Consider the following 85,010-nt stretch of genomic DNA (forward strand, 5'->3'; position numbering starts at 1 on the left):
GGTTGATAATCCAGAACCAAACGATATGAAGTATCTCGCCAAGTATTCTCGTCCTCGCGGCTTTCGTCGATAACGATCAGGCCTATGGCATCGATGTCTGTTTCTTTCAGGTTCTTGAGATCCACAACCGCATACTGGTCTTCGAATACCGTCTTTTTGTCGACGGAATAGCGAATACCTGCCGATAGTCTCCACTCTTCATTGAACGTATAGTTTGCGTCAAAATAGACGGCGTGGGAGTTGGTCTCTAGTTCACCGGTTTGATGGTAGGATGTATTCGTACGGCCGGTTCGCTCAAACGAGTCAACCGCGTTGACGAAAGGTGGAGCACCGGCCCCCAACTGCGCCAGGATGTCGTCCAGTGGCAGAGCGTGATCCAGCCCATCACTGCCCGGCGAGCGCTGCCAATAAGGCTGCGTGGATTCCTCGTGATAAAAATACACCCCGGCCACCCACTGAAGTCCACCCTCAGGATTTTCATCGGATGTCAGCTGAAATTCCTGACTGATACTTTCACCGGTTTGTATCAGGTCTACAATGTGGCGCTGCAGAGGATTGGGATTGGAGCCCCCATCACCGTCACTGCCCAGTACCGCATAATCGATTTTGCGTCCTCCCGTTGATGACACAAACGTCAGTCCTTCCAGGGGCACGGTTAACTTCGCCGCAAAGCTCAGTGATTCCAGGGTCTCTACACCCACATCATTGAAGTCGACTTTTCTGGGGTTTTCCACCGCAGGATTGATTTTATCCCAGCCATACAGACCATCCAACACCAGAGACCCCTCGTCATCGGTCACGTATGGGGTGATGACAACTTCAGGCGTATCCGCTTCGTTGGACTCGCTGTAGTTCAGCATCAACCACAGATCGCTGTCTCTGAACAGGTTGTCGATTTGCAACTGCGCACGCACGCCAAAAGAATCCTTCTGAGCCATATCCGTTCCCGACACATTCTCGATATAGCCATCGTGACGACTCTGGGACGCTGAAACCCGATAGCCGATATTTTCGGTAAGGGGGCCGGAAGATGACACCGCCACGTTTTTCAACTCATAATTGCCCACCTTGGCACGCACTCTGTGCTCGAATTCCTCTGCGGGTCTTTTGCTGATGATGTTCACGGCACCGCCGGTCGCATTACGGCCAAAAAAGGTCCCCTGAGGTCCGCGCAAGATCTCAACCCGATTGACTTCAAAAGAGTCAGTGGAGAGTTGGTCCACTTCCTGCTGATAGATACCATCAACATAGACCGCCACCCCGGGATCCAGCCCCAGTGCATTGTCAATACGACCCACCCCACGAACAAACAGCCTGGATGGGGAGTCGCTGTAACTGACGGAAGGTGTGTGCAGTGCAAAGTCTTCCGCAGAGGTGATGCCCAACTTGTCCATGGATTTGGCATCGAAGGCCGAGATGGCCACTGCAGTGTCTTGCAGATTGGTCGAGCGCTTGGTCGCGGTTACGATAATTTCCTCAATATCGTACAAACTGTCGGCACCGTAAGCAGCTGCTTCCTCGGCGTTTTCCGCCAGTGGAGAGGCAGCACAAATTGCCATCGCCAAAACGGATAAGGGTTTTTCGATTTTATATCTTCCAATGCTGGACATATCCAATCTCCTCACGATTTATTGTTATCTCGAGCGTTGTTTTCAGAGCCGCTTTTTGGTGCGACTCCAGGTGTCCCGTCCGACTGATTCGATGAATAAGCCAAACAGGGCAATAGTGGCTCAGCGGTTGGATCAGTCGGTCGACTGAGCAGCAAAATTACAATCACAGGGAAGCGACAGGGCATTCATCATTACGTGAAACAGCACATTTTGCTCCATCACACCACCAATTGCTTTGGATCCCGGCCCGATCGAGTACACGGCAACATCCTCACCCCCATGGGTCTCCAATGGCAGCGGCAGAGTTGACTCTTGCAGATAGGAGTGATGGTCTGTTTCGGTATGGGTCAGATCGGGACGCCCGCTGGTGATACCCCGGTAACTACCGTAGCCGGGTTTTATGGTCGGTGCATGCGGGTATTTTTTGCTGCCCTCATCCTGATCCCCCATCAGCTTGCTCTTCGATGCGCCGGTATAACCCGGCCCATTGGCGTAGCTCAGCGTTGTGTAGGGTCTACCGAGATCGTCCAATTCGTATTTGCCAGTCGGTTCGCCAGTAGAGCGGTCGTTACCTTTAACCTTGCCTAGAATCGGGTTGCCGCGCGTGGGGTAGCCACCCATGGTAAATACATGGCTATGGTCTGCGGTTACGATAATCAGGGTATCCTTTAGATCCACCTTGTCCAGAGCGACTTGCACGGCGTTGGACAACTCAACGGTCTCGGTCAGCGCCCGGATTGCACTTCCAAAGTGATGGCCGTGGTCAATCCGACCGGCTTCAACCATCAGGAAGTAGCCATCTTTATTTTTTGAAAGAATATCGATGGCCTTGTCGGTCATTTCGCTCAGCGAAGGCTCACCGATTGCACCCGGCTTGCTTTCCTTGTACTGGCGCTCCAATTCATACTTCATGTGAGACGATTCGAACAGCCCGAGCAGGCGCTGGGTTGATTCTGGATTCACAGCTTCAAATTGAGCGCGATTCCAGATGTACTGCCCATCCGAGTGTTTTTCCCGCCACTCCCTGGTCAGGTCGCGGCCATCTTCCCGCTCCCCCGTTTCGTCGTCTTCTTCAGGATCAGGCTTTGACTCCGGAAGGAATTTTTCCCGGCCTCCGCCCAGCGCAACCTCAATACCATCGCCAATGTCAAAATTCACGAACTGGCGGGCGATATCCAGACACCCCTGCTCGATGGCCGCTGCCGGCATATCGGCATCGCTTTCCCAGCCTCTCTCCGGTGAATGGGCATAGGTCGCCGCGGGCGTGGCGTGAGTCAATCGAGCGGTGGTAACCACACCCGTGGACAACCCCTGGAGCTCAGCGCGCTCGAGCAACGTTGATTGATAAGAGGCCGCCACGGTGCCGCAATCACCACGAACCGCCTTCTGGTTCAGTGAAATCAGACCGGCCTTGGTTTTCACCCCGGTCATGATCGCTGTCATGGTGCCGGCGGAATCCGGCACTTGCTGATTGGTATTGTAAGTTTTTACCAAACCGGTTTTTGGCAGCTCCTCAAAACTCAGCGAATGCTCCTCACCTGTCGCCCCGGCCTGCTGTCCTGCCAGGATTCGTGCGGCGGAAACGGTCGAAATCCCCATCCCATCTCCCAGAAACAGGATCACATTCTTGGCCCCGCCGGCATTTGCCTTGCCAACGATATCGGCGACGCTTGTCCTGCCCTCGTTAAACCAGCGACTGGGTGACTCCTCTGCAGCCTTACCGGGGGTCGCTAATCCCGCAGTCATGGTCGCCATCACACCTATTGCTAAATTTCGGTACATACCACTTTGTCTCCTACCTGCTTTTGCCCACCGCATTTCAAAGCCATTGACTGCTGAAATGACTTGCTTCCGGGCCACCTGTTAAAGTTGATCGCCATTATCTAGGCTGATGTATAGTTTTACAGCTTGCTGAGCATCAGTCAACCCCAGTGTATAGATTTATCAAAATGTGGATTGAGCCTGGATCCCAAATCGCACCTCGCTCTCAGTCTGGTGAGAAATTAAAAAATATGCCTATAAATCAATAGTGTAAGTGATTGGAGCAGGAATAATTCAGTCACTAAAATCAGGTTAATGGCAATATTATGGTAGCCCGGCGATAATTTTTTGGACTTTTTCGGTATAAAAAACCGACTGAAAGGAGTAAAAATCTATATTGCCGTAAACTTTTAGGGCTGGTCAGATGCCAGCTTAGGGGGGAGAAGCCCAGGAGATACCGATCACGGCGCAGCCAAGCACTGGCCACGCGCACCGAGGGGGAGAAGCAGGTCGCATGAGAGAACGCAAGCTATTGCTGAAGACTTTTTTCCAGTGGCGCCAGAAGAAGTTGGTAGCGGTCCTTTCGCGCAACAGGGCGCATACCCACTCGCTCCCCCAACTCCAGCTCCCGGGGATCAAGCACATCGAAAGGCGTCCACTGCGGCAAACCCGCCTGATTCGGATTGCCTGACCTGGCGAACTGAACCCAGTAATTCATAACGGCCGCAGATAGAGCTTCATCATAATCTGCTCTTGGGAACAGAGGCACGAAACGACCAAAGACAAATTGAATATCCATGGCATGATAAGCGCCGGCCCACTGAGCCGGCGAAGGTGATTTCCTGGTCAGGAAATAGAGAAATGTCGACTGACCTGATCGGCTGTGCCTGGAGGCCGCGAACCAACTGTTCATTCCAAAAAGGTGATCTCCCAACAAGCCGCTCATCCCCCTGGTGAGATTCTCGTCACCTCTCACCGGGTATAACTCCAACACCCTGTCACCCTGCTGCGGATACTCCTGGTGAATCAGAGCTCGGTATTCGCTAGCACTACCCGGACCGGGCTGCCTATGAACAAAAGGCGAGCCGATGGTCGGTGCAATCAGAGTTCCCTCGTCGGCATTGCTGCCAATAACAAGAGGAATCGGCGCCTGCGCCCCCGAATTAAAAGCGGCTGCCGTTGACTGAGGTAAGACCCATCCGTCTACAACAGGGTGGGACAAGAGCTCGAACTCGGGCCGACCTGCAAACGCCTCGTGCAATTTTTCCGCGGGCAGCGCCCGCAATTTCCTCAACTGCCCTTCCCCCCTGACACCCAACTTGTTAGCGAGCCGCAAACCGGCTTTCTCTCCCTGCTCCAGTGTCGCCTGTTGATGAGTGCCTATACCGCTCTGGGCGATGGCCCGGTGCATCAGGCCGACCGCCAGCGGAGAAGCCATCAGCTGGCCCACCGAATGAGCGCCCGCCGACTCCCCAAAAATCGTCACCCTGTCCGGATCACCACCAAAGGCGTGTATGTTCTTTCTGACCCACTTCAGCGCCTGCAGCTGATCCAGCGTTCCATAATTGCCTGAGCTGCCATGGACCGATGCTGCTGTCAGCTCAGGATGAGCAAAGAACCCCATCACCCCCAAACGATAGTTGACTGACACCACAACAACGCCCAGCTGCGCAAGCCTGGAAGCATCGAATTCGGGCGAATCACCCGCGCCAAACTTGTGATATCCACCATGAAACCAGACCATCACCGCACGAGGGGCCGATCTCAACATCCGGAGATCGGCAGGAGTCCACACCGTCAGAGTCAGGCAGTCCTCACTGATGGCCACCTCGTCTTCAAGGCCCGCCACAAATTCCAGAATCGTCCTCTTCCACGGGGACATCCCCACACCTTCCGCCATCAACCCCAGGTAAGATTTTGTCGCGCCCACTTCCTGCACGCATCTGGCGCCATGTGAATGTGCGTTTCTGATCCCAGACCAGGCATGCGGGGGCTTTGGCGGCGCCCACCGCAGCTCATCGACAGGAGGGGCCGCAAACGGCACACCCTTGAAGCTAGCCACCCCGGAAGCGGGATCTACCGTACCGCGAAGATCTCCCGATGCAATGGAAACCACCTCGGAATCCCGCAGATCCCTCTCGCCCAAATAGAAAAAAGAAGCCAGTGCCAACCCGGCGATCAGCGACGTATATACAAATGTCCTCGTAAATCTCATCCAGTATCTCTTCAATATGTGGACAACCCGCCCAATGCGGTCACCCGGTACTCGAAAGAAAAATCTAATTGAATGTATAGTTTTACCAATGAAAACAAGGATGTCAATCAAGATGTATAGATTTACGCTGACCTAACAACAGCATCCACCCCGAAATGAGAAAGCCGACAAAAACGCCAGAACATTTACTCCTGCACAACCAGCACCGTCATAACCAACTGTATTTCAAAGAAAATATTAGCATTCACCCACACAAGCCCAAATGCCGTTCGATTCTTGGCCTGTTCCATACAGGCCTCAACATGGAATTAAACCCAAACTACTTGTGGAAAATTCCAACCTTAATGTATATATTTGCAAAGAGTGGTTGGCTCGTTCCAGGCCAAGCCAATATTGAGATAAACGCAGGTATGCTCCCGGCCCAACGACAGAGCGGGAAATACCCTCCTAAAGTATGGATAGAACTCGTGAACATGCCCGCCCAGGAAACGGTCAAACCCGCTCAGTCTCGCCGCGAGCAACGCCGTGAATTAAGAATAGGGGAAGTGCTCGACGCCGCAACAAGGCGCTTTAATCGGCAGAGCTTTACCGTTGTGACCATGGAGGATGTGGCCGCGGATCTCGATTTGATGCCTGCCACGCTCTACCACTATGTTACCGATAAGGAAGACCTGGTATTTCGCTGCTTCGAGCGGGTCATTCAATCCTACCAACAAGAGCTGGAAGCCGTTGACGAGCCCGGGTTTGATGGGCTGGAAAAGGTCAGGGCCTTCGTACGCAGAAGGTTGTCGTCCACAAGTGGTAATCGCATTGCATTTTCCGACCTCGCCTCCCTGCCCGAAGAAAAGTATTGCGCTTTGATTGAGGGTCGCAGGCGTAATCTGCACGCACTGGAGAACCTGATCGACCAGGGAATTAATGATGGTAGCATCACCCCGTCCAACGCCCGATGGACTGCCATCGGCGTGCTCTCAATCGTGGACTGGCTGGCTTTCTGGCTAAGCGGTCGAGCGGGTTACTCCCGCACTGATGCTCTGATCGCCATTGACGACATATTGACCCATGGGGTTTATCGCCGCGATCGCCCCACTTTTGAGCTGCCTGACAGGGTCAACACACTCGAACCCCAGCCACCCGGCAAGCGCGAACAAAAGAAGCAAGCGCTGCTGCGCACCGCATCCATTCTGTTTAATCTCAATGGCGTCGCCGCCACATCAATGGATGAGGTTGCCAAAAAAGCCAATGTCACTCGCGCGGCGCTCTACTATCACGCCAAGGACAAAGCCGAGCTCTATTACCTGTGCATGATGCGTGAAATGAAATTTGTCACCAGCTCTGGCAAGCATGTTTCCAATGAAACCCCCATGTCCTGGACCATTCAGATTCAACGCTATCTCTTTGAGGGGCACATCAGCGAGATTGGGCCGCTGCCGACCTACAATAACCTTGACTGTCTGAAACCCGACCACAGAGCAGTGGTGATGGAATACATACACGCGCTGGATGAAGATTTTCGCCAGAGAGTACAACAAGCTATTGATGACGGGTATTACCGAAAGGTCTCCATCTTCTTCGCCGACAAGGTGCACGCCGCACTCACCAACCGCTTCGCACTATGGTACAACGAACCCAAGCGAGTGACGCCCAAAGAAATTGCAGATAACCATATGCTTCTCTATCTCAACGGGCTGAAGCGACGCAACTAAAGGGCTGCCGCCCCGATGAACCTTTCAGCTCACCTGCTCTTCCAGCTCCTGCTGCAACAACTGCAAGGCTCGTGACGCCGCGTTGAAATCAACACCCTTTTTCGCCACCTGGCCACCGCGTCTTGCGAAGGTCTCCACTTCTATGTCGAATACCCGCTTCAGCCGCTGCGCCCAACGCATGGCTCGCAGCCGCTCCTTGTAAAAACGCCCTCTGGTTTCGAAGCGGAGCTAGATGCCGAGTGGTATGAATTGGACACGAACGATCCGGATCGAGAAGTCAAAACCTATGATCGGTTGAGTATTTGGGGATCAATAGCGGGCGCGCCGGGCGGTAACGGCTTTGATCCAGGCTCGAAACGGCTCGGGATCCACCTGCCGGACAACGGGGTTGGCTAGCAACTCCCGCTGCGGAAACTGCCCGGCCGACTGCCCCTTCAGGTAGATATCGAAAAACCGCGCCGTCAATTGACTTTGCGCCCGAATGCTCTGTACTCCGTCGACAGGCCCCAATACGGGTAGCAGCTTTGGAAAGAGGCTCTTGCCCAATGGCGACAGCGCCAAAGCCAGGTCGGTGAAGTCGGCATGGCCATTGTCCGGAAAGACCAGTCGAGTCACCTCTGGATTACGCCCGAATTCACTGTGCGGCTCGTAGTATAGATCCTGCGCGCCCAATCTTTTCGGGTATCCACCTTCAAATATCAGCGCCGGGGTTCGAATATGAGCATCGCGGAGAAAAGGCAATCCAAGACCCCCATCCAGCGCCGCTACCGCAGCACAGCGCGAGTCGGAGTGACAGGCAGCCGTGGCCGAGCCTCCTCCCGCCGACATGCCCAGAAAGCCGATTGACTCAAAATCTGTGTACTCAAGAATATCGCCAATGTCCCCGTTAAATTCCCCACCTTGCAGGGCGCTGACCACTGACTGAAAGTCGTCCGCCCAAACAGGGAAACGCTGGCTGACCATCCTGATGGGTTCAAAGGTATCGACCACCCAGGCCATGCGCTCGGCGGTGTCCAGGTAAAAGGCATCAAACAGGTTTGTGGCGGCGTGTTCGGCCAGTAACTCGCGCCGCTGCGGAGCCTGTGGCATTGGCTGTCCATCAAGATACACCAGGCTTGAGCTTTCGCCCGGGTGAGTAATACTCACCACCACATAACCGCGACTGGCCAGCTGCTCCATTAACACTGAGTTGGTCGCCACGTGCCCGCCATAGCCGTGGCTGAATACCAGCAACGGAAAACTGCCCGGCAGCGGTGCAACATTCCACCAGGCATGGGTGTTCGTATCGAGTAGGGCCTCGCCTATCAGTTTGAAGGGATCGAATCCGCCACCCGACAAAACGCTGGAATACTGGCGCTCAGCTGGCGGGTGCCTGTGGTTTGAAGCCGTCTCGGGAATGCTCACCGCCGGATACCATAAGCGGATCAGGATTCGGCGGGTATTGTTGCCGACGGCCTCCCAGTCATTACCTCTGTGTATATCTTTGATTTCGGCCGCGCGCACGCCAACCTTATGAGGGCCTTCCAGCGCCGGAAATGTCGGCTTCGAAGCAAGCATCAATGCGGGCAGTAAGGCCAAGGCAGAGAGGGCAAATACCCCCGCCGCCAAAACAGGACGGCGACGCTCTTCCCTGCCCCTCAAACAGATGCCCGCAATCAGACAGACCAACGACATCACCAGTATCGGCACAGCAACGCTGCGCCCGGCAAGAACCAAACCCGTGCTTGCGATGACTGCCACGGTGGCCATCAACAACGGCAAGCACTTACTGACAGGTTTTGAGCCTGTCGCCACAGACAATGAAAAACCCAGAACACAGACCAGAACAAGAAACTCAATCACAGTAATCACGATAATCCTCAGAGCTCCAATCCCGGGCTGTCGTGCCCGTGAGTATGGTCCGCAAGGGAGATAGTCGACAGCCCCGCAAGCAGAAGAGGCGTTGTGCAGACTCTGACTCGAAACCAGATTTTAGTAATAACACGCTGTTTTTGCTGGATTTTCCTAGCTAGCATCTTCTTTCCCGGGAGTTATGGTGAAAGACTTCTTCAATTAATCCTGTACTATAGGTTTAACTTTGATATAGGATAACACTCAAGAAAGACGTTTGGTACTGTATTCGCAAAATTATAAGGATGCATATTCGTATTCTTATTAATCAATGCAGGCACCCCACCATACCTGGCAAAGTGTTTTGAGGTAATGTGATCAATGAAAAAAATAGTCCTGGTTTTCATGCTGCTATATACCGGGCTGGCCGTCAGCGCCCAAGGCCCTACAACAGAGCAGGAATCCTTCTCGGCAGCAGCCCACGTACAAAGAGCGAAGGAAGTCGGAGGCCCTGAGCTGGCCTTCCACGCCGAGGGCATCATCTGCCAACCGGCACCGGCGCAGATCCCCTATGCGCTGAACAACATCCCCCACTTCCTCAACCCCAAGGCGCCGGCGGTTGAACCCTTCGCCGCTTTTGACAATCTCTACTATGTGGGCCCCTACGCCGTGGGCACTTGGATTCTCGACACGGGTGACGGCCTGATCCTGTTCGACGCCCTTAACAACGAGGGCGAGGTAAAACGCATTTTGCTGCCCGGCATGAAGCAGCTGGGGCTGGATCCCAATGACCTCAAATACCTGGTCATCACCCACGCCCATTTTGACCACTACGGTGGTGCACACTACCTGCAGCAGACCTACGGCGTGCGGGTGATCATGTCTGCAGCCGACTGGAAGTATTTTCCCAATGATATTGCACTGCCCTGGGCGATGAAAAAGGGGTACCCCGGTGTCACACCTCCGGAAATGGATATGGTGGTGAATGACGGCGATACCCTGACCTTGGGCGACGCGACAGTGACATTTTGGGTGACTCCAGGACACACCCCCGGCACGCTGTCGCCCATATTCCCCGTGAGGGATGGCGATAACACCCATTTTGTGGGCATGTGGGGCGGCAACGCCCTGCACGAAAACATCAAAGAACTCACCCAGATGCACGACTCACTACACCGTTTCCAGAGCCTCGCTCGCCAACAGGCCGTCGAGGGCCTGATCAGCACCCACGCCTGGGTAACCGGCAGTTTTCGGCTACACGCCAAGGGCAGGGTCGATGGCCGCCATCCGATGGTGTTCGGAAAAGACGGAGTCGATCGTTACCTGGACGTGATTGATGAATGCATCAGCGCGCAGTTTGCGCGCTCCAATGCCAAGCAATTGTTGGGCAGTTAAATGTTTCTAAAGTTATTTCCTGTCTGGGCGCCCCTTGCGGCGCTTATCGGATTCCAGTTTCCCGAGGTGTTTTCCCAGGGCAAAGGGGCCATCGTGCCGCTGCTGATGGTGGTGATGCTGTGCATGGGCCTGACGCTGCGTCCGCAGGATTTTTGGGATGTGCGCAAGTATAAAACCGCCATGTTCGCGGGTATGTTGCTGCAATTTTCGGTGATGCCGCTGACAGCGCTGATGATCTCCAGACTGATGGGCCTGAGCCCGGAGCTGACGGTGGGCATGGTGCTGGTGGGCAGTGTCGCCGGAGGCACCTCTTCCAATGTCATGACCTATATCGCCAAGGGCAATGTGGCCATGTCGGTATCCATGACCGCCCTCTCCACCCTGATGAGCGTGGTGATGACACCGCTGCTGTTGTCGCTGCTGGTGGGTTCTAGCGTGAATGTACCGGCGGTTGATATGTTACTGAGCCTGTTCAAGATGATTCTGTTGCCCGTCGGCCTGGGCGTACTCGCCAACAGCTTCGCCCATCAATGGGTGGCCAAGGTGGAGAAGCTACTGGCCCCCATGTCGGTGGTGACCATACTGATCATTATCGCCATTGTGGTCGGGCTGAATGCGGGCAGGCTGGGGGATGTTGCCCTGGCCGTGGTGTTTGCCACGCTTATGCACAACTGCACCGGATTGACTCTGGGCTATCTCGCGGCCTGGATGTTGCGTTTTGATGCCACCGTCTGCCGCACCATCGCCATTGAGGTGGGTATGCAAAACTCGGGACTGGCCACAGCGCTGGCGCTAAAATTCTTTAGCGCCAGTTCGGCCCTTCCGGGGGCTATTTTCAGTGTGTGGCTGAACATTACCGGCTCGGTGTTTGCGTCAATCTGTATTCGCCAATCGAAAACCGCAGAGCGCCAGGAAGCCGTGAGCGAATTGTCCTGAACAGAATCCGGAGCCCGCTGACGGATCAGCTGAACCCCGCCTTGGCCAGCCCGGCGATGGCTACACCAAAGTGAGCCTCCATGGCCTCGCGAGCGGCATCGGGATCGCGCGCGCTGATGGCCTCGGCAATTCGCTCGTGCAGCTCAACGATCTCCATCTGTTCCGCTTCAGTGCGGCGATAGCGCCAGACGATGGGATTGGTCTCACGGATGGCACTGCTGAGCGACAGTACCAACACACCCAGCAAGGGGTTGCGGCTGGCCTCGGCAATGGCGTTATGAAACTGGATGTCGTATTCCGTGATCGCCGCTTCATCAAGGAAGTGCTCACGCATATCGCGACAAAGCTGCTGAATGGTGGCCAATTGTTGGTCATTGCGGTGCATGGCCGCCAATTCCACCGAGCGCAGCTCGATAGATCGGCGGGCATCCCACACCTGGTGCACATTGAGCTGATCGGTACGCAAGGCGTGGGTGAGCGTCAGTCCGATTACGGAACCATCGAAACCCGAGACCTCAGCCCTCCTGCCGGCGCTCATATCGATGATGCCCAGTGCCACCAAAGATTTATAGGCCTCTCGCACTACGGTGCGGCTGACCTCCAGCTGTTCGACAAAACTGGCTTCGCTCGGAAGTTTGTCACCCACTTTAAGGTTGTGTCCACGGATGTGTTCGATAATCGCCAGCTTGGTACTCTGAACCAGAGTTTCAGGCTGTTCGGGCTTGGCACTAGGGGGCACAATAATGTCCTGATCAGGTTAGAATTCACATAGCGCAGATAATACACCAATTAAATTTTGGTTCACACAAGCAAGCCCATCCTGTATGATAGGTTAATTATACATATATGATGACCAGATAAATCACCGTTCCCAACAGTGTGAAAGGTATAAAAAGGTATAACCTGAAGATATTGGAGTCTTGCCATGAATGAGCAACCACCCGTAGTCAGCGCCCTGATTAATGCGCTGGGCCCCGATGCCGTTGTCACTGGGGAGGCATTGCAACAGCGCGCCACCAGTTATTGGGACGCCTCTCCCACTTATGCACTGGCTCTGCTTAAACCGGCAACCACTGAAGAAGTCAGTCTGGTTCTCAAAATCTGCCGTGAATGGAATCAACCGGTGGTCACTCAGGGTGGTCGTACCTGCTGCACTCAAGCGGCTGATCCAAGACAAGAGGAGGTCATCCTCTCCACCGAACGAATGACGGCCATTGAGAAGATTGATGCCCTGGGCGGGACCGCTACCGTCCAGGCCGGCGCCATTTTAGAAACCGTACAGGAGACCCTCGCGGAGCAGGACTTGTTGTTCCCACTGGATTTAGGGGCAAGAGGCTCTTGCACCATCGGCGGCAACGTCGCCACCAATGCCGGAGGCATTAATGTTCTGCGCTACGGCATGATGCGAAATCTGGTGCTGGGCCTTGAGGCTGTACTCGCCGATGGCACGGTGGTGTCCTCCATGAACCAGATGCTGAAAAACAATGCCGGTTACGACCTCAAACAGCTGTTTATCGGCACTGAGGGCACTTTGGGTATTGTGACCCGAGTCGTGCTCAGGCTGTTTCCGCAACCTCGCAGCTGCCATACCGCACTGGTAGCCCTGGAGAACTTTGAGCAAACCACCGCACTGCTGCAGCGACTGCAGCGGGATTTGGGGGGCACCCTCAGCGCCTATGAGGTCATGTGGAATACCTACTACCAAGGCGTTACCGGCGAGAATGCTCATCGCCCGCCACTGGCGCGAGACTACCCCTTCTACGCGTTACTGGAAGCGGAAGGCGCCGATCCGGAGAGTGATGGCGAACGCTTCCAAAGCGTCATCGAGCAAGCTTTCGAAAATGGCCTGATCGTCGATGCCGTATTGCCCAAATCAGAAAACGAACGCCGCCAGCTCTGGGACATCCGCGAGAACTTCGAGATGATCACCTTACAGGAACCCTGTTACCTCTATGACGTCAGTCTACCTATCAGTGATATGGAAGAATACGCCAACCGGGTCACCGAAGGTGTCAAGCAGCAGTGGCCTAACGGAAACTGTTATGTGTTTGGACATATGGCCGATGGCAACGTGCATATCTTTATCACTCCTGGCGTGAAGGGAGATCTTCACCAGCTCAGTGATCAATTGGTTTACGAACCTCTGAAGGAATTTAATGGCTCAGTATCCGCAGAGCACGGCATCGGCGTGGAGAAAAAACCCTGGTTGCAGTACAGCCGCACGGAGGTCGAATTGGCACTGATGAAGTCACTGAAATCCACTCTTGATCCCGCCAACCTGCTCAACCCCGGGCGGGTGATTTAATCCGGAATTCATGTCGCAATGCCCTCGCTTTTATTAACGAAAAGTATGGGCATTGCACTTATATCTCACTATTCACCCAATCGCATTGGTTTCCAATAGGTCGATCTTTTTAAAGCACTGCGATCCGGTAAGGCACCCCAGTTAACGGCTTTGGCCTTAAACTCTCCAGGACTATCATGATCAATAAGCGTAAGCGACAGTTGCAATTCTCTACCGACCCCAAAATCCTGACCTTTAAACAGAGCCTCGGAAAAAGGCACAAAGAACTCAACCAGATAACCACCCTTTGTGCGCTGTGCTTTATATTGGTAGACCTTATCGTTAAATACGTCTTTCATAAGAGACAATGCCCGCGTCTTTTCACCAATGGCGTTGGCGTCCTCGCTGATAATGACCATATAGGCACCGTCGCCGAGTGATGTCGTGTTTCGATTTTCGGGCAAACGGCCATCAATCATAAACGTCATATTATCAAAGCCAAGGACATAGTTATTTGCGGCGGGAAGATAGACATCGTCCACGACAGAAACAGCAAAATACAAGCCTTCAGGAGCCCAGGCCAATTTAAGTTCGGCACCGAGATCTTTAGAGCCATTCCAGGCTGCATTCATTTTGCTATCTATAATTTGAAATTCTGCTCCCAAAACAATGGCTTCCCCTTGCCACTGCGACCAGTCGTCGAGCTTGCCATCTACGGTGATGGGGTTACGCGCGCGAGGAATATCGGGACCGAAAGCTTTGTAATTGGCAATGGTCGCCATTGACGGCTGCTCATCCTTGCCTTTGAAAGAAGCCGCCTTTAAGGAAACAATGTTCGAACCTTTGGGCAATTCAATCGGCCCCTCATAAAGAGGTGAGTCAAGTGTAGGTTCCGAGCCGTCCAGTGTGAAACGAATCTCGCCACTTTCCCAATAACCTGAATGAGAGAGGCTGACAGCTCCTGCGGGGAAAGAGCCGCCAGCTGGCGTTATCTTCGGTCCTACAGGTGACCAGGGGTTCTTGACAATTGTTGGTTTTACGCGACCTTTCTTCACCAGGTGAAACTCGTCTATCACTCGCCCGGAAACACCAATGTTTTTGGCCGTCAGCGTATCGCCTTCGATGTCAATAATCATCGAGCCATGCTCAAGGATTGACTGGCGCATTACAGGCATCGCCCCTATGCGGGCCAAAGGTGCACCGCCATGCCCGGTGACGATTTGTGCCGTACCCTCATGCGGATTCAGGCCATGACTCTTGTGATAGGCGCCATCACCGTGCATATGCCCATCGCCATCGTCCAGCACAACACCTTCACTGGTTGTCGGTGTATGGTAGGCTTTGTCGATCAGCATTGAGCGCTCATAGACATGGGAGTGGCCGGTGAACACCACATCAACACCGTGCTTTTCCAAGATCGGCATGATATGTTCCCGCATCTCGATGCCCCAGTCCTGGGTGTCACTGTCGTGGCTGCCTTTGGTATAAGGGGGATGGTGCCAAAAAGCAATCAGCCACTCAGCTTCGGTAGCCTGCAGGTCGCGCTCCAACCATCGCGCCATTAGCCCATCCGGAAAGCGGTCCAGGTCATGGGAGTCGAGACAAATAAAGTGAATATTGCCGTAATCGAAGGAGTAATAGGCTTCGGTACCGGAAGGCACACCTCCCGCTTCACCACCAGTAGGGGTGACATAGGCATCATAGTAAGGACCATCTGCAGTCTTGCCCGAAGAGACAAAACCCTCGTGATTACCCATACTCGGCCAGACCACGGTATTTTGCAGTGTGGGCTGGTAGATATCGAAAAAGTTTTTCTGAAACTCCTTGTCTTCACCACTGGTGTAGGCCATATCACCGACGTGAAGATAGAGGTCAATTGGCGCCTTGGTTTTGGCGACATAGTCGAGAGCGGTTTGATAAACCTTGTGTTGTTCCGGTGTGCCGGTTCCGGAATCTCCCACCACCCAAAGGCGTGTGTTTCTCGACTCCCCCACCGCAGGGTGAGTTTCAAAAAAACGATTTTTATCGGCATCAGCGAGAGGCTTGTCCCCATCCCAAACCGAGTAAAAATATTTGGTCTCTGGCTGTAACCCGGTCAGCGTCATTTCATATTGATAAGTATTTGGCTCCGCACTGTGTAAACGTGCGAAGTGTTCAGCGGGCGTCTTATCAACGACCGGGGCTATACGCCGGAACACATTATCCTCTTCCGTCTGTTCCTGCTTACCCAGCTGCAAGCCATATCGAACCACTGGTTCAATAGGCTTATCAGAACGCCAAACCACAGTAATTGAATCGGGGGTTGCCATCTGCAGATAGGGGCCACGAATCATAGAGGCCGATTCTTCAGCACCGACACCGGAGCTCAACAAGAAAGCCGTCACCAACACTGACGAACGCAACAAGCCCATACGGCTTTGTCCCCCGTTGTATCTGCAAGAACACCATAAACTCATTACACTTATCCTTTTTTTGATATTGAAATCATCTTTGCACCTCCCACTAATTATTCGGCGAGACGCATGGGCTTCCAGTAGGTCGTACTTTTGATAATGTCCTCTGCGACAAGTGCCCCCCAGGCCATAACATTGGCACCGTCACTGTCGGGGCCGTCCTGGTCGATTATGGACACTGCCAACTGAATTTCACGCCCTGCCTTAAACCCTTGATCGGGAAACAACTTCTCAGAAAAGGGCACAAAGAATTCAGCCACATAACCCCTTTCAGTACGCTGTGCCGCGTAGGTGTAGTTATCGAACATAGGCGTGTAGCTCAAGGAGCGATGCCCCTCGCCACTGACATCGGCGCTGACTATAGTCATATAAGCGCCCTGCCCCATGGTTGAATCGGTACGATTCTCCGCCCCACGACCATCAACCATAAAGGTCAAGTTATCGAAGACGATGACCATGTCATGCTCAGCGGGAAGATAAACATCGTCCGTTACCGTCACCGCAAAGTACAAACCTTCTTTTCGCCAGGCCAGTTTGATATCGGCGCTCAGGTCATCCGGTCCACCCCAGACACCGGTCTCCTCACCCTCGTTCAATGTCGTTTCGTCCAATACAATCGGCTCCCCCTGCCACTGAGCCCAATCGTCAAGTTTTCCGTCCACTGCAATCCGGTTTCGCGCAAGCGGAATATCGGGGCCAAATGCTTTGTATTTGGCCGTGCTCGCCAATGACGGCTGTAATTTCTTACCCTTGAAGGAAGCCGCCTTCAGGGTCACCAGGCTTGCGTCCTGGGGCAATTCAATCGGGCCTTTATAGCGAGCCGATTCACGCGTGGGCTCGGTGCCATCGAGTGTGTAGTGAATCTCGCCATCTTCCCAGTATCCGGAATGAGCAATGGCTACCGGCACCTCAGGGAAGGGACCTCCTGCCGGAGTCACTTCGGGTCCCACTGGTGACCAGGGCTGTTTCACAATTTTTGGCTTTACACGACCTTTTTTCACCAGGTGGAATTCATCGCGAATCTGACCGGAACCTCCGATCATTTTCGCGGTGAGCATATCCCCTTCAATATCAACAATCACCGAACCATGCTCCAGCATCGACTGACGCATGATCGGCATAACGCCACGACGGGCGCTGGTAGCACCGCCACCGTGACCGGTGACAATATGAGCGGTGCCCTCGTGCGGATTCAAACCATGACTCTTGTGGTAGGCACCATCACCGTGAATGTGCCCGTCACCATCGTCCAGCACAACACCTTCGCTGGTAGTTGGCGTGTGATAGGCCTTATCGACCAGCATGGAACGTTCGTAAATATGAGAATGACCGGTCAACACCAGATCAACACCATATTTTTCCAGTATTGGCATAATCTGCTCGCGCATTTCAAGCCCCTGCAATTGGATGTCGCTATCGTGACTGCCCTTGGTATAGGGAGCATGGTGCCAGAACGCGATCAACCAATCCGCCCGGGTAGACTGTAGATCTCGCTCCAGCCACTGCGCCATGAGTCCATTGGGGAAACGATCCAGGTCGTGTGAATCGAGGCAGATAAAATGAATATTGCCGTAATCGAAAGAGTAGTAGGCTTCGGTACCCGAGGGAACGCCCCCTGCCTCGCCGCCGGTGGGGCTGACATAAGCATCATAATAGGGGCCATCGGCGGTGATGCCGGTGGAAATAAACCCTTCGTGGTTACCCATGGTTGGCCAGACTACCGTATTTTGCAGTGTAGGCTGGTATATATCGAAAAAGTTTTTCTGAAACTCGTCGTCTTCACCGCTTTCGTAAGCCATATCACCCACGTGAAGATAAAGGTCTATGGGATTATTGGTTTCTTTAACAAAGTTGCGCGCCGCTTCGTAAACCTTATGCTGCGTTGGCGTGCCATTGCCGGAATCACCCACTACCCACAAACGTGTGGCACGAGAGTCACCCGCTTGCGGATGGGTTTCAAAAAAGAGATCCTTGTCGGCCTCTACCAGCGGCTTGTCGCCATCCCAAACAGAGTAGAAATATTTTGTCTCCGGTTCCAGGCCTGTCAACGTCATTTCATACTGGTAGGTATTTGGTGCCGCACTGTGCAAACGTGCGAAGTGTTTATCAGGCTTGCTGTCCACAACCGGCGCTATTCGCTGGAAAACATTGTCAGATTCTTCCTGTACCTGTTTATCCGCTTTCAGGCCATAGCGCACAACCGGGTCAATTGGCTTGTCTGAACGCCAAACCACGGTAATGGCGTCGGGGGTTGCCAGCTGCAAATAAGGGCCGCGAATCACGGCCGCCGATTCCTCAGAACTTACCGGAGAGCTGAATAGGAACATGGACGCGAGAGCAGCAGAGACCAGCAAACGCTTATGACTGTTCCCCTCAAGAATAACGCGATTGCCAGTGGCTGGCTCAACTCTGTTTTTTGTTTCGGACGTTAACAATGACATAGAATATTACCGTAATTGACAGAAGGTCAGAATATTTCCAGCAGCTGATCGATAATTGAGAATTTCCGACCAACAAATATCTCATAAGTATTCATTTGCTGATGCATCAGGGTTAGCATGGCTATGATTTCCAGCATGGCCACTACTCCCAAAAGAATAACCACAAATTTTGTCACAACTGACCCATAGGAAGATTTTTCCTGCTTTTGAGAGTTTTCTGTTTTTTCCATAGCGAAGGAATCCGTTAGCATCGGAATTAAATTTCGAAACGGTTATTGCGCAGCCAAACTGCCGCCGCCAGAAATACGCCAGCGACAATGAGTCCTGTCCAAAACGCCGCAGACGACGAGTGACCGAACAGGATTTCGCTATAGCGCTCAAAATGGAAACCCGGCTCTTTGATTCCGACAACATCTCCCGGCACACGCGCATACAGGCTATCAAGCAAACGATGACTGCCCAGTAGCCAGCTTTCAATCATTACCACAACCGCCGGTGGTATCACCGCCATCATAAAGGGTGAGCGTTTTGCTGCCGCCGATGCCAGCAAAAGCCAACCGTATATGGGCGCGGCCCAGAGACCAATAACAAACATCAACAGTAGATATTGCAGCGACATTCCGATAACACTGGCGTTCGCCCACACGGCGGCGATGCTGGTAGAGCCTGTTTGTGACACAAACAACATCGCCGCCAGCAGGTAAACAAAACCACTGACAATCGCCGCGACAAAAGCAACCAGTGGTAGAGCGAAAACAGCCACCACAAATTTGGTTAACACGGTTTGGGTTTCCGATATAGGCAACGACTTCCAAAAAAGCACACTGCCATCCTTTCTGTCGTTAAAGAGCGACCCCAGCAGGTAATAGAGAGCCACCAAAATCGCTACCACCACAAACAACAGATTTACTCCCATCAAAGCACCCCGGGTAATATCTCCGTCACTGGTGCCAAGCACGCCCTGCTCAATAGGCTCCCAACCCTGGCGGTCGGCTTCCGCATCATCACCAAGCAGGATACGGACTTGTGAATCCATATCAGTCGGTGCGACATTAGAGGACGACTCACGCTCTCCGAACTGAAGTTTGTCGCCACTGATCGAGATATTGATATTGCCACTGATTGTAATCAACAGACCTGCGCCCATCGCCACCAGTAACAACCCGGTTAAGACAGCGGGCAGCAGCAGAAAAAGAGCGCGGTGTTCCCAAAACTCTCTTTTGACCGGCATTATAAGAGCGCTGAATGTATTCACTGGCTGACCTCCGCCACATTTAGCGCTAAGCCCGTTTTGCCAGGGGAAGCTTTCATTTTGGCCACAAACAGATCGGTAATGCCTGGCGTATGTAACTCACCGAGCTTTGCCAAAGTTTCGCGGTCAGCGTTTTCATAGATCAGTGCGCGCGACCCGAGCAGTGAGCGCTCCCCAATAGGGTTTAACGCCCGAGCCTGATCCAGCTCCGTGTCGCGTACTTTCAGTTCCAGATAGGTGTTCGACAAAGTATCCATTGCGGTGTCCAGGACTATCTTTCCGTCTTTGATAAAAATCAGATCGGTAAGAATATGCTCTATCTCCTCAACCTGGTGTGTAGCGATAATAATGGTTTTGTCGTCATCGAAGTAATTGTTCAGCAAGGTTGTATAAAACTGTTTGCGATAGAGAATATCCAAACCAAGCGTGGGTTCATCGAGAATAAGCAGCTTAGCGTCAATCGCCATCACCAAAGCCAGGTGCAATTGGGTAATCATGCCCTTCGACAAATCCTTCACCCGGCTGTTAAAGCGAATACTGGTGGTTTGCAAAAAAGCCGCTGCGCGGCTGCGATCAAATTTCGGATGCACACCTTCGAGATAATCCAGTGACTGCGATACTTTCATCCAGCGCGGCAAAATGGCGGTATCGGCAATAAAACACACATCTTCCAACAAGGCGGTTCGCGCCTGTCTCGGATTTAAGCCCAGCACCATTAACTCACCTTGGGCAGGCGCCAGCCCCAGCAGACATTTAAGCGCCGTGGTTTTACCGGCACCATTGGGACCTATCAGACCCACTATTCGTCCCGGCTGAATATCAATATCCAGATTATCGAGGGCCAACTTGCTGCCATAACGTTTACAAAGCCCGCGCGCCTTGACCAGGCTGCTGGATTGCTCATTCATCAAGCGCCCCTCCATCCAGTTGCTCTAACAGCTTGATCAATTCTTCTTTATCTATACCGAGTTTCCGCATTCGAATGACAAATTCCGGTAGTTCAGCGTTTAAGAATTTGTTGCGTTCCAATTCACGTATCATGTCTTTCGCTCCAGGTATCACAAACATACCCAAGCCCCGGCGCTTTTCCACCAGACCCTGATCGACCAATTCCTGATAGGCTTTGGATACCGTGAGATGATTAATACGAAACTCGCCGGATACCTGCCGCACTGAGGGTATGGCCTGCCCCTCCGGATAGGCGCCCTCCATGATCAGTGCTGCCACGCGATCGCGGAGTTGCCGATAGATTGGCTGATCGTCTTTCCAATTTTCCTGCATTGAACAATTATCCAGCTTTCAATATTGGCAGCTAAGATCTCGGTTTGCTGAGAGAGATCACTTTACTGGCACCACTGGTATGAGCTTCAACACGTGGGGCACCGTAATAACGTACGTCCGCCGCCCCGCTGGCTTCAACCTGTAACTCTTCGGTCACGTACACCACTACATGAGTTGAACCGCTGATTTCAATATCGGCAAACCGACTCTGCAAACCTGGGGCTGAGTACTTGCCCGATCCGTTAATCACAATGTCCTGCTCAACCACTTCTCCCACATCAGCGATCTCAACATTGCAGGCACCTGCCAGCTCAATTTCCAATTCATCGCCACTGAAGCGATTCAAGTTCAGGTCGGTCGTACCGGCCATTTCTATGTCCAATTCGTCTGCAATCACGGTGTCAATGGCAATATCACCCGAACCTGCGGCTTCCAATTCAACTTCCTCCGCCGTCATTTTCTGCGCAGAGAAATCACCCGATCCCGCCATTTTCAGCTCCAATTCCTTCACAATAATGTCTCCCAGGGACATAGCACCTGATCCAAGGTGTTTTAAGGTAATACTGCTGCCTTGGATATCCGAGACACTAACCGGTCCGGAGCCGTAAGCGCTGATGGCTTTAATTTCGCTCATAGTCACTTCAAAACGCACGCGTGTATCAAAGTCAAAAAAGCCCCACAGCGCCTCTCGGGTTTCGAGGCGCAAGCTACTGCCCTTTTGCGCCACATGAATCCGATCCTGCATCGGTTTTGAAGCGGTAATGACCAGAGATTCCTTATCGCCCTGACTAACGACTAATTCAGCGGCACCGTTAAAGACAATTCGCTGAATGCCTTCCAAGTCCACCACCTTTCTCAGAAGATCTTCCGCATAACTGCCCACCGCCTGCATTGCCAACAACAGGCCACACAAAGCAATTTGGGGTCTCATCGCGTCGCTCCTCTGTGGGCGGGCCTGAATGAAAACTTGACGTGACATTTACCTATCGCATCTTCGATCACCACCAAAGCTGCAACACAAAAAATGACTTAGCCTGTACCAGTGGAGGCCACACTAGGTCACTGCGGTGTTATGGTCAACTATAACACCATAACCAAGACGACAATTGGAAGGTTGAGATAACAAACTGGATACCTATGGACAAATGACTCTGGTACGAAACTCTAAAAGATATTGACGACTGTCAGCTGAGGACAATAGATTGGACGACACAGGGAATTGCGACCAACCCCCTAAAGGATTATCGTAAAAACCAGAAGAGGCAACAAGAAATAATCAAGTAGCCAATCCGACTATAAAATCCGGCAAATCGCGATCATGTATTTTCTGGCAACTCGTCGAGCCCCTGTCATAGCACTGAAGCTTTTGATCCTGCTGTTCGCAGCCCTGATCTGTTTATCTCTGGTGCATCCGCGGCTGGGTGAAGTCTCACTTTCGGATTACGCCAGTTACACCTGTATCAATGAAAATGCTGATCAGAACAGGCCGGACTTTTCTATTCTTACTCCAGCCTACCTGATGGCTGCTGAACTGGCCCGAAACTTTTGCTACCCTTCGGCAATCAACGAATATTTCAATCAGGTCAATATCCACTGGAAACACCGTGGCGAAATCTCTGCAGAGGCAATCCTGGAGCAACGTTTCGATCTACTCTGGAGCCGAGATTATATCCTGCGAGCGCAAGTGCCCCACTTTGAAGACCTCTATGAAAATTTGCAGGTACTGCAGCCCTACTCTGTGCACTGGTTCAGCCTCACCCCGATACAAAGCGTGGATGCCAAATGGCTGCAAGGCAAACGAATCGGGCTGAGCAATGACAAAAAGAGCCAGTCAGGTTATTTGCTGCCAATGGCGGCATTAACAACCACAATAGACGATATGTCTAGCCTGAAGATTGAATATGCAGACAATTTCGCCGAACTGGCGCTACGCCTTAAAGCGGGTGAGCTGGATCTGATCAGCGGCGCGCTCGAAGGCCAGCAATCCTTCACCGCTGCCGAACTGGAAAGTTTATACACATACCCGATCATGGAAGATGAAGAAAGTGGCGCCTGGTATGTTCGCAAAAACCTGCCCCATGGGATTTCACATTGCAACCTGAAAAAAGCGCTACGAGTAGATCTGGTATTGGCCGGGACATCCTTCTACACCAAACAACTGGAACCAGACGCCGAATGCCACTAAAACTTACCGGACTTCGGCAATGGATACTAACCTGGCTGGTTATGGTATTAGTGCTCGGGCTCGGCGCTGCCACCTATGTTTCAATCAGCATCAAGCACCAACTCAAGAAAGATGTGATTCCCCTGCTGGAGGCACGATTGAGTGAAGCCTTCACACCGTATCCCGGTACAGCAGATTATACCGTGGTTATCCAGGGGAAGCTTGCTAAAGACTTGTCCACACTTCCCTTAACACAAGTGGTATCGACTTTTGCCTCCTGCCATGGGCTGCCAAGCAAAAATATCAAATCCGATAGCTCTATCGCCCTGAGTTGGTATATGGGCAGAAGCCTGCAACAGACTTCAATTGACATTCAATGCCAGCAAGACTGGTCGGCACTTGCCTTTATTGCCATTGGCATTGCCACTCTTGCGACAGTCGCATTTACCCTTTTGCCACCAACCATGACTTTTCGACAAAGGCAATGGATGCAGCTATCACAACAAGCCGGCATTCCCTACAGCCATGCCAGGTCTATTTGCGCCGATAAGGACAACCTGTGCTTCGATGTGGAGTCAGGCACCGCCGTCGTTCACGGTATACCCATCGAACTGCCGAAAACCCCACTTCTCTACCTGGTCTGGTACGCCACCCTGCGAGTGGAGAATACCAATGAGGGTTGGTTTCTAAACCCGCAAACCAACCGGCCTGACCACGACACATCTGCCGAGCTGTTGGCATTAATGAAACGGCATGGCGGACACAACAAAGCCATTAATGAATTGGAAAATAACGGCCTCAAGGCCAAAACTCTGGACCAGAATCGTAACAAGATAAAGGACGTACTGGTACAAAGCCTCGGAGATGCATTGGCCGAACCCTACCTGTTCGATATGCAGCGGGACTCTGCCAGCGGCAGATTTCGCTACCGCCTGCGCTTGTCTCCAGAACAAATTCACCTGCCTTAAGCTTGCGTAACCGCCAACTGCCCCCCTTTGCAGCCCTCTTTTCTCTTGTATTCGAGCATCGCCTGGCATCAGGCATCGAACTATTTTTCTTTATGATTTTCAAAGACTTATATTTTAGAGATATCTATTTTATCTATTCGATGTCGCTTTGGTGGCAGCAACGCCGGCCTCCAAACATACTCTACTGACGGTAACTATCAACAGGAGGCGATTCGCCCTCCTGAGTTAACAATAAGAGAGAGCTGACTATGATAAAAAACAAACCGTTAAATTCCATAAAGCCCACGCTAATTGCACTGGCGATTCAAATGGCCATCCCCGCTGGCGTCTATGCTCAGAAAGACGAATCTCTTTTGCTAGAAGAGGTTACGGTGACTGCGCGCAAGCGCGAAGAAAGTCTGCAGGATGTACCCGTGACGGTCGCAGCATTCAATCAGGACGCCTTAAAGGAAATGCAGATCAATGATGTTACTGATCTTCAAAGTGCCGTCAGTAATGTCTATATCGCTGAGACTGGTGGCTTGAGATCGGGTTCCACCAACGCCTCTATTCGCGGGATTGGAACTCCTTTCGGCGGCGCATTTGAGCCCAGTGTTGCCGTTTACATCGATGACACCTATATCCTTGGTAGCTCTGGTCAATTCGTAAACCTGCTCGATATTGCGCAGGTAGAGGTACTCAAAGGGCCTCAAGGTACTTTGTACGGGCGCAATACAACAGCTGGGGCTCTAAAGTTCACCTCACAGAAACCGTCGAATGAATTTGGGGGCAACCTGGAAACGAAGTTTGGCAGTGATGGTATGCTGGCGGTAAAAGGCACAGCAAGAGGCCCTTTGACTGACACCCTTTCCGGACTTGTTTCAGTCAGTCATAAGCAGAGGGATGGACTCCAAAACGATGTCAATACCGGCGAGGAGTACTGGACTGAGGATTGGCGCGGCGCTCGTGTTGCTCTGGCCTGGGAGCCCTCAGATCAACTGTCAGTCAACTTTTCCTACAGCCACATCGAAAACGATTCAGTGAGCCGAGTGCCGACCCGAATTTACTCCGCATTGACTCGGGAAGAACAACTGCAGATCGCCGCAGCGGCCGGTACCGCTCTGCCAAGCGGGTTAGAGGCCTATGAATTGTTAGCTATCGATCGCTCAATCGACTCCCAGTACAATCATGAGGACGATGTCAGCACTAGCGTGAATCCAGACGCCTTCAAGGTGGAGTCCCAGCTTGCCAATTTGGTTGTGGAGTATGAAGTAACCGACCAGTGGTCACTAAAATCCATCAGTTCAAAGTACAATAGCAAGAGTGCAAGCGAGACAGAGGTAGACGGCAGCGCCTACAGTTACGTTGCAACAGTATCAGGCGATAAAGAAGAGCAGTTTTCACAGGAATTGCAGTTGTCGTTTATATCGGACAATCTGAAAGTCATGGCGGGTCTTTACTACTTTGATCAGGAAAACAATCCAGGTAATCGTGGTGGTACAGCGTTGGACTCTAATCTGACTAATTCCTTGGTTGTTAATGCTGTCCGCGCCGGGGCCGCAGGCTTTCTAGGCTCTCAACCCAGTATTGAGGAAACACTGAATACTTGGATTCCCACCTTTGGTCAGGAACTGTTGCCTGGAATGTTGTTTTTGACAGAAACACTGGATACACGCACTGAGCTGGAGAGCAAAGCGGCGTTCATTAACGTGGAATGGGATATTACTGAACAACTGGCACTCAATATTGGTGGTCGTTACACGGAGGAAGAGAAGACAAGCCTGGACATAGAACAAGACACCAATATCCTCGGCGCTTTATTTCTGGATAGCGCTTTTAACCAATATTGGTACGATGACAGGATTGCCGGCGCAACGGAGGCACTGACAGCGCAACTCGGTACCCCCGTGTCTACACGGCCACTAATGTTCTTGGAGGGCGACCTGGTAGAGCTCTATGAAGAAGGCGACTGGAGTAGTTTCGACTATCTGTTCGGTCTAAGCTATAAAATCCCGAACCTTGGGATGCTGTACGGTAGCGTCTCAACCAGCTTTAAATCCGGGGGCTTCAACGGGCTTACAGACTCGAATTTGTCACAGTTCGATGAAGAGACCTTGACCGCCTATGCGCTCGGCTTTAAATCCACGCTGTTTGATGGTCGTATGCTTTTTAATATCGAGCTGTTCAAAAACGAAATTGACGACGTCCAATACCGAAATTTTGTTCTGACAGAAGATGAAGATGGCAACCCCGACACGGACTCAGTTGTGGGCAACTTTGGTATCGCTGAAACACAAGGTGTGGATATGACCATCGGTTATGCGGTGACTGAAAATTGGCGGGTAGATATGAATCTCAGCTATCTGGATTCAGACATCACCGAGTCAATTGAAGAACAGGAAGTGGAAGAAGGAGTTTTTGAAGCTGTTGATATTTCAGAGTATTTGGAGACAGGTCGGGCACCGCAATGGAGTGGCAACATAAGCACGCGTTACAGTTTGGCTCTGGGTTCCACTGGGGATATTGAATTGTTTCTGCAGTATGCCTACACGGATGAAACACCGGTGACTCAGCCCTGGGACAGTCGCGTAGCTGCTACACAGAATGCCATTTCAGACTCATTTGGAATCTGGAATGCTCAAGTAACCTGGCATTCTGCGGATGAGCAATGGCGGGTATTTGCCGCGGGTAAAAACCTGGGGGATGAGCGTGTGTTAACCGATGCCGTTGACCTCAGTTTGGGCATGGTGACAGGCGGTTATAATTCACCCCGCGCCCTGTCTATGGGTGTAGAGTACAGCTGGTAAATACATCCGCTTTTGAAATCATCGCAAAAAAGGCCAAATAGACTTATGAAGTGCAAACACCTTCCCTACATACTATTTATACTCATATCCAGCATGCTGTTTTTAGGCTGTAATGAGGGTAACAGTCCGGCAGGCAGTATCCCGGAAAGTGAAGCTGCTGGCAGCAAGACAGAGGATCGAGACCGACTTCTACCATTGGAAGGTGGAAAGAATTTTCGCGATCTTGGTGGCTATCAAACCTCTGATGGACGTAAAGTTGCCTGGGATAAAATCTATCGCTCTGGCGAACTTAGCGGATTAACAGATAACGATTACAAACTGTTAAGCAGTCGCAATATCTCTACAGTTATCGACTTCCGTACAGCCAGGCAGCGCAGTGAGGCCCTCACCCAGTGGCAGGCCGGGGAAGTTGACCAACTCAATTGGGACTATGAGATGCACGCTCAAAAGCAAGAAATGATTAAGCTGATTCGCAGCCCCGAAGTAACGCTCGAAGAAATTGATCAATTTATGACGAAGTTTTACATAGATTTTCTGAAGCAGAACTCGGCATTCTATCGGGACATGTTTGAGACGTTGATCAATACCTCTGAGCCCGTTCTTTTTCACTGTTCCAGTGGCAAAGATCGCACCGGTATGGCTGCGGCACTGATACTCACCGCGCTGGGTGTGGATCGCGAGCAGATCATGGAAGACTATATGCTGTCAGCTCCCTATCTGAAGCTCGCCCATCAGAAAAACCCGGAGCCTGCCAGTGACATTAAGCCACTGACAGATAATCACCTGCCGAATGGCATCGTAGAAATATTCTTGTCGGTACGTGAACCCTGGATGACTGGCACTCTCACCTGGATAGAGCAGCAGTCCGGCAGCGTTATGAATTACATCCAGCAGGATCTGAATGTCAGTGACGCCGACATCACGCTGTTGCGCGCAAAATACCTGGAACATTAAGGCTTTATTTCTCTCTGGCACCCCTCATATAACAGGATTTAATGTCGGATATTAGCTTGTTGATCGCCATACAAAAAAAGCCCGTAAGCTGTCAAACTGTACGGGCCAAGGAGAGAGTGTTCTTAGACGAGAGATCAGGCGTTAAAAATTGTACCCCACCTTGATTCCCACTGAGCGTGGACGATACTGGGCCGGCCTTCCCCCGAATCGACCCGGTGTAATGGCACCATCTTCATCCGCAAGGTTTTGCCCGAAAATTTCAATGACCGTATTGCCCACTTCCATCCCGAGACCAGCGTTAACCAGCGCCAAAGCATCACTTTCGTCTTCCGGATTGATCAACAGGGAATTTCTATTGATAAAGTACATGGGGCCCTGCTTGTTATAGGCGAGGCGGAAATACCCCGGATAATCCGTCGTCCAATCGAACTGATAATCGGCAGTCAATGAGTAACTGTACTTCGCCACATTATCCAGCGGGTCACCAACCACCTGTGCCGCGCCGGGAGGAACCGCGGTGTACTCGTGATCCGTGTAATTGCCGTTCAGCCCCAGCGTCAGACTCTCCGTTGCCTGCCACATCATGGATATATCAATGCCCTGTACTTCCGCTTCACCCAAGTTCTTGGTCAAACGAGCCAGAACCGGCTGGAAGATAACCTGCGCTCCCTGGATATCCTGATAATCGGAGTAGAACAGTGCCACTTCTCCGTAGAGCGCTCCATCCAGCAGGCTCATCTTTGCGCCCAATTCGTAGGAGTCGACGTTTTCAACGTCATAGGTTTGCGGAATGCCCATGGCAGCCAGCGCCGGGGAATTAAAGCCACCGCTGCGGAAACCCTGGGCGTAGCTGGCATACAGGTTAATATCGTCGGTTACGGCATAAGAGGCATAGAGACGTGGGCTGACGTCATCAAATTCACCTTTTTGGTGATTGCCCGGATCAAAAGTCACCACATCAAATGCCTGGCGTTCATCCTCAAAATAACGAATACCCGCACCGATGGTTAAGCGATCGGAAACGCGATAATCCACATTGGCAAACGCCGCCCAGGCTTCGTTTTCACTGGACTCTGGCGGTTGGCTGTGGGGTGCGGTAATGTAAGGGCCGTTATCCGGGAAAAGCCCGAGCCCGAACACATCAACACCCACCGGATTCGTGTCGGATTCCTCCTTGCGATAAAAGAAACCCACCACCCAATCGGCATTGCCCTCGCCGGTGGAATTCAAACGAATCTCCTGGGTGAAGGTTTCCGCCTGTTCGTATTCGGTTCGCTCAAAACCGATAGCCGCTACCGGTGCTGGAGGGCTCATGGCGGGAAACATACGGGTATCCGAAATCGCGTTGTCGATTTCGATCAGCCCCGTGGCACTGGTCAAGGTGCCGAAATCAAAATCGTAGGTCAGCGTCAGACCGTAGAAGTCGTAATCCAGCTCATAGGAAGTATCAAACCCTTGCGGATCACCAAAGGCGGTGAATTCGCTGTCGGACAGCGACAGGTTGGCATTGGTCGTCGCCCCCAAATCGTTTCTGTGAACAATCACCGTACCCAATGCTTGGAAGGCCTCGCTGACCTGCCACATGGCCGATACCCGGACATTGAGCAGCTCACTGTCATTGGCGTCGTCCTTACCCGCATTAGGCTGATTGATCCAGCCGCCCTCGTCGGAATAGGTGACTGTGGTGCGCAGGGCAAACACGTCTTCAACCACGGGAATATTCACCGCTCCACGCAGTTCATAACTCATATCACCCTTAGCGGTATCAAAGGCAGAGACTTCCCCCTTACCCTCCATTTCGCTGAGATTGGGCTTTTTGGTGACGTATTTGACGGTACCACCGACGGAACCTGCGCCGTATAAGGTCCCCTGGGGCCCGCGCAGCACTTCCGCCCGCTCCAGATCATACAGGCTCAGGTCCACCTGGGTCGGACCCTGACCGGTAACGTCGATATCGTCCAGGTAAACCCCGACAAGGGAGGAAGAACCAAAACCGTTACCAATACCACGAATGGTGAAGACCTGAGAGCCTTTGCGAGCCTCCTGCACATTAAAGCTGGGGACGGTGTATGACAGATCCAGCGCACTGTCGATACCCTGTTGTTCAATAGCATCGCCAGTGGTCACATTAACGCTCATGGGGGTTTCGATCAGCGAGGTTTCCCGTTTTTGCGCCGTAACCACAATCTCCTCGAGCATCAGCCCGCCTTCCGCGTGGGCGTGGCCAATCAGGCCACCGGTACCGTACAAGGCCACCAGTGCTGCCAGCAGTTTCTTCTTGGATTGCTTCATGTCTATACCCTCTTTTTTATTCTATACACGATCGGGGAACGTGCACGGATAGTTATCTAATCTGTTTACCTCGTAATCTAATATATAAGCTACCATAGCTATATGATAGGTTCAACAAACAAGTATCAATATTCTTATTTCGTATTGAGCCAGGCCTCGAAAATTCATCGGCAATGTGGTGAATTGTGGCCAGAGGGGAAGAAAGATTGGTGTTTGTATCAGGCAAGGTCACAGAAATGACCCTATGGGGCGGTATGGCAGTGTCCGTGATAGTTTTTAACCCGTGCCGCTGTACAGAGCCTCCTGAATGTCTCCGGCAGCTGTGCGCAGCTTTTTCAACACCGACTTCAGGTTGGCTCCCACATGCTCGGGTTCACGCGAGGAAACTGACAGCGCCGCCAGCACCTTTTGGTCCCGATCCGTTATTGGCACTGCGACGCAAAACAGACCCTCTTCAAATTCCTCGACGTCCATGCCGTAACCCCGTTTTGCGACGGCGCGAACCTCTTTACGTAACTGAGCTTCGTCCGTAATAGTCGCTGCGGTAATCTTTGGAAGAGTGCCACTGGAAAAATAATTATCAAGCTCCCTTGCGGACAAGCTACCAAGCAGCACCTTGCCCAGCCCGGAACAATAGGCATCCAGCTGAGCGGTTTCACGGGTAAAAAAACCGCTGCCTTCAACCGCACATTTGACCAGATAGGTCACCATATCGTCTTCAAAAACACCGAGATGAACCGTCAAATTCATGTGCTTTGAAAACGCCTCGACAATCGGACGCGATTGCTCAGACAAAAAGGCGTTGAACCCTTGCGTATCAAATCGCCTCAGCAGACACACGCCAGGCGCAAAGGCGTTGCGATTCTCGCGCCACACCAGCCCGCCTCGCTCAAGCGCGGTGATATGGCGATAGATGGTGGCCAGTGGCATATCCAGCTGTTGCGCCAGCTCTTCGACCCGGGTCTCCTCGTCCCACAGGACGTGTTTTAACACCGAAAGTGCCTTGTCGATCGATTTGGTACCAGTCATGGTCGAACCTGCCTCATTTGGTGAATTCTCATAATATGGGAATTCAAAAAGGCAGGCAATTGCCCGCCCTTTCGAGCCACCGCATACTTTTACCCATATTCCAACCACTCCAGTTGTGCCTACAGGGGAGTCCTATGAGTAAAAAGCTGAAAGCCGCGATCATCGGTTCGGGAAACATTGGTACCGATTTGATGATCAAAATCCTCCGCACCAGTGACCATATCGAAATGGGCGCCATGGTGGGTATCGATCCGAATTCCGATGGCCTCGCCAGAGCCAGCCGTATGGGCGTGGCCACCACCCATGAGGGTGTCGAGGGCTTAGCCGAGCTGCCGGAGTTTACCGATATCGACGTAATTTTCGACGCCACCTCGGCCGGCGCTCATGTCCACAATCAGAACTTCTTGCTGGGTAAAAAGCCGAGCCTGCGCTTCGTAGACTTGACCCCGGCTGCTATTGGCCCCTACTGCGTTCCGGTGGTCAACCTGGAGCAGCACCTGAACGAGACCAACGTCAATATGGTGACCTGCGGTGGCCAGGCCACCATCCCCATGGTCGCTGCGGTATCCCGCGTGGCCAAGGTTCACTACGGTGAGATTATTGCGTCCATCAGCAGTAAGTCCGCCGGGCCCGGTACCCGCGCCAATATCGACGAGTTTACTGAGACCACCTCAAAAGCCATTGAAGTTATTGGCGGCGCCACCAAGGGCAAGGCGATTATTATTCTTAACCCCGCCGAGCCGCCACTGATGATGCGAGACACCGTGTATGTTCTGTCGGAACTTGCTGATCAGGACCAGATCGCGGCATCCGTGAAGGAAATGGCCGAGGCCGTACAAAACTATGTGCCCGGTTACCGTCTCAAGCAGGAAGTTCAGTTTGATGTTATTGACGAATCCAACCCCGTGCATGTTGAGGGCGTTGGCCATATGACCGGTCTGAAGACATCCATCTTCCTGGAAGTTGAGGGCGCCGCTCATTACCTGCCCTCTTACGCAGGCAACCTGGACATCATGACGTCCGCGGCACTGGCAACAGCTGAGCGTATTGCTCAGTCACTGTCATAAGAACATAAGCCCAGAATTTGACGAGGAATGACCATGAGTTTTAACCCCGGTAAAAAATTGTATATTTCTGATGTCACCCTTCGCGATGGTTGCCATGCGGTTCGTCACCAGTATTCCATCAAGAATGTTCAGGACATCGCCAGAGCTCTGGACAGTGCCAAGGTAGACAGCATCGAAGTCGCCCACGGCGACGGCCTGCAGGGTTCCAGTTTTAACTACGGCTTTGGTGCCCACAGCGATCTGGAATGGATCGAAGCCGTCGCCGAAGTGGTTGAGCACACTCAGATTGCAACATTGCTGCTGCCCGGCATTGGCACCATTCACGATCTGGACAACGCCTACAACGCCGGTGCCCGTATCGTCCGCGTGGCGACCCACTGCACCGAGGCCGATGTCTCCAAGCAGCACATCGAACATGCTCGCAAGCTGGGCATGGACACCGTTGGCTTTTTGATGATGAGCCATATGCAGACCCCGGAGGGTTTGGCGCAACAGGCCAAGCTGATGGAAGATTACGGAGCGACCTGCCTGTATGTGGTCGACTCCGGTGGCGCCATGAACATGAACGATATCCGTGATCGTTTCCGAGCGCTAAAAGACGTACTTAAACCCGAAACCCAGACCGGCATTCACGCCCACCACAACCTGTCCCTCGGTGTGGCCAACTCCATCGTTGCCGTGGAAGAAGGTTGCGACCGTATCGACGCCAGTCTGTCGGGCATGGGTGCCGGTGCCGGTAACGCACCATTGGAAGTGTTTATCGCCGCGGCTGAACGCATGGGCTGGGAGCATGGTACGGACCTGTATCAGCTGATGGACGCGGCCGACGATATTGTTCGCCCGTTGCAGGATCGCCCGGTACGGGTGGACCGCGAAACCCTGGCCCTGGGCTATGCCGGTGTTTACTCCAGCTTCCTGCGTCACTCCGAAATTGCCGCCGAGAAGTACGGTTTAAAGACCGTCGATATTCTGGTAGAGCTGGGCAAGCGCCGCATGGTCGGAGGCCAGGAAGATATGATTGTGGATGTGGCGTTGGATTTGTTAAAACAGCAAAGTTAACAGGTCGCCGGCACCGAGGCATATAGCCCTGGTGCCGGCACCGCAATAGCAAAATATCACTCATATTGTCAGGCTATAACCGTTTAGCTGAATAGACTGAATTCAGCTAAGAGACCAAGAACCGCCTCTTCACAATAAAAATGGTGAAGGTCTCTGCTATAAATGTAAGGTCATCATCCAAAAACGGCCAATTCTTTATTATTGGGGGGAGCGCTACCATGACCCGAGGTTACGCCCAGCGACATCGCCAGTCCGAACTCAATCAATTTGGCAAAAGCCTGACACGTCGAGCGAAATCCAGCTGTGAACTCTGCGGCGTGGTCCATAAACCTCTATCGGTTTTCGAAGTGCCGCCGCAGACCACGACACCTGAGCTGGAGCGCTGCGTGTACATCTGCACCACCTGTCATCATCAATTTGATAACCCCAAACACCTGGACAGCAGCCACTGGCGCTGCTTGCACAACTCGGTTTGGAGCGAAGTACCGGCAGTACAGGTGATGGCGGTATTACAGCTCAAACAGCTTCAGGGCAAACCCTGGGCCGATGAGTTGCGTGATCACTTGTATTTGCAGCCGGAGGTGGAGGATTGGCTGGCGCGCATACATTAATCTTCAGGTGAGCTATCACGACCCAAGTGATAGACTCACCGCCATGGAATATTCACAGCTGACACTGGATCTGCGCAGCTACAGTTCAGAGACGCGCACCCATCACCACGACTACCATCAATTGGTATTACCCGTGTCCGGGGCATTGACCATGAATGTGGGCAACCGGGAAGGTGAAGTTAGAGCCCGCCAGATGGCGATCATTGCTGCCGGCGAAGAACACGGCTTTTCCGCCCCCGACCACAATCGTTTTGTGGTTGCCGATGTCCCCGCCTCCCTGGCGCCGGAGCTTGAGCGCCTGCCCGCGTTTATTACATTGGATACCTCTCTGGCACATTACGTGACTTTCCTGCACCACCAGTTGATGGACGGCACTGGTAACCCGAGCGGTGAGAGACAGATGCTGCTGTTGTTAATACAACTGCTGAAGGAACGATGCGGTGAGACCCTGCTGCGGGACCGGCGCATCGAAGCGGCCCGCGCTTATCTTGACAACCACTTCCGCCGGGCGATTCCACTGACTCAGCTGGCCGCAGTTGCCAACCTCAGTACACGTCAACTCAGCGAACTCTTTCGACGTGAACTGGGAATGACGCCACAACAATATCTCGTCGAAAAACGCATGCAGAATGCGTGGCAACTGCTGGAGACAAGCGAACTAAGCATACAGCAGGTGGCCGACCAGGTCGGTTATAGCAGCGTTGCCAGTTTTAGTGACCGCTTTCGCAAGCACTTCGGACGCTCCCCCCGCTATTTTCGCCAGATTGGAAAACAAATCCGCCGTTCTGGCAAAGACCCTGCCCAGCTAAATCCCTAGACTTTGGTGGTTCCGGATTAGTCATCGCCAGAGGTGGGCAGTGTCACAGATACATCGAGCAACGTTTATCGGTTCTATATCCATCGTTCTTTGGGGCACGTTGGCGCTTCTGACTCGCCTGACCGACGGACAGATTCCGGCTTTTCAAATGATGACCATGACCTTTAGCATTGCTTTTGTGATGATGAGCCTGCGCTGGTTCCAGCAGGGACACCTCGGATTACGCCATCTCCCTCGAGCGCCACTGGTTTGGTTGATCGGTATTGGCGGTCTGTTCGGTTACCATTTTTGCTACTTTCTCGCCATGAGCATGGCTCCCGCCGTAGAAGTCAGCTTACTGGCCTACCTATGGCCACTACTGATCGTCCTGTTTGCAGCCTTGCTCCCTGACGAAAAACTCAAGCCGCAGCACCTGCTCGGCGCTCTGTTGGCATTGGGTGGTTGCTGGACACTGATCGCTAAGGAAGGGACTATTTTCGGCTCTGAACACCTCGGCGGCTACCTTCTGGCCCTGGGTTGCGCATTGATATGGTCGATCTACTCAGTCGCCAGCCGCCTGCTCAAAGCCGCCCCCACCGACGCGGTGGGTTGGTTTTGCGCTGCCACCGCGCTGCTGGCTGCCGCTTGCCATTTGCTTTGGGAGCAAACCGTTTGGGAACTGAGCATTCGCCAGTGGATTGGCATTCTGGGTCTGGGTATCGGGCCGGCAGGCATTGCCTTCGTTACTTGGGACTATGGTGTCAAGAATGGCAATTTGCAGCTATTGGGGGTACTTGCCTATGGTGCGCCATTGATCTCTGTGCTGCTACTGGTGCTGGCAGGAGAGGCCCAACCCAGTTGGGTTCTGGTTTGGGCCTGCATGGCAATTGTGGGAGGGTCGGCTTTGGCAGGTATCAGCAGCAAAGGTGGTGAGGGTAAGACTACTGAATCGGAACCGTGTCTCTGAGTGCCAACATCATCTGATGCGCACTTTCTCCTGACATTTCATAGGGATCAAACTCGGGAGTCCCTGAATACTTCAAATTGATTGGGTAAGTCAGGGATGATTCCGGCATATAACCCATATTCCAACGATCAAATTCACGACTGATGATTTCCTGGTAATTCAACATCACAATTTCTTCATGACGGGGGTCATTCAGAATCTGGTGGTAGGTTTGATTCACCTTCGCTCTGGAGCCTTCGAGGCACTGGAGGAAAAAACGACGGTTAAAACACAGTAATCCCGTTACATTGTTACGCTCATTTTTCCCTCTCGCGACCTCGAGAATGCCCTCGATATCGGACGATTTAAAGGTCTCAGACACTCTGCTGGTGTAAATAAGCCTGACTAAGTACATTGATTTGGTCCTCTTCTCCATAAGATTACTCAACCTGTGCCTTCCTGTACGTTCAGACTTCAACATCGGATCACATCAGACTCGATATTTTTCTCCCGGAATAGAGACTGTATCTGCCGGGTGTATTTCAATCACCTGATGGCGAGTCCAATCCAAGAAACACCGTACTCCATAATTGCGCCGCGTTGGATTCTGTCACATCCTCCTCCCGTTGCCCAAACGGCTGCGTTTGGTAGCTTCCATTGTCGCAGGACCAGGACCACAGTTCCGAGTTTTGCATATGGCGGGAAGCCCTGATCACCTTCCATACCCGCTGCTCTGCCTCCCGCAAACACGCCAGAGTTTTCTCTGGTAAATCGCAACGATTCAACTGCTGCTGCAAACCGGCAACAAACAGGGCCTGCTGCCAGGACCAAATCACGGTGCCGTGGTAGTGCCCTGCGGTAAAGATGTCCCGCAGTTCTTGGTCGCCCAATACGGGATTGGCGACCATCAGACCCACCGGCGACACCAACCCCATCGGAAACGGCTGCATCAGCGTATATACCACAGCTTCAAGCACGTCCGCAGAGGGCGAACCGAACAACATCTCAAACCCAAAGTCCGAGTTTAGTACGGGCACCTGACTGCCATCGTCGTGCAAGGCGATCGCGTAGTAACGCAGTTCCGACTCTTCGGAAATCGACTCCACCACGGGAACCCCCAAGGTTTTGGCAAATTCGGATTGCCGTCTCATCGCCGATTGGGCACAGACCTTTGCTTCGAAAAACGTCGGTGCCTGCTGCTGCCATGTTTGCCCCTGCTCCAGAATGTGCTCACTGGCCGGCAATTTGGATTTGGCTTCGGAAAGCTCAGGAGTTTTTATCAACCGAGCCACGGCGGTCAACGCCGCCGGTACGAATACGCCGTTGACATTGTAGGCAATGCGGCCCCAACCCAACCCCTCATGACTGTCACGCCACTCGCCCACCGGGTAGTTGTCCTTCAGGGCAATCAAGTGTTGAATTCCCGGTTCTTTGGCGAACTGCTTACTGGACTCAACGACAAACTCCAGATTGCGTATCAGCAGTTCCTGATAACTGCGCCCACATTGGTCCCGCTTCGACAAAAACATTTGTCTGCGTTTCATACCTCCCGGATGATCCAACAAATAGTGAGCAATCACCGGCGCGAGCATAAAGTTGTCATCCACCATATTGTAGTCGTAAATCGGATCCGCACTGGTATCATCCCGACGATGCAAGACCGCGAATTCACCAATATCTTCCTCATGGGCAATCTGGCCGTCATCGGCAATTCGTTCCAACACCGCCCCCAGGGCGGCCTCTATCGCAGGAGTAGTCAACACGGGCATCAACAGCCTAACGGACATCAAAGTGTCACGACCAAAGTACGTCAGGTACTGCCAGGACCCCGCCAGCATCTTTTCCTCGTACGTAAGAAAGGACAGAATCTTGCGGCTGGTGATAGAGCCAATGGCTTTATCATTAAGCAGTTGGGGCAGGTCAATGGGCGTTAAAGGCGGCTCCCCGGTCAGTGCCACGAGGCGAAACTTTAGCACTCCCTGCTCGGATTCCAACTGCAGATTTCCCCCTGGCGTTTCCCTTATGGTGCCACTAGTCACTGTTATTGCCAGCTTGTATGAACCTTGTCCATCAATCCGATGGCGCTGCCATATGACCTGATTACCAACGATCTGCCACTGGCAGTCCAAAGCCTCGGGTAACTCCTGGGTGTGCATAAAATCGCGAATACTGCGAACGCTGCCCAGCACTGCACGGGTAATGGTCAGCCCTTCGCCCTGTAATTGCAGGTCCGCGGAGATACCCCGTCGCGGCTGGTCACCCACTTCTGTTTCCGTAAAATCATAGAGATGCTCAACAGCTCCCCACTCGACGTCTTCCGCACCGGGCAAACACCAAAGGCTGACGCCACTGTTACCGGCGGGAAACGCCGTCACCAGTCTCGGCTGCAATCCGGAGGTCAACACCAAATGCGCGGCCACCGGACCTTTACGATAAAATTCATTGTGAATCCGACCTTCCCGGATGGAAAAGCTCAGCGTTTCTTCTGCGTCAACGTTTTCTACTGTGGCAATAGCGGTTGTGGTTGCATTCATGGAATCAGGTTCTCGTTACATCTTTAGTCGGAAAAATGGTGTTTAATCTGCACAACAGGTTCTTCAAACCCGCCAACAAGCGTTCAGCAGTGTTGTCATTCAGCAAAGGCCTGGGAATTGACTGCCCTCTTGCTCGGCATGACGGATCGAGGTATGGCCCTGCCCTGGTCGTCAAATAAATAGCAGCGCTCGGGATTTATTTGCACGTGGACCCTTTCGTCTTTGCCAACCTCTGTACTGCCGGGACAACGTACCAGTAAGGGTTCGCTGTCCTCGCGCACAGACAAATACAGCAGAGACTCTGGGCCCATGTACTCCCGCTCCATCACCTGCCCTGCGATACCGCCAGCCGGGCCCAATGCCAGATCTTCCGGCCTGAGCCCCAGGGACAAAGTCTGCCCGGGTACCAAACCACGGGTATCGGTTTCGATACTCAAGGGCACACCCAATACCGACAGCATCGCCACTGATGGCGACAGGCTCATGACTTTGGCATTGAGCAGATTCATTTTCGGGGAGCCGATAAACTCGGCCACAAAGCGTGTCGCCGGCGATTCGTACAATTCCCTTGGTGATCCGACCTGTTCGATATGACCACCATTGAGTACTACCACCTTGTCAGCGAGGGTCATGGCCTCGGTTTGATCGTGGGTGACATAAATTATCGTGCACCCCAACTTTTTGTGGTATTCCGCCAGCTGCAATCGCATTCGTACCCGCAGAGCGGTATCAAGATTGGATAACGGCTCGTCCAGAAGAAACACGCGCGGTTTGCGCACCAGCGCCCGCCCGATGGCCACCCGCTGTCTCTGACCACCCGACAGCTGCCCGGGCTTATGCTCCAATAAATGCTCGATTTCCAACATATCGGCCACATCATCTATGGCATTCTTCATCTCCGCCTTGGACAGTTTGCCCGCCATACGCAAGGGGAAACCGATATTGTCACGCACACTCATATGGGGATAGAGTGCGTAAGACTGAAACACCATGCCGATTCCCCGTTCGCTCGGCGACAGCATGTTAACCCGCTCGCCATCGAACAGAAGTTCGCCGTCCGTGATGGACTCCAGACCCGCCACCATCCGTAACATGGTGGATTTCCCGCAACCTGAGGGTCCGACGAACACAGTGAATTCTCCGTCGTCGATCAACAAATCCACTGCATCAATCACCGTTTTGGATTCACCGGCCTTGCTGTATTGTTTCGTCACCTTTTGGAAGGTAATACTCGACATGGTTGATTTATCCTTTTACTGCGGAGGAAGTATCGTTCTCAACAAAGTATCGCTGGAAGAATATAAAAATCAGCAATACAGGAATGGTGGACAGGAAAGACCCCGCCAGAATCATGCCCCAATCGCCGGCTATGCCGTAGACGTTGCGTAAACTCAACAGACCCACGGGCAAGGTATAGCTCTCGGCCGGACTGGTGAGTACCACCAGGGGCCAAAAGAAATCGTTCCACGCCCCCTGAAAACCAAGGATGGTGACTGACGCCAACGCGGGTCGCGACAGCGGCAAAAATATGGTCGTCAGTATCGTGAATGGATTGGCACCATCAACGATCGCCGCCTCCTCGATCTCCCGGGGGATGCCCTCGAAGAACTGTTTCATAATCAGAACCTGCGCCGAAGCCACCACGGCGGTAATCACCGCCCAGGGGGTATTGAGCAAGCCAATATCCCGAAACACCAGATAGTTGGAGATAAACAGCACCTGCCCGGGCACCATCATACTGAACAACATGGTGTAAAAAATCAGGCGGCTGCCGGGGAACTGGAATCGGGCCAGGGCATAGCCCCCCAGGCAGGCAATGATCAACGTCAGCACCACCTTAAACACCGCAATAAAAAAGCTGTTGAAGGTCCAGCTCATAAACAGGCTGTCACCGGTCGTCAGGCTCCTGGCGTCATCGATCACCCGCACATAGTTGCCAAATACATAGGTCAACAGACCCGGTACCACGTTCCGCCAGCTGGCAACGCGCCCCCGGCGTTCGATGCGGCTGGCCGGTAAGGTGCTCTCGATCAACACCTGTCCTTTGGGCACCTCAATCACCATCGGCACTTGATCGAACGGCGTTGCGCCTCGGTGATGGAGGGTAAAGCGCCAGGTTCGACTCACGCCCTGTCGCGGTGTGACTTTGGTGCCGGAGACCTCGTCATATAGAACCTGAGCGTTCTCCCTCAGCAGTTGCAGTGATCCCACCGCAACCTGAGCTGACACCTCGGGCGCACTCGGCTGCGCTATGCTGCTGCGACGTTTGGGAATTTTCACCACTGGCTCAACCAACTGCTCCAAGCTCTGATTGGCGTAGGTCACCTCAAAAACCACCTCACGACCGGGTGCAAGCCCACCAAACCAGGCATCGTCTGCCCCGGCATTACCCAAACTCCAGGCGCCTTTCCAGCTGCTCGGTTGCAGCTGGTTGATGGACAACTCTGTGGGATTGGTGAGCGCATCCTCCTTAAGGCTGGCGACAAAGGCGACACAAAAAACGCCCAGTGTCACTGTCGCCAAGACCAACAGAAACAAATAAAGCCAGGCCATGCGAGCCAAAAAGCGACGGGTGTCTGCCTGCCCCAGTGCATTGAGTGCCCCGGCTACTTTCTCATTAACCATTGGCCTTCTCCCTCACACCCATCAACTTTTGCAGATACACCACGGCGAGGGTAATGGCCGCCAGGATCAAAGCGGAAGCACTGGCAATACCCACATGGGGTTGACCTCCCGGTGGGAACGCACTGTGATACACGTAGTAAGCCAGTGTGACACGGGACTCCAGCGGTGCCGCCTCCCCCATCAACGCCACCTGATCAAACATCTGCAGGGTACCGATCACACCAAAGGTCACCACCACATAGGTCACGGGTGCCAACTGCGGCACGGTAATGTGCAGGAACTGCCGCCAGCGACTGGCACCGTCAATGGTGGCCGCTTCGTAGAGATCCTTGGGAATGCCCTGCACCCCGGCCAGAAATAACAACATAAAGGTCGGTACCGTGGTAAAAATATTCTGTAACACAATGGCCCACATGGTGCGCGGCAGCGGACCAAAGTATTCCTGGGTACCCAGCCAATTGACGGACACTACCGCTTCCTCGGCGGTAGTGAACTCACTGCCGCTCAGCCCCCAGCACAGCAGCAATGATAAAAATCCGCTGAGCAACAACAGCGCAGGATCAAACCAGTTTACCGCTCGGCCCCGCAGCGCATAGATGGCCACCAGGGCTATCCACCAAAAGATAAAACCGGCGATAAGAATCCAGAGTGATCGACGATGACTGACCAGATCGCTCAAAAAACCGTTCAGGAACCCATTGTTCTGATAAAACCAGATAAATACCAACGTCACCGCTGCACTGGAAAGAATACTTGGCACATAAAACGCCACCCTGAAAAACTGCTTGCCAAAAAAGTTTCCACCAATGACGACCGCCAATCCCAGGGCCAGCAGGGTTTGCAATGAGGTTACAATCACAGCAAACAACACTGTGTTAAAAAACGCAGTCACAAACAGTTTGTCTTTGAGGATACCGAGAAAGTTTTCCAGCCCGACAAACTCCGGCTCATTAAACAGGTTGTAATCGGTAAAGCTGTAGACCAGGGCGCGTATCAGGGCATAGACGAAAAATACCAGCAGAGTCACCAGAAACGGCGCCACCAGAATCAGCCCGTAGAAACTGCGATGCGATGAGGTTGCACTCATTGAAGACGCTCCTGGAATCTTTGATACATATCATCAAAACGTTGCTGCGCCACCTTAAGGGCAGCGTCAACCTCAACGCCCCCCACCAATACCGCGCTCAACGCTTCATTAATAGGGTCGGTCCAGGCGTCGCCATAGGCGCCAAAGCTGTAGGGACGCACATAACCCCGGTTGACGCCCGCGTATATGGCATTGGCCAACTGCGCCTCTGCGTCTCTGCCCGTCGCAGACTCAACCGCTTGCGCCATGGAGCGTCGACTGGGTAGGGCCAGGCCGGAAGCCAGAATCCAACGCTGTGCTTTTTCACTGGTCAGCAACTCCAATACGGATTGCGCCAGGCGCATATTCTTACTGTCGCGGTTGAGCCCCCAACCGACACTCAACAAAAGGTTGCCGGCACTGCCCGTAGCTGCATTCAGCGGCGTGGGCACGGCGCCATAGAGTAAATTGGGGGCCTTATCCCGCAGGTAACCGGCCAGCCAATTGCCTTCGATAGCGATGGCCGTGCGTTCCGTACCAAAGCAGCCACCGCTCCAGGAATGCCCCAACTCTGAAGCGAGTATGGCGATATTGTCGTGAAACAGGGAGATATAAAACCGAAAGGCCTGCTCGAATCGATCGTCCAGACGTGTCCTGCCGTCGGCACCTATGGGTTCCCATCCAGTGGACAACAACAGGGGTGAAAAGCCACCGGTATACCCCGCCTTGAGACAGGCACCGTATACCCCTTCATCGCCCAGTGCCACCACCACTTGACGCAGTTTTTCTTTGAGCGTACTCCAGGTGTCCTGGGCGTGCGGTATATCAACCCCCGCATCGACAAAGACATCGCGGTTGTAAACAACGGCGTAGGCATTAAAGTCCTTGGGCAGAGCAAAACTGGTTTTCTGCACCTCGAACGACTCCACCAGTACAGGCAGCATGGTGGCCTGCAGCTCGGCGGCCGACTGTGGTTGCAGTTTTCCCGAGCCCGCCAACACGTCCACACTATTCACATCCACGTAAAAAATATCCGGAGCCGTTCCTGAGGACAGCGAGTTCATCAGATATTGTCCGAAGTTGGATTCGATGGGCAGATACTCCACCTCGACATTCAACGCGCGCAAATCTTCGCGCAGCACCTCCGACAGGAGCCCGTGGATTATGGCCTTATCGGTACCCCCCCAGCCCGCCAGGGTCAGCTTTTGCGCCGCTGCTGCGGTCACTGTACACACCATCAGTAGAGTGAGCGTCAGTGCTTTTAAGAGGGTCAGCTTCAAGTTGGCTCTCCGGGTTAAATAGGGTGTTTTGTTGCCAGCTAAAAAAGGGAACGCCAGTGCCATCCTTAGATCTGGCGTCTTGTGCATAGTGAGGTTCAGAACCGGTAGCCCACACCAAGAACCACATTACGCCCCTGCACCGAACGGCCAAAGAAGCCATCGGAGCCAATGTCACCGCCTGTCAATGAAGTATTGGTACTGCCACCTTCGATCTTAACGATGGCGTCTTCATCCAACAGGTTGTGCACATTGAGCCTTGCATACCAATCGCCCGAGCGACTTTCGAAGTTCACACCGGCGTCCCATTTAGTGTAAGCCTCAAAGAAGCGGCTGTTGTCATCATTGACCGGTGCTTCACCGACATGACGGGCCTTGGCATTCAAATAGAATACGCCCCAGTCCTGAACCTCCAGGTCGTATTCAACACCGAGGTTAAACAGCACTTCGGGCTGATTGGCGATCTGCTTGCCATCGATAGCGGTAAGACCACCGAGTGCTGCATTCAGTTGTTCTTGAGTGATACCTGACCCGGGTGCCAGGCTGGCGGCACCGCCACTGGCAAACTCCGGCTTCTGATAAGTACCGCTCAGCGTCAACCGCAGATTCTCAGAGATATCCAAAGTACCTTCCAATTCGATGCCCCTGGATTCCCGATCGGTTCGAATACGAGCGATAGCGTCCTCGCCCTCTATGTTGATACCGCGATCCTGTTCGTCGCCTTCCTGAGTCATATCGAACAGGTTGACCGCCAATTGCAGGTTATCAATATCGAGTCGCGCACCCAGCTCCAGAGTTTCCGTCGCGGTGGCGCCATTTCTGGCCGGCAGGTAGCCCTCAGTAAAACGGGCATAAACGCCGATATTTTCCGTTACAAGGTAATTGGCACCCAGACTCCAGCTGGTTTCCTTGGTGGTGTAATCAAAGTCTGTGAGATAGGGACCGGGCACAAAGCGCTGGATGCTGGTGGTCGCAGGAGAAACGCTGCCCGCTTCCGGCAAAGGGGTTTGATCAGGGCCGTCACCGTAGAAGTTGGTGGTGGGGGCAAACTCCCGCTTGGCTGAAAAGTCATCGTAACGCACGCCCATATCCACACGCAGATCACCGGTGTGAATCTCATAGGTTGCGTAATAAGCGCGAGCCTCAGTATCAATACGATCCTGATTCAGCCAATGGTTGTGAGTGACAAAGCCACCGTCAGTCAGTGTCACCTGCTCGCCGCCGGCATCAACCAAGTGAACATCCACACGGTCAGCCTGCTGCTGCAGATCGGTCAGGAACATCTGCTGACGGTTGGATTGCTCCCGTTCGGAGCTGAGATAGTAATAACCCAGAGACGCATAGTGAGCGACTTCTCCGGTTTCGAAAGTGATATTCAATTCCAGATCCTGCTGGAAACTGGTCTCGGGGTTGTGTTGATCAAAGGCCGCCAAAGGCATAAATATGCCGTTGCCGTTAGCCAGTGACGCCGCAGTGGAAAGAGCTTCGCCAACGTCGTAGCGACCATCGCCATTGGCGTCATTCAATGTGCCTTGGTCAAGAACTTTACCGCGAAGATTGGTAATGGAATAACCCACGGGGACAAAGCCGGCGGGCATGGCGTAGCTGTAGTTCACAAGCCCGGCACCCATGGTGTTGGCGTTCAACATATTCGGGACGAGGGTTTCCCCTGTCTGAAAGTCACCGCTAAAGGCAAAACCGGCGGAATAGTAACCGGCGAAATCAGACTTCACATCGGTATAGCGATTACGGGAAACCAGCTCCAGTTCAGCGCCACCTTCCAGCTTCCACTCTTTCTTGAATTCCGTACCCACGTAAGACATATCGGAGGCGTTACCGTCGGTCAGGTCCAGTTTGGACGGCACACCGGGAGCGCTGAATGTGGTGGACAGAGCAATATCCTCGCTCAAGATGCTGCCGGTGGTAATATCGGGGCCGCCTGGAAATTTCCGGGGGCTGTCGAGATCTCCGGTTACCGGCGTACCCAGATAGACGATATTGTTTTCCTGGAAGCGACGAGCCGAAACCTTGAGGTAGCCACTGTCGTCCGCGAGATGGTATTTGAGGCTGGCGTGAATGTTGTAGCCTTCATTGGCCGGGAAATCGACCTCGCGAATGCCGTCGTCCGTGGTGTAATAACCCGACAAGGCATAGGTCACTCTGTCACTGAGCGGGCCGCCAAAAAAGACTTCGGTGCGGCGCATGCCGAAGTCGGAAGTCTGGAAATACACATCGCCTTCATGCTCCTCCAGACTGCCTTCCTTGTACTTGAAGTTGACCACGGCGCCAATGGCGGCAGTGCGCAGGATAGGCGCATTACCCCCGCGTATGGTATCCACCCCAGCCATGGCAACCGTAGGTACGCGATAAAGGAAATCAGGGCCGTCGCGGGTAATGGGAATGCCATCTTCCTCAAACTCCAGAAACTGCGTGCCACCGGCACCAATTCCGCGGAAGCGAAAATCGTTATTGGTATTTCCCAAGGCGTTATTCACCTGCAGCGACGGGATATTGGTGAGGGCATCGGCGACACTTCGAGGCGCCTGCTTCAGCAGATCCTCTGAGGAAATGGTGGTAACGGGCACGGAGGTATCAATCAGACGCATTTCGCGATTGCCAACGGTCACCACAATTTCTTCCAGGGCGTATTCCAGATCATCGTCGTTGGCCACAGCAGATCCGGCCCCCAGAACACACATGGCCGCCACCAGTGGCTTAATCAGAAAACCATGTGTACGAGTGCCTGGAAGGGCTTTTCCGATCGCTGCATCAATATTTTGAAACGTTTTAAATTTAGAAATCATGAATATCGCCTCTCTATTCGGCGGCAGCCTTTTATTCAGTTATAGCTTAGTTTGCCGATGGGTTGGTTGTTATTGTTGCTTTAAATCGAATTTGAAACGTTTTAAATTCGATAGAGAAACGATACGCCCTCCAGTAATGTTCTGTCAAGACCAAACTAGGGAAACTTTGATATCGGGCCCAGTGGATGATTTTTGGCCCCTTACACGGGAATCGAGGTGGACCCCCGAACCACCAACCTCGGTGGTAACAGCAAACCCTGCCCCGGGTTTTCCCCCCGCAAAATTCGCGACAGGCGACCGACCAGCTCACTGGCGACATCAGCCATGGGCTGATCCAAAGAGGTCAAGCCCGGTTCCACCAGCTCTCCGGCGGAGACATTGTCGAAGCCAACCACGGCCATCTCCTCACCCGGCACCAGATCCAGGCGGCGCAAGCCTGCCATCACCCCCAGCGCCAGGGTATCACTGACACAGGCCACCGCATCGACCCCGGAATCCAGCAGCTGTCGGGTCAGGGAAATGCCAATCTCGTAACCGTCCAGAACCCGCAGGACGGTAGCATTGTCGATATCACGACCGGCTGCCAGCATCGCCTGCTGCCAGCCACGATAACGCTCATCGCCCGTCAGTGATCCCGCCGGCCAACCAATAAATGCCACGTTTTTCCGCCCCGATTCAATCAAATGCTCGGTGGCCAGTCGTAGCCCTTCGGCACCATCCACATCCACCCAAGCGGCACCGGGATATTCGTCGGCGCGCCCAAATGCGGCGAAGGGCACCTTGCGCTCCAGCAGATATTTCACCACCGGATCATGGTAATCAATTCCGGACAGGACGAATCCATCAACCCCGCCGCGAATCAACACCTCGCTGTAGGCCTCTTGTTCGGTCTGCCCGGGTCGCGGCGCAAACAACAGCACTTCCAGCCCAATGGCACCGGCATGTTCTACGATTTGGTGCAGAAAGGTATCGAGCGAGACATTCAAGCGCTTGCCATCGGGCATTCGATAGCCCAGCAACCCGGTCTGCCCGGCCGGTAGGCTGCGTGCCGCCCTGTTTGCCTGGTAGCCGAGCTTGTGGATGGCATCCTCGACCTTGCTCCGGGTCGAATCCGTAACATTGGGGTGGCCATTGACCACGTTGGAAACTGTAGCGATGGAGACACCGGCCAATTTGCTGACATCTTTGATGGTCGGTCGAGCCATAAAATGGAGGAAACCTGTGTAATAGGAGGTAATCCAGCATGAACTTAAAACGTTTTAAGCCATAGTTCAAGCTATAGCTCAACCAGAGCTCTTGCCGACTTACCGGCTTTGTAACTGCGGGAATAGCCAACCAACGACCATTTAGCTGTTGTTTTAGGCGCCAGGAGCGCTTTGAAGATATTTGATTCCCCATGAACTTCCATTATCATCACGGTAACTTAGCTTCATTTCAGTATATTTGGGGGTGGATTGAGGTGAAAAAGAAAAGCAAAGTCATGTATGGCATCTCACGGATTGACGATGACAGTCATAATACGCACGCCTGGCGAGTGAGCCTGCGTAGAAACGGCAAGACACACGTCAAGAATTTTCCAGATAAAAAATGCGGCGGTAAACGCAAAGCTCTGAATCAAGCCAAAGAATACCGGGACGAGTTCATCGCCAGCAACCCGCCGATGACGCGGCAGGAATTCTCTTCCATAAAACGCAGAAACAACACATCCGGTGTAACCGGTGTCTGCCGATTCGCGACCAAGACCTATTTGGCGGATGGGACTGAGCGCCTCTATTGGTCCTGGGAGGCCAGTTGGCCAACGACACGCGGAGAGAGTGAAAGCGTCAGGTTTTCTGAAAAGAAATATGGGGCACAGGAAGCGTTTGAGAAAGCCGTTGAGGCCCGCGAAAAGGGAATCAAGAAGCTCACCGGCGTTTTCTGGGCCGCTGAGCGTGGTGAGCTGGCCTAGTGGCCTGTCCCACGGGATTCTATAGCGCGACCCACCAGTAACAATTCCCTGAGTGATTCCGGCATGCTGTCAAACGCAGCATCCGGCATCACCCCCAAGGCGTCAGACAGCTTGGCAAAGAAACAGCGTGCACTGGCGCTGGCCGCGATATCAAATATCTCCGCATCGGAAAAACCCAAGCGCCGAAGTTCATCAATATCGCTTTGCTCTATAGCAGAAGAATCTGCAACGAGCTTGGTGGCGAAAACCATCATTGCCTGATCGGCGTCGTTTAAGGGATTGCTGTCATCGCCGGACACAATTGCCTGGAGTTCTGCGTCGCTGTAGTATTTTCGACGCAGCAGATCGCCGTGAGCCAGCGAACAGTAAGAATTCTTTAGTGCCAGTGCAGCGGCCAGCGTCACCAGCTCGAAGCGACGGTGCTCAATTGTCTCCTGAATACAGCTTTGCAACTCGGCCCAGGCCTGCATAAGCCTGGGCCGGTAGCAGTACACTTTGGCATAGTTGGGAAGGTAATCCCGCTGGCCTTGTAACTGCCGATACATGGCCTTCACTTCTTCTGCGGCCTGCTGATTGCCGAGTGTTTCGATAAAACTCATACCGCAACCTCCTATGTCAGGCACTCTGCCGTGGCTGCACCCACTGAGGCATCATTGCATTGAGATCGATGTTTGCATCCGCATTAAACGCAATACCATGACGCTGCAGGCGTTTAATCAAAGCACCACTCTCGTATTCTGCAAATAATTCACTGCTGCCGCCCACACATTCTCCGGCGATAAAAATCTGTGGAATAGTCGGCTGTCCGGTGATATTCAGCAGAACCGGCCGCACCTTGCCGCCCATATCATTATCTTGGTAGGCAACGGAATCCAGATCCGCGCTGTGGTAGTCCAGTTGCATGGCCTGAAACAGTTTGCGCACGGCCCAACAGAACTCACACCACTCAAGAGCGAACATCACCACTGACTGTTGCTGCAACAGTTTTTCGACATGAGCCTGCGCCGCCCCATCGACTTCTGCCAACTCGCGACTACCGGCAACTTGGGGTGTGTCCAACGATACGAATTGATATCCGGGCGTCGACTGTGAGATAGCAATTTCTTCCTGGCTCATTTCCTCTTTGATATCCGCAAATAGCGGTGTGGAAAGATAGCGTTCTCCGGTGTCGGGTAACATACAGACAATGTTGGTACCGGCGTCTGAACGACGGGCAACCTGAAGGGCGGCCGCCAGGGTCGCTCCGCTGGTAATGCCGCAGAATATGCCTTCCTCTCGAGCCAAACGTTGAGACAGTTCAATGGATTCGCTTCCGGCCACCGGAACAATTTCATCCACATGCTCACCGCTTATCGCATCCTCAGTCAACTTGGATATAAAGTCCGGGCTCCAGCCTTGCATCAAATGCGGTCGAAAGTTAGGGTGGCTGGCGCTGGGGCTGCCGTCCTCCGCTCGCGGTTGTGCAATACCACTGGCAAGCACGGGGGCGTTATCTGGCTCAGCCACGACGATTTTTGTCACCGGGCTTTCGGACTTCAGGGTACGCGAAACGCCCTTTAATGTGCCGCCCGTGCCGGAGCCCGTTACCCAATAGTCGAGCCGCTCTCCGGCGAAATCCGCGAGAATTTCCCGCGCCGTGGTGCGGCTGTGTACATCCGCGTTGACCTCATTTTCAAACTGGCGGCATAGATAATAACCATGGGTTTGTGCCAGTTCGCTTGCCTTGTTGAGCATACCGGTGCCCTTTTCCGCCGCTGGGGTAAGCACCACCTTGGCGCCGAGGAAACGCAATAATTTGCGGCGTTCAACGCTAAAATTTTCAGCCATGGTTACCACTAGCGGATAGCCTTTTTGGGCGCACACCATCGCCAGGCCGATACCTGTATTGCCGCTGGTCGCCTCAATCACAGTCATACCGGGTTTCAGCTCACCGCTCTGCTCTGCCTGCTCAATCACCGCTCTCGCCATGCGGTCTTTTACAGAACCCATTGGGTTAAATGCCTCTATCTTGACATATAAGTTCACGCCCTCGGGCGCCAGTTTGTTTAACCGCACCAGAGGGGTATTGCCTATTGTCTCGAGAATATTGTTATATCTGGCCATCGTGGTCTCCTCGGAAATGTTGCAACGTCGTAAGTTCGCAAGGTCATGCTGAGACGCTGTCGCGTGATTTATCGTGGTAGCGAGCGTGTTATTTCACCGGGCAGCGTGTTTTTTTGCGTGATTGCGGTGACATTCGCAAGTCGACTGGAGTATTTCTATACTGGAAGGTGATCCCAACACCTCCCATCAACCAACAATAGCTGTTAACCACAGGGTTAGCGAATAATGCTCGAGCTCAAGTTATTAGGTGATATGAGGGTAATTCGTGACGGCGTCTCGGTAGAGCTGCCGCCATCGAAGAAGACCCGCGCACTGCTGGCCTATCTGGCCCTGAGCAGACGCCCCTACCGAAGGGAACAACTCTGTGAACTGTTGTGGGAAATCCCCGACGATCCCAGAGGATCTCTGCGCTGGAGCTTGTCCAAAATCCGCCGCCTGGTGGACGAGCCCGAAACGCCCCGCGTTGTTGCCGACCGCACTCAGGTGGCGTTTGAACCCCACGGCATGACACTGGATGTCAATGCACTGCTGGAGCTGGCCGAGGGTGACCCCGGCAGCATAGACACCTCCCGCCTGGAAGAAGCCGTGCGCCTCTATCGCGGCGACTTCCTCGAAGGTCTCGAGCTGCCCAATTTCCACGGCTTTTACAGCTGGTGTGTGGCGCAACGGGAAACCGTTGTGCGGGCCCAGGCCGGCGTGTTGCAGACACTGATGGACAGATTTGAACAGGACCCCACCCGATGTCTCGAATATGCCTGTCAGCTGGTGTCTTTGGTGCCCTACGATGACAGAGCCAGAGCCCGCTATATTGAGCTGCTAAAGACACAGGGACGCATGCAGGAGGCCGAGCAACAGTACACGATCGGTCGCAGAATGCAGGCCGAAGCCGGCACTGAAGATCACGGATTGCTGCTGCGCGCCTGGCGCGGAAGCCCCATGGCGGGTATCAACCCTGAACACCGGCAACCTGCCTCTCCCCAGCCTTTGCCACCGCCACAACCTGTCAATACCACTCCCACCGAGCTGCTGGGTCGCGATGAGGAGTTGGCCTGGCTCACCGGTGCTTTGCACCAGTGTTCCGCACAGAGGCAGACAAGGTTAATGCTGATCGAGGGCGACGCCGGCATGGGCAAAACCAGCCTGCTGAATCGATTCACGCACGATGCCGCCCAACGCGGTACCCGCATACTCCGAGCCGATGCCTTCGAGGCGGAGTTGATTCGACCGTTTGCACTTTGGCAGGATGCCCTCAGAGACCAGCCCGAAATGGCTCAGAACGGTTTGTTCAATACCGAATCCAGGCTGGAGCGGGAGCAGCTGTTTACCCGCTTCGGTGAAGTTGTGGGCGATCTCGCCAGCCAACAGCCTTTGGTGATCGTGTTTGATGATGTGCAATGGTGCGATGAATCCAGTGCAGCCCTGCTCCACTACGTGGTCCGAACTCACCGTCACAAGCCACTGCTACTGGTTCTGGCCGCAAGACAGGCGGAATTGCGCGATAACGGACCCATGTTGCAGACTCTCAGTGGTCTGAGACATGACGAAGTGCTCGATGAAAAACAGCTCCGTCCCCTGCCCCAACCAATACTGAAGGCGTTGATTCACCAGCAATCCGCTGACGTCGACAGCGACAGTTTAAGTGAAACCTGTGCCGGAAATCCTCTGCTGGCGATAGAGTTGGCCCGCGCCGAAACCCGCAAAGAGGACGATGAGTCACTCAGCGACATGCTTCACCGACGTCTGTTTCGACTGGATGCCGACGTCATTGATATCCTGCGCTGGGCTGCGGTGCTGGCGCCTGTGATCAATATTACCGCCCTTGGCCGAGTAACCAATTTGGAGCGATACCAACTGGACCTGGCGCTGGAGGTCGGACAGCAACAGGGCATTCTGACGCAGACTTCGCAGGGCTGCCGCTTCAGCCATGATCTGGTGGCGCAGTCCATCTACACCAGTATCGCGCCAGGTCGACGGCAAATCATGCACCGGCGCGTGGCCGAACTGCTGGAGGCGGAAACCGCACAGGACCTGACGCTGGCAGCAGAATTGTCCCGCCACGCTGCACGCAGCGGCGAATCTGCGCTTGCGGCCCGGGCCATGGTCAAGGCCGGGCAGCTGTGCCTTCGCTTTTACGCCAACGAAGATGCCACCAGTATTGCCAACAAGGGCCTGCAGTTTGCCGCTGAACTGCCGGACTGCGAACGCATCTGCCTGACGTTGGAGCTGGCCAATATCAAGGCATCTGCAACACCCACGGAGAACTGGCAGGAAACGGCGGATGAGTATGTGGAACTGGCCGAGCAGGCACTGGACTTCGGAGCGGTGTCCCACGCTCGTCTTGGCTATCAAATGGCGAGTTTTCTGCGCTGGCTGCACGGCAGTTGGAGCCAGGCAAAACATGAAATTATGCAGGCCGAACGCATTACCCGTGCCGGGGATAATCAGGATCATGTCAACGGCATGGCGGAAGCGGCAAAGTGCCTGGCGATGCTGGAGCGGGATTTACCCCAAGCTGACGCGTTGCTGATGGAGGCCCAGGCCGTCGCGGCACGCCATAATATTCACGCCGCTGCCATTCCCGCAGGACAGGGTATGTTGCGATATTTTGAATCCCACTTTGAAGAAGCGGAAGAACTGCTGCAGCAAGCCCGGGCGCAATTCAAATCCATTGGGGATCGCTTTAACGAATACCAGTCCAACGAATATCTGCTCATGATCGCCATCGAACAGGGCGATTTTGAACTGGCGGCGAGTCGCTGCCCCGCTCTTCTGCGAATTGGAGAAAAGCTGTGCGAAGGCAGCGAAGCTCCCTATGCGAGGGCTGCTGCCGCTCTCTGTGCCTATGCCGAAGGGGATGATCGGGCCTTTGATGAACTGCAAGCGCATCTGGCGGAATTGAGACAGGTCGATGCCAAGCAGCGATTGGCTTACCTGTTGAATCGAACGGCGTCCGTTGAGCTGCAGCGCGGTCAATGGCAACCCGCCCAAAGTCACGCGGCAGAAGCCCTGGCCTGCGCCGAGTGCCTGCAACGCCAGTCTGAGATGCTGCTGGCGCGGGTAAACCTGGCGCGGGCCTGTGAAATGGGGGGCGATTCCGAACACTTCACTGAACACTGTCAGGCCCTGTCAACACTGCACCAACAGACCGGCGCCAGTTGGGCCCGCGAGTATGCCAGCCCCTTGCTGGCTGGCCCATAGACAGGAATTCCCCATGAGCACGATTCTGCTGATTCGAGAGTTTGACCAAGGCATTGATCGCAAAGGAGTAAAGGCCATGGCCATGAGCTCCGGAGAATGTTTCGGGCTGTACAACATCGACTGGAAGGAGAGCTTTCTGTCCGATGGCGGTCGGCGCATGGTCTGCCACTTTGAGGCTCCCGACGCCGAGGCGGTGCGCACGGCGCTCTCGGTCAACCAGCAGACCTATGAAAGCGTCTGGCCTGCCACCGAGCACCTGGGGCCAGACAACGGCGACGGCAATGTGTTGGTAGAACGATACTTCGACAGCCCCACCACGGTGGAAACGCTGCAGGCGCTCGAAGACAAGGGAGCCTGGTGCCTGGAGGCTCACGGCGTGGTATTTGTCCGCACCCTGTTTTCCAGAGATCAAAAAAAAATGTTCTGCCTGTATCGCGCCGCCGATGCTGAATCTGTTCGTCTGGCCCAACGCCAGGCCGGTATGCCTGTCACCCGTGTCTGGTCTTACGATCACCTGACACCTGCACAATTGTTTGCCGTTTAGAAAAACCACGGGCGTTTCCACGGTACATTCCACGATCCACACGCATTCTGATCCTGCGGGCCAAAGCAAGGCTGTTGAGTCAGCCCCGGCCCACATCGCTATTGCCAGATTTAAATACAGCCAGGAGCCAGATGATGAATATACAAACCCGCATTGCCAATAATGGTGTTAACGTTAAAGCCCTGTTGGAAGCCCGCGAAGCCCTGACCGAAGCGCCGGAAGCCGCCCGCTTCCAGTGGCGAGCCCGTTGCGACTGGGTCAACGGTACCCACAGCCACGCCAGGGTGGAACGTTTTTTTGGTCTTGGAGAGGAGCAACAGCACAAGCAATGCTTTGCCTACGACTGCGACCACCCCGAGCTGTTTGCCGCCGAGGACAAAGGCGCTACCCCGGTGGAATACCTGTTGGTGGGCCTGGCCGGCTGCCTGACGGCGGGCATTGCCTCAGTGGCCCAGAATCGCAATATCCAGCTGAGATCCGTTCAAGCGACGCTGGAAGGCGATATGGATCTGCAGGGTATTCTCGGCATTGACACGGATGTTCGCAATGGATTCGACAACATCAGCGTGGTATTTGATATTGACGCCGACGCCTCCGAAGACGAAATCAAAGCGCTGGTAGCTCAATCGCAAAAACGCTCGGCGGTATTTGATGCTTTGGCAAATCCCACCCATATCCAGGTACAGGCGCGATGAACAGCCGGCCATCCAGCGGCGGCACCCGCACCGTCGCTACCGTCGTTATTGGCGCAGGCCAGGCGGGTCTGACCTGCAGTTATTACCTGCGCCTTCTCGGCGTCGACCATGTGGTGCTGGAACGGGGTGATGTCGGCAGCAGCTGGCGCCACCAGCGCTGGGACTCCATGCACCTGTTGACGCCCAACGGCTTAAACACGCTGCCGGGCATGGATGGCCCCGGCAGCGATCCAAACGGATTTATGCACAAGGACGTCTTTGCCCGCAAGCTGCTTGACTACAGTATGAGCATTAAGGCACCGGTGCTGACACAAACTGAAGTGCTTCAAGTCAGCGCCATGTCCCGAAATGGCGGACAACGCTTTCGCATCGACACCCGTCAGGGAACCTGGCTTTGCCGATCTCTGATTATTGCCAGCGGTGCGTTTAATCAGCCGCGGGTTCCCGTATTTGCCAAAACACTTCCGGATAGTATCCAGCAGGTGTCCGCACTGGAGTACCGCAATCCCGCCAGGTTAGCCGAGGGGCCAGTACTGGTGGTCGGTGCCTCGGCAACCGGACTGCAACTGGCCAATGAGATCCGCGACTCCGGTCGCGAGGTATCACTGGCGGTGGGAGAGCATGTGCGCCTGCCACGGCGCTACCGGGGCAGGGATATCTTTGAATGGATGGACCGCTACGGCATTCTGTCGCGAACACTGGAAGAGGCCGACGATATCAATCGTGTCAGAAATCTCCCCTCTCCCCAATTGATAGGCGGCGTACAGGATCTGGACCTGAATGTGCTGACCGACAAAGGCATTCAACTCCATGGCCGCTTAATGGGATGCCAGCAAGGAAAACTGCAGTTTTCCGGATCGCTGAACAATGTATGCGAACTTGCCGACTTAAAAATGCGTCGGCTGTTGAAGATCATCGACGAAGGCATTGATTCAGCCAATTTGGACGCTCCTCCCAGCGCTCCCATTGCAGCAACCCAAGTACCTGCTCGGCCGGAGTTACTGAAGAGCGCTTCTGAGTTTCGGACGCTTGTCTGGGCCACCGGCTTTAAACCCGATTACTCCTGGCTGCAACTGCCCGTGCTGGATGCCAAGGGACGGCTCAAGCACCGGGAAGGAGTGGTCGACTGGCCAGGGGTGTATGTGATGGGGTTACCCTATATGCGTCAACATAAATCCAGTTTTATTTGTGGTGTGGCGCAGGATGCGAGAGCAGTTGTCGCGCATTTGGTGGGGGAGATGTCGGAGCCGGTAAGCAGGTCGGCGGCGGGCATCCGGTGTTTGAGTTTGACTCTTTAAAGAAGCAAAGATTGGATCCAACTGGGAGCTAATTTAAATCATATTCCCAAAGCGAATAACCTCCCGCATCCAGGAAAGACGAATCTGAGCGCGACACCGCCGGCATGCGCTCTGCGATTTCAGAAACCACATCCAAAGGAGAGGTTCGAAAAACCAAATTTAGATCGACATCCGAGTTGATCGTTTTAAGCTTCCAGTTCCCATCGGCCGATGGATCGAATCCGCCATAACCCGTGGCACTTGACTGAGAGACGATATAGCGCCGCAAGATACCCCTGTTTTCGTCCGGGCCGGAAAAAGTCTCCCTGCTCTTCCCATCTATCATAGGGAATTTGCCTCCTCCAGATGCCCTGTAGTTATTCGTTACGATCAAGAAGTTTTTATGCGGGTCGATAGGTTCGCCGTTGAATCGCAAGTTTACGATACGTTCACTATCCTCATCGACAAGCTTCCCGTCCAAGTCGTAACGCGCTGGCTGAGTCACGTCGATTTCGTAACTCACGCCATCTATGATGTCGAAATTGTAGGCCGGATACAGTGGGTTCAAAAGAGGCTGGGGCTCGGAAGTCGTTGGATCAATTTGGTTAAATAACCCGGCAGAGCGCTCCAGCCACTCTTTCACGTCAGCGCCTGAAACTTTAATCATACGCACCATATTGGGGAAGGTGTATAAGCTGACGGTATCGAGTAGAGCAATATCTCCCGCTGCGATATTGATGTAATCCGCTGGCCCATTGCGACCCGCTCGAAAAGGAGCAGCTGCCGATAAAACGGGCAATCCATCAAGGTCCGTCCCCTGAATAAAACGTTTTCCCCATGCAATTTGAGCATCAGCAACCACCTGCACAGATGGATCGTCTTGAACCAGTGCGAAGAAACTATGGATAGGCCTGGAAATTCTTGCAAACGGTTCGTTAAGCCATTCAATCGTTGCTTGATGTTCAGTATCGATAGCCGCCAGAACTTCCGAGTCCGCCTCTGCCAAATCCTGGAATCCCACGTCCTGTGTAGCGGGAGAAGAAATAGCACGGACAGCAACCGTCGAATTGACGACTCCCCATTTTCCTTGGGCGTAGCTCAGTTGCATATCAATAATGCCGAGATGATTCCCGAAGAAGCCGGGCATCACCGCAGGAACGCCATTGAGTTTTCCATTGGTATTGTCCACTCCCATATGTTCTAAACCATCGTATTCAGGACTACCGGGAAAAACCCGATGACTATGCCCAAACAGTATGGCATCCACACCGGGGACTTTTGACAGATCAAGTGCGGTATCTTCAGCCAATTGCTCCGTAACCGCGGTGGTTATTCCGGAATGCGGAACCAGAATAACCAGGTCCGCTCCCTGTTTTTTCATCTCAGGTACGAACTTCCTTGCGGTCTCAAGAATATCCTTTGCAATAATCTTTCCTTGGAGCTTTTCTTTGTCCCACTGCATGATCTGTGGCGGTGTGAACCCAAGATAGCCGATTTTCACCGTATGTGTTTCGCCCGTCGAATCGATAACCAGCTTATTCTGGATCAGATAAGGGGTGTAACGATTTACGTCGTTTTTCGGATTACTGTCTCCATCATCATGGTAAACATTGGCATTGATATAGGGAAAGTTGGCGCCCGCGATAGACGCTTCCAGGAACTCCAATCCAAAATTAAACTCGTGGTTTCCAAGATTCCCAACATCATAATCAAGCAGATTCATCGCCTTGTAGGCAACATGGGTTTTGCCATTAAGTATTTCAGCCTTGCGCTTAAAGGCCTCATAGTCACCTAAAGGACTGTTTTGCAGCAGATCACCATTATCAACCAGAACGCTGTTTAGAGCCTCACTTCTGGCTTGCTTTATCAGCGTTGCCGTATTGGCAAACCCCACCGTTTCATCGACAGAGCGCGATAAGTAGTCATAGTTGGCGAAATACATGTGGATATCGGTAGTCTCTATTATCCGCAAACTCACCGTCACCGGGTTATTGGACTCCAATGTATGAACACTGAAGTCTTGGTGGGTACAACCAGACAAGCCGCTGAGCACCGCGATTATTGAGAAAAAATGAGGGATCTTCCTGAGATACATACGCAATATCGGCTCTTTTAAATAGACGAGCTATCTTCCCTTGGATCCTGGCAGCATACTGGATGCCCTTTCGTAACTCTACTTGTTCAGGGCTGGGGCAACCTGTAACTCCCTCCGATCAAGCCAGAACCTGATCAAAAGGCCGAATGTACCAAAAATCAGCATCAGAATTGCCAGTGAAAAAATCTCGATAACAGGAAGAAACGAAGCCAGAATACACACCAATGATGCTCCCAACATCTGAATGCAACCCTGCAAGGCCGCCGCTGTGCCCGCACAATCACCGAATGGTTCCAGAGACAGGCTGGCTGCTGCCCCCAGAATGAAAGCAAACCCACAGCAGGATATGGCCACAGGGAGCATAAAACTCGCCATTGAGGTTCCATAGTGATTCATCAAGAGAGGGATCAAGAATCCCGACACCAGCATTAATATGGAGCCAATCATGATACTCCCCCGGCGGCCTAGCGCCTGAATAATGAATGGCGCCACAAAACTGCTCGCCATCACCACCAGAGCATTGGCTCCAAAAATCAAGCCGAACTGGATACTGCTAAGACCCAATTGGACCATTAACACCTCCGGAGCGTAGAAGGCGTAGCTCAATACCACACTCATGGCCCCCATTGCGCAAATGGCATAGAGAGTAAACTGCTTGTTTCTCAAAATCTCAAGATAGGGTTTGAAACTGAACAGCTGGGAATGGCGGGTGCTGTCTGGCCGGGTTTCCGGCAAGCTCCTGAATAGAATCAATAGGACAACCGCGCTGAACAGCGCCAGAAAATAGAAATTGCTTCGCCAGCCCGCCCAAACTGTGAGTACACCACCCATCAAGGGGGCAAGCGCGGGTATCAGGTTCAAGGTACCGTTCAAATAGCTATAGATCCTGGCCCCTTCTTTTGGAGAATAGCGATCTCTGATAATCGTAAACGCAACGATGGAGGTGCAACTCGCCCCCAAGCCCTGGAGGATTCGAAACATGACCAATTGAATGGGATTCTCGACAGCAGCAATCACCAGAGATGCCGCCAGATAAACACAAATACCTGTGAGCGCCACTGGTCGGCGACCAAAGCGGTCGCTGAGCGGTCCTACCAGCAGCTGACCTATGCCAAGCGCCAGCACAAATAGGCTCAAACTCAATTGTATGGCGGTGGTGTCCGCGCTGAGTTCGTGCTGCATTTGGGGAATAGCAGGCAGGAAAATATCAATCCCAATGGGACTGAACAAGATAAGCAGAATTGAGCTTAAGAAGATCGATCTCAGTTTCATGATCCCGAATAAATAGTCCTTTGCCGATTCCTCTCTTGCAAACTGACTGGCAAAAATGCCCCACCCGAAGGTGGGGAGGGTCAGTAAAGGTGTTATCAGGTCGCACAACCAGGCACAGACCCAAGCTCGTGAAAGAGAAGAACGATGTAAATCGATGTTTAATCGATTAAACCTATGTCAGGTTATGCGAATAGAAAGCCGCTGTCAACATACTCTTGCAGGCGACTACAACCAATTCGTAATAACTCCCATGATTCTTCATTCATAAGTTAATTTAATCCATTTCGGAAACGTTATGGTTCTATTTTCGGGGGATGCAGCTTTACATTTGGCAGATGTCAAAATACTATGACCAAATGGTTTAATCGATTAAACATAATCTGCCAGTGAACCTGATGGAGAGAGCCCTATGACAACCAACAAACTGGAACAACTCAAGCAAATGACCGTAGTGGTCGCAGATACGGGTGATATCGACGCCATCCGCGAATTTGCACCCGTTGATGCCACCACTAATCCTTCTCTACTGTTCAAGGCCGCCCAACTACCCCGCTATCAGTCTGTTGTGCGAGGTGTCGTAGATTGGAGTAAGACGCAGGGTGGAGACATCAATACGCAGCTAATCAACTGCAGCGATCGACTCGCGGTCGATATAGGCGCCGAGATCCTCAAAATCATTCCCGGTACCATATCGACGGAAGTTGATGCCAGGGCCTCTTTTGATACCCAGGCCACGCTCAAAAAGGCTTACCGACTTATTGAACTCTATGAGCAGTCCGGCATCTCCAGCGACCGGATCCTGATCAAAATTGCGTCCACCTGGGAAGGAATCCGAGCCGCCGAATTGCTCGAACGTGAGGGAATACGCTGCAATCTGACCCTGCTATTCAGTCTGCAGCAGGCCATGGCCTGCGCCGATGCGGGTATCTATCTGATTTCTCCGTTTGTCGGGCGAATTCTTGACTGGTACAAGGCAGACACCGGCCGAGACCACTACCCTGCTGCTGAAGATCCAGGTGTTGTCTCGGTGAAAGAGATCTTTAATTACTACAAAGCACATGCATACGACACCATTGTGATGGGTGCCAGCTTCCGCAACTGCGAAGAAATCGAGCAATTGGCCGGTTGTGATCGGTTAACCATCAGCCCCCAACTGCTGGAGCAGCTAAAGCAGGACAACGCCCCCCTCATAAGGAAGCTCGATCCGGCGCGCGCCGAGGCGGCGACGGCAAAGATTAGTCTTCAAGAGAATCTATTCCGCTGGTCGCTGAACGAAAACCCCATGGCGACTGAAAAACTGGCTGAAGGCATTCGCAACTTTGCCGCCGATCAACGCAAGCTGGAAACCCTGTTACAGCAGTTCTGGCGCTAGCACACCACGACTGACACCCCCGTTTATTCAAGAGGATTCTGACATGCCCAGCCAAGAACAACTTGCCAATGCCATTCGAGTGTTAAGTATGGATGCTGTGCAGCGGGCCGGAAGCGGTCATCCCGGTGCTCCCATGGGGATGGCCGACATCGCAGAGGTGCTGTGGAACCAATATCTGGTGCATAACCCCACGAACCCGCAATGGGTCAATAGAGATCGTTTCGTGTTATCCAATGGGCATGGCTCTATGCTGCTCTACTCGCTGCTGCACCTTAGCGGTTACGACCTTTCCATCGAAGACATCAAAAGCTTCCGGCAGCTGCATTCCAAAACCCCGGGGCACCCTGAATTCGGTTACACCCCCGGGGTTGATACCACCACCGGACCACTGGGACAAGGTATCGCCAATGCTGTCGGCATGGCTCTGGCGGAAAAGACGCTTGCCGGTCAATTTAACCGGCCCGATTTTGATGTTGTCGATCATTATACCTACGCATTTCTTGGGGACGGCTGCCTGATGGAGGGTATCTCCCACGAGGTCTGCTCGCTGGCAGGCACGCTCAAGCTTGGCAAGCTCATCGCCTTTTATGACGACAACGGCATTTCCATTGACGGGGAAGTTGAGGGCTGGTTTACCGATGATACCGCACAGCGTTTTAACTCCTACCATTGGCAGGTTATCGACAATGTTGACGGGCATAACCCCGACGCGATCGCCAATGCCATCGAACAGGCACGGCTCAATACCGGTCAACCGACGTTAATTTGCTGCCGGACCGTGATCGGTAAAGGCTCGCCCAATAAACAGGGATCCGAAGCCTGTCACGGAGCGCCTCTGGGAGAGACAGAAATCGAAGCCACCCGGCAGGCGCTGGATTGGCCGCACAAGCCGTTTTCCATACCGGAGGAGGTATACAACCACTGGGATGCCAGGAAACGGGGGGAAGACGCTGAAAAGAAATGGCAGAACCAGATCGAAGCCTATCGACAGCAATACCCGGAACTGCATGCCGAATTTACGCGCCGTGTTAACGGAGAGTTGCCTCAATCCTTCACGGAAAGCGCCCTGAACTATATTCGAGATTTACAAAACGAGGGGGCGTCCATTGCCAGCCGCAAGGCATCGCAGAACTGCCTCAACACCTTCGCTCCCCTGTTGCCGGAACTGCTCGGTGGTTCGGCCGACCTGGCGGGTTCCAACCTGACCCTCTGGAATGGATGCCAGGCGATTACCGACACCGACGCTGCCGGCAACTATGTGCACTATGGTGTGCGGGAATTTGGCATGACTGCGATGATGAACGGCGTTGCCCTCCACGGCGGATTTATCCCCTACGGGGCGACTTTTTTAACCTTTATGGATTATGCCCGCAACGCCGTGCGCATGGCAGCACTGATGAAACAGCGCAGTATCTTTGTCTTCACGCACGACTCTATTGGCCTGGGAGAGGATGGTCCTACCCACCAGCCGGTGGAACATTTGGCTAATCTCAGAAGTACGCCAAACATGGAGACCTGGCGCCCATGCGATACTGTGGAATCCGCCGTCGCCTGGCAGCAAGCCATTTTAAGAGGCAATGGTCCCAGCTCCCTGATTTTCTCCCGCCAGGCGCTGGCGCACCAGTCTCGCTCTGAACAACAGCTGCTCAATATTCAACGGGGCGGATATGTGTTGAGCGATTCCACTTTAACCCCCCAAGCCATACTGATTGCGACCGGTTCCGAAGTGGAAATCGCCATCACTGCGGCCCATAAGCTCTGCGAACGCGGTATCCGCACTCGCGTGGTTTCCATGCCCTGCACCGAACGTTTTGACGCTCAGCCCAAAGCTTATCGCGACTCTGTGTTGCCTGATAACGTTCGTGTTCGTATCGCGATTGAAGCCGCACACGCTGATTTTTGGCATAAGTATGTTGGTCTGGATGGCGACACGGTCGCAATGCGAAGCTTTGGCGAGTCAGCACCTGCTACACTGCTTTATGAACACTTAGGTATTACCGTGGATAACGTGGTAGATAAGGTGATGACTCAAATGGCGCGCGGGGAGTAGTCCATGAAGCAAATTGCAACCTTCGCGTTGGTGGTGTTGGTTTTTTGCTGTGATCTCGCTCTCATGAGGGCTATGGCCGCACCGCCTAATATTATCGTGGTTATGGCCGACGACCATGGCCAATGGGCGCTCGGGGCCTATGGCCTCTCGGCCATGCAAACCCCCAATTTGGACTGGATGGCAGAACGGGGCGTTATGTTCCGCAACGCCATGTCCCCCTCCCCCGTGTGCTCGCCGGCACGCGCCAGCTTTTACACAGGTAAAATGCCTTCACAACACGGTGTTCACGATTTTTTGCAGGAGGACGCCAAATACGATCACAATTGGCTGGCGGGTGAAACGCTTCTCTCTGAACATCTGCAAAAGGAAGGATATCGCACTGCATTGATCGGTAAATGGCACGCCACCACCGATAGCTCCATTCCTCAGGCCGGCTTCGATAAGTGGCTGAGTTACGATGCCCTAAAGGCGGGGTGGCGTAATCAGTATCTCCATAGAGGAACCGTCAAGTTTTCGGAGGACGGCAACCCGACTCAATACACGGGTGTTCAGGCGCGTTTTTTAACGCAACAGGCTGTGGACTTTATTGACCAGTCGTCTTCAAAGCCATTCTTTATCAGTCTGAATCTGGTTGAGCCGCACGCCCCTTTTGCGGGCCTGCCCGAACGTCTGGTTGATCACTACCGCCCCATTGCTGGCAAAATCATACGAGCGGGCAACTCGTCAGATCTACCCAACCTAAATAAACACACTCTGGTTCCTGATGAACATGAGGAACAGCTGGCACAGTACCTGGCAGCCGTGTCGTTGATCGATGAACAGGTTGGAACAGTATTGGATGCTTTGGAAGGCCGGGACTTACTTGACAATACGCTGCTTATCTACACCTCAGATCACGGTATGTTAATGGGGCAATATGGTCTGTATGGCAAAGCCAATGCCTCCTACCCACCCAATTTTTACGAAGAAACCATTCGCATCCCTCTGATTTTCTTTGGCTCCGAACAACTACTGAGAGGGCATCAGAGCCGCGGGGAACTGGTGGATCTTATTGATCTTCATACCACTATCCGGGATATTGCCAGTGGCGGTAAACATCCCAAATCTGACTACGGCCCGGGCCGTTCCCTGCGTCCTCTGCTGAACGGAGAGCGGACTTTGGATTGGAGGCGGTTTCAGGTATCGGAACGAGGCAATGCCCGCATGATCACCGACGGACACTGGAAGCTGGTGCGCTATTATTCCGAGGATTCAACCTCTCAACCTGACGACCGCTGGTATGATCTTTCTCATCCATTTGCAGAGCGCCATCGTTCGCCCACGCCCAGAGACCAAGTGCGAGAGCTACTGAGCTCGAAATTGGTTCAATTTTTCGAACGCTATGAGGTCAAGGGGAAAAGTGGCCGTCATTTCTGGTCACAACCTTTCCCCAATGCGAAAACCGAAAAATTAATGAAGTAGAAAACCCACTGTAGCAGCGCGCTCTGAGCGCGACCGGTCGCCCTCGGAGCGGGCTGCTACAGGGAATGATTTCAATTGGCTAGAGTCTGAGCCATGCGAGCCTAAGCTTAGAACGCCAGACTTTGTTCAAATCGCAGAAATCGCTCTTCCAGCTGCCGTTGAAGACGAGCTTTTTCACTAGGGCTGATGAATTTTTTGCAGACACGACTTTCCATCTGTTTACAGGCCTCTACGCGCTGAAAATGTCGAGGCTCTGTAAACAGACTCTCTCCCGGCAAAAAACTGTACTCCAATGCATTTCTGGACAGGCTTTTCAGCGTCGCGTAACTGATATTGTAGGTTTCTACCGCTTTCTGGTATTCGTGGGTCAGATCTATTCTGCTGACGCCTTCATCGTCCGTCGATAACGACATGGGCACGCCGGCGTTCAGGTAGCTTAAGAAGGGATGCCTTTTTCCCTGAACACCTAATATGATCTCGTTGCTGGTCAAATTGATTTCAACCAGTATTCCCTGGTTTTTCATGGTCTCCAGCAGAACGGGGTAGTCGTGTTCGAACCCAACACTGACGCCATGACCAATGCGACGCGCACCAGCCTTATGTACCGCTTTGCTGATATGATCCTTAAGTGCTTCTGGAGGCACTAACCCGAGATCCAACTCACCCGCGTGAAGTGTCCTTGGGATTGGAGTGGAAAACTGATTTGCCATATCCTGGAGCAGTTGCATTTGCCAATCATAATCCTGTAGCGCGATTCTACTGTCCTCGGGAGCAACAAGGTTGACCCCGACATAGCGGGAATCCCGTGCAACCAAACTGAATGCGATCGCCGCCTGAGAGATCAAAGCCGTCCTGGGGAATACCCGAATCATGGCGGGAAGGTATCGAATCTCAACCGAACAGCCTGGTTTTGGCGATTTCGTTTGACACTGCAGAATATCCCGCATTTTTGCTTCCGCCCGGTCAGTCAGTGAGATGACCTGCCCTGCTATCTCGTCGATTTCCTTTCCATCAACCAGCGTTTTCAGGTCATCATCAGTGTATTGGTGGGAAACACCGTGCCGCAGCGATGATGCTTCAAAAATGCCAAACACAACAATCAATTCAAGATAGTGTGTGTTCTGCCTGGCCGCTCTATTGGCAACCTCCGCCAGCATCTCACCTTCCCTCCCCGGAATGGCCTTGGAGAACTTCCTGAATGTGGAGAAAAACTGATCGTGACCTGAGATAGATCCAAACTCTATGTTGCGAACGGACATAGCGTCGACCGCACCTTGATAGATCTGTTCATTTGAAAAGATGCTACTGACAGGAACATTGCCAGCATTTTCATCACAGGGGGACGTCGAAATAGAGAATGTACTCATATCGATACATCTCCCGTCTTCCGCTGCCCACCTCAGGTAGCTTTCTGCGTAGATCGATCCGTCCAAATGGTTGTGCAGATCCCCGCCCTTAGGGAAACGATATAAGAAATGACGAAGACTTATTGGATCTTTCTTTATCTTTTCGAAGTACGCGGAAACGGATGCTTCCATTTCCACAGGGGAGCTTTTATCAGCGCTATCATCCGCACCGGATACTGAAGCCAGGAAAATCAACATACACAGCGAAAACACTCGAAACATATTGCACCTTGTTATTTTTTGGAATTTCCAATCTTCTATTGATAGAAGTTGACCGCTACCGGCGTCCTGCCTCTCGCGGATTACCGTACATCCTGTACATAAAAAAGGCCCAGTGATTAAACTGAGCCTTTCGAAGGGTCTAAAATCCGTAGTGATGATCAATCGCCAAAGTTGGCAATAAACTCCACGCCCCAGACTCTTGGCTCGTTGACAAACCCCGTCAGGTTGTTGAAATCGATTGCTCCGGTCAAGTATTCCTCGTTGGTGATGTTACGACCGTAGGCGGCGACTTCATACTTGCCATCCTGCATCACATAACCAAATCGGGCGCCACCCAACAGAATGCTGTCACGACGGAACGACTCTGATTCATACAGGGTAAATCGAAGGTCGCTCTGATAGCTCCAATCTGTACTAAAGTAGATTGAGTTTCCGTTTTTCAGAGGCTGAGTGTACTTGACCTCCAAATTGGCGATTCGCTCAGCCGTTTGTGGCAGCGAAGAACCATCCAGAATGCCTCGTCCCTGTTCGTTAAGGTTATAGGGTGTGCAGGGCGCGCCACAAACCTGAACGGTGGTTTCATCATCATTGATTTCGGTATCGTTATAACTGAAACCGGCGCTGATATAGAGGTTTTCGGTGGCGGCGAATTCGATATCCGCTTCGATACCCCGGCCAACCGTTTCGTCCAGATTCAGCAGCGTCGAGGTATTCGCCGTTCCACCGACTGCCGTTACCTGCTGATCCTCCATTTTCCAGGCAAATACCGTTGCATTTAAGCGCAGTCGACGGTCCATCAGCTCAGACTTCAGGCCAACCTCGAAGGAGGTATTGGTTTCGGTTTCCGCCTCACTCAATGAAGGGGCAGGTCCAAACAGGATACGTCCCTGAATACTCGGTGCACGGGAGCTGCGACCGGCTCTGGCATAAATGCTGACATCTTCGTCGATAAAGTAGGTACCGCTGATATCCCAGCTGACATAGTCGTCGTCGGGGTTGGTTGTCAGAGGACCAACTTGTACAACACCGGAAGAAACCAGACCTTCGTAACGGCGCGCCGCATAATCTTTTTCGTCAGAGGAATATCGCAGCCCCAAAGTCAGGTTGAATGACTCTGTGACGTCGTATCCCACCCGGCCGAACACACCCCAGGCATCGGTTTCCTGCTCTTGAAGAACGTTGACCCGGGGTACAGTACCTGCGCCGTCCGAGTAGGAAATCTGGCTGACGGTCAGATCTTCCTGGAAGTAAAACAACCCAGCCTGCCATTCAAAGCCTTCCGTGTCGGCACTGGCTACTCGAATTTCCTGTGTAAACTGATAATGATCGGGAATCGAGCCTCTGGTAACAGAATCAAAGGGAATAAATCCAGGACCGACACCGGCGATACCGCCGTCGATGTCGCCAACACTGGTCATGTCGATTTCTTCGTAACCGGTTATGGAGGTCCAGATCAGGCTGCCTGTGTCATAGGTGAGTTTCAGTAATCCACCCAAGGTTTCTATTTTTTGCTCGTTCTCGCCATTGGTCGAGACCTTGTCCATATCGAAGCCAGATACAAAATCGTTGGTGCCCTGCTCAACAATATTAGCTCGAAACGCCCTCGCCGTGCCATCCAGATCTCTCATGTGGACATTGGCAAGTGCGCTGAAGGAGTCATTGGGTTCGTACAGCAATTGAAAACGTGCGGCGGTATCGTTGTAGCCCTCAAGGTCATCCTGAGGTCCCGTGTTATCCAGCCAATCGTCACGTTCGAGCACTTGAACCGACAGGCGGGCGGACAGGGTATCGGTTAACGCACCACCGACGGCACCCTCCAAATCCACCAGATCAAAGGTGCCATAGCCCACCTTGAAATAGGCATCGAACTCCTGGGTGGGCTTTCTGGAATCAAACTTGATGATGCCGGCGGGAGAGTTACGCCCAAACAGAGTCCCCTGTGGGCCACGCAGGACTTCCAGGCGTTCCACATCAAATATCGGAAACCCCTTCAGAATCGGGTTCTCCTGCACCACTTCATCAAACAACAGGGATACTGGCTGGGAGGCGTTCAAATCGAAATCGGTGTTGCCCAGGCCCCGCAGGTAAATCCTGGGGAAGGCTCTCCCGAAGGATGATTCTACCTGAAGACTTGGCGCCCTGCCGGCCAGGGCTCTCAGATCAGCTCCGCCACCGACCAGCTCGTCAAGCTTTTCGGTGTTCATGGCTGTTACAGAGAGGGGCACATCCTGGATATTTTGCTCCCTCTTCTGGGCGGTAACGACCACCTCTTCCAGCTCAAAGGCCATAGACGGGGAAGCTGCAGTAAGCACTGCAACGGCAATCAGTGAAGGTTTGGCTAACGCCTTGATAGATCGGTTGACTGTTTCAACGCTCGGAATCATTGTCTGCTCCTCGATTAGAGGTTATTTGGATGTATTTTTATTTGATGATTTAATGCATTAACTCATTCTTTAAATCATTTGTAATATCATTACTGCCAGTTATGGCCTATTAATATTGTTTATCCCCCTATTTATCAACAATGCTCGATGGAATAGCCATTTCGAATAACAACAAAATGTATAATCGATTAAACTATTATTTACACCTTGCCGCCCGCCTGTCAACCGCAGACCGACGCGCGCCAAGATTGTTAGGTTATTAACGGGATCGCGGTTATCTCAATAGAATTTGAGGGCAAGGATCACGAAATTGCCGCCTCCAACGCCAACTGAATCATTTCGTTAAACGAATTCATGCGCTCGTCGCTACTCAGAGCTGCCCCCGTGCGGATATGATCACTCACTGTCAGAATCGTCAGCGCCTTCACCCCGAATTCCGCCGCCACTCCATAGATACCGGCTGCTTCCATATCAACACCGTAAACGTTGTACTTTTCCAGCACATCAAACATTTCCGGCTCCGGGGTGTAAAACAGGTCCGCTGAAAAGACATTGCCCACGCGCACCGGCAACTCCTGCCGTTCTGCAACATCCACAGCCTTCCTGAGCAGTCCAAAGTCGGCAATAGCTGCAAAATCGTAGCCCTTGAAACGCATTCTGTTGACGTTTGAATCCGTCGACGCCCCCATGCCGATAATAATGTCACGCAGGGAGATATCGTCATGGACCGCCCCACAACTGCCCACCCGAATCATTTCCTCGACGCCGAATTCGGTCACCAGCTCAGTACAATAGATGGAGGCCGATGGAATACCCATGCCATGAGCCATTACAGATAGCGCCTTGCCACGATATTCACCGGTAAACCCCAGCATGCCCCGAACATCGGTAACCAATCGGGCGCCCTGCAGAAAAGTTTCGGCGATATATTTAGCCCTCAGCGGATCTCCAGGCATGATAACGGTTTTGGCGAAATCACCTTTATTGGCGTTGATGTGTTTTGCAGACATAGTTACCTCAGAAAAAATGAAAACAATTTTCAGGCAATCTGAACACTGCCTGATGGATTAAAAAAAGCTGGTTCCAAACTCAAGCTCCGGCAATCCAAACCACGCCGCCAGGCTTTGCCCAATATCGGCGAAGGTTCCACGTTTGCCCAGCGAGCCTGGCTGTACCTTGTCTCCGTAGACGATCACGGGGATGTGCTCTCGGGTATGATCGCTGCCCGGCCAAGTCGGGTCACAACCGTGGTCGGCAGTAATCACCAACACATCATCAGGCTGAAGCTGATTGAGCAGTTCCGGCAACCGGCTATCGAAATACTCAAGCGCGCGAGCATAACCCGGCACATCCCTGCGGTGGCCATAGGACGAGTCAAAGTCAACGAAATTGGTAAACACGATACTATTGTCACCAGCTTCAGACAGAGCGGAAAGCGTTTTATCAAAAAGATCCGTCAGGCCGGTGGCTTTGATTTTTTTGCTGATCCCCTGCTGCGCGAATATATCAGCGATTTTTCCAACGCTGATCACCTCCCCACCGTGTTCTATCATTCTGTCGAGCATCGTGGGCTGGGGCGGCACCACTGAGAAATCTCGCCGGTTTCCCGTCCTTTGATAATTGGATGCATCGCTACCCACAAAGGGTCTGGCGATAACCCGACAAACATTGTGTTCGTCCAGCAGCGTTCTCGACACCTCACAAAGCTGCAAAAGGCGGTCAAGACCAAACGATTCCTCATGACAGGCTATTTGCAACACACTGTCTGCGGATGTGTAGACAATGGGCTTACCGGTTCGTTGGTGCTCCTCCCCCAAACGGGCGATGATTTCGGTACCCGAAGCATGGCAATTGCCAAGCACCCCTGGAATGCCGGTTGCCTCGATCAATGCGTTCAGAATATCGACGGGAATGCTGTCGGTCTTGTCCGTAAAGTAAGTCCAATCAAACAACACCGGCACGCCGGTAATTTCCCAGTGCCCGCTGGAGGTATCTTTCCCGGTACTCAGCTCCTCGGCAAAACCATAAGCCCCAATAACCTCCACAGTCTGATCAGCCCCCGCCGGAAAGGTGCCACTACTCTCTGCCGCCGCATGCATCAGTCCGAGCTTACTTAATTCCGGCAATCTAAGCACACCCCTGCGCCCCTCATCAGCGCGACCTGCAGCGCAGGCCGAAGCAATATTGCCAAGGGTATTGGAACCCGCGTCGTTAAATTTGTGGGCATCATCGGTTGCCCCCAAACCGAAGGAATCCAGCACCAGAATCACAGCTCTTTTCATTGTCGAATGTCTCTCTTAAACCAGGGATAGAAAGAAGCCGGCCAAAGCCGCGCTCATCAAATTGGACAGTGAACCGGCTACAATGGCCTTGAAGCCCAGACGAGCGATATCGTGACGCCGTTCGGGTGCCATTCCGCCCAGTCCGCCCAACAGCACGGCCATGGACGCCAGGTTGGCGAATCCACACAGGGCAAAAATGATGATAATTTGCGTAGGCGCTGAGAGCGTATCCTTGATAGACAGAAAGTCGATATACGCCACAAACTCATTCAACACCAGCTTTTGGCCGATCAACCCTCCTGCCGCGACCGCCTCCTCCCAAGGTACACCCAGGACAAATGCCAACGGAGACAGTACATAACCCAGCATGGATTGGACACTGAGTCCGGCGACACCAAACTGGTTACCGATGCCGCCAACAATGCCATTGATCATGGCGATCAAGGCAACAAATGCCAGCAAACTGGCGCCGATATTCAGAACCAATTTCATACCGGCTATGGCCCCGCCGGCAGCGGCATCAACCACGTTGGCGGGTTGGTCTTCGTCGTCAAACTTGGCGTTGTCGAATTCGACAACCGACACCTCAGTCTCGGGCTTCATGATTTTGGCCATCAAGAGGCCTCCCGGAGCGGCCATAAAACTCGCAGCAATCAAGTATTTAAGCTCGACCCCCATGCCTGCGTAACCGGCCATAACCGCTCCGGCCACGGACGCCAGACCACCGGACATCACCGCAAATAGCTCAGATTCTGTCATTCTGCTGATGTAGGGACGAACCAACAGCGGGGCCTCCGTTTGTCCCAGGAAAATATTGGCCGTCGCCGACACTGACTCCGTATGACTGGTGCCCAGCAATTTTTTGAGCAAACCTCCGAAAACAGAAACCACCTTCTGCATAACTCCCAGGTAGTAGAGCACCGACATTAAGGCCGAAAAGAAAATAATGATTGGCAAGACATGTACAGCAAAGATAAAACCCAGTTCGAACTTAGCCAGATTCCCAAACAAGAACCCAACACCGACATTGGCGTACTCAATCAAATAGGAAACACTGTCAGCGACCGCACCCAACATGGATTTACCAATAGGGATGTAGAGGACAAGAGCGGCCAACCCGGCCTGCAGGGAGAAAGCACCAATCACGGTTCTTAATTTGATTGCCCTGCGGTTATCAGAGAGCGCCAATGCGATGGCCAAAATACAGAAGATTCCCAGTAGACTCATTCTCAGTTGCAACCCATCGTTAGAAGCTTACGCTGTTATCATTATTTCGCTGAACTAATGTTTAATCGATTAAACAGTATTTGTTCATCGTATTGATGTGGACAGGACCTGTCAAGCCTATTTATTTGGCATATTCTCTATTCTCAAAAGGAAAAGATGGTTCCTTTAGTTTGCATCTGAGGAATTTTGTATAATCGATTAAACCTTTAAGTCACAGTCAGTTACGAGTACCCAACCTCCCTCTCATCGAAGTTGGTGACTAAAGTAAGTTGACAGACCGTGAATCCGTATTTCACGTAAAATGCCATCATTTTCGGCGAAATTAAGGAATTGGCAGTTTAAAGAGTGTTTAACAATACCTTCATATGTTAAATTCGTTGCGTTTAACCAAGGAACCGGAACATGGCAACCCTGAAAGACGTGGCAAAACGGGTCGGTGTTTCCACCGCTACCGTCTCCTATGTATTGAGCGGCAGACGCTCGATCAGCGCCGAGGTAAAAAAGAAAGTGCTGGCGGCGATCAAGGAGCTCGATTACCAGCCCAATCGCAAAGCTCAGGGCCTTCGCACCGGCCAATCAAATCTGATCGGTATGCTATTACCGGATTTGACCAAGCCCTATTTCCCCAACTTGGCCCAGCAAGTCGAATACGCAGCCAGAAAGGCGGGCTTTGCAGTACTTCTTATTGATTGCCAGACTGACAAGCGGGAACAGGAAGACGGCTTTAACGTGCTGTCTCAACAGGCGGTCGACGGCATCATCTGGTTTCCCCTTGATGACAGCATCCCCAAGAGCTTCGGCAAGGTTAAATGCCCGGTCGTACTGATCGATACCACACTGCCAGGCTATGACACCGTTAAATGTGATTTTAATCGAGGCGGCCATTTACAGGTGGAAGAAGCGCTGAAGTATGGTCATCAACGTATAGGTCTGTTATCCGGCCCACAATCTATCGAAAGTGCCCGGGATCGTCGCAACGCCGTACTCGAAGCCATGAAAGGAAAGCTTGAGCTCGCCTGGGAAGTGGAAGTGCCCTTCCATACCGATCTCAATGACAAGGCCATAAAAGCACTGAAAAAGCAGACCGCGACGGCGGTGATCTGTGCTGACGACCTGGTTGCCATCGGCGCAATCAAAGCGCTGAAGAATCTGGGGCTGAGTGTTCCCGGCGATGTTTCAGTGATCGGGTTCGATGATATCCCCTGGTCTACGCTGGTTGAGCCCATGGTAACCACTGTGGCTCAACCCATTTCTGCGATCGGGTCGGAGGCGGTGTCCATGCTGATTCAAAAAATTCAGACCCCCGATAAACCCACCCGGACTGTGATTCTGGATGTTGGCTTTACCCATCGGGAGTCTACTGCAGAGGTGAAGTGAGACGGATCACTCCCACTTCACGCATCTGTGTGAGTTCATCGATATCAACCGGTCGCCGCAGCTGAACCCGCCTTTGTTGCTTTGCTCTTTAGGGGTTTACTCGCTTTATTGCGACTCTTGGAGGGCGCGACCGTTTTGCCGCTGATCGTCTCAGGATTTTTGCCCTCAATCAGTTCAACCTCAGCACCTGCTTCGGTATCCGCCAGCTCCAACACGGCATCCCGGAACACACACACGCCCATATCCGGTCGATAGCCGTGAATCTCCTTGACGTCCAATGCCAACATAAACTCCAGAATATCCTCACTGATCACCTGGCCCGGTACCAGAATCGGAAACCCCGGCGGATAGGGAATCACAAAGCTGGCCGACACCACTTCAACTCCCGAGCGAATCTTGTTCTGTAGCTGCCCATTGTCAATCCGCAGATATTCACAGCTCTCGTCGTCGTAAGCGGTAAAGTAGGCACTGCGAATATCCCCTTCTGAGGTATCGCGCTCAAAACCCGGACTAAACACACGATGGAAACGGCTGAAATCCGGCAAGGGCGGCAAATCTTTGGTCAACGAGATGATCCGACGTTTGGTCAGCAATTGCTCGGCGGGACTGTTCTCCTCTTGCCGTGCATCCAGATCACGGGCGATCTTCATCAACACCCCCATCAGGTAGGCAATCGCACTGCGGCTGGTACCGATATTGGTCATAAACAGCACAGTGTTGCGCGAGGTCTTATTCACCTGAATACCATAGGTGTCCATCAGATAGCGATTTTTAAAGGTGTCACCATCCACACCGGTGTGACCGATAAAGAGCGTAATACGGGTCGGGTCGACAACGAATTCGTCATCACTCCAGGCATCCTCCATGCGGCTCCATCCGGTGTTTGGATCGTAGTAACTTTCCACACCTGAGGGCCTGTATTCATCGGGTACCAGATCTTTGTTTACCAGCACACTGAAATACTTGCTCAGGCCCTTATGGTTGTATATCTGTTCACGCAGGGCCATGGCCACTTCAATCTGCTTGTGCACCAGCTCGTAGCCCTCAAAGTCCACCTGCCGCCGCCCCACGTCCAGGGAGGCAAGAATCTGATAGTTGGGTGAAGTGGAGGTGTGAGTCATATAGGCTTCATGAAATGCCGAGCGGGATTTGCGTTGAAAATCCTCATCGTAAACGTGAATCATAGAGCCCTGACGCAGTGAGGTCAGCGTCTTGTGGGTTGAGTGGGTGGTATACACCCTCATCCGTACCTTGGCCGGATCGGGCATCAAGGGGCGATCAAGCCAGGTGGTATCATCGGCCGGATCAAGTTTGTCGAATTCCGTTTTAAACGCCTGGTACTTCTGAGCATACTCCTCAGAGCGATAATGATGCTTAAGCTTACGCGCCGCGTGCATGCCAGTGCGCGGACGGTAAATGGGATTAAAGGTGGCGAAAGCAAACCAGGCTTCGTCCCAGAGAAATGCCAGGTCAGGTTTGATCGCCAGACATTCCTCCATCACCCGGCGGGTATTGTAGACAATGCCGTCAAAAGTGCAGTTGGTCAGCAGTAACATCTTGACTCGATCGAGCTGACCGGCACGCTTGAACTCCAACAGTTTTTTCTTGATGTCCCGCAGCGGCACCCCCCCGTACATGGAGTACTTGTTCAAAGGATAGGAGTCCAGATAAGAAACATTGGCGCCCATCAACATCAGTCCGTAATGGTGCGACTTGTGACAATCGCGATCCACCAGCACAATATCGCCGGGCTTGATCAGGGCCTGCACTACGATTTTGTTGGCTGTAGAGGTACCATTGGTAACGAAATAGGTCTCTTTGGAGCCAAACGCCTTGGAGGCCAGTTCCTGGGCCTTTTTCATAGGGCCTCGCGGTTGCAGCAGCGAATCGAGGCCTCCGGAGGTGGCCGATGTCTCCGCCATAAAAATATTGCGACCATAAAAGTCCGCCATGTCCTGAATCCAATTGGACGAAAACACCGACTTGCCCCGCGACAACGGCATCGCGTGAAAGACGCCGATGGGCTTTCTGCTGTGCTGGCGAAGTGCCGAAAAGAAAGGCGTCTGGTAACGATCATAAATACCCCGCAGGATACTGTGGTGCTGATCGATAATATCCGGCTCGCGGTAAAAAATCCGGTTAAAGCAAAGAGACTCTCCTGCGGCAGCCTCTTCCATGGCCTGGTTGGAATGCAGGAACAGGTCCACCTCGGGGCGAATATTCTTGAGTGCCTTGCCCAGCAATCCGCTCTTGTTCGCGTCATCCAGTTCGTTGAACTCCTCTTCAGTGACTGCCGGCAGATAGTGCTTAAGGAATTCGAACTCGTGCTTCGACTTGTAGCTGAAACTTTGACGAATGATACAGGCCTGAATATTGGGATTGATTAACAGAGCCACCAGCGCATCTTCAAAATTGCTCACGGCCACCACGTCGTAAACATAGCGGTCATCAACGTGTCGCATTTCCAGAAAAGCCTTGCGCACCACCTCTTCGTGTTTGACAGAAGTAAAATTGTCGATAATCAAAAGCTCGAAATAAGGGCGACTCTTACCCTGCCCCTTATCACCCTGTTGATGGTCGTCTTCCACCTTCTGCATTTTCATTAGCGGTTGATCGAGAATGATCTCCCGCCGGCGATAGATACCGGAGGTGATAGCGCGGCCCACTCGCGATATTGAGACCTCCAGTTGTTCAAATTGGTCGCTGTGGTAGAGACGCCACAGGTACTGAAAGTCGCTCTTGGACGGAAACGCTGTGTACTCTTCAATCTGTTCCAGTTGATTCAGTGCATGAACAACGGATTTACGCAACTCATCGCTGTTGCCACTGTCGACAGGTTCCTTGGCCAAGGCGGCAATATCGGATTTGAGCTGGTTCCAGGCATCGGCCCTCTGGTGAAAGAACTTGTGGTAAAACCCAATAGCACTGTAGATCGCTTCTGTTTTTTGAGCAGTCATAAATCAACCGGATAGTAGCAGCAGGAGGAGGAAGGAGTAGAAAGCCCGCATAGCATAGCCAATGTTGCCTTTTCAGGGTGTATCAAGCTGAAAGAAGTTGTAAACAGCCCGTTAACATCCCCATTGCAACGTGCGGTTAACAATCTTTCACAGAACCATAAAAAACAAAAATACCTGTCAGACATCACAGTGCTATTGTTTCCCGGATGACTTCACCCACTGTCTGCATAGGCCTTCCGCACCGATGAAACCTGAATCCACCCTTGCGCGGCCACGGCTGAACCCCCTCTTACTACCCTGGACCCATTGCTCCAGGCGTGTGTTAGAAACCATCCTCAAAATAACCAAGCAACGCCGTCAGGCGAAGAGAGCCGCCCCGATGAAACTCAACGGACTTAATGAGATCTACCGTTTCTTCAGCGAGAACAAGACGCCGATCTACTTTATCTCTGCCTCACCGTTCAATATTCTGGGACTGGGGCAGCTGGTACCCAGCCTGCAATATATTAATTATTTCGACTGTTTTGACCGTTTTCATCACCGGGTATTTACCCCGGAAGAACGTGAGTCGCCCGAGTTTGAGTCAATGGTGGACGTGGTGAATTATCTGCTGCGACAGAAAGAGGTCATCAAACTCATACGCAGCCAACCGGCGGGTGGCAAATTGCTGACGGTGATGTTCGACGAAGAGACCGAAGTGCTGGCGAAGAAACTGGGACTGGAGATTGCCCTGCCCCCTGCCGAATTGCGCAATCGTATCGATTCGAAGATCGTGACCACACAACTGGCGAATGAAGCGGGTGTTGCCAGCGTGCCCAATGTCCTGGGCAAGGCCGATGACTATGCCAAACTGCGGGCACTGGCGGCCAAAGCCGGCCTCGGAGAATCACTGGTGGTACAGACGCCCTATGGGGATTCCGGGCGCACGACTTTCTTTATTAACAGCGAAAGCGATTGGGAAGAATACGCCGAGGATATCATTGGCGAAGAAATCAAGGTGATGAAACGCATTGACCCCATTTCCGGCACAGTGGAGGGGGTCGCCACCCGCCACGGCACCCTCGTGGGCCCAGTGATGATGGAAGTGGTTGGGCACACGGAGATCACCCCCTACAAGGGCGGCTGGTGTGGGAACGAAACAGCAGCCACGGAGTTTTCCGAAACCCAGCGGGACGAGATCATTCAGATGATGAAGTCTCTGGGAGACCGGCTGTATCAGGAAGGCTACAAAGGCACCTTCTGCATGGACTTTCTTATCGATCGAGATACACAGGCGGTATACCTGGGAGAAATCAATCCCCGCATCAGCGGTGCCTCTCCGGTGACTAACCTGATTACCCAAAAATACGGGGGGGTGCCGCTGTTGTTCTTCCATCTGCTGGAGTTCTTTGATGTGGACTATGAGCTGGATCTGGAGGCCATCCAGCAGCGCTGGCTGCACTACGACAGCTGGAGCACCCTGGTGTTAAAGCAAACCCACGAAGAAGTGGGTTTGATCACCTCGGCCCCCGCCTCCGGTATCTGGCGACTCAACGACGGTGGCGGCATCGATTTTCTGCGACGCTCCGTAGACTGGAGCAATGCCTCGGATCAGGCCGAGGGGTTTTTCCTGCGCATACTCGGCGAAGGTGAGTACAGCTACAAAGGGGCCGATCTCGGGATTTTGCTGACTCGCGGTCGGGTCCAGGACCCCAATGGCAATATCAATGATCGGGCCCGCAATTGGAATTCCGCCATTAAACAACAATACCGCACTACCCTGCCGTCGGCGGATATGGAGCCCAGAAGGTATTCCGGACTGCATTACAAAATCTACTGATGAAAGACATCGGCCACCACCTTCAAAACACCAGCGCCCGCTTTCGCAGCATCAGCGAAGCGCGGCCGGGGGCCAAGCTGGCGGGGTTATGGCAATGGTTTGCGCCGGGCTACCGTCGCTGGTATCTGCGAGATGGCGACAAGCAACGGCCCAGTTACGCCAGGGGATTGACCCTGTTGCGCTCCCACATGCCGGAGCTGTTACCCACCTTTGAACAGCTCCTGCAGGTGTGTGCGGCCGATGAACTGACAGCCCGGTTTCTGACGCTCTACGATCCTCCGGCGATCGTTGCGGGCTGCTCTCAGGCGGTATGGACGCGGGGGGAAACGGCATTGATCCGCAATTATGACTTCCCCGCCGGCCTGTGCGAGTCGGTATTGCTGCACAGCAACTGGAATGGCACCGCGGTGATTGCCATGACCGACTGCTTTTGGGGCGTGTTGGATGGCATCAATGAGCACGGCTTGTCGGTATCCCTGGCCTATGGCGGTCGCAGGGAGCTCGGTCGCGGCTTTTCCATTACACTGATTCTTCGCTATATCCTGGAATTCTGCCAGACCGTTGAGCAGGCGACCGACGTTCTGCGCCGAATACCGGTACAACTATCCTACAATGTCACCCTGGTGGACCGGCAAGGAAACTACGTCACCGTGCTGCTATCGCCGGACCGCGACGTCCAGGTGACCCACCGCAATCGAGCCACCAATCACCAGCATCCGCGCGAAGTGAATCTTTATGAATGCCTGGCGGACAGTCGCATTCGAGAGAACTTCCTGGCCGCACGACTGGATGATCAGCGCCAGAGTTTTGCGCATTTCCAGCAGTTGTTTCTACTTCCACCCCTGTATCGTTATGCGGCCGAATCCAGAGGCTGGGGCACGCTCTACACCAGCACCTATTTTCCTGCCGCCGGCTATATGGAACTGCACTGGCCGGACGGGAGCTGGCGGCAGGGTTTTGACCACTTTGTGGAGCAAGAGCGTACCGTAGTCTATCGAGGCTGAGTCTGTAAAAAACCGCCGATGGCCCTGGTTGTTTCATCCACCTCCGGGAACACCCCGCCGAGCAAAATGTAATTATGAAATAAACCGGGCTTTTCTTCGTGCAGCACATCGGTGCCTAGAGCAAGCAGGTGTTGGACGATGGCCTCGCCTTCATCCCTGAGAGGATCAAAACCACAGGTAATGATATAGGTTCTCGGCAACTTCCACGATGACAAAGCGTAGCGCGGATCATCGTAATCAGTACTGTCATCGGTAGCCTGCATACCAAACCAATCCAGCACCTTTCTGGTGAGGGATATGTTCTGATCGAGTAGTAACCTGCGACTATTGGTTTCCGCCATTCTGGCTTCAGGCGGATAAATGGGGATGAGCGCACTGGGCTGTATATACGATTGAGCCGCGTGTTTACCGACAACCAATGTCAAAGCCGCACCGGCGCTGTCGCCACAAACCGCAATATCGGCTTTGTCGATACCTTCTGCGGCAGCGTTATCAACCAGCCAATCCCAAAGGGCTACAGCATCTTCCTGCGCGCTTGGCAACTTGTGTTCCGGACCCTTCCTGTATTCAACCGAGACCACCCGACGACCAGTATCTCGGGCCAGTCGCCGGCAGAAGCCGTCGTGAGATTTTACGCTGCCAATAACAAAACCACCGCCGTGAAAAAACAGCAGCCCCGGTTTGAGGCCGTCAACGGGTTGGGTATCGTAGGTTTGAACGGTTAGCGGATGCTGATTAATGGTGATCTCGCGTTTGCTGACCTGCTCGACATGAACACGTTCGCCGCCAAACATCCTGTCGAGTTTGTCGTAACCGCCCCGAACCACCTGCACGGGTGGCATATGTGGTTGTTCCAACAGAGCCATAAAACTCAGATAAGCCTGCGCTCTGGGGTCCAGCGTACGGCCATCGATTCGCTTACTGCGGCCAATATAGTACAGCCGCCAGAAGCCTCGGGGGGCGTGGAGCAGGAACACCCGGCCGATAACAAAAAACGCGGCGATGAATATCTTCATTAGGCGGTATTACCTTGTATAAATAAGAGTATCGTCATCCAGATCGAAATTGGGGAGCTGATCTTTTTCGGTATAGTAATCGGGAGAAAACACCCAGGGTTCCCGATCGCCACTCTTCGGCATCAAGTGATGACGGCGATTGAAGTAGCCAGGATTAAATTCTTGTTCCGAAATCCAGCGATTTTTCGGCATATTCCGATCCTGCTCACGCAATGTCGGGGTAACCACCTTCGCGCCTTTTTTATCCATGTGATTGATCAGACGACAAAGATAGTCGCACACCAGATCAACCCGCATGGTCCAACTGGTTCGCAAATAGCCAAACATCATGGCCAAATTCGGCAGACCTGACAGCAGGATGCCACGATAGGTATAGGTGTCCGCCAAATCCACTGACTTGCCATTCACTTCAAACCCTACGCCGCCCATAGCCAACAAATTAAAACCCGTTGCCGTGATAATTACGTCGGCTTCCAGCGCCTCGCCGGATTTGAGCATGATACCTTTTTCAGTGAAAGCTTCAATCTGGTCCGTAACAATGGAGGCCTTACCGGAATTGACGGCATGAAACAGATCGCCATCCGGAACAAAGGCCAGACGCTGCTGCCAGGGGCGATAGCTCGGCATAAAGTGCTTTTCGGCCACCTCATCGCCGACAAAGCCACGCACCACCTTTAGCAGCTCTTCTTTGACCAACTCAGGCTGCTCGGCCGCTGTGTACTGAATTTCCTTTGCGGTATGCAGCAGGTCACGGCGTACCGTTTCGTGAACCCACTCTTCTGGCAGCTTCAACATGCGCAGGCGATCGGCCAACTCATTGCGGTTTTCACCGGTCCAGAAATAGGTCGGAGAACGCTGCAACATGGTCACATGAGCACAATCATCGGCAATATTGGGAATCAGTGTGGCGGCCGTTGCCCCGGAGCCGATGACAACCACTTTTTTGCCGGACAGATCCAAATCATCAGGCCAGGTCTGCGGATGCACAATCGTGCCCTCGAACCGATCCAAGCCAGGCCACTCGGGCGTGTAGCCTTGTTTATGGTCGTAATAGCCCCCGGTCCAGAAGAAAAAGTTACAGCTAAACTCCACCTCCTCATTGGTGTCCAGCCTATTGACGATGACCGTCCATACCTGGGTCGCATCAGACCAACTGGCTTTGATGACTTCATGTCCGTATCGAATATGCGACTCAAGACCGTCGTCTTTGATAACTTCGCCGATATAGTCGTTGATCAGATGGCCGTCAGCAATCGGGGCTCCCGTCCAGGGTTTAAAGCGGTAGCCAAAGGTATAGAGATCGCTGTCAGAGCGAATACCGGGATAGGTATGGGTCGCCCAGGTTCCGCCGTGGGTGTCCTTGCTTTCCAGAATCAAAAAGGACTTTTGCGGACACTGTTCCTTGAAATGATGGGCAGCGCCAATACCCGAAATACCTGCACCGATAATAAGTACATTAACATGCTCTGTTTTGGTCATCTGGTCCTGTCTCCCGAAGCTGCGTTTAACACATACTGTAGGGACATCCGAAACCGAAGGGCATTGCAGAGCAGGCCGAATTTTTGATACTTTAGGCCATAATGTCTCACTTTGCCACGTGACCAATGAGTCAATCCAATTCTGTCGTAGCCAGCGGAAACCTTTCCACGGCACACCGGACCATAGCCAGCGTGCTCGGGCTGATGGAGGCGCTCCAGATCTCGCCGCAGGGGTCGATAGTGATGATTCAAAACGTTGGCTTGCCCGCTCACGCGTACGAGGATCCCACCTTTCCGATTTCTTCAAACCAACATTTGGAGCTTATCAACCTCATACTGAACGAAATGGAAACGGACTGGTCAGTGATCGCCATTGTTTTTCGGATGGCTTCGGAATTAACGATCGAGCACTTTGGCGTTATCGGTCTTGCCATGAAGTATGCCGAGACTCTACGAGAGGCACTGAGGGTAGCTCTGGCCTATCCTGAACTCAGCTGGGGACATTCACGTATTGTCGTCACCCGAGGCTCATCGGAGTTGACAACGACTTTCACCATGGAGCAACCCAAGTTACCGGGAATCTCAACCGAGCAGCTGGAGCGACTCAGATGTTATTGTTTGGTATTGGATCTAGTTGCGGCTACAGCAGAAGTCAAATCCATAATGGGCGAAGACCATGCACCCACCCGAATTACACTGCCCTTTCCAACCCCACCGGATTGGCCACAGGTCAAATCCTTCGCCCCCTGCCCGATAGAGTTCGATGCCGAAGCAGCACAAACGTTTTATCCATTGAGTATCGAACAGGCAACTCCTATTCACGCAAGCTCTTTGTCCCATCGAAATTTCAAGGCCATTGCGAAGAAATTGTCATCCTCTCTTGCGGAGGATGTAGACCTCACTGAACAGGTATCGAGGTGGTTATGGGCCTACACGCCTCCTCTCGGTCGCGCGGATATAGCGAAGCAGCTCGCCATGTCGGAACGAACGCTTGCCAGAAAATTGAAAGAGGAAGGGACCTCGTACAAGGACCTTTACAATCATGTGCAGACGGAACGTGCGAAGAATTTTTTACGCAATGAATCCTTTACGGTTTCGCAGATTGCCCATCGGTTGGGTTATTCGGAGCCTGCAGTGTTTACACGCGCTTTTGCCACTCAGACGGGGTTATCGCCGCTGAAGTGGCGGAAAAAGAAGGGCAAAAGCGATAACACAGGACGGGACTCTCACACCGCTGGCTACCCCCAAAAGGACTGAAGGTTCACTGTCGATTATTCAGGATGCTTACCTCTACCGACTTCAACTCTCTGCCGGGGCATTGCCGGCGTCTGCTATTTGATCATCTTTGAGCATCTGTATGTCGTGGGTCGCTGGAGGCGCTATATCTTGGGTGACCGTGTCTCCAGCAATCTTTGACGTTTTTAGGGAGAAAATCAATAGGGTCTCCCATTCAGAGAATTGGGTGATTGGCCGATCAAGTCGCACCCCGCTCACCTCTGCTAGCCCATTGTTAACACATCGGTTTTGTCGCAATTGGGTTCGAGGACGTGGCGTGTTCAAATGAGGAGGACCTCTACTAGTTCGCGAGACCATAGAACAGCTCTGCGGGAGTTTTTGACATTCCCGCCTGGTTTCGTAGTTGTCCCTTTTTCAGCATCCGAACCAGCTCAATTCCTGCAAGCGTGCGTTGCGCGCTAAAGAAATTCTTGAACCCTAGCATAGGCCTGATCATCCGCTTAATGAATCGATGCTCCTGTTCGACCCTGTTGTTCAAAAATTTGCATTGGCGAATCTTGATTCTCTTTCCAGTGTCAATATTTTGTAGGCTCCTTAACTTGCATCCCTGACCATGTTCTTCGCGATGACCATTTGCTGAATTTGTGTCGTGCCTTCGTATAGACGGAAGAGACGCACGTCTCTGTAGAATCGCTCGACACCGTAGTCCACAATGTAACCAGACCCACCGTGTATTTGAACGGCGCGATCGGCCACTCTCCCGACCATTTCGGTGGCGAACATTTTGCAGCAGCTGGCCTCGGTGCTGATGTTTTCGCCCTCGTCCCGTTTGCGCGCCGCGTCCAGCACCATGCATTTGGCGGCATAACATTCCGCCTTGGAGTCGGCCAACATTGCTTGAATAAGCTGGTGTTCCGCAATGGGCTTTCCAAATTGTTGACGCTCCATGGCGTAGCGCAGAGCATCATCGAGCAGGCGCTCGGCCACGCCCACGCTGACAGCGGCAATGTGAAGACGGCCCCGATCGAGCACCTTCATGGAGGTGTAGAAGCCTTTGCCTTCTTCTCCACCAATCAGGGCACTGGCAGGCACCTTTACGTTGTCAAAAATGACGTCACAGGTGTGGGAACCCGCATGCCCCATTTTTTGTTTTTGGCACCCAACGATATGCCAGGGGAATCGGCATCTACGATAAACGCGGACACGCCTTTGGCCTTTTTCTCACCCGGATTGGTGCGGGCGATAACGGTAAAGGTACCCGCTCGAGGGGCGTTTGTGACAAAAAGTTTGGTGCCGTTGAGAATGTAGTGATTACCCTCTTTGGCTGCGGATGTTTTCACCGAGGCCGCATCGGAGCCAACATCGGGCTCGGTTAAACAGAAGGATCCAATCAGTTCTCCTGTGGCGTATTTGGGCAGGTAACGCTGCTTCTGCTCATCCGTGCCGTCAAAGACAATGGCGGCCGAACCAATTTTGAAAGAGAAACCGCTGCACCTGCTCTCAATCAACCAGATTGACTGGACTACTCTAAACCTCGGTAGATTTACTGGGAAACGCTAACCTCAGTCAGACTGAATCGGGCAATTCCACACCATTCTGCAGGCAGCTGGCCACCAGGGTGTTGCGCAGCAAGCAGGCAATGGTCATGGGTCCCACACCGCCGGGTACAGGTGTGATGCCAGCGGCCACCTCTGCCGCTTCGTGATAGTCAACGTCACCGACCAGGCGGGTCTTGCCATCTTCGGCGTCAATTCGATTGATACCCACATCGATCACCGTGGCACCGGGCTTGACCCAGTCGCGCTTGACCATCAGCGGGCGTCCCACCGCCGCGACGATAATGTCCGCCTGCCGACAGATTTCCGCCAGGTTGCGGGTGCGGGAGTGGCACACGGTGACCGTGCAGCTTTCCTGCAACAGCAGCATGGACACCGGCTTGCCGACGATATTGGAGCGCCCGATGACCACCGCGTGTTTGCCGGAAAGGTTGTCGCCCAGATGCTGTTTGGCCAGCATCACACACCCCTGGGGGGTACAGGGCACCAGGGCCCCCTGCTCGCCGTTCATCAGCTTGCCGGAGTTAACGGCGTGGAAGCCGTCCACGTCTTTTTCCGGAGCGATTGCTTCGATGATTGCGGTTTCGTTAATGTGGTCAGGCAGCGGCAGTTGCACCAGGATGCCGTTGACGGACGGATCGCCGTTGAGTTCGGCGATTTTTGTCAGCAGCTCCGCCTCGCTGGTTTCAGCGGGCAGTTTGAATTCCAGGCTGTTCATGCCCACTTCCAGGGTTTTGCGGCCTTTGTTGCGCACATACACCTGGCTGGCAGGGTCTTCGCCCACCAGCACTACCGCCAGCCCCGGCTGCAGGTTGTGTTGTTGTTTCAATGTGTCTATCGCTGCGGCAATATTATCGCGCAGCTGTTGGGCAGTTGCTTTACCATCAAT

Annotated in this window: 64 protein-coding genes and 1 pseudogene (1 of these 65 running past the window's edge); 25 read left to right on the forward strand and 40 right to left on the reverse strand. The window is 53.0% G+C overall.

Going from position 1 to position 85,010, the window contains the following annotated elements; all coding sequences use genetic code 11:
• From HBA55_RS22265 to HBA55_RS22275, 3 genes are all read right to left on the reverse strand, one after another.
• Positions 1–1,610 carry the 5' portion of a TonB-dependent receptor gene (locus tag HBA55_RS22265; protein ID WP_166995995.1) on the reverse strand. It extends 796 nt beyond the left edge of the window, so 1,610 of the gene's 2,406 nt are visible here — the first part of the coding sequence; it begins with the start codon at positions 1,608–1,610; its stop codon lies off the left edge, out of view.
• Positions 1,611–1,742: 132 nt separating this feature from the next.
• Positions 1,743–3,392: an alkaline phosphatase family protein gene (locus tag HBA55_RS22270; RefSeq protein WP_166995997.1), complete on the reverse strand. Its 1,650-nt coding sequence runs from the start codon at positions 3,390–3,392 to the stop codon at positions 1,743–1,745.
• A gap of 508 nt (positions 3,393–3,900) precedes the next feature.
• Positions 3,901–5,586 carry a carboxylesterase/lipase family protein gene (locus tag HBA55_RS22275; protein ID WP_166995999.1) on the reverse strand — a complete coding sequence of 562 codons (1,686 nt, stop codon included), beginning with the start codon at positions 5,584–5,586 and terminating at the stop codon, positions 3,901–3,903.
• 473 nt (positions 5,587–6,059) lie between these two features.
• Between HBA55_RS22275 and HBA55_RS22280 the strand changes: the two genes are divergently transcribed.
• Entirely contained in the window at positions 6,060–7,292 is a 1,233-nt protein-coding gene (locus tag HBA55_RS22280) for a TetR/AcrR family transcriptional regulator (RefSeq protein ID WP_240946226.1), read from the forward strand.
• Between the two features lie 24 nt (positions 7,293–7,316).
• Here HBA55_RS22280 and HBA55_RS22285 read toward each other — a convergent pair whose 3' ends face one another.
• Positions 7,317–7,472, reverse strand: a complete 156-nt coding sequence (locus HBA55_RS22285; RefSeq protein ID WP_166996003.1) for a hypothetical protein — start codon at positions 7,470–7,472, stop codon at positions 7,317–7,319.
• A 129-nt stretch (positions 7,473–7,601) separates the two neighbouring features.
• Positions 7,602–9,143, reverse strand: a complete 1,542-nt coding sequence (locus HBA55_RS22290) for an alpha/beta hydrolase (RefSeq protein WP_166996005.1) — start codon at positions 9,141–9,143, stop codon at positions 7,602–7,604.
• Between the two features lie 360 nt (positions 9,144–9,503).
• On the opposite strand from HBA55_RS22290, the gene HBA55_RS22295 reads away from it, so the two are divergent.
• Both HBA55_RS22295 and HBA55_RS22300 read left to right on the forward strand, forming a co-directional pair.
• A complete protein-coding gene (locus tag HBA55_RS22295; protein WP_166996006.1) occupies positions 9,504–10,517 on the forward strand; it encodes an MBL fold metallo-hydrolase in 1,014 nt (337 codons plus the stop codon).
• On the forward strand, positions 10,518–11,453 hold the full coding sequence (locus HBA55_RS22300; RefSeq protein WP_166996008.1) for a bile acid:sodium symporter family protein: 936 nt from the start codon (positions 10,518–10,520) through the stop codon (positions 11,451–11,453).
• Between the two features lie 25 nt (positions 11,454–11,478).
• On the opposite strand, the gene HBA55_RS22305 is transcribed toward HBA55_RS22300, so the two are convergent.
• On the reverse strand, positions 11,479–12,192 hold the full coding sequence (locus tag HBA55_RS22305) for an FCD domain-containing protein (protein ID WP_166996010.1): 714 nt from the start codon (positions 12,190–12,192) through the stop codon (positions 11,479–11,481).
• 186 nt (positions 12,193–12,378) lie between these two features.
• Here HBA55_RS22305 and HBA55_RS22310 point away from each other — a divergent pair, with 186 nt between their 5' ends.
• On the forward strand, positions 12,379–13,758 hold the full coding sequence (locus HBA55_RS22310; protein ID WP_166996012.1) for an FAD-binding oxidoreductase: 1,380 nt from the start codon (positions 12,379–12,381) through the stop codon (positions 13,756–13,758).
• A 68-nt stretch (positions 13,759–13,826) separates the two neighbouring features.
• Here HBA55_RS22310 and HBA55_RS22315 read toward each other — a convergent pair whose 3' ends face one another.
• Genes HBA55_RS22315 through HBA55_RS22345 form a run of 7 tightly spaced genes read right to left on the reverse strand, consistent with a single transcriptional unit; the run spans position 13,827 to position 22,095 of the window.
• On the reverse strand, positions 13,827–16,193 hold the full coding sequence (locus HBA55_RS22315) for a metallophosphoesterase (protein ID WP_166996014.1): 2,367 nt from the start codon (positions 16,191–16,193) through the stop codon (positions 13,827–13,829).
• Between the two features lie 50 nt (positions 16,194–16,243).
• Positions 16,244–18,631, reverse strand: a complete 2,388-nt coding sequence (locus HBA55_RS22320) for a metallophosphoesterase (RefSeq protein WP_166996016.1) — start codon at positions 18,629–18,631, stop codon at positions 16,244–16,246.
• A 26-nt stretch (positions 18,632–18,657) separates the two neighbouring features.
• Entirely contained in the window at positions 18,658–18,861 is a 204-nt protein-coding gene (locus HBA55_RS22325; protein WP_166996018.1) for a hypothetical protein, read from the reverse strand.
• Positions 18,862–18,887: 26 nt separating this feature from the next.
• On the reverse strand, positions 18,888–19,886 hold the full coding sequence (locus tag HBA55_RS22330) for a hypothetical protein (RefSeq protein ID WP_166996020.1): 999 nt from the start codon (positions 19,884–19,886) through the stop codon (positions 18,888–18,890).
• Positions 19,883–20,791: an ABC transporter ATP-binding protein gene (locus HBA55_RS22335; RefSeq protein WP_166996022.1), complete on the reverse strand. Its 909-nt coding sequence runs from the start codon at positions 20,789–20,791 to the stop codon at positions 19,883–19,885. The genes HBA55_RS22330 and HBA55_RS22335 overlap by 4 nt, the downstream gene beginning before the upstream one ends.
• Positions 20,784–21,164, reverse strand: coding sequence for a GntR family transcriptional regulator (locus tag HBA55_RS22340; protein ID WP_166996024.1), 381 nt, complete (start codon positions 21,162–21,164; stop codon positions 20,784–20,786). The genes HBA55_RS22335 and HBA55_RS22340 overlap by 8 nt, the downstream gene beginning before the upstream one ends.
• A 31-nt stretch (positions 21,165–21,195) precedes the next feature.
• A complete protein-coding gene (locus HBA55_RS22345; RefSeq protein WP_166996026.1) occupies positions 21,196–22,095 on the reverse strand; it encodes a GIN domain-containing protein in 900 nt (299 codons plus the stop codon).
• Positions 22,096–22,482: 387 nt separating this feature from the next.
• Between HBA55_RS22345 and HBA55_RS22350 the strand changes: the two genes are divergently transcribed.
• The 4 genes from HBA55_RS22350 to HBA55_RS22365 all read left to right on the forward strand — a co-directional run bounded on the left by HBA55_RS22350 (position 22,483) and on the right by HBA55_RS22365 (position 28,036).
• Positions 22,483–23,349 (forward strand): type 2 periplasmic-binding domain-containing protein, encoded by an 867-nt coding sequence (locus HBA55_RS22350; RefSeq protein ID WP_166996028.1) that lies wholly within the window; start codon positions 22,483–22,485, stop codon positions 23,347–23,349.
• Positions 23,340–24,296 carry a hypothetical protein gene (locus tag HBA55_RS22355; RefSeq protein WP_166996030.1) on the forward strand — a complete coding sequence of 319 codons (957 nt, stop codon included), beginning with the start codon at positions 23,340–23,342 and terminating at the stop codon, positions 24,294–24,296. Before HBA55_RS22350 ends, HBA55_RS22355 begins: the two co-directional genes overlap by 10 nt.
• 248 nt (positions 24,297–24,544) lie before the next feature.
• Positions 24,545–27,082, forward strand: coding sequence for a TonB-dependent receptor (locus HBA55_RS22360; RefSeq protein WP_166996034.1), 2,538 nt, complete (start codon positions 24,545–24,547; stop codon positions 27,080–27,082).
• 45 nt (positions 27,083–27,127) lie between these two features.
• A complete protein-coding gene (locus tag HBA55_RS22365; protein WP_166996035.1) occupies positions 27,128–28,036 on the forward strand; it encodes a tyrosine-protein phosphatase in 909 nt (302 codons plus the stop codon).
• Between the two features lie 141 nt (positions 28,037–28,177).
• Here the strand turns inward: HBA55_RS22365 and HBA55_RS22370 are convergent, their stop codons facing one another.
• Both HBA55_RS22370 and HBA55_RS22375 read right to left on the reverse strand, forming a co-directional pair.
• A complete protein-coding gene (locus tag HBA55_RS22370) occupies positions 28,178–30,328 on the reverse strand; it encodes a TonB-dependent receptor (protein WP_166996036.1) in 2,151 nt (716 codons plus the stop codon).
• 276 nt (positions 30,329–30,604) lie between these two features.
• Entirely contained in the window at positions 30,605–31,357 is a 753-nt protein-coding gene (locus HBA55_RS22375) for an IclR family transcriptional regulator (protein WP_166996037.1), read from the reverse strand.
• A gap of 134 nt (positions 31,358–31,491) precedes the next feature.
• Between HBA55_RS22375 and HBA55_RS22380 the strand changes: the two genes are divergently transcribed.
• From HBA55_RS22380 to yddG, 5 genes are all read left to right on the forward strand, one after another.
• The gene (locus HBA55_RS22380; RefSeq protein ID WP_166996038.1) at positions 31,492–32,424 is read left to right on the forward strand and encodes an acetaldehyde dehydrogenase (acetylating); all 933 of its coding nucleotides are present in this window, start codon (positions 31,492–31,494) and stop codon (positions 32,422–32,424) included.
• Between the two features lie 33 nt (positions 32,425–32,457).
• A complete protein-coding gene (gene dmpG, locus HBA55_RS22385; RefSeq protein ID WP_166996039.1) occupies positions 32,458–33,483 on the forward strand; it encodes a 4-hydroxy-2-oxovalerate aldolase in 1,026 nt (341 codons plus the stop codon).
• A 218-nt stretch (positions 33,484–33,701) separates the two neighbouring features.
• A complete protein-coding gene (locus HBA55_RS22390; RefSeq protein ID WP_166996040.1) occupies positions 33,702–34,094 on the forward strand; it encodes a phnA protein in 393 nt (130 codons plus the stop codon).
• A 43-nt stretch (positions 34,095–34,137) separates the two neighbouring features.
• Complete coding sequence (locus tag HBA55_RS22395; RefSeq protein ID WP_166996041.1) at positions 34,138–34,911, forward strand: AraC family transcriptional regulator; 774 nt, start codon at positions 34,138–34,140, stop codon at positions 34,909–34,911.
• A 40-nt stretch (positions 34,912–34,951) separates the two neighbouring features.
• Positions 34,952–35,857: an aromatic amino acid exporter YddG gene (yddG, locus tag HBA55_RS38060; protein WP_166996042.1), complete on the forward strand. Its 906-nt coding sequence runs from the start codon at positions 34,952–34,954 to the stop codon at positions 35,855–35,857.
• On the opposite strand, the gene HBA55_RS22405 is transcribed toward yddG, so the two are convergent.
• From HBA55_RS22405 to HBA55_RS22440, 8 genes are all read right to left on the reverse strand, one after another.
• The gene (locus HBA55_RS22405) at positions 35,832–36,251 is read right to left on the reverse strand and encodes a BLUF domain-containing protein (protein ID WP_166996043.1); all 420 of its coding nucleotides are present in this window, start codon (positions 36,249–36,251) and stop codon (positions 35,832–35,834) included. The two genes, yddG and HBA55_RS22405, sit on opposite strands and share 26 nt — an antisense overlap.
• A 127-nt stretch (positions 36,252–36,378) precedes the next feature.
• Positions 36,379–38,370 carry a hypothetical protein gene (locus tag HBA55_RS22410; protein ID WP_166996044.1) on the reverse strand — a complete coding sequence of 664 codons (1,992 nt, stop codon included), beginning with the start codon at positions 38,368–38,370 and terminating at the stop codon, positions 36,379–36,381.
• A 95-nt stretch (positions 38,371–38,465) separates the two neighbouring features.
• A complete protein-coding gene (locus HBA55_RS22415; RefSeq protein ID WP_166996045.1) occupies positions 38,466–39,608 on the reverse strand; it encodes an ABC transporter ATP-binding protein in 1,143 nt (380 codons plus the stop codon).
• Between the two features lie 7 nt (positions 39,609–39,615).
• Entirely contained in the window at positions 39,616–40,995 is a 1,380-nt protein-coding gene (locus HBA55_RS22420) for a carbohydrate ABC transporter permease (RefSeq protein WP_166996046.1), read from the reverse strand.
• On the reverse strand, positions 40,988–42,082 hold the full coding sequence (locus HBA55_RS22425) for a carbohydrate ABC transporter permease (protein WP_166996047.1): 1,095 nt from the start codon (positions 42,080–42,082) through the stop codon (positions 40,988–40,990). Before HBA55_RS22425 ends, HBA55_RS22420 begins: the two co-directional genes overlap by 8 nt.
• On the reverse strand, positions 42,079–43,341 hold the full coding sequence (locus tag HBA55_RS22430; protein WP_166996048.1) for an extracellular solute-binding protein: 1,263 nt from the start codon (positions 43,339–43,341) through the stop codon (positions 42,079–42,081). Before HBA55_RS22430 ends, HBA55_RS22425 begins: the two co-directional genes overlap by 4 nt.
• Positions 43,342–43,436: 95 nt before the next feature.
• A complete protein-coding gene (locus HBA55_RS22435) occupies positions 43,437–46,142 on the reverse strand; it encodes a TonB-dependent receptor domain-containing protein (RefSeq protein WP_166996049.1) in 2,706 nt (901 codons plus the stop codon).
• Between the two features lie 200 nt (positions 46,143–46,342).
• Positions 46,343–47,347 carry a LacI family DNA-binding transcriptional regulator gene (locus tag HBA55_RS22440; protein WP_166996050.1) on the reverse strand — a complete coding sequence of 335 codons (1,005 nt, stop codon included), beginning with the start codon at positions 47,345–47,347 and terminating at the stop codon, positions 46,343–46,345.
• Positions 47,348–47,538: 191 nt separating this feature from the next.
• On the opposite strand from HBA55_RS22440, the gene HBA55_RS22445 reads away from it, so the two are divergent.
• A complete protein-coding gene (locus HBA55_RS22445; RefSeq protein ID WP_166996051.1) occupies positions 47,539–48,090 on the forward strand; it encodes an AP2 domain-containing protein in 552 nt (183 codons plus the stop codon).
• On the opposite strand, the gene HBA55_RS22450 is transcribed toward HBA55_RS22445, so the two are convergent.
• The 3 genes and pseudogenes from HBA55_RS22450 to cysK all read right to left on the reverse strand — a co-directional run.
• Positions 48,087–48,689, reverse strand: a complete 603-nt coding sequence (locus HBA55_RS22450) for a carboxymuconolactone decarboxylase family protein (protein WP_166996052.1) — start codon at positions 48,687–48,689, stop codon at positions 48,087–48,089. The genes HBA55_RS22445 and HBA55_RS22450 overlap by 4 nt on opposite strands.
• Positions 48,690–48,705: 16 nt before the next feature.
• Positions 48,706–49,050: a glutaredoxin domain-containing protein gene (locus HBA55_RS37520; protein WP_240946231.1), complete on the reverse strand. Its 345-nt coding sequence runs from the start codon at positions 49,048–49,050 to the stop codon at positions 48,706–48,708.
• A gap of 108 nt (positions 49,051–49,158) precedes the next feature.
• Positions 49,159–50,193 (reverse strand): annotated as a pseudogene (gene cysK, locus HBA55_RS22455) (cysteine synthase A); the annotation flags it as partial.
• 252 nt (positions 50,194–50,445) lie between these two features.
• Here cysK and HBA55_RS22460 point away from each other — a divergent pair.
• The 4 genes from HBA55_RS22460 (at position 50,446) to HBA55_RS22475 (ending at position 55,928) form a co-directional block, all read left to right on the forward strand.
• The gene (locus tag HBA55_RS22460; protein ID WP_166996054.1) at positions 50,446–53,391 is read left to right on the forward strand and encodes an ATP-binding protein; all 2,946 of its coding nucleotides are present in this window, start codon (positions 50,446–50,448) and stop codon (positions 53,389–53,391) included.
• Between the two features lie 13 nt (positions 53,392–53,404).
• Positions 53,405–53,935 (forward strand): DUF4242 domain-containing protein, encoded by a 531-nt coding sequence (locus tag HBA55_RS22465; RefSeq protein ID WP_166996055.1) that lies wholly within the window; start codon positions 53,405–53,407, stop codon positions 53,933–53,935.
• A gap of 131 nt (positions 53,936–54,066) precedes the next feature.
• Complete coding sequence (locus HBA55_RS22470) at positions 54,067–54,630, forward strand: OsmC family protein (protein WP_206019922.1); 564 nt, start codon at positions 54,067–54,069, stop codon at positions 54,628–54,630.
• Positions 54,627–55,928 (forward strand): flavin-containing monooxygenase, encoded by a 1,302-nt coding sequence (locus HBA55_RS22475; RefSeq protein ID WP_166996056.1) that lies wholly within the window; start codon positions 54,627–54,629, stop codon positions 55,926–55,928. Before HBA55_RS22470 ends, HBA55_RS22475 begins: the two co-directional genes overlap by 4 nt.
• 28 nt (positions 55,929–55,956) lie before the next feature.
• Here HBA55_RS22475 and HBA55_RS22480 read toward each other — a convergent pair whose 3' ends face one another.
• Together HBA55_RS22480 and HBA55_RS22485 are read right to left on the reverse strand one after the other, a co-directional pair.
• Positions 55,957–58,002, reverse strand: coding sequence for a bifunctional 2',3'-cyclic-nucleotide 2'-phosphodiesterase/3'-nucleotidase (locus tag HBA55_RS22480; RefSeq protein ID WP_166996057.1), 2,046 nt, complete (start codon positions 58,000–58,002; stop codon positions 55,957–55,959).
• Positions 58,003–58,080: 78 nt separating this feature from the next.
• The gene (locus tag HBA55_RS22485; protein ID WP_166996058.1) at positions 58,081–59,274 is read right to left on the reverse strand and encodes a multidrug effflux MFS transporter; all 1,194 of its coding nucleotides are present in this window, start codon (positions 59,272–59,274) and stop codon (positions 58,081–58,083) included.
• Positions 59,275–59,683: 409 nt separating this feature from the next.
• On the opposite strand from HBA55_RS22485, the gene tal reads away from it, so the two are divergent.
• Genes tal through HBA55_RS22500 form a run of 3 tightly spaced genes read left to right on the forward strand, consistent with a single transcriptional unit; the run spans position 59,684 to position 64,157 of the window.
• Complete coding sequence (tal, locus tag HBA55_RS22490) at positions 59,684–60,646, forward strand: transaldolase (protein ID WP_166996059.1); 963 nt, start codon at positions 59,684–59,686, stop codon at positions 60,644–60,646.
• A 43-nt stretch (positions 60,647–60,689) separates the two neighbouring features.
• Positions 60,690–62,696: a transketolase gene (gene tkt, locus HBA55_RS22495; RefSeq protein ID WP_166996060.1), complete on the forward strand. Its 2,007-nt coding sequence runs from the start codon at positions 60,690–60,692 to the stop codon at positions 62,694–62,696.
• A 3-nt stretch (positions 62,697–62,699) separates the two neighbouring features.
• The gene (locus HBA55_RS22500; protein WP_166996061.1) at positions 62,700–64,157 is read left to right on the forward strand and encodes a sulfatase family protein; all 1,458 of its coding nucleotides are present in this window, start codon (positions 62,700–62,702) and stop codon (positions 64,155–64,157) included.
• Positions 64,158–64,264: 107 nt separating this feature from the next.
• On the opposite strand, the gene HBA55_RS22505 is transcribed toward HBA55_RS22500, so the two are convergent.
• The 5 genes from HBA55_RS22505 to HBA55_RS22525 all read right to left on the reverse strand — a co-directional run bounded on the left by HBA55_RS22505 (position 64,265) and on the right by HBA55_RS22525 (position 71,678).
• Positions 64,265–65,524: an amidohydrolase family protein gene (locus HBA55_RS22505; protein WP_166996062.1), complete on the reverse strand. Its 1,260-nt coding sequence runs from the start codon at positions 65,522–65,524 to the stop codon at positions 64,265–64,267.
• 419 nt (positions 65,525–65,943) lie between these two features.
• Positions 65,944–68,169 (reverse strand): TonB-dependent receptor, encoded by a 2,226-nt coding sequence (locus tag HBA55_RS22510; RefSeq protein ID WP_166996063.1) that lies wholly within the window; start codon positions 68,167–68,169, stop codon positions 65,944–65,946.
• A 302-nt stretch (positions 68,170–68,471) separates the two neighbouring features.
• Complete coding sequence (deoD, locus tag HBA55_RS22515; RefSeq protein ID WP_166996064.1) at positions 68,472–69,179, reverse strand: purine-nucleoside phosphorylase; 708 nt, start codon at positions 69,177–69,179, stop codon at positions 68,472–68,474.
• Between the two features lie 57 nt (positions 69,180–69,236).
• Positions 69,237–70,451 (reverse strand): phosphopentomutase, encoded by a 1,215-nt coding sequence (locus tag HBA55_RS22520; protein WP_166996065.1) that lies wholly within the window; start codon positions 70,449–70,451, stop codon positions 69,237–69,239.
• A 15-nt stretch (positions 70,452–70,466) separates the two neighbouring features.
• Entirely contained in the window at positions 70,467–71,678 is a 1,212-nt protein-coding gene (locus tag HBA55_RS22525) for a NupC/NupG family nucleoside CNT transporter (protein WP_206019923.1), read from the reverse strand.
• A gap of 402 nt (positions 71,679–72,080) precedes the next feature.
• Between HBA55_RS22525 and HBA55_RS22530 the strand changes: the two genes are divergently transcribed.
• Positions 72,081–73,055 (forward strand): LacI family DNA-binding transcriptional regulator, encoded by a 975-nt coding sequence (locus tag HBA55_RS22530; RefSeq protein ID WP_166996067.1) that lies wholly within the window; start codon positions 72,081–72,083, stop codon positions 73,053–73,055.
• A 44-nt stretch (positions 73,056–73,099) separates the two neighbouring features.
• Here the strand turns inward: HBA55_RS22530 and HBA55_RS22535 are convergent, their stop codons facing one another.
• Positions 73,100–76,012 carry an aminotransferase class I/II-fold pyridoxal phosphate-dependent enzyme gene (locus HBA55_RS22535; protein ID WP_166996068.1) on the reverse strand — a complete coding sequence of 971 codons (2,913 nt, stop codon included), beginning with the start codon at positions 76,010–76,012 and terminating at the stop codon, positions 73,100–73,102.
• Between the two features lie 379 nt (positions 76,013–76,391).
• Here HBA55_RS22535 and HBA55_RS22540 point away from each other — a divergent pair, with 379 nt between their 5' ends.
• Together HBA55_RS22540 and HBA55_RS22545 are read left to right on the forward strand one after the other, a co-directional pair.
• Positions 76,392–77,831, forward strand: coding sequence for a biotin carboxylase (locus tag HBA55_RS22540; protein ID WP_166996069.1), 1,440 nt, complete (start codon positions 76,392–76,394; stop codon positions 77,829–77,831).
• On the forward strand, positions 77,831–78,835 hold the full coding sequence (locus tag HBA55_RS22545) for a C45 family autoproteolytic acyltransferase/hydrolase (protein ID WP_166996070.1): 1,005 nt from the start codon (positions 77,831–77,833) through the stop codon (positions 78,833–78,835). The genes HBA55_RS22540 and HBA55_RS22545 overlap by 1 nt, the downstream gene beginning before the upstream one ends.
• Here HBA55_RS22545 and HBA55_RS22550 read toward each other — a convergent pair.
• Together HBA55_RS22550 and HBA55_RS22555 are read right to left on the reverse strand one after the other, a co-directional pair.
• A complete protein-coding gene (locus HBA55_RS22550) occupies positions 78,823–79,851 on the reverse strand; it encodes an alpha/beta hydrolase (protein ID WP_166996071.1) in 1,029 nt (342 codons plus the stop codon). The two genes, HBA55_RS22545 and HBA55_RS22550, sit on opposite strands and share 13 nt — an antisense overlap.
• A gap of 9 nt (positions 79,852–79,860) precedes the next feature.
• Positions 79,861–81,330, reverse strand: a complete 1,470-nt coding sequence (locus tag HBA55_RS22555) for a flavin-containing monooxygenase (RefSeq protein WP_166996072.1) — start codon at positions 81,328–81,330, stop codon at positions 79,861–79,863.
• A gap of 242 nt (positions 81,331–81,572) precedes the next feature.
• Between HBA55_RS22555 and HBA55_RS22560 the strand changes: the two genes are divergently transcribed.
• Positions 81,573–82,586 (forward strand): helix-turn-helix transcriptional regulator, encoded by a 1,014-nt coding sequence (locus HBA55_RS22560; protein WP_166996073.1) that lies wholly within the window; start codon positions 81,573–81,575, stop codon positions 82,584–82,586.
• 319 nt (positions 82,587–82,905) lie between these two features.
• On the opposite strand, the gene HBA55_RS37885 is transcribed toward HBA55_RS22560, so the two are convergent.
• The 4 genes from HBA55_RS37885 to folD form a co-directional block, all read right to left on the reverse strand.
• Positions 82,906–83,256 carry a DDE-type integrase/transposase/recombinase gene (locus tag HBA55_RS37885; protein ID WP_338109440.1) on the reverse strand — a complete coding sequence of 117 codons (351 nt, stop codon included), beginning with the start codon at positions 83,254–83,256 and terminating at the stop codon, positions 82,906–82,908.
• Complete coding sequence (locus tag HBA55_RS37530; RefSeq protein WP_240946209.1) at positions 83,160–83,708, reverse strand: acyl-CoA dehydrogenase family protein; 549 nt, start codon at positions 83,706–83,708, stop codon at positions 83,160–83,162. The genes HBA55_RS37885 and HBA55_RS37530 overlap by 97 nt, the downstream gene beginning before the upstream one ends.
• Positions 83,660–84,073, reverse strand: coding sequence for an acyl-CoA dehydrogenase family protein (locus tag HBA55_RS37245; protein WP_206019925.1), 414 nt, complete (start codon positions 84,071–84,073; stop codon positions 83,660–83,662). Before HBA55_RS37245 ends, HBA55_RS37530 begins: the two co-directional genes overlap by 49 nt.
• A gap of 58 nt (positions 84,074–84,131) precedes the next feature.
• Positions 84,132–85,010: bifunctional methylenetetrahydrofolate dehydrogenase/methenyltetrahydrofolate cyclohydrolase FolD (folD, locus tag HBA55_RS22570; protein WP_166996074.1), on the reverse strand; the 879-nt coding region annotated here is incomplete at its 5' end.

It is taken from the genome of Pseudomaricurvus alkylphenolicus (genome assembly GCF_011683955.1).
Taxonomy (GTDB): domain Bacteria; phylum Pseudomonadota; class Gammaproteobacteria; order Pseudomonadales; family Cellvibrionaceae; genus Pseudomaricurvus; species Pseudomaricurvus alkylphenolicus.

Bases quoted from the DNA above. Each gene is read 5' to 3' on its own strand.
- HBA55_RS22270 (WP_166995997.1), bottom strand. From the start codon at position 3,392: ATGTACCGAAATTTAGCAATAGGTGTGATGGCGACCATGACTGCGGGA.
- HBA55_RS22275 (WP_166995999.1), bottom strand. From the start codon at position 5,586: ATGAGATTTACGAGGACATTTGTATATACGTCGCTGATCGCCGGGTTG.
- HBA55_RS22280 (WP_240946226.1), top strand. From the start codon at position 6,060: ATGCCCGCCCAGGAAACGGTCAAACCCGCTCAGTCTCGCCGCGAGCAA.
- HBA55_RS22285 (WP_166996003.1), bottom strand. From the start codon at position 7,472: ATGCGTTGGGCGCAGCGGCTGAAGCGGGTATTCGACATAGAAGTGGAG.
- HBA55_RS22295 (WP_166996006.1), top strand. From the start codon at position 9,504: ATGAAAAAAATAGTCCTGGTTTTCATGCTGCTATATACCGGGCTGGCC.
- HBA55_RS22300 (WP_166996008.1), top strand. From the start codon at position 10,518: ATGTTTCTAAAGTTATTTCCTGTCTGGGCGCCCCTTGCGGCGCTTATC.
- HBA55_RS22310 (WP_166996012.1), top strand. From the start codon at position 12,379: ATGAATGAGCAACCACCCGTAGTCAGCGCCCTGATTAATGCGCTGGGC.
- HBA55_RS22315 (WP_166996014.1), bottom strand. From the start codon at position 16,193: ATGAGTTTATGGTGTTCTTGCAGATACAACGGGGGACAAAGCCGTATG.
- HBA55_RS22320 (WP_166996016.1), bottom strand. From the start codon at position 18,631: ATGTCATTGTTAACGTCCGAAACAAAAAACAGAGTTGAGCCAGCCACT.
- HBA55_RS22325 (WP_166996018.1), bottom strand. From the start codon at position 18,861: ATGGAAAAAACAGAAAACTCTCAAAAGCAGGAAAAATCTTCCTATGGG.
- HBA55_RS22335 (WP_166996022.1), bottom strand. From the start codon at position 20,791: ATGAATGAGCAATCCAGCAGCCTGGTCAAGGCGCGCGGGCTTTGTAAA.
- HBA55_RS22340 (WP_166996024.1), bottom strand. From the start codon at position 21,164: ATGCAGGAAAATTGGAAAGACGATCAGCCAATCTATCGGCAACTCCGC.
- HBA55_RS22345 (WP_166996026.1), bottom strand. From the start codon at position 22,095: ATGAGACCCCAAATTGCTTTGTGTGGCCTGTTGTTGGCAATGCAGGCG.
- HBA55_RS22350 (WP_166996028.1), top strand. From the start codon at position 22,483: ATGTATTTTCTGGCAACTCGTCGAGCCCCTGTCATAGCACTGAAGCTT.
- HBA55_RS22355 (WP_166996030.1), top strand. From the start codon at position 23,340: ATGCCACTAAAACTTACCGGACTTCGGCAATGGATACTAACCTGGCTG.
- HBA55_RS22360 (WP_166996034.1), top strand. From the start codon at position 24,545: ATGATAAAAAACAAACCGTTAAATTCCATAAAGCCCACGCTAATTGCA.
- HBA55_RS22365 (WP_166996035.1), top strand. From the start codon at position 27,128: ATGAAGTGCAAACACCTTCCCTACATACTATTTATACTCATATCCAGC.
- HBA55_RS22370 (WP_166996036.1), bottom strand. From the start codon at position 30,328: ATGAAGCAATCCAAGAAGAAACTGCTGGCAGCACTGGTGGCCTTGTAC.
- HBA55_RS22375 (WP_166996037.1), bottom strand. From the start codon at position 31,357: ATGACTGGTACCAAATCGATCGACAAGGCACTTTCGGTGTTAAAACAC.
- HBA55_RS22380 (WP_166996038.1), top strand. From the start codon at position 31,492: ATGAGTAAAAAGCTGAAAGCCGCGATCATCGGTTCGGGAAACATTGGT.
- dmpG (WP_166996039.1), top strand. From the start codon at position 32,458: ATGAGTTTTAACCCCGGTAAAAAATTGTATATTTCTGATGTCACCCTT.
- HBA55_RS22390 (WP_166996040.1), top strand. From the start codon at position 33,702: ATGACCCGAGGTTACGCCCAGCGACATCGCCAGTCCGAACTCAATCAA.
- HBA55_RS22395 (WP_166996041.1), top strand. From the start codon at position 34,138: ATGGAATATTCACAGCTGACACTGGATCTGCGCAGCTACAGTTCAGAG.
- HBA55_RS22405 (WP_166996043.1), bottom strand. From the start codon at position 36,251: ATGTACTTAGTCAGGCTTATTTACACCAGCAGAGTGTCTGAGACCTTT.
- HBA55_RS22410 (WP_166996044.1), bottom strand. From the start codon at position 38,370: ATGAATGCAACCACAACCGCTATTGCCACAGTAGAAAACGTTGACGCA.
- HBA55_RS22415 (WP_166996045.1), bottom strand. From the start codon at position 39,608: ATGTCGAGTATTACCTTCCAAAAGGTGACGAAACAATACAGCAAGGCC.
- HBA55_RS22420 (WP_166996046.1), bottom strand. From the start codon at position 40,995: ATGGTTAATGAGAAAGTAGCCGGGGCACTCAATGCACTGGGGCAGGCA.
- HBA55_RS22425 (WP_166996047.1), bottom strand. From the start codon at position 42,082: ATGAGTGCAACCTCATCGCATCGCAGTTTCTACGGGCTGATTCTGGTG.
- HBA55_RS22435 (WP_166996049.1), bottom strand. From the start codon at position 46,142: ATGATTTCTAAATTTAAAACGTTTCAAAATATTGATGCAGCGATCGGA.
- HBA55_RS22440 (WP_166996050.1), bottom strand. From the start codon at position 47,347: ATGGCTCGACCGACCATCAAAGATGTCAGCAAATTGGCCGGTGTCTCC.
- HBA55_RS22445 (WP_166996051.1), top strand. From the start codon at position 47,539: ATGAACTTCCATTATCATCACGGTAACTTAGCTTCATTTCAGTATATT.
- HBA55_RS22450 (WP_166996052.1), bottom strand. From the start codon at position 48,689: ATGAGTTTTATCGAAACACTCGGCAATCAGCAGGCCGCAGAAGAAGTG.
- HBA55_RS37520 (WP_240946231.1), bottom strand. From the start codon at position 49,050: ATGTTCGCTCTTGAGTGGTGTGAGTTCTGTTGGGCCGTGCGCAAACTG.
- HBA55_RS22460 (WP_166996054.1), top strand. From the start codon at position 50,446: ATGAGGGTAATTCGTGACGGCGTCTCGGTAGAGCTGCCGCCATCGAAG.
- HBA55_RS22465 (WP_166996055.1), top strand. From the start codon at position 53,405: ATGAGCACGATTCTGCTGATTCGAGAGTTTGACCAAGGCATTGATCGC.
- HBA55_RS22470 (WP_206019922.1), top strand. From the start codon at position 54,067: ATGATGAATATACAAACCCGCATTGCCAATAATGGTGTTAACGTTAAA.
- HBA55_RS22475 (WP_166996056.1), top strand. From the start codon at position 54,627: ATGAACAGCCGGCCATCCAGCGGCGGCACCCGCACCGTCGCTACCGTC.
- HBA55_RS22480 (WP_166996057.1), bottom strand. From the start codon at position 58,002: ATGTATCTCAGGAAGATCCCTCATTTTTTCTCAATAATCGCGGTGCTC.
- HBA55_RS22485 (WP_166996058.1), bottom strand. From the start codon at position 59,274: ATGAAACTGAGATCGATCTTCTTAAGCTCAATTCTGCTTATCTTGTTC.
- tal (WP_166996059.1), top strand. From the start codon at position 59,684: ATGACAACCAACAAACTGGAACAACTCAAGCAAATGACCGTAGTGGTC.
- tkt (WP_166996060.1), top strand. From the start codon at position 60,690: ATGCCCAGCCAAGAACAACTTGCCAATGCCATTCGAGTGTTAAGTATG.
- HBA55_RS22500 (WP_166996061.1), top strand. From the start codon at position 62,700: ATGAAGCAAATTGCAACCTTCGCGTTGGTGGTGTTGGTTTTTTGCTGT.
- HBA55_RS22505 (WP_166996062.1), bottom strand. From the start codon at position 65,524: ATGAGTACATTCTCTATTTCGACGTCCCCCTGTGATGAAAATGCTGGC.
- HBA55_RS22510 (WP_166996063.1), bottom strand. From the start codon at position 68,169: ATGATTCCGAGCGTTGAAACAGTCAACCGATCTATCAAGGCGTTAGCC.
- deoD (WP_166996064.1), bottom strand. From the start codon at position 69,179: ATGTCTGCAAAACACATCAACGCCAATAAAGGTGATTTCGCCAAAACC.
- HBA55_RS22520 (WP_166996065.1), bottom strand. From the start codon at position 70,451: ATGAAAAGAGCTGTGATTCTGGTGCTGGATTCCTTCGGTTTGGGGGCA.
- HBA55_RS22525 (WP_206019923.1), bottom strand. From the start codon at position 71,678: ATGAGTCTACTGGGAATCTTCTGTATTTTGGCCATCGCATTGGCGCTC.
- HBA55_RS22530 (WP_166996067.1), top strand. From the start codon at position 72,081: ATGGCAACCCTGAAAGACGTGGCAAAACGGGTCGGTGTTTCCACCGCT.
- HBA55_RS22535 (WP_166996068.1), bottom strand. From the start codon at position 76,012: ATGACTGCTCAAAAAACAGAAGCGATCTACAGTGCTATTGGGTTTTAC.
- HBA55_RS22540 (WP_166996069.1), top strand. From the start codon at position 76,392: ATGAAACTCAACGGACTTAATGAGATCTACCGTTTCTTCAGCGAGAAC.
- HBA55_RS22545 (WP_166996070.1), top strand. From the start codon at position 77,831: ATGAAAGACATCGGCCACCACCTTCAAAACACCAGCGCCCGCTTTCGC.
- HBA55_RS22550 (WP_166996071.1), bottom strand. From the start codon at position 79,851: ATGAAGATATTCATCGCCGCGTTTTTTGTTATCGGCCGGGTGTTCCTG.
- HBA55_RS22555 (WP_166996072.1), bottom strand. From the start codon at position 81,330: ATGACCAAAACAGAGCATGTTAATGTACTTATTATCGGTGCAGGTATT.
- HBA55_RS22560 (WP_166996073.1), top strand. From the start codon at position 81,573: ATGATTCAAAACGTTGGCTTGCCCGCTCACGCGTACGAGGATCCCACC.
- HBA55_RS37530 (WP_240946209.1), bottom strand. From the start codon at position 83,708: ATGGGGCATGCGGGTTCCCACACCTGTGACGTCATTTTTGACAACGTA.